109 protein-coding genes, 3 pseudogenes and 1 riboswitch (1 of these 113 only partly in view) are annotated in these 113,482 nt (G+C 52.9%); of the genes and pseudogenes, 50 read left to right on the plus strand and 62 right to left on the minus strand.

Annotated features, from left to right (window positions below):
• On the plus strand, positions 1–327 hold the 3' portion of the coding sequence (pagP, locus tag GVJ63_RS10510; protein WP_159226826.1) for a lipid IV(A) palmitoyltransferase PagP. 243 nt of this gene lie to the left of the window's left edge; 327 of the gene's 570 nt are visible here — the last part of the coding sequence; the start codon falls outside the window, past its left edge; the stop codon is at positions 325–327.
• Between the two features lie 18 nt (positions 328–345).
• On the opposite strand, the gene GVJ63_RS10515 is transcribed toward pagP, so the two are convergent.
• On the minus strand, positions 346–1,452 hold the full coding sequence (locus GVJ63_RS10515; protein ID WP_159226827.1) for a site-specific integrase: 1,107 nt from the start codon (positions 1,450–1,452) through the stop codon (positions 346–348).
• A 307-nt stretch (positions 1,453–1,759) separates the two neighbouring features.
• On the opposite strand from GVJ63_RS10515, the gene GVJ63_RS10520 reads away from it, so the two are divergent.
• Together GVJ63_RS10520 and GVJ63_RS10525 are read left to right on the plus strand one after the other, a co-directional pair.
• Positions 1,760–3,934: a TonB-dependent siderophore receptor gene (locus tag GVJ63_RS10520; RefSeq protein ID WP_159226929.1), complete on the plus strand. Its 2,175-nt coding sequence runs from the start codon at positions 1,760–1,762 to the stop codon at positions 3,932–3,934.
• A 294-nt stretch (positions 3,935–4,228) separates the two neighbouring features.
• Positions 4,229–4,450 carry a hypothetical protein gene (locus tag GVJ63_RS10525; RefSeq protein WP_010247042.1) on the plus strand — a complete coding sequence of 74 codons (222 nt, stop codon included), beginning with the start codon at positions 4,229–4,231 and terminating at the stop codon, positions 4,448–4,450.
• Between the two features lie 175 nt (positions 4,451–4,625).
• Here the strand turns inward: GVJ63_RS10525 and GVJ63_RS10530 are convergent, their stop codons facing one another.
• The 3 genes from GVJ63_RS10530 to GVJ63_RS10540 form a co-directional block, all read right to left on the minus strand.
• Entirely contained in the window at positions 4,626–4,808 is a 183-nt protein-coding gene (locus tag GVJ63_RS10530) for a hypothetical protein (RefSeq protein ID WP_033773405.1), read from the minus strand.
• Positions 4,805–5,443 carry a TetR/AcrR family transcriptional regulator gene (locus GVJ63_RS10535; protein ID WP_159226828.1) on the minus strand — a complete coding sequence of 213 codons (639 nt, stop codon included), beginning with the start codon at positions 5,441–5,443 and terminating at the stop codon, positions 4,805–4,807. Before GVJ63_RS10535 ends, GVJ63_RS10530 begins: the two co-directional genes overlap by 4 nt.
• A gap of 171 nt (positions 5,444–5,614) precedes the next feature.
• Positions 5,615–5,926, minus strand: coding sequence for an antibiotic biosynthesis monooxygenase (locus GVJ63_RS10540; protein ID WP_010247040.1), 312 nt, complete (start codon positions 5,924–5,926; stop codon positions 5,615–5,617).
• Positions 5,927–6,247: 321 nt separating this feature from the next.
• On the opposite strand from GVJ63_RS10540, the gene GVJ63_RS10545 reads away from it, so the two are divergent.
• Complete coding sequence (locus GVJ63_RS10545) at positions 6,248–6,760, plus strand: hypothetical protein (RefSeq protein ID WP_010247039.1); 513 nt, start codon at positions 6,248–6,250, stop codon at positions 6,758–6,760.
• Positions 6,761–6,912: 152 nt separating this feature from the next.
• On the opposite strand, the pseudogene GVJ63_RS10550 reads toward GVJ63_RS10545, so the two are convergent.
• A pseudogene (locus GVJ63_RS10550) lies at positions 6,913–7,364 on the minus strand (ABC transporter permease subunit); the annotation flags it as partial.
• Positions 7,365–7,565: 201 nt separating this feature from the next.
• Here GVJ63_RS10550 and GVJ63_RS10555 point away from each other — a divergent pair.
• Positions 7,566–7,967: a VOC family protein gene (locus GVJ63_RS10555; RefSeq protein ID WP_033760565.1), complete on the plus strand. Its 402-nt coding sequence runs from the start codon at positions 7,566–7,568 to the stop codon at positions 7,965–7,967.
• A 206-nt stretch (positions 7,968–8,173) separates the two neighbouring features.
• Here GVJ63_RS10555 and fetB read toward each other — a convergent pair whose 3' ends face one another.
• From fetB to GVJ63_RS10575, 4 genes are all read right to left on the minus strand, one after another.
• Positions 8,174–8,953, minus strand: a complete 780-nt coding sequence (gene fetB / locus GVJ63_RS10560; protein WP_033787077.1) for an iron export ABC transporter permease subunit FetB — start codon at positions 8,951–8,953, stop codon at positions 8,174–8,176.
• A complete protein-coding gene (gene fetA / locus GVJ63_RS10565) occupies positions 8,940–9,608 on the minus strand; it encodes an iron ABC transporter ATP-binding protein FetA (protein ID WP_159226829.1) in 669 nt (222 codons plus the stop codon). Before fetA ends, fetB begins: the two co-directional genes overlap by 14 nt.
• Before the next feature lie 297 nt (positions 9,609–9,905).
• Positions 9,906–10,394: a hypothetical protein gene (locus GVJ63_RS10570; RefSeq protein WP_010670403.1), complete on the minus strand. Its 489-nt coding sequence runs from the start codon at positions 10,392–10,394 to the stop codon at positions 9,906–9,908.
• A gap of 429 nt (positions 10,395–10,823) precedes the next feature.
• On the minus strand, positions 10,824–12,182 hold the full coding sequence (locus GVJ63_RS10575; RefSeq protein ID WP_159226830.1) for an esterase-like activity of phytase family protein: 1,359 nt from the start codon (positions 12,180–12,182) through the stop codon (positions 10,824–10,826).
• Between the two features lie 305 nt (positions 12,183–12,487).
• On the opposite strand from GVJ63_RS10575, the gene GVJ63_RS10580 reads away from it, so the two are divergent.
• Positions 12,488–13,087, plus strand: a complete 600-nt coding sequence (locus GVJ63_RS10580) for a hypothetical protein (RefSeq protein WP_159226831.1) — start codon at positions 12,488–12,490, stop codon at positions 13,085–13,087.
• A 517-nt stretch (positions 13,088–13,604) separates the two neighbouring features.
• On the opposite strand, the gene GVJ63_RS22515 is transcribed toward GVJ63_RS10580, so the two are convergent.
• Positions 13,605–14,783, minus strand: a complete 1,179-nt coding sequence (locus GVJ63_RS22515) for a PAS domain-containing protein (protein WP_159226832.1) — start codon at positions 14,781–14,783, stop codon at positions 13,605–13,607.
• A gap of 816 nt (positions 14,784–15,599) precedes the next feature.
• On the opposite strand from GVJ63_RS22515, the gene GVJ63_RS10590 reads away from it, so the two are divergent.
• Positions 15,600–16,772, plus strand: a complete 1,173-nt coding sequence (locus tag GVJ63_RS10590; RefSeq protein WP_010670407.1) for an EAL domain-containing protein — start codon at positions 15,600–15,602, stop codon at positions 16,770–16,772.
• A gap of 166 nt (positions 16,773–16,938) precedes the next feature.
• Here the strand turns inward: GVJ63_RS10590 and GVJ63_RS10595 are convergent, their stop codons facing one another.
• The gene (locus tag GVJ63_RS10595; RefSeq protein WP_029519200.1) at positions 16,939–17,802 is read right to left on the minus strand and encodes a LysR family transcriptional regulator; all 864 of its coding nucleotides are present in this window, start codon (positions 17,800–17,802) and stop codon (positions 16,939–16,941) included.
• A 101-nt stretch (positions 17,803–17,903) separates the two neighbouring features.
• On the opposite strand from GVJ63_RS10595, the gene GVJ63_RS10600 reads away from it, so the two are divergent.
• Entirely contained in the window at positions 17,904–18,755 is an 852-nt protein-coding gene (locus tag GVJ63_RS10600) for an alpha/beta fold hydrolase (RefSeq protein WP_235038344.1), read from the plus strand.
• A gap of 4 nt (positions 18,756–18,759) precedes the next feature.
• A complete protein-coding gene (locus GVJ63_RS10605; protein WP_010247027.1) occupies positions 18,760–19,362 on the plus strand; it encodes a glutathione S-transferase in 603 nt (200 codons plus the stop codon).
• 288 nt (positions 19,363–19,650) lie between these two features.
• Here GVJ63_RS10605 and GVJ63_RS10610 read toward each other — a convergent pair.
• Positions 19,651–19,839 (minus strand): annotated as a pseudogene (locus GVJ63_RS10610) (LysR substrate-binding domain-containing protein); the annotation flags it as partial.
• A 441-nt stretch (positions 19,840–20,280) separates the two neighbouring features.
• On the opposite strand from GVJ63_RS10610, the gene GVJ63_RS10615 reads away from it, so the two are divergent.
• Positions 20,281–20,628, plus strand: coding sequence for a hypothetical protein (locus GVJ63_RS10615; protein ID WP_010247026.1), 348 nt, complete (start codon positions 20,281–20,283; stop codon positions 20,626–20,628).
• Between the two features lie 163 nt (positions 20,629–20,791).
• Here the strand turns inward: GVJ63_RS10615 and GVJ63_RS10620 are convergent, their stop codons facing one another.
• The gene (locus GVJ63_RS10620; protein ID WP_159226833.1) at positions 20,792–22,135 is read right to left on the minus strand and encodes an MFS transporter; all 1,344 of its coding nucleotides are present in this window, start codon (positions 22,133–22,135) and stop codon (positions 20,792–20,794) included.
• 482 nt (positions 22,136–22,617) lie between these two features.
• Complete coding sequence (locus GVJ63_RS10625) at positions 22,618–23,781, minus strand: mandelate racemase/muconate lactonizing enzyme family protein (RefSeq protein WP_033760600.1); 1,164 nt, start codon at positions 23,779–23,781, stop codon at positions 22,618–22,620.
• Between the two features lie 192 nt (positions 23,782–23,973).
• Here GVJ63_RS10625 and GVJ63_RS10630 point away from each other — a divergent pair, with 192 nt between their 5' ends.
• A complete protein-coding gene (locus GVJ63_RS10630) occupies positions 23,974–24,900 on the plus strand; it encodes a LysR family transcriptional regulator (protein ID WP_157353165.1) in 927 nt (308 codons plus the stop codon).
• A gap of 161 nt (positions 24,901–25,061) precedes the next feature.
• On the opposite strand, the gene GVJ63_RS22545 is transcribed toward GVJ63_RS10630, so the two are convergent.
• Entirely contained in the window at positions 25,062–25,214 is a 153-nt protein-coding gene (locus GVJ63_RS22545) for a DUF1232 domain-containing protein (protein ID WP_306278135.1), read from the minus strand.
• Positions 25,215–25,437: 223 nt separating this feature from the next.
• On the minus strand, positions 25,438–26,058 hold the full coding sequence (locus tag GVJ63_RS10640; RefSeq protein ID WP_052271365.1) for a TetR/AcrR family transcriptional regulator: 621 nt from the start codon (positions 26,056–26,058) through the stop codon (positions 25,438–25,440).
• A gap of 173 nt (positions 26,059–26,231) precedes the next feature.
• On the opposite strand from GVJ63_RS10640, the gene GVJ63_RS10645 reads away from it, so the two are divergent.
• Positions 26,232–27,440: an MFS transporter gene (locus GVJ63_RS10645; protein WP_052271364.1), complete on the plus strand. Its 1,209-nt coding sequence runs from the start codon at positions 26,232–26,234 to the stop codon at positions 27,438–27,440.
• 106 nt (positions 27,441–27,546) lie between these two features.
• Here the strand turns inward: GVJ63_RS10645 and GVJ63_RS10650 are convergent, their stop codons facing one another.
• From GVJ63_RS10650 to GVJ63_RS10660, 3 genes are all read right to left on the minus strand, one after another.
• Positions 27,547–28,344, minus strand: a complete 798-nt coding sequence (locus tag GVJ63_RS10650) for a hypothetical protein (RefSeq protein ID WP_200843117.1) — start codon at positions 28,342–28,344, stop codon at positions 27,547–27,549.
• A 176-nt stretch (positions 28,345–28,520) separates the two neighbouring features.
• On the minus strand, positions 28,521–28,985 hold the full coding sequence (locus GVJ63_RS10655; protein ID WP_235038345.1) for a cytochrome P450: 465 nt from the start codon (positions 28,983–28,985) through the stop codon (positions 28,521–28,523).
• A 187-nt stretch (positions 28,986–29,172) separates the two neighbouring features.
• On the minus strand, positions 29,173–30,126 hold the full coding sequence (locus GVJ63_RS10660; protein WP_159226834.1) for an MBL fold metallo-hydrolase: 954 nt from the start codon (positions 30,124–30,126) through the stop codon (positions 29,173–29,175).
• A gap of 81 nt (positions 30,127–30,207) precedes the next feature.
• Between GVJ63_RS10660 and GVJ63_RS10665 the strand changes: the two genes are divergently transcribed.
• Complete coding sequence (locus GVJ63_RS10665; protein ID WP_052271375.1) at positions 30,208–31,134, plus strand: LysR family transcriptional regulator; 927 nt, start codon at positions 30,208–30,210, stop codon at positions 31,132–31,134.
• A 5-nt stretch (positions 31,135–31,139) separates the two neighbouring features.
• On the opposite strand, the gene GVJ63_RS10670 is transcribed toward GVJ63_RS10665, so the two are convergent.
• Positions 31,140–32,009 carry a LysR substrate-binding domain-containing protein gene (locus GVJ63_RS10670; protein ID WP_159226835.1) on the minus strand — a complete coding sequence of 290 codons (870 nt, stop codon included), beginning with the start codon at positions 32,007–32,009 and terminating at the stop codon, positions 31,140–31,142.
• A gap of 198 nt (positions 32,010–32,207) precedes the next feature.
• Here GVJ63_RS10670 and bla point away from each other — a divergent pair, with 198 nt between their 5' ends.
• Positions 32,208–33,047 (plus strand): class A beta-lactamase, encoded by an 840-nt coding sequence (bla, locus tag GVJ63_RS10675; protein WP_370516267.1) that lies wholly within the window; start codon positions 32,208–32,210, stop codon positions 33,045–33,047.
• Positions 33,048–33,146: 99 nt separating this feature from the next.
• Here the strand turns inward: bla and GVJ63_RS10680 are convergent, their stop codons facing one another.
• The 6 genes from GVJ63_RS10680 to GVJ63_RS10705 all read right to left on the minus strand — a co-directional run bounded on the left by GVJ63_RS10680 (position 33,147) and on the right by GVJ63_RS10705 (position 39,330).
• Positions 33,147–34,571, minus strand: coding sequence for a trehalose-6-phosphate synthase (locus GVJ63_RS10680; RefSeq protein WP_159226836.1), 1,425 nt, complete (start codon positions 34,569–34,571; stop codon positions 33,147–33,149).
• 454 nt (positions 34,572–35,025) lie between these two features.
• Positions 35,026–35,466 carry a GNAT family N-acetyltransferase gene (locus tag GVJ63_RS10685; protein ID WP_022624394.1) on the minus strand — a complete coding sequence of 147 codons (441 nt, stop codon included), beginning with the start codon at positions 35,464–35,466 and terminating at the stop codon, positions 35,026–35,028.
• A 115-nt stretch (positions 35,467–35,581) separates the two neighbouring features.
• A complete protein-coding gene (locus GVJ63_RS10690) occupies positions 35,582–36,259 on the minus strand; it encodes an anti-sigma factor domain-containing protein (protein ID WP_159226837.1) in 678 nt (225 codons plus the stop codon).
• Positions 36,256–36,804 (minus strand): sigma-70 family RNA polymerase sigma factor, encoded by a 549-nt coding sequence (locus GVJ63_RS10695; RefSeq protein WP_033768880.1) that lies wholly within the window; start codon positions 36,802–36,804, stop codon positions 36,256–36,258. The genes GVJ63_RS10690 and GVJ63_RS10695 overlap by 4 nt, the downstream gene beginning before the upstream one ends.
• Positions 36,805–36,865: 61 nt before the next feature.
• Complete coding sequence (locus GVJ63_RS10700) at positions 36,866–37,426, minus strand: fasciclin domain-containing protein (RefSeq protein ID WP_060679269.1); 561 nt, start codon at positions 37,424–37,426, stop codon at positions 36,866–36,868.
• Positions 37,427–37,755: 329 nt separating this feature from the next.
• On the minus strand, positions 37,756–39,330 hold the full coding sequence (locus GVJ63_RS10705; protein WP_033773466.1) for a methyl-accepting chemotaxis protein: 1,575 nt from the start codon (positions 39,328–39,330) through the stop codon (positions 37,756–37,758).
• 624 nt (positions 39,331–39,954) lie between these two features.
• Between GVJ63_RS10705 and GVJ63_RS10710 the strand changes: the two genes are divergently transcribed.
• The 7 genes from GVJ63_RS10710 (at position 39,955) to GVJ63_RS10740 (ending at position 48,299) form a co-directional block, all read left to right on the plus strand.
• On the plus strand, positions 39,955–41,376 hold the full coding sequence (locus GVJ63_RS10710) for an OmpA family protein (protein WP_194698820.1): 1,422 nt from the start codon (positions 39,955–39,957) through the stop codon (positions 41,374–41,376).
• A 12-nt stretch (positions 41,377–41,388) separates the two neighbouring features.
• Positions 41,389–42,975, plus strand: a complete 1,587-nt coding sequence (locus GVJ63_RS10715) for a hypothetical protein (RefSeq protein ID WP_159226839.1) — start codon at positions 41,389–41,391, stop codon at positions 42,973–42,975.
• Positions 42,976–42,978: 3 nt separating this feature from the next.
• Entirely contained in the window at positions 42,979–43,815 is an 837-nt protein-coding gene (locus GVJ63_RS10720) for a hypothetical protein (RefSeq protein WP_159226840.1), read from the plus strand.
• 383 nt (positions 43,816–44,198) lie between these two features.
• Entirely contained in the window at positions 44,199–45,539 is a 1,341-nt protein-coding gene (gene frlA / locus GVJ63_RS10725) for a fructoselysine/psicoselysine transporter FrlA (protein WP_022624401.1), read from the plus strand.
• Positions 45,540–45,560: 21 nt separating this feature from the next.
• The gene (frlB, locus tag GVJ63_RS10730) at positions 45,561–46,583 is read left to right on the plus strand and encodes a fructoselysine 6-phosphate deglycase (protein ID WP_069026807.1); all 1,023 of its coding nucleotides are present in this window, start codon (positions 45,561–45,563) and stop codon (positions 46,581–46,583) included.
• Positions 46,584–46,682: 99 nt separating this feature from the next.
• Entirely contained in the window at positions 46,683–47,468 is a 786-nt protein-coding gene (gene frlD / locus GVJ63_RS10735) for a fructoselysine 6-kinase (protein WP_159226932.1), read from the plus strand.
• A gap of 99 nt (positions 47,469–47,567) precedes the next feature.
• Entirely contained in the window at positions 47,568–48,299 is a 732-nt protein-coding gene (locus GVJ63_RS10740) for a GntR family transcriptional regulator (protein ID WP_022624404.1), read from the plus strand.
• Positions 48,300–48,462: 163 nt separating this feature from the next.
• Here the strand turns inward: GVJ63_RS10740 and GVJ63_RS22550 are convergent, their stop codons facing one another.
• From GVJ63_RS22550 to GVJ63_RS10755, 3 genes are all read right to left on the minus strand, one after another.
• The gene (locus tag GVJ63_RS22550) at positions 48,463–48,771 is read right to left on the minus strand and encodes an NAD(P)-dependent oxidoreductase (RefSeq protein ID WP_223565969.1); all 309 of its coding nucleotides are present in this window, start codon (positions 48,769–48,771) and stop codon (positions 48,463–48,465) included.
• A gap of 123 nt (positions 48,772–48,894) precedes the next feature.
• A complete protein-coding gene (locus GVJ63_RS10750) occupies positions 48,895–49,416 on the minus strand; it encodes a GNAT family N-acetyltransferase (protein WP_370516264.1) in 522 nt (173 codons plus the stop codon).
• A 109-nt stretch (positions 49,417–49,525) separates the two neighbouring features.
• On the minus strand, positions 49,526–50,200 hold the full coding sequence (locus tag GVJ63_RS10755; protein WP_159226842.1) for an SOS response-associated peptidase family protein: 675 nt from the start codon (positions 50,198–50,200) through the stop codon (positions 49,526–49,528).
• A gap of 133 nt (positions 50,201–50,333) precedes the next feature.
• Between GVJ63_RS10755 and GVJ63_RS10760 the strand changes: the two genes are divergently transcribed.
• Together GVJ63_RS10760 and GVJ63_RS10765 are read left to right on the plus strand one after the other, a co-directional pair.
• Positions 50,334–50,768: a hypothetical protein gene (locus GVJ63_RS10760; RefSeq protein WP_122459766.1), complete on the plus strand. Its 435-nt coding sequence runs from the start codon at positions 50,334–50,336 to the stop codon at positions 50,766–50,768.
• A 147-nt stretch (positions 50,769–50,915) separates the two neighbouring features.
• Positions 50,916–51,164: a hypothetical protein gene (locus tag GVJ63_RS10765; RefSeq protein ID WP_033787110.1), complete on the plus strand. Its 249-nt coding sequence runs from the start codon at positions 50,916–50,918 to the stop codon at positions 51,162–51,164.
• Positions 51,165–51,293: 129 nt separating this feature from the next.
• On the opposite strand, the gene GVJ63_RS10770 is transcribed toward GVJ63_RS10765, so the two are convergent.
• On the minus strand, positions 51,294–51,710 hold the full coding sequence (locus GVJ63_RS10770; RefSeq protein ID WP_235038346.1) for a cell envelope integrity TolA C-terminal domain-containing protein: 417 nt from the start codon (positions 51,708–51,710) through the stop codon (positions 51,294–51,296).
• Between the two features lie 339 nt (positions 51,711–52,049).
• Between GVJ63_RS10770 and GVJ63_RS10775 the strand changes: the two genes are divergently transcribed.
• Both GVJ63_RS10775 and map read left to right on the plus strand, forming a co-directional pair.
• A complete protein-coding gene (locus GVJ63_RS10775; RefSeq protein ID WP_010247005.1) occupies positions 52,050–52,295 on the plus strand; it encodes a ParD-like family protein in 246 nt (81 codons plus the stop codon).
• Entirely contained in the window at positions 52,292–53,077 is a 786-nt protein-coding gene (map, locus tag GVJ63_RS10780; RefSeq protein WP_045140062.1) for a type I methionyl aminopeptidase, read from the plus strand. The genes GVJ63_RS10775 and map overlap by 4 nt, the downstream gene beginning before the upstream one ends.
• A gap of 35 nt (positions 53,078–53,112) precedes the next feature.
• On the opposite strand, the gene GVJ63_RS10785 is transcribed toward map, so the two are convergent.
• A complete protein-coding gene (locus GVJ63_RS10785; RefSeq protein WP_033773481.1) occupies positions 53,113–54,207 on the minus strand; it encodes a sensor domain-containing diguanylate cyclase in 1,095 nt (364 codons plus the stop codon).
• Positions 54,208–54,409: 202 nt separating this feature from the next.
• Positions 54,410–54,718 (minus strand): hypothetical protein, encoded by a 309-nt coding sequence (locus GVJ63_RS10790; RefSeq protein WP_010247001.1) that lies wholly within the window; start codon positions 54,716–54,718, stop codon positions 54,410–54,412.
• Positions 54,719–54,948: 230 nt separating this feature from the next.
• Here GVJ63_RS10790 and GVJ63_RS10795 point away from each other — a divergent pair, with 230 nt between their 5' ends.
• From GVJ63_RS10795 to GVJ63_RS10805, 3 genes are all read left to right on the plus strand, one after another.
• Entirely contained in the window at positions 54,949–55,173 is a 225-nt protein-coding gene (locus GVJ63_RS10795) for a hypothetical protein (RefSeq protein ID WP_010246998.1), read from the plus strand.
• A 2-nt stretch (positions 55,174–55,175) separates the two neighbouring features.
• On the plus strand, positions 55,176–55,418 hold the full coding sequence (locus GVJ63_RS10800; RefSeq protein ID WP_022624412.1) for a hypothetical protein: 243 nt from the start codon (positions 55,176–55,178) through the stop codon (positions 55,416–55,418).
• Between the two features lie 93 nt (positions 55,419–55,511).
• Positions 55,512–56,198: a hypothetical protein gene (locus tag GVJ63_RS10805; RefSeq protein ID WP_159226843.1), complete on the plus strand. Its 687-nt coding sequence runs from the start codon at positions 55,512–55,514 to the stop codon at positions 56,196–56,198.
• Between the two features lie 220 nt (positions 56,199–56,418).
• Here GVJ63_RS10805 and GVJ63_RS10810 read toward each other — a convergent pair whose 3' ends face one another.
• A complete protein-coding gene (locus GVJ63_RS10810) occupies positions 56,419–57,468 on the minus strand; it encodes an NAD(P)-dependent alcohol dehydrogenase (protein ID WP_124890635.1) in 1,050 nt (349 codons plus the stop codon).
• A 111-nt stretch (positions 57,469–57,579) separates the two neighbouring features.
• On the opposite strand from GVJ63_RS10810, the gene GVJ63_RS10815 reads away from it, so the two are divergent.
• Complete coding sequence (locus GVJ63_RS10815) at positions 57,580–57,972, plus strand: helix-turn-helix domain-containing protein (RefSeq protein WP_010246990.1); 393 nt, start codon at positions 57,580–57,582, stop codon at positions 57,970–57,972.
• A 29-nt stretch (positions 57,973–58,001) separates the two neighbouring features.
• Here the strand turns inward: GVJ63_RS10815 and GVJ63_RS10820 are convergent, their stop codons facing one another.
• Positions 58,002–58,823 carry a Cof-type HAD-IIB family hydrolase gene (locus GVJ63_RS10820; RefSeq protein WP_159226933.1) on the minus strand — a complete coding sequence of 274 codons (822 nt, stop codon included), beginning with the start codon at positions 58,821–58,823 and terminating at the stop codon, positions 58,002–58,004.
• A 255-nt stretch (positions 58,824–59,078) separates the two neighbouring features.
• Here GVJ63_RS10820 and GVJ63_RS10825 point away from each other — a divergent pair, with 255 nt between their 5' ends.
• Together GVJ63_RS10825 and GVJ63_RS10830 are read left to right on the plus strand one after the other, a co-directional pair.
• Entirely contained in the window at positions 59,079–60,341 is a 1,263-nt protein-coding gene (locus tag GVJ63_RS10825) for a DUF1479 domain-containing protein (RefSeq protein WP_124890637.1), read from the plus strand.
• A 75-nt stretch (positions 60,342–60,416) separates the two neighbouring features.
• The gene (locus GVJ63_RS10830) at positions 60,417–61,166 is read left to right on the plus strand and encodes a DNA-binding transcriptional regulator YciT (RefSeq protein WP_159226844.1); all 750 of its coding nucleotides are present in this window, start codon (positions 60,417–60,419) and stop codon (positions 61,164–61,166) included.
• Here the strand turns inward: GVJ63_RS10830 and GVJ63_RS10835 are convergent.
• Positions 61,163–62,182: a LacI family DNA-binding transcriptional regulator gene (locus GVJ63_RS10835; RefSeq protein ID WP_010670441.1), complete on the minus strand. Its 1,020-nt coding sequence runs from the start codon at positions 62,180–62,182 to the stop codon at positions 61,163–61,165. The genes GVJ63_RS10830 and GVJ63_RS10835 overlap by 4 nt on opposite strands.
• Positions 62,183–62,438: 256 nt before the next feature.
• On the opposite strand from GVJ63_RS10835, the gene ascF reads away from it, so the two are divergent.
• The 6 genes from ascF (at position 62,439) to GVJ63_RS10865 (ending at position 68,805) form a co-directional block, all read left to right on the plus strand.
• Positions 62,439–63,905, plus strand: coding sequence for a PTS cellobiose/arbutin/salicin transporter subunit IIBC (ascF, locus tag GVJ63_RS10840; protein ID WP_033787124.1), 1,467 nt, complete (start codon positions 62,439–62,441; stop codon positions 63,903–63,905).
• A gap of 36 nt (positions 63,906–63,941) precedes the next feature.
• Positions 63,942–65,372 carry a 6-phospho-beta-glucosidase gene (locus tag GVJ63_RS10845; RefSeq protein WP_159226845.1) on the plus strand — a complete coding sequence of 477 codons (1,431 nt, stop codon included), beginning with the start codon at positions 63,942–63,944 and terminating at the stop codon, positions 65,370–65,372.
• Positions 65,373–65,478: 106 nt separating this feature from the next.
• Positions 65,479–65,581, plus strand: a riboswitch (TPP riboswitch).
• A 68-nt stretch (positions 65,582–65,649) separates the two neighbouring features.
• A complete protein-coding gene (locus GVJ63_RS10850) occupies positions 65,650–66,351 on the plus strand; it encodes a TenA family protein (RefSeq protein WP_132499158.1) in 702 nt (233 codons plus the stop codon).
• A complete protein-coding gene (locus tag GVJ63_RS10855) occupies positions 66,348–67,088 on the plus strand; it encodes an ABC transporter ATP-binding protein (protein WP_159226846.1) in 741 nt (246 codons plus the stop codon). The genes GVJ63_RS10850 and GVJ63_RS10855 overlap by 4 nt, the downstream gene beginning before the upstream one ends.
• A complete protein-coding gene (locus GVJ63_RS10860) occupies positions 67,085–67,846 on the plus strand; it encodes an ABC transporter permease (protein WP_060679294.1) in 762 nt (253 codons plus the stop codon). Before GVJ63_RS10855 ends, GVJ63_RS10860 begins: the two co-directional genes overlap by 4 nt.
• Before the next feature lie 23 nt (positions 67,847–67,869).
• Complete coding sequence (locus GVJ63_RS10865; protein WP_157353196.1) at positions 67,870–68,805, plus strand: ABC transporter substrate-binding protein; 936 nt, start codon at positions 67,870–67,872, stop codon at positions 68,803–68,805.
• A 42-nt stretch (positions 68,806–68,847) separates the two neighbouring features.
• On the opposite strand, the gene GVJ63_RS10870 is transcribed toward GVJ63_RS10865, so the two are convergent.
• On the minus strand, positions 68,848–70,614 hold the full coding sequence (locus tag GVJ63_RS10870) for an EAL domain-containing protein (protein ID WP_159226847.1): 1,767 nt from the start codon (positions 70,612–70,614) through the stop codon (positions 68,848–68,850).
• A gap of 152 nt (positions 70,615–70,766) precedes the next feature.
• On the minus strand, positions 70,767–71,993 hold the full coding sequence (locus GVJ63_RS10875; protein WP_052271337.1) for an FAD-dependent oxidoreductase: 1,227 nt from the start codon (positions 71,991–71,993) through the stop codon (positions 70,767–70,769).
• 165 nt (positions 71,994–72,158) lie between these two features.
• Here GVJ63_RS10875 and GVJ63_RS10880 point away from each other — a divergent pair, with 165 nt between their 5' ends.
• Positions 72,159–72,467 carry a YicS family protein gene (locus GVJ63_RS10880; protein WP_010246966.1) on the plus strand — a complete coding sequence of 103 codons (309 nt, stop codon included), beginning with the start codon at positions 72,159–72,161 and terminating at the stop codon, positions 72,465–72,467.
• A 154-nt stretch (positions 72,468–72,621) separates the two neighbouring features.
• On the plus strand, positions 72,622–73,950 hold the full coding sequence (gene clcA / locus GVJ63_RS10885; RefSeq protein WP_235038351.1) for a H(+)/Cl(-) exchange transporter ClcA: 1,329 nt from the start codon (positions 72,622–72,624) through the stop codon (positions 73,948–73,950).
• A gap of 19 nt (positions 73,951–73,969) precedes the next feature.
• Here the strand turns inward: clcA and GVJ63_RS10890 are convergent, their stop codons facing one another.
• Positions 73,970–74,494, minus strand: a complete 525-nt coding sequence (locus tag GVJ63_RS10890; RefSeq protein WP_010246964.1) for a phenolic acid decarboxylase — start codon at positions 74,492–74,494, stop codon at positions 73,970–73,972.
• Positions 74,495–74,893: 399 nt separating this feature from the next.
• Here GVJ63_RS10890 and GVJ63_RS10895 point away from each other — a divergent pair, with 399 nt between their 5' ends.
• Positions 74,894–75,406 carry a LysR substrate-binding domain-containing protein gene (locus GVJ63_RS10895; protein WP_235038347.1) on the plus strand — a complete coding sequence of 171 codons (513 nt, stop codon included), beginning with the start codon at positions 74,894–74,896 and terminating at the stop codon, positions 75,404–75,406.
• A 1,086-nt stretch (positions 75,407–76,492) separates the two neighbouring features.
• Here the strand turns inward: GVJ63_RS10895 and GVJ63_RS10900 are convergent.
• On the minus strand, positions 76,493–77,173 hold the full coding sequence (locus GVJ63_RS10900) for a type 1 glutamine amidotransferase domain-containing protein (RefSeq protein ID WP_033768834.1): 681 nt from the start codon (positions 77,171–77,173) through the stop codon (positions 76,493–76,495).
• A 161-nt stretch (positions 77,174–77,334) separates the two neighbouring features.
• Between GVJ63_RS10900 and GVJ63_RS10905 the strand changes: the two genes are divergently transcribed.
• Both GVJ63_RS10905 and GVJ63_RS10910 read left to right on the plus strand, forming a co-directional pair.
• The gene (locus GVJ63_RS10905; protein WP_061902396.1) at positions 77,335–78,252 is read left to right on the plus strand and encodes a LysR substrate-binding domain-containing protein; all 918 of its coding nucleotides are present in this window, start codon (positions 77,335–77,337) and stop codon (positions 78,250–78,252) included.
• Positions 78,253–78,361: 109 nt separating this feature from the next.
• Complete coding sequence (locus GVJ63_RS10910) at positions 78,362–78,577, plus strand: YdgH/BhsA/McbA-like domain containing protein (protein ID WP_010246960.1); 216 nt, start codon at positions 78,362–78,364, stop codon at positions 78,575–78,577.
• A 63-nt stretch (positions 78,578–78,640) separates the two neighbouring features.
• Here GVJ63_RS10910 and GVJ63_RS10915 read toward each other — a convergent pair whose 3' ends face one another.
• The 4 genes from GVJ63_RS10915 to GVJ63_RS10930 form a co-directional block, all read right to left on the minus strand.
• Positions 78,641–79,843, minus strand: coding sequence for an MFS transporter (locus GVJ63_RS10915; RefSeq protein WP_010246959.1), 1,203 nt, complete (start codon positions 79,841–79,843; stop codon positions 78,641–78,643).
• Positions 79,844–80,009: 166 nt separating this feature from the next.
• On the minus strand, positions 80,010–80,750 hold the full coding sequence (locus GVJ63_RS10920; protein ID WP_010246958.1) for a nitroreductase family protein: 741 nt from the start codon (positions 80,748–80,750) through the stop codon (positions 80,010–80,012).
• A gap of 83 nt (positions 80,751–80,833) precedes the next feature.
• Positions 80,834–82,210, minus strand: coding sequence for a glycoside hydrolase family 10 protein (locus GVJ63_RS10925; protein ID WP_154210172.1), 1,377 nt, complete (start codon positions 82,208–82,210; stop codon positions 80,834–80,836).
• A gap of 97 nt (positions 82,211–82,307) precedes the next feature.
• Positions 82,308–83,798, minus strand: coding sequence for a PLP-dependent aminotransferase family protein (locus GVJ63_RS10930; protein WP_182500568.1), 1,491 nt, complete (start codon positions 83,796–83,798; stop codon positions 82,308–82,310).
• A gap of 110 nt (positions 83,799–83,908) precedes the next feature.
• On the opposite strand from GVJ63_RS10930, the gene gabT reads away from it, so the two are divergent.
• A complete protein-coding gene (gabT, locus tag GVJ63_RS10935; protein ID WP_159226849.1) occupies positions 83,909–85,195 on the plus strand; it encodes a 4-aminobutyrate--2-oxoglutarate transaminase in 1,287 nt (428 codons plus the stop codon).
• A 76-nt stretch (positions 85,196–85,271) separates the two neighbouring features.
• Positions 85,272–86,687, plus strand: coding sequence for a GABA permease (gene gabP, locus GVJ63_RS10940; protein ID WP_033760702.1), 1,416 nt, complete (start codon positions 85,272–85,274; stop codon positions 86,685–86,687).
• A 316-nt stretch (positions 86,688–87,003) separates the two neighbouring features.
• On the opposite strand, the gene GVJ63_RS10945 is transcribed toward gabP, so the two are convergent.
• From GVJ63_RS10945 to GVJ63_RS10955, 3 genes are all read right to left on the minus strand, one after another.
• Positions 87,004–87,306 carry a hypothetical protein gene (locus GVJ63_RS10945; RefSeq protein WP_033779872.1) on the minus strand — a complete coding sequence of 101 codons (303 nt, stop codon included), beginning with the start codon at positions 87,304–87,306 and terminating at the stop codon, positions 87,004–87,006.
• Between the two features lie 486 nt (positions 87,307–87,792).
• A complete protein-coding gene (locus tag GVJ63_RS10950; RefSeq protein WP_033760708.1) occupies positions 87,793–88,212 on the minus strand; it encodes a VOC family protein in 420 nt (139 codons plus the stop codon).
• Between the two features lie 38 nt (positions 88,213–88,250).
• Positions 88,251–89,132, minus strand: coding sequence for a LysR family transcriptional regulator (locus tag GVJ63_RS10955; protein WP_159226850.1), 882 nt, complete (start codon positions 89,130–89,132; stop codon positions 88,251–88,253).
• 146 nt (positions 89,133–89,278) lie between these two features.
• Between GVJ63_RS10955 and GVJ63_RS10960 the strand changes: the two genes are divergently transcribed.
• Positions 89,279–90,130 carry a Vmh family MBL fold metallo-hydrolase gene (locus GVJ63_RS10960; protein ID WP_159226851.1) on the plus strand — a complete coding sequence of 284 codons (852 nt, stop codon included), beginning with the start codon at positions 89,279–89,281 and terminating at the stop codon, positions 90,128–90,130.
• A gap of 90 nt (positions 90,131–90,220) precedes the next feature.
• Here the strand turns inward: GVJ63_RS10960 and GVJ63_RS10965 are convergent, their stop codons facing one another.
• From GVJ63_RS10965 to GVJ63_RS10970, 3 genes and pseudogenes are all read right to left on the minus strand, one after another.
• Positions 90,221–90,892 (minus strand): hypothetical protein, encoded by a 672-nt coding sequence (locus tag GVJ63_RS10965; RefSeq protein WP_159226852.1) that lies wholly within the window; start codon positions 90,890–90,892, stop codon positions 90,221–90,223.
• Between the two features lie 214 nt (positions 90,893–91,106).
• Positions 91,107–91,202 (minus strand): annotated as a pseudogene (locus GVJ63_RS22360) (transcriptional regulator); the annotation flags it as partial.
• A complete protein-coding gene (locus tag GVJ63_RS10970; protein ID WP_159226853.1) occupies positions 91,180–92,091 on the minus strand; it encodes a LysR family transcriptional regulator in 912 nt (303 codons plus the stop codon). The gene GVJ63_RS10970 and the pseudogene GVJ63_RS22360, both read right to left, overlap by 23 nt.
• 97 nt (positions 92,092–92,188) lie before the next feature.
• Between GVJ63_RS10970 and GVJ63_RS10975 the strand changes: the two genes are divergently transcribed.
• The gene (locus GVJ63_RS10975; RefSeq protein ID WP_159226854.1) at positions 92,189–93,247 is read left to right on the plus strand and encodes an SDR family oxidoreductase; all 1,059 of its coding nucleotides are present in this window, start codon (positions 92,189–92,191) and stop codon (positions 93,245–93,247) included.
• 58 nt (positions 93,248–93,305) lie between these two features.
• Here GVJ63_RS10975 and rluF read toward each other — a convergent pair whose 3' ends face one another.
• Positions 93,306–94,184, minus strand: coding sequence for a 23S rRNA pseudouridine(2604) synthase RluF (gene rluF, locus GVJ63_RS10980; RefSeq protein WP_022624530.1), 879 nt, complete (start codon positions 94,182–94,184; stop codon positions 93,306–93,308).
• 103 nt (positions 94,185–94,287) lie between these two features.
• The gene (locus GVJ63_RS10985; protein ID WP_010670550.1) at positions 94,288–94,758 is read right to left on the minus strand and encodes a GNAT family N-acetyltransferase; all 471 of its coding nucleotides are present in this window, start codon (positions 94,756–94,758) and stop codon (positions 94,288–94,290) included.
• 312 nt (positions 94,759–95,070) lie between these two features.
• On the opposite strand from GVJ63_RS10985, the gene sfnG reads away from it, so the two are divergent.
• Complete coding sequence (gene sfnG / locus GVJ63_RS10990; RefSeq protein ID WP_159226855.1) at positions 95,071–96,156, plus strand: dimethylsulfone monooxygenase SfnG; 1,086 nt, start codon at positions 95,071–95,073, stop codon at positions 96,154–96,156.
• 145 nt (positions 96,157–96,301) lie between these two features.
• Here the strand turns inward: sfnG and GVJ63_RS10995 are convergent, their stop codons facing one another.
• Both GVJ63_RS10995 and GVJ63_RS11000 read right to left on the minus strand, forming a co-directional pair.
• Positions 96,302–98,275 carry an autotransporter outer membrane beta-barrel domain-containing protein gene (locus tag GVJ63_RS10995; RefSeq protein ID WP_159226856.1) on the minus strand — a complete coding sequence of 658 codons (1,974 nt, stop codon included), beginning with the start codon at positions 98,273–98,275 and terminating at the stop codon, positions 96,302–96,304.
• A gap of 204 nt (positions 98,276–98,479) precedes the next feature.
• Positions 98,480–99,370, minus strand: coding sequence for a MurR/RpiR family transcriptional regulator (locus GVJ63_RS11000; protein ID WP_010670553.1), 891 nt, complete (start codon positions 99,368–99,370; stop codon positions 98,480–98,482).
• Positions 99,371–99,828: 458 nt separating this feature from the next.
• On the opposite strand from GVJ63_RS11000, the gene GVJ63_RS11005 reads away from it, so the two are divergent.
• Positions 99,829–101,949, plus strand: a complete 2,121-nt coding sequence (locus tag GVJ63_RS11005) for a TonB-dependent siderophore receptor (RefSeq protein ID WP_159226857.1) — start codon at positions 99,829–99,831, stop codon at positions 101,947–101,949.
• Positions 101,936–103,078, plus strand: a complete 1,143-nt coding sequence (locus GVJ63_RS11010) for an ABC transporter substrate-binding protein (RefSeq protein WP_159226858.1) — start codon at positions 101,936–101,938, stop codon at positions 103,076–103,078. The genes GVJ63_RS11005 and GVJ63_RS11010 overlap by 14 nt, the downstream gene beginning before the upstream one ends.
• Here the strand turns inward: GVJ63_RS11010 and GVJ63_RS11015 are convergent.
• The 5 genes from GVJ63_RS11015 to GVJ63_RS11035 all read right to left on the minus strand — a co-directional run bounded on the left by GVJ63_RS11015 (position 103,067) and on the right by GVJ63_RS11035 (position 108,567).
• Entirely contained in the window at positions 103,067–104,050 is a 984-nt protein-coding gene (locus GVJ63_RS11015; RefSeq protein ID WP_159226859.1) for an XdhC family protein, read from the minus strand. The two genes, GVJ63_RS11010 and GVJ63_RS11015, sit on opposite strands and share 12 nt — an antisense overlap.
• Positions 104,047–104,613 carry an NTP transferase domain-containing protein gene (locus GVJ63_RS11020; RefSeq protein ID WP_033768802.1) on the minus strand — a complete coding sequence of 189 codons (567 nt, stop codon included), beginning with the start codon at positions 104,611–104,613 and terminating at the stop codon, positions 104,047–104,049. The genes GVJ63_RS11015 and GVJ63_RS11020 overlap by 4 nt, the downstream gene beginning before the upstream one ends.
• 95 nt (positions 104,614–104,708) lie before the next feature.
• Complete coding sequence (locus GVJ63_RS11025; RefSeq protein ID WP_124890650.1) at positions 104,709–107,093, minus strand: xanthine dehydrogenase family protein molybdopterin-binding subunit; 2,385 nt, start codon at positions 107,091–107,093, stop codon at positions 104,709–104,711.
• Positions 107,090–108,082, minus strand: coding sequence for a xanthine dehydrogenase family protein subunit M (locus tag GVJ63_RS11030; protein WP_124890651.1), 993 nt, complete (start codon positions 108,080–108,082; stop codon positions 107,090–107,092). Before GVJ63_RS11030 ends, GVJ63_RS11025 begins: the two co-directional genes overlap by 4 nt.
• Complete coding sequence (locus GVJ63_RS11035; protein ID WP_022624540.1) at positions 108,079–108,567, minus strand: (2Fe-2S)-binding protein; 489 nt, start codon at positions 108,565–108,567, stop codon at positions 108,079–108,081. The genes GVJ63_RS11030 and GVJ63_RS11035 overlap by 4 nt, the downstream gene beginning before the upstream one ends.
• A 439-nt stretch (positions 108,568–109,006) precedes the next feature.
• Here GVJ63_RS11035 and GVJ63_RS11040 point away from each other — a divergent pair, with 439 nt between their 5' ends.
• Positions 109,007–109,900 carry a LysR family transcriptional regulator gene (locus GVJ63_RS11040; protein ID WP_010246903.1) on the plus strand — a complete coding sequence of 298 codons (894 nt, stop codon included), beginning with the start codon at positions 109,007–109,009 and terminating at the stop codon, positions 109,898–109,900.
• Positions 109,901–109,920: 20 nt separating this feature from the next.
• On the opposite strand, the gene GVJ63_RS11045 is transcribed toward GVJ63_RS11040, so the two are convergent.
• From GVJ63_RS11045 to GVJ63_RS11060, 4 genes are read right to left on the minus strand one after another with little or no spacing between them, the layout of a single operon-like run.
• On the minus strand, positions 109,921–110,760 hold the full coding sequence (locus GVJ63_RS11045; protein ID WP_159226860.1) for a metal ABC transporter permease: 840 nt from the start codon (positions 110,758–110,760) through the stop codon (positions 109,921–109,923).
• Positions 110,760–111,620, minus strand: coding sequence for an iron/manganese ABC transporter permease subunit SitC (sitC, locus tag GVJ63_RS11050; protein ID WP_010246899.1), 861 nt, complete (start codon positions 111,618–111,620; stop codon positions 110,760–110,762). Before sitC ends, GVJ63_RS11045 begins: the two co-directional genes overlap by 1 nt.
• Positions 111,621–111,622: 2 nt before the next feature.
• Positions 111,623–112,438 carry a manganese/iron ABC transporter ATP-binding protein gene (locus GVJ63_RS11055; protein ID WP_010246897.1) on the minus strand — a complete coding sequence of 272 codons (816 nt, stop codon included), beginning with the start codon at positions 112,436–112,438 and terminating at the stop codon, positions 111,623–111,625.
• Positions 112,435–113,325, minus strand: coding sequence for a metal ABC transporter substrate-binding protein (locus tag GVJ63_RS11060; protein ID WP_370516265.1), 891 nt, complete (start codon positions 113,323–113,325; stop codon positions 112,435–112,437). The genes GVJ63_RS11055 and GVJ63_RS11060 overlap by 4 nt, the downstream gene beginning before the upstream one ends.
• Positions 113,326–113,482 lie beyond the last annotated feature (157 nt).

Genomic DNA, 113,482 nt, shown 5'->3' on the forward strand with positions numbered 1-113,482 from the left:
GGCGGAGGTATCTCCCGCTACGATGAAAAAGGGAACTGGAACGGCATCTACTTAATGGCGTTTAAGGACTCCTTTAATAAATGGGAACCCTTTGGTGGCTATGGCTGGGTGGCAACCTGGCGTCCGCTGGCCGACCAGAATTTTCACTGGGGTGCGGGTTACACGGCGGGCTTTACCGCACGGCACAACTGGGATTATATTCCGGTGCCAGCGATACTGCCGCTGGCCTCTGTCGGCTATGGCGATCTCGATTTCCAGATGACCTATATTCCCGGCACCCATAACAACGGTAACGTCTATTTTGCCTGGCTGCGCTACCACTTCTGACAGTTGCCGATATAAGCGTTAGCGTGACATCGCCATGAGCGAGAGATCGTCCAGCGTGAGGGTTTCGCCATCATAGCGATGACGCAGGAGATGGAAGCTTTCGCATTCAATAATCTGCTCTACCGCGTCCGAAAAGATATTCATGGCGCTGCGCATCTGGCTCAGATAGTCATGGGTGTCATAGACCCGATCGATGCCTTCAAGCGCATGGTTCATGATTTTTCGGGCGACGTCATTAGGCGTGTCGAGCGCTGAGAGTTTTGAACGCGCAGTCCTGCGCAGATCGCGCGGGGTAAACGCCTCCAGTCCCAGCCCACGGGGAGCGCGGATCATCCGGCGAAGTGCCTGATTCAGCGCGCCTTTTGACAGCGGCTGTTGCGGATCGCGTGGCGCGGGCACCAGCCAGGGTGAGGCCGGATCGGCGGCGCGCAGCAACGCTTCGATGCACTGACGCATCAGCCCTGAAATGGGCAGCACATGCTCCCGCTGCGACTTATTGCGCGTACCCTGCATCCACAATCCTAATTGCAGATCGAACTCCGCTTTCTGCGCCTGCACAATTTCATCCGGCCGCCGGGCGCTGACCAGGCATAAACGCAGCGCCCAGCGCGCCTGTTCCGAGAGTGCCCAGTTATCCAGCCCGTGCCAGAACACCCAGATTTCTGCATCGGTAAGTTGCCGACTGCGCGGCGGCGTAGCGCGACCCGCGACATCACGCTTTTTCATTGAAGCGATGGGTGAATGATCGAGATAGCCCTGCATCTCTGCCCAGGCGAGAAATTGTTTGGTCAGCGCGAACACCCGCCGCGCCTCCTCTTTTTTACCGTCGGCGATCAGAATGTTATAGAGCCGGTTAAGGCGTAAGCGGTTCAGCGTTTTGAGTGGCTGCGAACCGATGTTCGGCAGGACATGTTTCAGCAATGAGGAGATGGCGATCTCAGGACGCCGCCGACTGATCAGCAGCGAGAGTTTTACCCAGACCTTCATCACCTGCTCTACCGAGCCTTCATCGCCAAAATTATCCAGCTCGCTGAGTGAAGCCTTTTTAACCTGCTCCAGCCAGATCAGTACATGGCGGCCTACGTGGGCTGAACGCGCAGGGATCTGTGTCAGATCTGGGGTCACATTTATACCTGTTTGTCACTGCAGAGCGGGCCATTCTATCCATTGTTTATCTATGACTCCAGACCTAATAAGTCTGGAGTCATTAAGACGCGTTCTGATGAAATCTGAGGAAGTTTTCGGGTGATGACCAACAAGTAAAACTAACGTCACTTCTCCCTTCTGGTCACGGTTATGGCGAATAAATAGCCCATTGTTATGGAATGTAAAGGTGGCTTACCGCGATATACAATGATAACTATTATCATTATCATACGCATTTGATTACATGCCTTAATACTTCAGGGAGATTTTCTAAGTGAATGTAACCATGCGTGTCCATAAGCGCCCTGTTGCGCTACTGCTGGCCGGTTTATTGAGTACCTCTGCTAACGGCGCTAATCAGGAAGAGACAGAAAAGCTGGCTGATGATGAGACGATGCTGGTCACCGCTGAACAGGAGCTGAAACAGCAGCCTGGCGTTTCGGTGATCACCTCGCAGGACATTGAGAAAAACCCGCCGGTCAACGACCTTTCCGACATTATCCGTAAAATGCCAGGCGTTAACCTTACCGGCAACAGCGCCAACGGCGTACGCGGCAACAATCGTCAGATCGATATTCGCGGCATGGGGCCGGAAAATACGCTGATTCTGATCGATGGTGTGCCGACCACCTCGCGCAATTCGGTGCGTTATAGCTGGCGCGGCGAGCGCGATTCCCGCGGTGACTCAAACTGGGTACCACCAGAGATGGTTGAACGGATTGAAGTGATTCGTGGACCGGCGGCAGCGCGTTACGGTTCCGGCGCGGCCGGTGGCGTAGTTAATATCATTACCAAACGCCCGACCAATGACTGGAGCGGATCGCTGTCGCTCTACACTAACCAGCCGGAAGATGATAAAGAAGGCGCAACCCGCCGCGCTAACTTTAACCTGAGTGGTCCGCTGGCGGGCGATGCCCTGACCATGCGGCTCTATGGCAACATCAACAAAACCGACAGCGATGCTTTCGACATTAACCAGTCGCACAATGGCTCCGGCGCCGCCGGTCGTGAAGGCGTCCGCAACAAAGACATCAATAGCGTGCTGTCGTGGAAGATCACGCCATTACAGGTGCTGGATTTCAGCTACGGATACAGCCGTCAGGGCAACATTTATACCGGTGATACCCAGTACAGCAACGGTGCCGGTAATGCCTTGATCGAATCTCTCGATGGTTCAGAAACCAACCGTCTGTATCGTCAGACCTGGGGCCTTGCGCATAATGGCATCTGGGACTGGGGACAATCTAAGCTCACCTTTAACTATGAAAAAACCAATAACACCCGCCTGAATGAAGGCACGGCGGGTGCGGGCGAAGGCCGGATCAACAGCAACACGTTCTCAACCAGTCGCTTTGAAAGTTACCGGGCAGGAGGCGAAGTCAGCTTCCCGCTGGAACTGCTGCGTGAACAGACCGTTACGCTGGGAGCCGAGTGGAACCGTGATGAGCTGAACGATCCAAATTCAATGAACGGCACCAGTGCGCCTGGCGTATCCATCGACGGTGTCAGTGGTGATGCGGGCAGCCGCAACAGTAAAAACAGCGCAACGCTGAGCTCACTCTATTTTGAAGATAATATTGCTGCGACCGATAGCACTGAAGTGATCCCCGGTCTGCGTTTTGATTATCACGACACCTTTGGTGCGAACTGGAGTCCGTCGCTCAATATTTCTCAGGCTCTGGGAGAAAGTTTTACCCTGAAAGCGGGTATCGCCCGTGCGTTTAAAGCCCCTAACCTTTATCAGTCCAGCGAAGGCTATTTGCTGGCGACGCGGGGAAATGGCTGTCCAATCAACGTTACCCGTGGCAGTTGTTATCTGCTGGGTAATGAAAATCTCGATCCTGAAGTCAGCGTAAATAAAGAGCTGGGTATCGAGTTCAGCCAGGATGGCTATGTTGCGGGTATCACCTGGTTCCGCAATGACTATAAAAACAAAATCGTCTCAGGGACGGAAGTATTGGGTTACGCCTCAAATGGCAACAATATCCTGCAATGGAGTAACGGCGGCAAAGCGGTAGTGGAAGGTCTGGAAGGCAATTTCACTATCCCGCTGGTCAGTGACGAGCTGGAGTGGCGGACTAACGCAACTTATATGATCGAGTCGAAGGATAAAAAGACCGGCAATCCGCTGTCGATTATTCCTGAATACACCATCAATACAATGCTGGACTGGCAGGTGACGCAGGATTTCTCCACTAATCTGAACTGGACAATGTATGGTCGTCAGAAACCACGCCAGTATGCGGAATCCCGCACAGAAAACAATTCTATGTCGAATCGCGAAGTCGGCGCTTATTCAGTATTTGGGGTCAATTTTAATTATGACATCACCAAAAATCTGCGTGCCAATGCCGGGATTAATAACCTGCTGGATAAGCAGCTATATCGCGAAGCTGATGGTGCATCAACCTATAACGAACCGGGACGCGCATATTATGCCGGGCTGACAATGTCCTTCTGATCTGCAGCAGCGCTTCCCGATGGAAGCGCTGTTTTTTCGTCTTCGTCGAAAAACCTCCTGTTTACACTCCCCCCGATTTATCTTCTCAGTGCTAATCTCTGGCTGCCGCTTAACGAGCCGGAAAGTATCTGGCTCACGGGTATGGCATTAAATACTTACATTCCCTCTGGAAAGCGTAACGACAGGTAACTAATGTCGTGATTCCTGTATCCCGGCCAGCGAAACACCCCAGAGTGCGGCTATGCTCTGTCGGGTTCAACCTGCAACTATAACTAACTATCAGGATATTAAGTGATGAAAAAATTATCAGTTATCGTTATTGCTACCGGACTGTTTTTGTCGGTGAATTTACAGGCTAATGCCCAGGGCTGTCTTAAGGGAGCCGCAGTAGGCGGCGTCGCAGGTCATGTTGCTCATCATGGTGTGGCCGGTGCCGCAGCGGGCTGCGCAGTTGGTCATCATATGGCGAAGAAAAAACAGAAAGAGGCTGAGCAAAATCAACAGTCTCAGAAATAAGCTGAGGTTGTAGCACCGATGTAAATCAGCCGATTACCGGGCATTGATGATGTCCGGTGATCGCTGAGTGATGAGCATCCTGAGTCTGTTGACTCACAAAAGCACGGCGAATTAAGGGCAGCCGGTTATGCTAATTATATTTATTTGAACCAGATGTCTTTAAAGGTGCAATGATTTAGGTGAGTGACCAGAAATTTGAATAAGGCACGCCTATTTTTAATTCAGACAGTGGAAAACGTCTTTTGAAAAAACGTCCTTTATCGACCCAGCCGCACAATGCCATGCCATCTGAATATTCAATTACCACCATTATTCTTCTTCTTTTTTTTCGCCGAACAATGGTGCCCACTTCAATCATGCGGATGCCTTAACCGCACTATTGCCGGTTACGTCATGAGTATCTGTAAGTATCGTTCTGACAATGAAGTCATTACTTTTTCTCAGATCTCCAATCTCTGGCTGGATTTTTCCATATATCCGCATACCTTCCATCATCATGAAAATGCTTTGAGCCATGACTCGCGCATCTTCATCCTGGCGAAATACCCGCTGATCCTGGCCTCTTTTTAAGATATTCTCTAACTCGTTAATTAAACGGTTAAATTTAAAGGAAACTTTGCCTTTAACCTCTTCGTCTCCGGGTAAAAGCTCGCTGGCTGCCGCAATAGTAAAGCACCCTTTCTCTCCGGCAGGAGCAGATGATAACTGAGCCACAAATTCGAGCGTTTCTCGCAATGCAGCTTCTGGCGACAATTCTGCATTTCGTTTCACTGTCCTTGAAATGCCTTCATCCATGTATCGCTGCAAAGCAGCCAGGTAGATAGCGCGCTTATCGGGATAAAGTTTATAGATGCTGGCACTTGCCAGACCCGATGCTTTCATAAGATCAGCCATAGATGTTGCCTGATATCCCTTCTGCCAGAAGCATTCGAGTGCGGTGTTGAGGAACGCCTCTGGATCGAATTCTCTGGGTCTGCCTGCTGATGCTTTCATAAGGTTCTCCTGTGCTGACGATTGATTGTAGATCGATCAATCTACAATTAAAAGGCTTTATCTAAACCTTGCGTTATAAGTCATGCTTTTTGCCTGGTAAAATTTTATGCTGAGTCAGCGGACAGGTTCAGGTGAGTCATTGGCCGCCTTCTGGCGGCGGCAGGCAAATACTTATAATGGGATTACAGTCTGGACCTGATGCTGAAAAACGTAGGGATCTGATAGCAACTCATATTCTTCATCGTCCGGATAGGTAACAGCAATTTGATACTGTTCGCCTGCAAAGGCTTTGATGGCTTCTAAATCTTCCCAGTACGTCGCAAGGAAGAAATGTTCCCACTCACCCTGCGTTTCTCTGCGTACATAGGCTCCCAGATTCCCTGGCGTCGCTTCTGAATGTTCAACACCAGTCTTCTGCAAGTGAGTTGCAAAACCTTCGGCGTGCCTGACCGGTACGCATCCGTGCCATGTTCTGACAATCATGTTGCTATCCTCATGTTGTTGAAGAGTTTTAACCATAACATGACAATGCAGGAACAACGATTCGTTCTCTGGGGGTGTAAGATGGAATATTAATAAATTACTTACCGGCTAGTTGACCATAAACAGAGCGTCGGGCATACAAACAATCGCCCATTTTGACCATCATAAAGCTCATGCTTTTTGTCTTAAGAAAGACCGACGTGATAACCTTCGAACATACGATAATTTCGCCTGACGTTTGGTTTACCATGAGAACTAACCGGTTCAGGGAACTGCCGCTTATCAGCGCCAAATACTTAAGACTCAGGGAGAGAGCTGCCAATGAATACCTATTCAACCCGCCGTTTCGCGCTGTTAATTACCGGAGTGCTTGGCTGCTTATTTACTTTTTTTGTGTGGCGCAATGAAATTGACCGTAATACCTTTCTGACTCAACCTGTGCTCGACGCATTATGGTGTGCCGTCCTGCCGCTGGGACTGGCTCTTTTTTTTATTATTAAAAAATGGGGTAAAGGTGAGGCTGTCAACGGCATAATGAATAACATCAAACTTTTCGCAGGGTCCGTTCTGCTGATGGCCTTTTTTAGCTATATGCTGCTGACCACGGTTATCTGGCTTCTTCCGGGCACCCTCAGCAAGTATACCGCTTATAGCGAGTTTTCGGGCGGCGGGCGTCACGACTGTTCGGGTGTTGAGGTTAACGATCCGGACCTGCAAAGACGGATAAAGGTCTGTGAACCCGTGGGCAATTATTTTGCCGGCGGAACGGTTCGCGTGACTAAACGAAGCAATGCGGCAGGCATGAGCATTGTTAACGCTAAAATCAAAGAGTAAACGTCATTACGCAGCTCGGGGCCTGAGTACCTTCAGGCCCACACATAAACAGCATGATTTCTTTATACAACAGCCGTCATTCTTTTGTTAAAATTCAGAACTCGACATCTTCCAGGCTGAAGATTTCAGTCTGATCATTGTAGAAAAAATTATGCCAGAATCACAATCACCATCGTGAGCAACACCCAGCCTATGGCGTGAATATCTTTATGCAGGATAGCCTGAGCCAGATAGCCGCCTACGCCGGGCAGCGTATAGCGTTATTGCCCACGGTGATCGCTTCGGAGGCCACGAAAAAGAACCAGCCACCAGACATTGACATCATCATGTTCCAGATCAGCCCCGGAACGGCAAAAGGCACGTCCAGTTTCCAGAAACATTGCCATGCTGTCAGATGGAAACTGCGGGAAACCTCCACCAAATCCGCAGATACGGTGCGTAACGATTGATAGAAGCTAAAGGTCATGTTCCATGCCAGGCTGGTGAACAATGCGAAGATCGCCGCCAGCTCTACGCCCAGTACCTGTCCAGGAAACAGCGCAATAAAGAACGTCACGGTAAAAGAGATTTAGCCTAGCACCGGAACGGATTGCAGAATATCGAGTGTGTATGAGTAAATCCCTCAAACTTTTTTTTATACCCGCGCCATGAATTTATAAAAATTATAGGCTGATGTCAGCTGATGTATCTTTATTGCAACGGCTGAATACTGTGATGACTGAATCAATTCACTTAAACCAGGGATACTCGTTTGTGTTAAAACAATGTTTCAAGGCAACCAGGCCTGAAACATGACGGAGCAGAAATGAGAACGCAGAAGCGATGTATGGGATATGTGGCCATCGTGGTTGATGACTATGATCGGGCAATTGAGTATTACACCGAAAAGCTGGGTTTTACCCTTGTTGAGGATACACCGCAGCCAGGTAAACGCTGGGTTGTAGTTACACCTGACCCTGAAAGCGACTGCAATCTTCTTCTGGCTCGCGCTTCAGATGACAGACAGGAAGGTTTTATCGGCAATCAGTGCGGCGGAAGAGTATTCCTTTTTCTGCAGACGGATGACTTCTGGCGAGACTATAAAGCCATGAAATCGAAAGGCGTCACATTCTCCCAGGAGCCTCGTGAAGAGGAGTACGGAACCGTGGTGGTATTTGAAGATCTTTATGGCAACCGCTGGGACCTTTATCAGAACAGGCAGAATTAAACACCAAAGCCAGTTGTGTATCAGGCATTCAGATGAACAATCAAAGCACGAACCCTGCAGGGATATTTCAGATCAGCGGGGAGTTTTTTGCAGCATCCCCTGAGCACTCAGCTGTCAGTTAAGCGCTCGCAAGCAACAGAGCGCCGTGTGATAGCAGACTTACTTTCCTCACAAGCAATAACGTTCAGATCCGCCAATCAGTTTCACTAATCCAGCGATCTATCCGATATTTTTAGCTGCGCCCTGGCATTATAAAAACGACGATAGGATAAATAGACAGCAATGATCGTTGACAGACTGGCAGTCCCTATCAGCATAAACGTGACCATAATCTGATACTTAATCGCCTTGAGCGGATCTATTCCGGCGAAAATCAGTCCGGACATCATCCCTGGCAGGCTGACCAGTCCGACGGTTTTGGCAGCGTCCACCGTCGGCATCATAGCTGTACGAATGCTGTCGGCAATGATGCGGCCCGATGCCAGCTTCACCGATGCGCCAAGGCTCAGCATCTCCATAATTTTCTGCTGGTTGTCGCTGAAGCGCTGGTTCAGGTTGCTGTAACAGAGCCCTACTGCGACCATGGCATTACCGGCGATCATGCCCGTGATGGGGATGACCTGCATCGGAATAAACGCTATCGCCCCGCTCAGCACCAGAATCGTTAGCGTGATAACGGTGCCACTAAAAATAGCGATAAACGATATCGTAAAGGCGTTATCAATATTTCGTCCGCGTTTACGGGCGTTGATCGCGGCATTAACGCAGATAAACAGCACCATCAGTACCGTCAGCCAGCTGTTATTAACATCGAAGATCGACTTTAATACAAAGCCGACAATGACCAGCTGAATTATCGCCCGGGATACACTCCAGAGAATATCTTTGCTCATGCCGAGCTTTTCTTTCTGGCTGATAAGCAGCGCTATAGCCACCAGCGTCAGTGACAGTAACAGCGAGGTGTCACTGATATTATGCTGATTCACGCTTATTCTCCTTTTCTGGCGGCTCAAGCCGAAGCACCTGCTCAGCCTGCTGGATATCGTTAACGTCATGGCTAATCCGCACCACGGCTACCTTTTCTTCAGCTGCGATCCGGTTAATCAGTGAAAGTACTGATAGTCTGTTCTCTTCATCAAGGGCGCTGGTGACTTCATCCAGCAACAGCACCTCAGGCATAAACTGCAGATTGCGCAGTAGTCCGACACGCTGTTTTTCTCCGCCTGAAAGTTGTTCAACAGGTTTATTCAGCATATCCGGAGAGAGATTTACGCTTTCCAGCGCAGCAACAAGTTTGTCCCGCTGAGGTTTCTGACGGCGAATCTGCCATGGCAGCGCCAGGTTGTCATATACCGTCTGACCAAACAGTTGCGGCGTCTGAAAACAGTACGAGACCTGCTGGCGATAGGCCTCTGCTCTCAGCGTGGTGATATCACTGTTCCTGAAGAAAAGTTGCCCGGAGGTGGGGGTAATCAGCGAAGCAAGGATTTTGAGGAAGGTACTTTTTCCGCTTCCGGATGGGCCGGTCAGCAAGACGCAATCACCCTGATATAACTGTATGGAGACCGGTTTCAGTAGCTGACGATCCCCGACTGAAAAAGCGACGTCCTGCACATTCAGCAGGAGTGAAACTCTGTCCATATTTACGCCTCAGGACCTGACAAATTGAGTGTTGTCAGTATCAAAAAAAGCAGGAGTTACCCTTCACAGTCAGATTACCGGTACTGCATGTTGCAGCGCGATCGCACTGCTGTCGTGGGCGCGGCAAATGTACATCAGACTATGAAATATAAGGCATTTAATTGCGGCTATGCATCTTCTGAGTAAAAAATCAGTGTGTGGAGGTGTCCGCCAGCCAAAACTCAATATGATCCTGCGCGAGGAACGTGGCAGGCATCGGGTTTAAATCAGAGTGGCAGACACGCTGCCACCCGACAATTATTTGTTTTTCCAGCTGGTAGAGACCGGGTTGGTTACGGTGTTTTTTTCCTGAGTATAGGTGCCGTTCTGCTGCGCAATGGCTTCACCGGTATCCACAATGGCATTCTGAATAAAGACATTCTGCTCGTCACCCCTGATAAAAGTTAACTGATGAAAAGCCGTTTTATTGCCCCAGTCAGCAGAAGGCAAAGAGATAAAACGCACCGTGAAAGTTTCATCATCAAACTTGCCCTGCATAACGTAAACACCGTAGTGGTTTTCGCCCTGAGAAATGATTTTATAGGTACCGTTGTCGTAATAATAAATCTCAGCATCCGGAAACGGCTTTTTGTCATACATTTTTCGGTAGTGCAGCACCTGTTTGATGGTGGGCTGGCCGAAGCTGACGGTGAGGTTTTTACCATCTGCCGACGTCGTCAGACCTTCAGCGTGAACACTGCTCATCAGCATTAACAGACTTGTAGCGGCCATTGCGGTTGCTTTCACTCTCTTTCTCCTCAGCGGATTATGGGGACAACAAGCGTATAAGACCCCAGAACTTACACGGTGGTGAGTATCTGTTGAAGAGGCAGATAACACATTATTACACAATGTTATAATCACGCCCTGTAACCTGGCGACTTGAGCCGTAGTTGACCGGGTTGCCCGATATCGAAAGCGCTCGGATGCAGAAGGAAGCGGTTATCGCATTGAAAATAAAAAAAAACGCCAGGCTGACGTTTAAAGTTCGCCAGTGACGCTTAATGCCGCAACGCGGTGGAAAGCTGTTTAACTGCTTAAACGAATATCGGTCTGCTGCCGGCCGCTATAACAAAACGGCGCAGACCGATCTTTCGCTGGCAAATCCCGGCTGAATCCTGCTCTTTTACAGAAAATCAGGCACTAAGCGCAGACAGCCCAAGGCAAGGGGAACGTTTATTTCAGCGGTTCCGGCAGCGTTACGATCCACAACTCGCTGTCCGACTCCGGTTTCTTCAGCGGCTTCACGCCGATCGTCGTTGCAACCGGCTTACCCTCTACAGTAAGTTCCCCCTTTTCGTTCAGCCGATAATCCTTGCGCTTCTTACCTTCCACCGGATTTTGCATGACCGTTTTCACGCCGAAGTCATTGTCATTGGCGACCGCCAGCGTTTTACTGTCGATCAGCGCCAGTCCTTCGGCCTTCTCCTGCTGCCAGCCGAGTTGACGTAAATCGACCACCAGCGTTTTAGCTGCGAGCTTAATTCCTCGCTGCGCCAGCGCTTTCTCGTCGTCAGACTCCGGATAATCACCAGGCTTATCGAATGCGGCAAGATCGGTAGCCGCACTCAGATCCACCTTATAGATAAGGTTGCGCATCGCGTCATTTTTATCGCTGCCTTGTTCAATCAAGAGAATATGCTGATTATCGAGCGCCACGATATCGCCAATTTTGGCGTCGCTGTTTTTACTATAAGCCTCGCTGTCGATAGGGTATCCATACATCGCGGTTTTCCCGGTCGCCGGATCGAAGCTCACCAGCCGGGTAAAGCGCGCCTGCTTTTTACTTTTACCGTTGATATCCAGCGTACTCTGCACCGCGGCGATGATGCGCCCGTCCGGCATACGGGTAAGCCCTTCAAAACCACGATTAGGCTGACGCCACTTAATAATATTAGGCAGTCCGCCCGCAATGGATTTTTCCCCTGCCATGGCCTGCGGCCCGTGAATCGCCAGAATCTTTCCGCGTTGATCAACGTTAATCAGAAACGGTCCATATTCGTCGCACAACCAGTACCCGCCCTTCCCGTCCGGCGTAATGCCTTCCGTATCCAGACCACGGTTATCGCCCTTCAGCACTTTCAGTGTGTCGCTTAACGCGACTTCATTGGTTGAGCCGATGACACCATCCTGTAGCGGCAATCCGTTAATATTGCCCTTGTCGTCATGTAGTGGTCTGGCGTCCGTGGCTTCTGCTTTGCCGTTCTGCACCCGAATATTCATCAGCAGCGGAGCGAAGTCTGGCGTGACGAAAATTTTTGACTCATGTTTGCCCACATCGGGTGAGTCGGCATTCGGCCCACGATCGGTGACGGTCGCGAAGGTGAGCGCATCCCCCTGCTTACCGGTAAACAGCAAACCGGAGCCGATTCCCACCGGCAAACCATCCGGAAACGCACTGGCGAACGCGCCGCTGTAGCTGACGCGCGCACCTTCCGGAAAACTGACGATATAGTGCTCAGCATGAGGTTGCGCCGCAAGACCAGAAAACGAGAGCGCACAACTTATAATCAAAGAAATCGTTTTTATTTTCATAATATTAAAATCCATGAGGGAAAGCTGACAGCGTAAAGGCAATAAATGACAGGAAAATGATATTTGCGGTAAAAACGGACTGCTAACAGATTGATTTTTCCGCCGTTAGGGCGCCGGTTGATGAGGTGGTGAACGTAGAGTGAGCGTTGCCTTGTGCACAACGCTGTCTCCTCAGTGCCAGGAGCTGACATTGGCAGAAAAATGATTGTTATTCATCACCATATTGCTATCGTTATGCACTTCCGGATGTAAACCACAGATGAGAAAGCTTGCGGGCTACTCACTTTTCAAAAAAAGGATTTGATATGTTTATGCGCCGTGCTTCTCTGTTTTTAATGTCAATGATGGCTATATCCCAGGCACAGGCTGCTAACCTGCGGGCTGTCGATGTAATCACCTTTGATGTTGCCGGGGTAAAAACCGGTATGGATTATGATGAAGCCGTAAAAGCCATGACTGAGCACTTTCATGTGCCAGCATCATCGTTAGACGTTGATAAATACCCGGCTCTAAATGTGGTAACAGGAGATAAGCAGCCACAGTATATTGCTTACGAAAAAAACGGCGTCAAACTGGTTGCACATTTTGAAGGCCGTGTTCCTGCAGATCCGAAACATGCGCTGGCTGTGTCTCAGATTTCTTACGAGCTCCCATACTCCACTGAAAATAAAAATGCCATGGCCAAAGCCGCCGTTGAAAAATATGGTGTCCAGTCAAATGCACCTTATACACCAATGGTTTGGTGTAAAGCGCCCGGCAAGATGGCAACCATGGCATGCGGCCCGGATCCTGAGCAGCCGGTACTGAAATTATCAGGTACATCCCTGGAGATGAATGACCCATCGTGGACAAATGCCCGTATTAAAATGATGGACAGTAAACAAACCCGCACACCTGGTTTCTAAAGTGACTGATGCCGCCAGATGATCTTCTGGCGGCTAAGTGCCAGACGCTGATCATGGTTTTATGATAAAGGCTGAAGAGCAGCAGGTGATATTCAGGCGAGATGATTATCAAACGTGATGCGGGACAGATCTGCACAAAGCCAGCTCAGATAAGCTTTCAGTCCTTATTGAAAATTTTCATAAACACACACAGAGCCTCAGCCACCAGCAGGCTGACATTCTCTAATGACTTTAACCTGACTCAACGCCCATAACAAACCTCTATCAGACACATGATTTCTTAAAGCCCAGGCTGATAAAAGATGACAAGGCCATACTCTCTGCTCTGAGGTGGTGAGTAACTCCCAGAGCCAGTTTGCATACGGAAATGTGTACTCGCTCCGGGAGAATTTTCATAGGTTGATACTGCGAACTGAACTGATGTTCTGGTTAGAGTAAATCAGAGACAGGCCGTCGTATCTCTTCACCAGAACATCCCTGTATTTACCTGTGGTAAGTGTTCATCAATGTGTGATGTTTATTGTTCAGGCGATTTTTCTATGCCGCTAGCAGAATTACTTATTCGCATCTGAAGACGAGAAATGTGTCCGGTGATATCTGCCGTTCTTTCTGCTAATCCCCGGATAGCACTGGCGATAACAGAAAACCCACGGCCATGTACACCTGCTCTCGCGGCTTCGATACTGGCGTTCAATGAAATGAGTTTGATCTGCGCAGCAATAATCCCGTTTTCAGAGACGAGTTCGGCAATTTCTTTTGCGGTTTCGGCGGTCTGAATGTTTCGCCTGACTTCGCTTTCCTCATGTCGGCCACGGTCTTTACGGCCCTGAATATCAATAAGCGCGCCGACGGCACGCAAAGGGGTACCATCAGGTGCACGTTTAGTCTGCCCGCGGGCCTGAAACCACCGGTACTCACCACTTCGCAGTTTAAGACGATATTCAATATCAAAACCGGTTTTACCACTGAAGTCCATCAGGTGGTTGACGAAAGCATCGAGCGCATTCTGTTTGTCATCCGGGTGAAGGCGTGATGCCCAACTGTCCATCACATCAGGGAACTCTTCAATGGTTTCAAAACCCAGCAGCTTCCTGAACTGCGGTGACCACCAGAATACGTTGTCGGGATTCAGGGGATTTCCGCCAATAATATCCAGATCCCAGAGGCCGTCATTAAGCATTTCGCGCGACAGGTCAAAACGGGTGGAGACAATATCAAACTTGCGGGACTGTGACGTTTCTTCTTCTGTATTCTCTATAACGGCAACCAGGCGCGGCGGCGTAAATTCACGACTGTATGATGCACGAATGCAAAACCACTGAAAGGTATTTGCGCCAGTTTTTATCAGGCAGCGTAACAGCTTTTCATCACCGCTATGTTTGAGTGTATGACTTATCAAACCTTTGAACGCTTCCCGGAAATCCGCATGGATCATCTGGATCAGCGAAGAGAGCCCGACCTCCTTCTGCAGAGGCAATCCCATAAGCTGGCGTGCTTCAGGTGAAACAAATGCAGGCGCGTCACTTTTAAGATCGGTCGTCTCAACATACCAGTAGCCTTTCTGGCTGAGGTTCATAATACATTTCAGCAGCGTGGTATCACTGTGATCCACATCCAGCGTTTCATCGATAAATTTCTCAGCGATATCCATCGTTGTCGGCTCTTTGGCGGACTGTTTCCGGAATAAATTCAGCATTATTTCTCCTGGTGAGCATATACAGGCATAAAAATATGCCTGAAAGGGTTATCGGCAGAACCTTCTGGATATTCAGTTAAAGGTCGCTGGTTTGAATTAATACTGTAACAAGATGCTATAGATAGCTCGCCAGCTATAGCTACCGGAACAGAGATGATGGATGAGCATCACCACCAGCGTGCTAAATGTATTTTTTTGAAATCATGTGGCACAAAATTATCTTTGGTCTATGATATCTGAAAAATTTCAGGCCTTATAATCCCGACGCTCCGATCCCCCATGAAGATTCACAGTGAATTGTTATGCTGAGTTTTGACATACGGTTGTGAGTTTATATTTTCCGGCTATCGCAGGTATTAAATGAGTGGCTTAGCTTTGAGCTGCCACCTCTGCCTTCAGACAAAAGTCCGGACATGACTTATTGATATCCATAAGTATAATTCGTCAACGCATAAGAGAGCCTGGCTGCTGATCATATTAAATGCATTAACAGGGTTTAATATTTAACTTAAGCGATATTTTTATGGGATTGGTTTCACTTTGTTTCTGGTTTACCATACCAGATACCATCAGCCTCATGCAGACCCGTGAGTTAAATAAATATGGCATTTTATGTTCATGAAACTTGCCCGCTCACTGACATCATAGCTATGTATCTCGCACTTAATAACCATAGACAATTTAAGGCCTCCGCAAAATGACGTTTGCAAAAGATTAATTTTCCGCCGCAAACAAAACAGGGTTTTAAAAAGGTTTTCTATTCCGTTCCCGCTCAGGTCATCAATGCCTTACAGAAATACGTTTCAGGATATTTAAATGAATGAAAAATTGAAAGATGCTGATGCTCGTGCAACTTATCAGCAGCTAATTAAATCGGGCGAGTTTAAACCTTTTTTTCAGCCGATAGTCTCACTTGAGGATCAGCGCGTAGTAGGTTTTGAATTGCTGGCACGGCGTATTTTGCCCGAAGGGCTTATCGTATCTCCGGCTGAGTTCATTCCGGCTATGGAACATCATGGGTTACTCAATGAGCTGATGATAAGTCTGGCCGCTCAGGGATTCATGACAGCGAGCACCTGGCCAGAACACCAGTTTCTGTCTTTAAACGTTTCTCCTTCACAACTGAACGGTAAGCACCTTCCCGAAATTTTAAGAAAACTGGCTGAACGTTATCAGTTCAGCCTTTCGCGGCTCAGGATAGAAATCACCGAGACAGCATTGATCGATGATATAGAGACGGCTCATGCAGAACTCGAAGCATTGTCTGAAATGGGTTGTATGATTGCTATGGATGACTTTGGCACCGGCTGTTCAAGCCTTGCCTGGCTTATCCAGCTTCCCGCCAGCACGATTAAGATTGATGGCAGTTTTATTCGTTCAATGCTTCAGAAAAAGGATAGCCGGAAAATTATCTCCAGCGTAGTCGGTTTGGGCCGCAGCCTGGATATGGACGTCATTGCTGAGGGTGTTGAAACAGAGGAACAAGCTGAGATGTTGCGGGGTATCGGCTGCGCTTATGCACAAGGCTACTTATTCAGCAGGCCGATCCCGGCTGAAGAAACACATAATTTTCTCACCGCTGGCTCTGGCCGTAAATTTCATAGTCGTGTGGCACGAATGTCTCTTGAGCAGCGCGCGCATCAGATTTCATCGATGTTTGCTGCGCCTGACACCTCTATCTGCTTTCTCAGCCCTGAACTGATGATTGTTGACGCAAGTGATACCTTTGCAGCGCGGGTTGGCTGGCCAATGCAGGACATTACCCATCGCCATATTTTTGAAGTGATACCGTCTCAAGCTGAGAAGCTGCTTTGGTTGCAGGATTTCAGGACAAAAGGTCTTCCTTACCCTCCATTTGAGGTAAAGCTGCCCGGCGGTAGCACCGATTTGGTTATGATTACGCGGGTGGAGGATGAGGCAAAAGATTTACTGGGGTTTTGTGTGTTTGGCTTTAACATTGACCGTCAGAACAGCCTTGTTCAGCCTTAGTGCCAGTTTATGACATCAGATGATACTTCCCTGTCGCTAAAATAACCTTAACGGTGCAGGCTTCAGTTTCAGGTTGTTAGCTGAAGATGGGGATAAGTCCGCCTGGTCGGAAGCGGACATTATTAACAACGCCTCTTTTCATCAACTAATTGCAGCCACTTCACTTTCAATCTTTATGCATCAGCCGGGTCAGCATCTCGCAGAAGGCTTCGCTTGCTGGGTTAACGCGGTATTTGTTCAGGCGTAGCAGGCAATCAACCGAAGGCAGAGGCATCAATTTCTCAAGTTCAGACACGCTACAAATCGCTTTATCAAGGCTGTATTGATTGAGTATTCCCACACCTAGCCCGGTGGTTATCGCCGCAAGCATACCTGCTACTGAAGGACACTCCAGCATCACAGCAAATGGGATATTTGCCTGCCGAAGTTTCTCCTCAGCCAGGTTACGATAATAGCAATCCGGTCCCCAGGTAATAAGCTTCAGGCTCTTATCCGAGTCATGTCGCCAGGCAGGCGTTGCGTACCAGTATAAATTTTCACTCCACAATACCGTATCTTCCGTCGATGCCGTGCCCGTGAAATCCTGATGTAAAATGATCTCCAGACTTCCTTCAGAAAAATGCTGACGCAGGAGATGACTTTGCTCCACCACCAGTTGTATATCCACCTCTGGATGGTGGTGAGTGAAGGTTGAAATCACCCCGCATATTTCAGTCATTGAGATGTGTTCAGTGACCCCGATTCGCAGCTTGCCACGCAGTGCCGAAGGCGAAAAATAGGCTACGGCATGATCGTGTTCAGTAAGTATTTTTTCCGCATGTTGCAGCAGAACGCTGCCCTTTTCTGTCGGAACGGCTTTTCCGGCGATGCGCGTTAATAGCTGGCATTGAAGTTGATCTTCAAGCCGTCTGAGCTTCCAGCTTACAGCGGACTGGCTCAGGTTGAGGAGTAATGCGGCCTTACTCATATTGCCCGTTTGCAGCACGGTCCGGAACACTCTGAGTGAGTCAACGGAGAGTCGTTTATTCATTTTTGTATGACAAAAGTAGGATTACAGCGGGAAAGAATGTCACTGGTGTCATATTCAGTCAACGGATAGCCTGACTGAAACAAACACAACGGAGAAAGCAGATGCCCGCTAATAACCCATTACTGAATGACGACGTTCTGATAAATGGTTGTCGCATTGCGACCGGAGTCCATGGTTCAGGAAGACCTCTGGTGCTGGTTCATGGCACGCCCGCACACTCAGTAATCTGGCAGTCACTGGTGCCGGTATTTGTCGATGCGGGTTTTCATGTTCATCTGTATGACCTGGCTGGGTTTGGCGCGTCAGAGCGCCCTTTGACGGCTGATACCTCAGTTGCCGCACAAGTGGGTTATCTGATAAAGCTGCTTGAACACTGGCAGCTCGAAAAAACAGATCTTTTTGGTCACGATATCGGCGGGGCCATTTCACTCAGACTGGCGTTCGACAACCCATCCCTTCTGAAGACGCTTACGATTGCGGATATTCCGAGCTACGATTCCTGGCCTTCGCCCACATGGAAAGATATGCGGGATCACTATGCGGATTATGCGCTGATCCCCGCCACTGAGCATTACCGCGCGATGTGTCGCCAGTTAAAGATGGCTGTTTTTAATAAGGATCGTATGACAGAGCAGCGGCTGGATAGTTATCTTGCACCGCTTTGTGGTGTGGTAGGGCAGCCTTCATTTTATCAGCATCAGGTTGCGCACTATAATGAGTGTTACACCAGTGGCTTTGCAGAAAAATTGCCGCAACTCCGGCTGCCAGTACAGATTTTATGGGGCGCCGAAGATGAATGGCAACCCGTTGAGTATGCAAGGCGTTTGCAGCGCGACATCGTCTCTTCCACGTTGCATATCTTTGAACAGGCCGGACACTTTTTAATGGAAGATGCCCCCTTGCCAGTCGCCGCACAGGTAATTGATTTTGTTAATCAACATAATATGAGGTAGAGCCATGATCCTGATCGGAATGCTGGATTCACCCTATGTCAGACGGGTTGCTATTTACATGAAAGTATTGGGTATTCAATTCGAGCATCGCCCGCTTTCGGTATTCGGCGATTTTGATGCCTTAACGAAAATTAATCCGGCCGTTAAAGTGCCAACGCTTATCACAGATGATAATCAGGTGCTGATCGATTCCACACTAATCATTCATTACCTTGAGAAATATTGCGGTCATTCGCCTGCACCTACATCAGCGTCCGGCGTGGAAGAGTTCCGGGATCTGCATCTTACCGGCTTCGCCCTGGCCGCCTGCGAAAAAGCGGTGCAGATTGTGTACGAACAGCGTCTCAGGCCGGAAGAAAAACAGCATCAGCCCTGGGTGGATCGCGTAACTCAACAACTGCATGGTGCCTGGCAGACGCTGGAGAACGGGCTGCGGAAAAGTCATCCTGACATGCTGTCCGTGGCCGGTATCAGCATCGCAGTGGCCTGGAGTTTTACAGAATTGATGCTGCCGGATACCGTCAGCCGTGCGCTGTACCCGGAACTGGCCGGGTTTACATTGCTGGCCGAACAGCGACCGGAATTTCTGGCAACGCCTTTGATTTAATGAGGATGGGTTTTGTATATAAGAGCCCAATGATGCCTTACCTAATGTATAAAGAACTTATAGCTTTAGAATTAGTCGATAGCAAAAGGTGACTCAATGAGCACCAATTGAATATCTTCATACTATATAAATAACTCTTAATAATCTAATAAAGGCAAATAAACGTAACATCCGCTTTTTGCATATAACGGGCAATGCTCTGCTCTATGCCAGAAACGGGCGTTTATGATTTTGAATTAAGCATAAAAGTGCATACGATTTCAGAAAGTATTAACTTCCCGATACGGATTACAGAGACAGGCCTGACTCAGCAATAAAAACGATAAAGCAGCGTATTCTCGATGAGAGATATCGGCTGGCCGGCCAGAGTGCCGAGAAATACCCCTGCCTGGTACAGTAACCGGGCAATACCTCTTTCAGTTGCCCCGAATCCAAAGATTCACGTACGACAAAATCGGGCACATAGCTGATACCCATACTGACTGGTCTGCTACACGGATAACAACAATATATGAGTCAGCACCTGATGTCATACTGACGGCCTCCGGTTAAACGTGACGGCAGGATTGAGAGATGAGCGATTGAAGAGCGCGAAAAATCTTAAACTTAATCTGATGTTCATCCTGTTAAGTGGCTGAAACACACAGCTAACGCGTTGCGCATATAGATAAATGCATTCCCCACTGGAACGAATAACCTGCCACCTGCTGGCCTTTCCTTAAGTCAAATCCGCACCCCACCGCCATGATCGGGTTACACGTCAGTTATTGATAGTGCCAGCGAAAACTGGAGTAAAAATAACGCGCGTTATCGTAACCTTAGAACTCTACATTTTTCATTCAAAAACAGTAACTTCTCCTCTGATTACAGTTCGCCTATGCTGGCTGCTCATTAAATTTCACTTCAGAAGGATCTGTTATGTTTGTTGTGCCCGCATCCTACAGTGCAGAGGCTGTTCAGTGCCTGTATGAAGTTATCGGCATACTCAACCTGAACGGCGTACGCTGCCACGTTATCTTTGACAGTCAGGCATCCCGCGCCGCAGTGATCCAGGCGGACGCAACAGAGGAACATGGCGAAATGCGCCATCCTGTGCTGGCCGTACTGGAAATGGAACGCGTAACGAGTATCAACACCATACTGCGCATCAAATCGTTCTGGACCGATTCCGAGGGCGCTCAATCAGGTGTGGAACCAGGCACGCTGGCAAAAGCGTTGTATAAAGCGCTGACAATAAAGAAACATATCACGCTGGTGGGATTGTAGGCATTCTGAAGCCCGTGAAGTACGGGCTGTAACAGTCAGGTATTGAGAGAGATACACGCCGGGGATGAGCATGATAATTCTACAGGTGAACAAGAGTACTTAATGCTGCTCCGCGCATCCTGCCCGATTGGGCGTCCGATGACAGTGTGAAGATTCCGTTTTATTATTGACGTGTTGATACTGCTCTGTGTGAAGACACAGAGAATGCCTTGCTGAAGTCCCGGATGCGTTCCTCACGTCCCACGGCAAGGGCAAACAGCACGCCACCCACAATTGAGAACAGCCCCAGAACACCCCATGCCAGCGTCATATCACTACCGCCACCCAAATGCTTGAGGTATCCGGCAACAAGGGGGCCGCCAAACTGTCCAATGAAGTTGCTGCATGCGCCGACAAAAGCCACCGCAGGGACTGCTTTCTTTGTCGGGAGAATTTCAGTCAGCCTGACGTAAACCAGCGGCACCAGCATCTTCATTGTCAGGCCGACAAACATGAACAACCCTATCTGAGCCCAGTAATATGCCAGCGGCACAAAAGCGGCAGCCAGTAATGCCACACCACAGAGGACGGTAGGAATAGCGGCATGCAGTCGTCGCTCCTGGTTGTACTTATCTGAACGCAGGGTGATATACCAGATGCCCAGCATCGTCATCAGGAAAGGCATCCCACTGATGAGACCGACCATAAATTCACTGAGCGTGCCATATCCTTTGAGAGCTGTCGGCAGCCAGAGCGTAAAACCGTAAGCGAGCATGCTATGCAGGGAGTAGCCGATCAGCATCAGCCAGAGGGCCGGTATTTTGAGAATGGTCCACCAGGGATCGGATTTCTCATTCCTGTAGTTTGACTGCTCAGCGGCCAGGTCTTTCTGGATATAATCCCGATCTTCGGCATTCAGCCAGCTAGCGGCCTGAATACTTTTAGGAACCAGATAAAACCAGATGATGCAGAACAGCCAGGCCGGAGCACCTTCAATTACCATCATCATGCGCCAGTTATGATGTGCAAGGATCCAGCCAGATATCGGACCGGCCAGAAACGCGCCCGCACCCAGGCTAAGATTCCAGATTCCGAATGCACGCCCCCGTTCAGGCTTCATAAACCACTGGGCAAGGAACATGGCCGTGGCGGCCTGAATTGGACCTTCAGCGATGCCCAGTAAGAAACGGATCGCTACCAGTTCACCGAAATTACGCGTCAGGCCAGTAAGCATTGCGCAGGCCCCGAACAGAAACAGGCTGATGCCGATTATTTTCCGTGATCCAAAACGGAGAGCCAGCCATCCTGCAGTAAATTGTGTGGCGACGTAACCCCATGCAAATGCGCCGCCAAGCCAGCCGGCTTTAACAGGACTCAGGCCCATTTCAGCTGTTATATGGGGCAGCGCCATGCCTATATTCACCCGATCAAAAAATGAAATGGTATACATGATGAATACGGCAGGTAATATAATTGTCCAGCGTTTATTTCCGATAAGCGCATAACCCTTGAGAGTTTTCTCACTCATGATAACTTCCTCATTTAAGACTGTGGCAGGGGAGGAAATGCTGATTTCAAATCCATCTGAATATCAGTCAAAATGTTTTATTCATTACCCGAAGGATGTTACGGAGAAATGAGCAACCTGAAAATAAAAGGCGCAGATAAACAGGCAAAACTCCAGAATTCATGATTGGCTTTAAATGACTGATATCTATAAAAACTTCCAGTGCATATTTAACCCGGCAAGACTATCTGAATGTCGATAACTCAACGGTTAGCTGATATACCCACAAGAAGATGTTGTGCATAAATCAAAGCCAGCCCTTCAACCAGGAATTATTAACAACGCTACTGTTTGTCACTTCAATAACGCCCTTTCCTCTCAGATTCAGAAAAATTTATTCTTCCTGAGGCGTCAGGTTAATTAAGAGATTGATATTTTCCCGCAGCCCCTCGGCTTAACGAGGGGCGCAGTGACATTAAACATACCGTAATGTAAGCGAAAACTTATTCAGCCAGCGCCCGCATCTCTTTAATAAGGTCTGATTTGCCTTCGAATCCGATACCCGGCAGTTCCGGCATAATAATATGGCCATCTTCAACTTTCACCGAGTCAGGGAAACCGCCGTAAGGCTGGAAAAGATCGGGATAGCTTTCGTTACCACCCAGACCGAGGCCGGCGGCGATATTCAGGGACATCTGATGGCCGCCATGAGGTATGCAGCGTGACGGTGACCAGCCAAACTGCTCCAGCACATCCAGTGTGCGCAGATACTCAACCAGCCCATAGGAGAGCGCGCAGTCAAATTGCAGATAGTCGCGATCCGGACGCATACCGCCATAACGCAGCAGGTTTCGCGCGTCCTGATGTGAAAAGAGGTTTTCGCCCGTTGCCATTGCGCCTGGATAGAACTCCGACAGGGCTGCCTGCAGAGAATAATCGAGCGGATCGCCAACCTCTTCGTACCAAAAGAGCGGATATTCACGCAGCATTTTTGCGTAGGCAATACCGGTTTCCAGATCAAAGCGACCATTAGCATCAACGGCGAGGCGCGCTTCGCTGCCGATTTCTTCGAGTACGGCCTCAATACGGCGGCGGTCTTCGTCCAGAGAGGCACCACCGATTTTCATTTTCACAACGTTATAGCCGCGGTTCAGGTAGCCGCGCATTTCCTGTCGCAGTGCGCCAAGGTCTTTACCCGGATAGTAGTAACCCCCAGCCGCATAGACGAAGACGCGCGGATTAGCCTCAACGCCCTTCATTTCGGCCAGCAGGCGGAACAGCGGCTTGTTTGCAATTTTTGCCGTTGCATCCCAGATGGCCATGTCCAGGGTTCCCACTGCAACTGAACGCTCGCCATGACCGCCAGGCTTTTCGTTGCTCATCATCACAGCCCAGACTTTATGCGGATCCAGGTTGTTACCTTTGCCATTCAGCAGGCTTTCGGGATCGGCTTCCAGGATGCGGTCACGGAAGCGTTCCCGGATGAGGCCACCCTGGCCATAACGGCCGTTAGAGTTAAAGCCGTATCCCACTACACGGCGCCCGTCGACTTCAACATCGGTCACAACGGCGACCAGGCTTGTCGTCATCTTGCTGAAATCGATGTACGCGTTACGAATAGGGGAAGCAATGGGTTTGGTAATTTCTACAACATCAAGGATGCGCATGATCTCTCCGGTAGTTCTCAGTCAAAGACTGTTTTACTAAAATACCTACGCAATAAGTTATGTCATGCCATCTGTTTATCGGCATTCATCGGCACAATGAAGTAGCGTAGTGTTAAAGGACCTGATTGTTCTGTCTGCTATTATCCTAAGCAGTACGTGGGTTCCGTTCTAATGCCAAAGAGGCAGCCTGTAATGCAAAATCGGCATCACCTGGAGTTAACCTGGCTTGAAGACTGTATTGCGCTGGCGCAATCACTCAATTTTTCCCGTGCGGCAGCTTCACGATATGTGACACAGCCTGCATTCAGCCGCAGAATCGTCTCGCTAGAAGAGTGGCTTGGCACGCCAATTTTTGAAAGAAATCGTCGGGGCGTCAGCCTGACCCGCGCCGGAGAGGTTTTCGTCAGGCAGGTGCCGGAACTTATTCGTGCGCTTTATACCCTGAGAAGTGAATCTATCGAGGCCGCAGGAGAAGCCCGGCCGGATGTTATTTTTTCCGCCACGCACGCGCTGTCATTTTCTTTTTTTCCGGCACTGATGCGTAACAACGAAAAAATTGCCCGCTTCGGATCTTTTCGACTGTTATCAGACTCATTAAGTGCCTGCGAACGCATGATTGAGAAAGGTGACGCGCAATTTCTGCTTTCTTATTACCATCCTCATATGCACATTCATCTCGATCAGTCGAAATATCTCAGCGTCCGGCTTGGACAGGAAATTTTACAGCCGTATTCACGATGCGATCCGACAACGCGTGAGCCTCTATTCCATGCGTCAGGCGGTAAGAAGTTTCCTTTCCTCTCCTATTCTGCTGAATCCGGCCTGGGCCGCATCCTGTCTAATACCTCACAGGTTAACCGGGCCAGACGCGGAATGGATATTGCCTTCACGGCCGATCTTGCTGCCACCTTACTCGCCATGGTCAAAGCCGGAGACGGCATCGCATGGCTGCCGGAAACACTGGCAGCGCCGGATGTTGATGCTGGCTCGATTGCCGTAGCAGCTAATAACGAGAGCGCACTCTGGATACCCATAGAGATCCGGCTGTTCAGACCCGCAGCGAGGATGTCCCGGGCGGTAGAAGCGTTGTGGGAAATTTTCTTAGATGGCCAAATCTGAGCGGAAAACCATTTTGCGCTAATCGCGACGACATCTGAAATGAATAAAGCGAGAACACATCAGAACCACAAGCTGACGCTCTAAGTTCCCTGACAAGCAGAGTTGCACAAACTACCCATGTCAATATAAACACCGCTTGCCTTAATGCGACCGACCGGAGATTAACTAGCTTGCGCTGCGGTTTCCCGGTTTTCACGCATGACATCGACTGGGTAAGACGCCCCAGGCACTATAAGCAGGTAATCGGGATAACCGATGATGGGAATGAAATCGGGTATTAAATCAAGTGGGTTAAACAGTATAGGCTGCGACAGTCAACGCCAGCACTTTAGCGAGCATCGGCGTGCGGAGATCGCGGGCGGCAAGCCATACCGCGTGCAGTCCCGTTTGATGTTTCACACCCATTGTCTGGTGTCAGCAATAAGTTTGATAGTCACTAGCAGGCATTAACTTATTGAGACGTGCTTACTTTACGCTTCCGCATAGTTGCTCTCTGACAGGCACAAGCTTCGTGCTGAAACTAAGCGCCGTTCTCTGTCACTCAACAACGTTCAGTGCATTAGCATCCCAGGCTTTCATCGCGGTTGATACCGCCGAATCGAGTTCATTGCCGGTTGCGCCATCACGGGCTTCAGTCGACAGGCCGATCTCAAAACTGTGAAGGGTCGTGGCCAGCGCCCGCACGTCGGTATCGGAAGCCAGGAGTCCCGCCTCTTTCGCTCTTGTGACACATCGCAAAAATCCCGCCCTGGTCCGATCGCGCTGCGCTGCCAGAATCTCACGGATGTGCTCGTTCGCTGGCGAACAGGTATTAACGGATAGCGCAATCAGGCAACCACTGGGATGCCCCTGTTCTGTCTGCATTTTTGCAGAACGACGCAACGCCAGTTCAATAGCGTCACGGGGTTCAAGCGTGTCATCCCATAGGCAATCGTTAACCTGACCAAAAGTCGTCATATAACAATCGACAACCTCCTCAAACAGCGCTTCTTTTGAACCAAACGCGGCGTAAAAACTTGGGGCGGTGATGCCGTTGCCGAGGTTTGACTTGAGCATGGCAAGCGAAGTGGACTCGTAACCATGCTGCCAGAAAAGGGTCATCGCCTGACGAATTGCCTCTTCCCGGTCAAATGTCCGTGGGCGTCCCATCTGAGCCATATCCGCTCCTTTTTCGCTTATCGTATATAAATACTAATCGATACATATATACTTGACAAGCCTCAGTGTGCCCTATACTTTCTGATATATACCGATCGGTATATATATTGTAAAACCCGTTATCCGGAGGGTTTCGCAATTTTTAGTCGTTACAAACTAAAAAAGGGGCCAACGTGCACGCCAATACAGTATTCAGTGAGACCACAACACAACGGGGTCTGCCACTGGCTTCCCTGCTGGCATTTGCCATGACAGGCTTTATTGCCATCCTGACCGAGACCCTTCCGGCGGGTTTACTTCCGGAAATTGGAATGGGTCTTGACGTATCTCAGGTGATGGCGGGTCAGCTGGTCAGCATTTATGCGCTGGGTTCGCTACTCGCGGCAATACCTCTGACGGTTCTGACCAGTGGCTGGCGTCGTAAAAAGGTACTATTACTCGCCGTAGGTACCTTCCTGATTTTCAACACTATTACCACCCTTTCGTTCAGTTACTGGCTGACGATGGCAGCCCGATTCATGTCGGGTGTGGCTGCAGGACTTGCATGGGGAATTCTGGCGGGCTATGCCCGCCGCCTCGTTCCTGCTGAAATGCAGGGCCGCGCTCTCGCTATTGCTATGGTTGGAATACCGGTTGCCCTGTCCCTTGGAACCCCGGCTGGCGCATGGCTTGGCAGCACGATGGGATGGAGAGTCCCCTTTGGTATCATGGCAGCATTGGCAGTCATTCTGTTCATCTGGACATGGGTGGCGGTTCCTGACCTGCCGGGACAGCAGGCCGACCGCCGACTACCGGTATGGCAAGTTTTCCAGATGCCCGGAGTCAGACCTGTTCTGGCGGTTATCTTTCTATGGATGACGGCACACAATATTCTTTATACATTCATCGGACCGTTCCTGCAGTTGTCGGGGCTGACCGGAAATGTCGGGCTTATCCTGCTGATTTTTGGCATTGCGGCACTTATTGGCATCTGGATAACCGGGATGCTGGTGGATCGCCATCTGCGCAATCTGGTTCTGCTCAGTCTGGCGGCACTGGCGGCGGTTTCTGTGGCACTCGCCGCAGGCATGCGGGAACAGATTGTGGTCTTTCTGGCCGTCATCGTATGGGGATGGTCGTTTGGCGGCGCGTCAACTCAGATGCAGACGGCTGCCGCTGATGCGGCAGGCAATCATGTCGATGTCGTTCAGGCAATGGTGACAACTGCCTGGAATCTGGCTATCGCAAGCGGCGGCGTCATTGGTGGTCTGCTTCTCAATAATGCCGGTGCGGTATCTTTCCCATGGGCGCTACTGATCTTTATGGCTGTTGCGTTGATTATCGCCTGGTGCGCGAAAAAGCATGCTTTCAGGCCCGGTGCAAGAGAACCTTTAGTAAAATAGTAACTTCCAGGGACGTCCGGAACGGACGCCCCGTTTTGGCACCAACCGCCTGCTTTGGATATCTAAAAGAGACCTCAGTTATTTAAGTCGTCCATTTGGGCACTCTTTAAACAGAACTATCGGATTCGTTGCTTCCCGAAATATTCTTTTGTTTTTTGTCTGGAAGACAAGCCATTGAGATAATGCCAGTGAGTACGATGAGTGAACTCATGCCTGCAAAAGCAACCATCAGACTCGCAGCGGCGGCCAGTCCGGAAAGGAGACCAGAAAGTGCTTCAGCAGTATTAGCCAGGGTAGAAAACGTGCCGAATGTCTTGCCTGTGTTCTCTGCAAAAGACCAGGACTGTATGAGTGTCACCAGAAAAATATCAACGAATGCACCACTCATACCAAGGACGAATGCTACCGGCAGCAGAGCCTCGAGCGAATAGAGGGCAATAAATGACATTAAAACCAGTAAAATTCCGTAAAAGAACCAATTGCGCATAACATTCAATGGTGAAATATTTATGGCAAACCGTCCGTAAATGAGACCCCCGGTAATTGTGCCTGCAGCCATTAGAGAAAATATCCAGCTGGTAAATATCTCCCCATTCCCCTGACTGACAGCTACAGCGGGGATAATAAAACGAAGTAATGATCCGGTAAAGAGAATGCAAACAGATGAACCAAAAATAGCAATAAATAAGCTAGGAGTTTCCTGAAATAAACTTTTAATGCAGGATAGATTCTCCTGATATACTTTTTTCAATCTGAACGCCGACGTTTTATTCTGTGAATTTTCTGAAAACGTACAAAGTATAACAATTGAAATTGCATACGTTAATGTATTGAACATCAGCACCCAGGGCTTGTCTGCCAATGAGAGTATAACTGAACATTTGATGCGCCAATTGTCTGCCATCCAGCCACCAGCGGGGCCGAAAAATAGAAAAGGAATAAAACGAAAAAAAATAGACGCAGCCGGCAAGAAGATAATTATTATGCGTGTTCTCGAGCACAATAAACACAAAAACGACCTCATATACATAATCGCCCAACTTCGAGATGAAAAGAGAAGCGAGTAACGTGCGGAAATCTTTAATTTTCAGCCAGTTCATTGAAGTCTATTCCAATATTAAAATCTGAAGCACCTGGCGCAGACACACCCTCTGCAAATTCGATTATGCTAACGTCCCTGAGCATGTAATGTGAGTTTATATGGCCAATAAACGACGAAGCAAAGCTGAGTGCTATGCCCATACCAATACACATATGCATGCCCGTGCCGAATGATAGTGGCTTTTCTTTTCGCCCCGCAATAAAACGGAATGGGTTATCGAAAACTTTTTCATCGAAGTTAGCCAGCGCCGTGTAAAACATGACCCTGTCACCTTCTTTAAGGTTCTGGCCTCGGAAAATCAGGTCCTGCGCTATTACTCTACCTACAGAAAGAACGGGACTGTATAAGCGAGAAGCTTCTACAACGGTATCCCGAACATTGACTGTATTCACCTTCAGGTTGAAGTGAGAAATGGCCCAGAGCGCAGCGACAATGAGTGGCATAACGCTGTCGACTTTATCAGCCCCATAACCTCATTGACTACTAATCTGTACGGCAACGCTCTGGCCCCTCTTACAGAGAAGCCTCTAAACTAAAAGACATTATTCAATTTGTTAATATTGAAGCGCCGCCTGTTAACTTACATCAAAATTTTTCTCCCTGATATTATTACATTTTTTAGTTAACAACCTACTGCCCGAGCTGCGTAGTGTAATTAGCGGGCACCCAGCGATAAGCGTTACCTTCATGCTGAACATGGCCCAGGCCAGGGAAGGCGATATGCGCCGCAGCCACCCAGTAGCCCTGATCTGCAGCCTGTTTCAGTACCCTTTCACGTGTAGTGATAGCCTGTTTCTGATCGACATCAAAATGGATGGCCACTTCAGGATCGGGCAATTGCACCGCTTTGGCATGGATGATATCTCCCCACAGCACCAGGGTCTGACCTTCACTCTCTACGCGATAAAGTACGCTACCCGGCGTGTGCCCAGCTGTCGACTCTGCACGGATTCCCCCCGGTAATATGGCTGGTGCCATAAACGTTTTAAGCAGGCCAGCATTGATGACTGGGCGAAGAGTCCGTTCAGATTCTGCAAAGGTATGGGCCTGACTGGTCTCTACCCTGCTGACGTTAGCCGGATTAAGCCAGAAATCGACATCCCGTTTATCCACGAACACTTCGGCCTTTGGAAAAGCAGGCTTGCCCGCGCGTGAAACACCGCCTGAATGATCGGCATGAATATGGGTTAAGAGTACGGCATCGATCGACTCTGCCGGATAGCCAGCGGCGGCCAGATTAGTCAGCAGATGTCCGCCATTGTGTCCAAAAAGCTCACCGGCCCCGGTGTCGATTAAAATGCGCTTTTTACCATCATCGATAACGAAGGCATTGATTGATGTTTCGGCCTGCGGCGTCATCGAATCTCTGGCCATTGCATGGTTTAGTTTTTCAGGCGAAATGTTAGTCAGTAATTTATTCAGGGGAACGGTTACCGTGCCGTCGGAAACCGCGGTAATGCGTAATTTCCCCAATGTCATCCGGTAATAACCCGGAGCTTGCTGATCCCGTACAGAGGTCTGTTCGGCAGCATAGACCGGACTGAACGCGATAAGAGACGCCACCAGCATCAGTAAAATTTTCATAAATATCTCTCCAGAAAGTTTCATCACAACGTGGTGAGCAGTATCATTACGCAACCTGTATCACTCAAATTGATTAAACTGATGCTCACTATCAGAGAAAATGATTTTCATCGAATCGACCTGAATTTACTGACGGTGTTGTTGGTTCTGAAGCGGGAAGGCAGCGTGTCGCGTGCGGCAGAAAAGCTGCATCTGGGTCAGCCAGCAGTCAGTAATGCACTGGCCCGATTGCGGCTAATGTTCAGCGATCCACTGTTTGTGCGCACGGCGAAAGGCATGGAGCCTACCCCGCGTGCTGAAGCGCTGATCGCTGAGCTGGGCCCGTTAATGGCACAGATGCAGAACGTATTGTTTCAGCCAGCATCCTTCACGCCTTCTGAGGCGACACATGTTTTTCGGCTGGGGATGAGCGACTGGGTTGAACGCTGGCTGATGCCGGGACTATATGCGCGCATCACACGCACCGCTCCCGGCGTGACTCTTCAGGTTACGGCCAGCGATCCCTTCCGGGATGCGGAGCTGGTCGCGCGCGGAGAGATCGATCTTGCCATTTCGGTTGGCGAGAGCACACCCGCCACGCTCCAGCGCGAGAAAATTGTGTCACACAACTTTTGTACGTTGTGGCACCCGGAACAGCTTTCGTTGCGTGCACCGTTGACGCTGGAGGATTATGTGGCGCATGACCATCTGCTGGTTTCCTATCGCGGGGCGAACTGGAGCGCCATCGATGACCAGCTTGCGGCATCAGGAAAGGCCCGTTCGATTCGCTACGTGACGCCGCATTTTTCCTCTCTGCCTCCGCTGCTGGCGCGCGCACCCGCGTTAGCCACCGTTCCCGCCGGGCTGTCGGATGAGTGGGTGACGCATTACGGCTTATGCTGTAGCCCGGTACCCATTGAAACACCGGAAATAGCCCTGTCACTGCTCTGGCATAAACGGCTTGATAACGATTTGTCACTGCGCTGGCTCAGGGAAGAACTGCGTAGCGTGATGACAGAACGAACCTGAATAAATTACGGCCTAATTATTTGCTCAATAATCCATTCGCGAAATATTTCCATCGACTGGGTCATCTTTCTGGCTCTCTGCCAAGTTAACCAGTACCCATCATGACCAGAATAAATATTAAATGGTCTGGCGAGCAAACCTTGCTTTATTTCCGTTTGAAACATGACATCAGGTGCCAGTGCCAGGCCGCCAGTGATTATCACAGCATCAATAATAAGGCGTGAAGAATCGAATACAGGTCCATTAATTCTGAATGGGGAAATACCCGCCGCAGCAAACCAGTTATCCCACTCTTCAAGACGGTAAGAACGTAATAACGTCTCGCCGGATATATCGCCAGGTTTTGTCAGTCTCTTCGCCGTTTCAGGCCGGCATAACAGGGTCAGCGGCGCATCCAGCAATAGCTGGTTATGCGATGACGCCCATTTACCCGAACCATATCTTATAGCAAAATCCACTCCCTCTCCGGCAATGCTTACGACATTGTTGTTCGTCTGAATACTCAGTTCGATAGCGGGATGTCTCTGCTGAAAATCTTCAATTTTTGGTAAAAGCCAGCCCAGCGCAAAGGTGCCCACACAGGATATCGTCAGTGCCTCCCTGACTTTACCTCCTTCAAACTGACGATAAGCCTTCTCAATACGATTAAATTCTTCTGAAATTTTTGAGAATAGCAACCGCGCCTCATCGGTCAACTCCAGGCCCCGGGAAAGCCTTTTGAACAAAATCACCCCTAATTTCTCTTCCAGCAGCCTGACCTGCTGACTGACCGCAGCCTGAGAGACAAAGAGTTCCATGCCTGCCCTGGTAAAGTTGAGGTGGCGGGCAGATGCTTCAAATGCACGCAGCGCATTGAGTGGGATATCACTTTTCAAATCAGCCCCCAGAAAAACTTATGACTGGCATCAATTTATACCGTTTTTTCTTACAAGGAAATTGATTTATTTTGGGGCAAATAATTTAAGGGATGCATTTTTTCTGCGTGACTTAAAAGACCCCATGATTTTACTAATGCCAGAATAAGGTAATGCAAGATGATAAACTTTAAAGGAAGCCTGACCGGCATGTTACTGATGGCCGCAACAGGTTGTTCAGTGTCAGCCCATGCTGCTTTTGACCAGCTAACGCTAAAGAGCCAGTTTGAGACACTGGAAAATAAATCTGGTGGCAGACTCGGCGTTACGGTCGTTGACACATCCGATGGTTCTGAATATTCATGGCGGGGCAATGAAAGATTCCCGCTGTGCAGCACAAGTAAAGTAATGGCAGTAGCAGCGATATTAAAGAAAAATGAAAGTGACCATAGTTTGCTTGATAAGAAAATTCATATAAATAAAAGCGACATGGTTAATTATAATCCCTTCACCCAGAAACATATCGGCTCATCAATGACTGTTGCTGAACTGAGTGCTGCGGCGTTGCAATACAGCGATAATGCCGCGATGAATAAATTACTTGCGTATCTGGGTGGCCCGCAACAGGCTACGCATTTTGCCCGAACAATCGGCGATAAGGCTTTTCGCCTGGACAGAAAGGAACCAGAACTCAATACAGCAATCCCGGATGATGTGCGTGACACTACGACTCCTTCAGCGATGGCTGACACGCTTAATAAGCTTGTTCTCGGCACCGCCCTCAAAGGAGAGCAGCGAGCCAAACTGTCAGAATGGATGAAGGGCAATACAACAGGTGCAAACAGTATTAAAGCAGGCCTGCCGGCTGACTGGATAGTGGCTGATAAAACCGGCAGTGGTGACTATGGCACAACTAATGATATTGCCGTCATCTGGCCGAAGGATCAGGCACCCATCATCCTGACGACCTACTTCACCCAGAAGGACAAAGACGCGGTCGCGCGCAAAGACGTACTGGCCAGTGCGGCAAAACTAGTTGTGGACGCAATCAGTAAATAATTAGCTTCAGCTTCAGATAATCGGCTCAGAGTGGGCCGATTATCTGGCTTTCGCCCCGCTAACCCGCGCACCAGCGAAATACCACTTCAACTCAAAAACTCAGTACCTCGCCCGGCTACTGCTCAGGTGCGGAAAAAAGGCAGGCGACGGCAAGGCTTCCGGGGCAGTTGGCTCAGCGTTCAGCATGCGCAAAAATGACTCAGCCCAGTGATGGCTGTTCTGCATATGCAGTCCCTTCATCAGACGGGCATGCAGAGACCGCCGTTCGTGTAACGGCATCTGCAATGCGCGATGTACCGCACTGGCCATTGCATCAGGATCATAAGGATTGACGATGATGGCACCCTCCATCTGCCCGGCTGCACCGGCAAACTGCGAGAGGATAAGCACCCCGGGATTTTTCGGGTCCTGTAAGGCGATATACATTTTGGCCATCAGGCTCATGCCTGCCATCAACGGCGTCACCAGCGCAACGCGTGAGGCACGATAGATACCAGCCTGCTCTTCCCGGCTGTAACCATGAGTCAGATAGTTCACCGGATACCAGTTCATTGTGCCATGCACGCCATTAAGTTCCCCGCACAACGCCTCCAGAGCGTGACCGAGTTCTGACGCATCATGTGCGTGTCCGGCTGCCGGAGGCGCCAGCTGCAACAGCGTGATATTTTTCTGGTAGCAATCATGTTTTCGCAGCAGCACCTCCAGGGTGCTGATTCGGTAAGGCAGCCCTGAGCTCTCATCAAGATGGCCGCCGCTTAGCACGGTATTTTCGGGCAGGCTTTCGCGGCACTGCATTTCCATGTAAGCACAGCTGTTGCTATCACGCAGAGACTGGACATCGTCAAGGTCAATTCCGACAGGAAACACACCCACCCTGATAATCCGGCCATGAACACGAAAGCTTTGCGCCTCCAGCCGTTCTATACGGAATTCGCTCTCCAGCCAGACCAGGAAGTTATTCATATCCTGCACGGTCTGAAAGCCAATCAGATCACAACATAACAGAGAGTCAGTGAACCAGCGCCATTCGGGTATGGTTTCAAACATTCTGCCAGCCGGGAAAGGTTGATGCAGAAAAATACCCACTAAGTTGGTCAGCCCTTCTTCACGGATATAGGTGGCACTGCCAAGCAGATGATAATCCTGAATCCAGATAACATCGTCGGGTGTGGCATTTTCGCAGATGGCGCGCGCATAGGCTTTATTGATGTTTTTATATTCCTGATAGCCGGTGGCGGAAAAACGGGCCATGTCCGGACGCTGATGAAAAACAGGCCACAGCCCTTTGTGAATATAATTATGGTACCCCTCATTAAGCTCGCCAGGCGTATAGGGGAAGGTCACGGTTTCATACTGGCCCATCTGCTGCACGGCGTAGGGTCTTGGCGCATCCTGAGGCATCACCTTGCTTTCACCATCCCAGCTAATCCAGACGCCTCCCTGACGGGAAAGGATGCCGTCATAAATTGCAGTAAGCGTCGAACGTTGACATTGATTATGCGAAACAAGAATAAGGCCTGACATGCTGTATTCCTTAAGAACCCGCTGCGGAGAGGCACCAGTGCCTGGCAGCGAGCCGCTATTAATAGGAGGTCGGAGAATAAACTGGAGAAAACCACTCATGAATGTGCACCCTGTCCACTTAATGCCTGCAGACGCTTTTTGCAAAATCGGGTTGTGACCGCCATCGTGTAACGTTGTCACGTAAATGCCCGGTGCCGTTAATTAAACCGAACGGCCTGTAAAAAAGGCGTAAAAAGAGTCTGATGAAATGTAAAAACGCTGCAAATCACGCGCCCGATATAGCATTAGCGGGCAGCGATGGCGCAAAAAGTCAGTGAGTTGAAGACAGTGAATATACGCGGGTATAAATAAGGCGGGTTGGCCCGGTTCCGCTCACCCTCAAAGCTGGTTTGATAAATGCGTGGCCGGGCCGTTTTATTTCGGAAACAGAGAACTTAAAAATCTCTTTGTTAATTCAGAGCTGAGCGATCATTGTCTGGAATGATACGCCGTTAAAAAATTTGACCTCCCCGACTTTTTTAAATCCCCTTTTCTCATAAAAAGGGACGGCAAGGAGTGATGACCGTACGCTGATTTCTGAACGCAGTTCGGGAATCGCCCGCTGCCAGAGTGCCCTCGCTACCCCTTTTCGCTGAAATTTCGGATGTACAAAAAGGTATTTAACTAAATTGCCTTCGAAAAGGGTGAGTACGCCTGTCACCTCACCTCTTTCCACGGCAATCAGCCAGAGATAGTCATCTGAAACAATCAACGGCTGAAGCACATCGGGCTTTGTGCTGTCGATAAACCATTGCGGACAGGGCTCTGTCTCTGAAAAATTACATTGCACAGACACAAGCTGTATCAGCTCACTGATGCCTGCCGCATCAGACTCCAACGCCGTTCTGATTTCCATTCTTTTGTCATTCCCCCTGATTAGGTTAAGGCAAGGGCATGGAGGCCTGCCATTCGAAAAGCCATCCACTCCCCTTTTCCGCTGAATCCCGGCCCGAGAACCCGCGTCCTGAAGATTAAAGCAACGTGACTTTGCCCTGGAAAATCACCGGACCGGACGGCCCGCTGAGCCTGGAACCTCCCACCGGCTCCAGACTTACCGCCAGTACCGTCTGATTATCTAAATCGCCAGGCGGTAAGCGGAAAACATTACTGTCGCGATGATTGATCAATCCCAGAGATTGTGGTGGAGCACTGCCCCTGATCAGCCAGAGCTGCAGGTTTTTATTCTCTGGCAGCGTGATGTTCAGCGCCGAAACCTGAAGGAGTGAAGCTGACTTATCCAGATTCACCACAAACTGTGCATCGGGCTGTGCGCCGCTGAGTACCGCAATCGGCTGCAGGGATTGTGGGGCATCAGGCTTGCTTAAATGGGTGAAAATGAGGATACCAGCCATTGCCGCCGCCAGGCCCCAGCCGAGCCAGAAGCCAGGATGCCTGTGGATTGATATCGTGCCAGAGACGCCTGCATTCTGGCCAAGATCCTGCTCAATCTGCTGCCAGACCGCAGAAGACGGGATAACGGCGTGTGTGAGCAGGTCAATGCCGCTGAACGCTTTCTGCCAGTGCAGCACCTCTGCAGCAAAGTGTGAATCGTCATTGAGGCGTTTATCCAGCCGATGACGTGTCACATCGTCGGTAAGGCCAAGCACATATTCCGCCGCAGTGAGATCATGTTGTTCCTGCCCAGTCATAAGCCTATGCACTCCCGAAGATGGGTTAACGCGCGACGGATCCAGCTTTTCACCGTTCCTTCAGGCTGACTCATTGAGAGCGCAATCTCACTCTGTGAGAGGCCACGATAATAGGCGAGCGAAATGCTTTGTCGCTGCTCAGAGGGTAAGTGCGCCATGCAGTGCTGAAGGCGACGCGCCTCCGCATGACTCGCATCGGCAGGAAGTGGCGTCTGGAAACCCGCTTCCGCTTCGCTGATCTCATCCACGGAACAGCTTCTGTTTTCATGTTTACGGAGGAAATCAATCGCCCGATTTCTGGCGATGTGACTGAGCCAGATATGCGGCTCACTGCGCTTATCGTCGTAATAGTTAGCCGACTGCCAGATTTGAATAAACGTATCGTGCAGGATCTCTTCTGCCCAGTCCCGGCGTCTCACCATCCGCAGGATGATCCCATAGAGTCGGGGCGACAGAACGCGGTAAAGCTGCTCAAGAGCAGCTTTATCACCGACGGCTATCTGATTCATTAAACCGGCCTGAATATGGGGCACATTTTTTGTCATCGGCTTCCCTGTGAAAGATGTAGCCACGCGATAAGTGGCTACACACAGTATAGGTAACGCTTTACGGCATCAGCACGGTATCAATAACGTCAATCACACCGTTACTCTGATTCACATCATACGTGGTGATACTGGCAATATTGCCCTGAGCATCTTTAAGCTGAATATTGTGCGGGCCATTTGCCATCACCCACAGTGATTCGCCATTCACCGTTTTCAGCTCGGCTTTGCCTCCTCCCGCTTTGATTTTTTTCTCCAGCGCTTTCATGTCCAGTTTTCCTGCAACCACGTGATAGGTCAGGACACTGGTGAGTTTTTGTTTATTCTCTGGCTTAAGCAGGGAGTCGACGGTGCCCTTAGGCAATTTATCAAAGGCGGCATTGGTGGGCGCGAAAACGGTAAACGGCCCCTTCCCTTCAAGTGTCTGGACCAGACCGGCGGCTTTAACAGCCGCGACCAGCGTGGTGTGGTCTTTCGAGTTAACAGCATTCTCAACAATATTTTTCGATGGGTACATAGCAGCACCGCCGACCATCACCGTGTCGCTGTCCATGCTCGCCGCGTAAGTGGCGCCACTGAAGACTAATGCAGAAAAAATCAGAGTTGGCAGGAATGGTTTCATTTTCACTTCCCTCATTGAGTTAACGGACAGGGCGAGAGCGCCCTTATCTGTTAATACGAATGAGCAGCGAAAACGGATGCAAAAAAAATTTAAATTTTTTTAATCTGAGGGGGTTCAGGCTGAGGCGATATGCAATAAGCCCACCAGAGGTGGGCTTATCATAACGAGTCCATACTGCGTCAACGTCTGCTTTTCACGCACAGCAGACAGCCATCATTACTGGCAAGAAATAGCTCCCGGTCATACATTTCAGTAATGTAAAAACCTATGACCCGGACAGCTCAGATGCTCTCCACCCACGTCTTTCGCCGTGAGCTACACGCATGAACTTAAATGCGAAAAGCATTCACTGCTTCACGTAAAGCGTGTGCCTGAGCTGAAAGCGACTGTGATGCGGAAGAGGATTCCTCAACCAGCGCGGCGTTATTCTGCGTGACGCCATCCATCTCGTTCACTGCGATGCTGACCTGTGAAATGCCCTGCATCTGTTCAGCTGAGGCGAGTGAGATGTTATCCATCGCGACGGCAAGTTTTCCAACCATCGCATTGATATCAAGAATGCTCTTGCCGGTGCCGGTTGCCACGACAACACCACTTTCGACCTGCGCCACAGCCTCTTCAATCAGATGTTTAATATCTCTGGCTGCCGTTGCACTGCGCTGTGCCAGCGTCCTGACTTCACCCGCAACGACGGCGAAACCTCGACCCTGTTCGCCCGCTCGTGCTGCTTCGACTGCCGCGTTAAGCGCCAGAATGTTGGTCTGAAATGCAATTCCTTCGATAACGGAGGTAATATCCCGGACTTTCACCGCGCTTTTTGAAATATCATTCATCGTCTCTGACATGCGCTGCATATCGTGTTCACCCGAACGCGCCAGCGCAGCGGTTTCACGGGCTGAATCCGCGGTCTGCTGTGCGCCCGCTGCATTACTTTTTACCGTGACCGTAAGCTGCTCAATACTGGCGGCGGTTTCCTGCAAAGCGGCGGCCTGCTGCTCTGTACGGGAAGAGAGTTCAGTATTGCCCTGGGAAATTTCATCAGCTGCCATGGCGACCGAAGCGGAAGAATCTTTAATCTGCGAGACCAGGTCACGCAGATTGCTCTGCATGCTATCCAGAGAAGCCATCATGCTGACGGTATCCCCCTGACGAAGGGTGACCTTTGTCGTCAGATCGCCCGCCGCAATCGCAGCGGCCAGGCCCTGCGCATGCGAAGGTTCGCCACCCAGCTGAGTCTTGATCCAGCGGGTGATCAGCCCACTCATCACAAATCCCATCACAACAAACAGGGTGGTCAGGCCAGCCAGCGTCATATAAACACCGGAGAGCGCCTGCGTGGACGTTTCCGCCGTTTTACTCGTTACCCGCGCCTGATAATCAACCATCCCATCTACCGCACTGCGGTAGTGCGAAAGCGCAGGGATCAGTTCACCACGGAGTTTTTCCGGGAACGGAGTGGCGTTCTGCATAAACAGGTTTTGCTCTGCCTGATGAAGCGGACCCGCTGCCACTTCGATTTTATTTAATTGCGTGGAAGCCTCTTCTACTTCAGCAAGATTGATCCCCGGAATGCTTTTGGCACCGTTGATCAGTTCGCGAAAATGCGCGGTGGTATTATCACTGTTGGTCTGCAACGCAGAGAACTGGGTTTTTATAGTGGCCTCTGCCTGAGGCTGAGTGTCTGAAGCCACGGACAGTAAAAGGACAGTTTGCTGAGTTAAATTATCTTTTAGCGTCTGCAGGGCCTGGAGATCGCCCAGCCGCGCGCGCGTCAATTCCTGCTGATCGCTGGCCGTATTGAGTTTAAACCCGGCAAATCCTGTCACAAAAACGCCCGTTAAGATGACTGTGAGGAATGCCGCAGTGAGCATGACGCTTAATTTTATTTTTTTGTTCCGATACATAGGAGACCCCGATGTTTGAATTAATAGGTTATCACCGACGTTCCGCTTCTATGGCTCGCTGGTACTGGATCTGTTATCGGCAGCGGGGAAAGAAATTACAGTAATGAAAGGGGTAAGAAGCGATGATTCCGTAGAACCATTTCTTACAAGCATCAGACTCTTTAACCCGGTCTGAGCGCTGTTGATTACTCACATAGTTATTCTCAACTTCGGTTCTTCCCGTGACGGGTTCGCTTCTGATTTTTCCGGGGCAGAGACAGGTAATATATTCGTCATCCGCTCATCTTCTCTCCAGGGTCCTCTGCAATCCTCACATCCTCTCCGGCTTCTTATCTACACTCATCAGTTATCCTTAGCCATTAATGTGGATACGATAAATGCGTAAAAAAACTGCTCACATCTTTTATTCCTGTTTTTCAATAGCAGATCACCACCAGATAAAGAAAAACTAAAGTTAATCTTCGACCTGCCGATAAAACCCTGAGCTTTTTAATTCTCATTTCAATTCTAAAAATTCATTAGCCGTACAGATTATTTTATCAAGGAACAGATGTGAATTTACCCTTTCTCAGGAAAGCTGCTTGCATAGCAGTGGCTGTTTCACTTACGTCAAGTTGCTCAACAATGCACGATTTTGCCCGTGACTATGGCACCGCGGCTGGCTGTATTGGTGGTGCGGCCTTAGGCGGTGGCATTACTTATCTTGTCACTCACGACGCTAAAAAAGCATTAGTTGGAGGATTAGCTGGCGGCATGGCGGGCTGCGTGGTCGGCAATGTATGGCAAAACCGTGAACAAGCGCTGGCGAAAGTCGCGCAGGAAGAGCAGATACGGATTTCAACGCAGGCGCTTAACGCACAGGAAAAAAGTCAGGCGGCGCAGGTGGGCATTGTCGCTCAGGTTGAAGACAGTACGATGTTCAGCACGGGCAGCGCGGAATTGACCGATAGCGGCTTCCGCCAGGTGCAAAAGATTGCAGCGGCGATGAACAGCGGCCAGCAGAATGATGCGGGTGTACTGCTGGTTGTCGGTCACACCGATGCCACAGGCAGCGCGGAATACAATCAACAGCTGTCAGAAGCACGAGCGCATAATGTAGGGCTGGTCCTGAAGCAGAGCGGCATTAAAGCCAGCCAGCTCTACTTTCAGGGTGTCGGTTCTGCCCGTCCGCTTGCAGACAATGACTCCGTTGGTGGCCGTGCCCAGAATCGTCGCGTAGAGATCGTTGCTTTAGCAAACGAAGCGTTACTGCGTCAGCGTCTGGCGCAGGAAAATAATAATCCGCTCTATTTACGCCACAGTTCCGCTGCTGACAGCAGTCTGGCTAAAGCATCATCATCACGAACTGACGCGAGTAAAAAAGCATCTTCTGGTCGCCTGAAAAGTCGCCCAGCGCCGTCAATAACGGAATCTGCCAGCGCGCATCCCCGAAAACCCACTAAACCGCTGTCATCAGTGGAGAGTAATGCATCAAACTTTATCGATTTTGGTGGCAAACCCGCGTCACTCAATACACTGGGCCTCGCCAGCAATCTTAAACCTGTGTCACAAGGCTTTAGCCTGATTAATCAGGCGCAGGCCAGCAGTGTCACAGGCAGTTGTATGAGTGATCTGCCACGCGTTAGTGGGATGGCGAAAAACCTGGCCAGCGGAAAACCGATTGAAAGTCATGACACAAGTGATTATCTGCCTGGTATGAATGGCCGGGCGTGGGCGGGCCTTGTTAATGGCAATCTGGTCACGCTGACGCCGGTTTATGTTCTGAAGAATGGCGCTGAAATCACCCGCAACCCACAGGTGATCATTACCCCCAACTATGCGCAAGGCAATCGCACGTCCGTTAAAGCAATGGCGGGGATTGCCAATAGCTGGGAGGGCGAAGAGAGCATTCTTTACCGGATATACATTGAGAACGCGGCCGATGAGCCTCTCTCCTGCGTGGATCTGCTGTTGCCTAAAAGTGGATCTAAAGCGCAACAAGGCCAACTGTTTTACACCCATCACCGTCAGCCATGGCTGGCCGAATATGCTCCTCAGCGTGGATAACGGATAATATCAATGGAAATTTTCAATAGTTTGATGCAGGCCATCGCGACCTATCGCTACATCTTCTGGCCACTGTTTGGTTTGCTGGCGCTGACGCTTGCAGTCATAAAATGGTGGGATGAAGTGCGTTATTTCTTCCTCAACTTTTTCTGTTCATTACCGCTGATAGGACATGTCGCGCGTCTTTCTCACAGCCATGAAGCCCGCCGTAAAAGCACAGGGGGATTAATATGGCATCCGGCCGAAGAAGCACTGTGTGGGAAATATTATCAACATCACAGTACCTCAAACCGGGATGCCGATTTTTATAAGCGCTGTGTAAATTATCTGAACAAGGTGGATGAACGCGGGCGCAAGCCGACCAGTGTGGTGCTATGGCTTTGCAGCATTGCCTTAGTAATTCTGGAAGCATTCATTTTCGCGTTAGTCCTCTCCCCGTTTATTGCCAACAATATTTCGGCGAACCAGGCTGAACTCTCTGCAATCGTGGTCTCAGTACTAATTGGTGTAATCCTGGTTCCTGCAACGCATTTAATGGGGACCCAGCTGCATAAAAATACGCTGCTAAGTAAAATTCGTTACTGGCATAAAGAGGCCAGACTCGAAGGTAATGCACAGGCGTTGGTGAAAAATACGGAGGTTTCGCTGGAGAATAGCCGCATTGATGATGATGCCCCCAGCTATCTGCAGATGTTGAATCGCGTGCAGCACGGGATTGGGGCTAAACCCCAGTATGTGCAGACGGTGGTGACACTATTACTGATTATGACCTTCGCGGTGGGAGCCTATTTTATTCGTGCTGCGACCATCAATGCCGCTGAGACGGAAGCGGTAAATGGAACACCATTCAGCCAGAGCGCATCTGTTAATGCGTCGTCGCCCTTCGATCTGCCGCAACAGGCGGTAGAAGATAATCAGCAGGCGGATAAGAAGGCAGCCAGCGAAGTCCGTGAAAATCGTGTATTCGCTTCGAAACTGACCTTTATTATTCTGTCGGTGATTTTTATTGGCGTGCAGATTATTGGTATTCTGATTGGTTATTCCCGGTCGCTGGTGGGAATTGAATCGCGACTGGCAGCAAAGTATATCGGTAATTTCAGCAGCTCAGACGAGTTTGCGGCCTGGTACGCTATGCAGCGTGAGCGCGTTGAACGAGATGCACAAGATAAACTCGCCAGCCTGCAGAACCGCATGGCGATGCAGCGTGCCAGCAGCGCCAGTAACGCTCAGAATGATGTACGCACATTTGATGATTACGTGCGGGGTAAGCAGCGTGATAAGGCGTTAGCGGATGATGAACATCAACAGTTTTCCGCCAGCAGGGCCACTGCGACCGACAATGCTCAGCCTCAGCCAGAAACTGTTATGGTTCATGATTTCGTCGCGACAGCGCCAGCAATGGCCGCACTGAAATCTGCGAACGCGCCGACGCTGGCCTCACACCATTCTGACGATAAAGCGCGGGTCGCGGCCCTGGGCGATCTGACGCTGCTGGATGACGAGGAGTTACGCCTGGTCGCGGACGATCTTGAACTGCCGCTCTCTGCTCTGCTGAGCAGGCGCAAGGTGCAGTCGCTTCTCAATAAAGCACGGGGCTGAGCAGTGAAAATCAAGAAATGGTGTTTGTTGCTATTAGTCGGGGCGACCGCTCTTGCTCAGGGTGCCAGCCGTAATGATATTCCCGCCTGTTATGACTTCGCGAAGTTAAGTCACTATCGTCCGGCAGATAGCGGACGCGAACTGGTGATTATTATTGATCAAACGGTAAAAGTACCGCGGGAAATCAAAAATGCCAGCTGGCAACAGATCCTCCGTTTTACCCAGCCGGGCGATCGGGTGGTGCTCTATCAGTTCTCTGCGCTGCTTCAGAATAATTTTATGCAGCGGCTATTCGATGGGCAGCTCGATCCCTTGCTGACAGATAAAAAGATCCGCGACAGCCTGGGTATGGAGAGCCTGAAGAGCCTTGATCAGTGTCTCGGTCAGCAAAAAGTCTATTTTGGCAAAACCATTGGTGGCCTGATGGCAAAGAGTTTTGCTGAGCAAGGGGACAACATCGCGAAGAGTGAAATTCTGGACAGCCTGAAACGCATCAGTGACGATCTGGCACAGGATAAAGCAGCATCGCGTACGATTTTTCTCATCTCCGACATGCTGGAAAACAGCGCCTTCGACAGTTTCTATCGCAATAATACGATGCGGCTGATCTCCCCTGATAAGGTTTTGCAACTGGTAAAGCAGCAAAACCTGTTGACTGATTTCAGGGGAGCAAAAGTCTTTGTCGCTGGCGCGGGACTCATCGATACGGAGGCAAAGAATAACTATCGATCGGGCAAAATGCTTCAGCAACTGGAAGCGTTCTGGCGGGGTTATTTTTCCGCCTCGAATGCTGAAGTTATAAGCTTCGGTGCACCAGCGCTTAACGTTAATTTGAATTAAAACAACAGGGGCGGCCTCCTGCCCCTACTCATTTTTCTTGCTGCTCTGTCTGCCATGTTATGGCGCACATGTCAGCTGCGCCTGAACGCTTACACCTGCTTCGCTCTCTCATCCTTCTAACCCGCCTGAAAATTATATTCATATAAATCAATCACCTGTTCAACAACCAACGCTCGCCGTTTCTTCTTGTGATGAATTTGTGATCTCCCTCGCCATCCATATTCATTATGTGTTGTTATATTGGTTATGAGTCATCTCGTTATTACATCATTTGGCGGATTTTCCATCCCCCGGGCCGTTGAGGGGGATGCGGCTTTCTGCTGGCGTTATTTCGACGAGCTGCTCTTAACCCTACAACCCTGAAAATTAAAAAAGGTAACGATATGGAAAGCCAGGATCTGCAACGCAAGCTCGGCTTCTGGGCCGTGCTGGCAATTTCCATCGGCACCACCGTCGGTTCCGGTATCTTCGTTTCGGTTGGTGAAGTAGCAAAAGCGGCAGGTACGCCGTGGCTTACTGTGCTGGCATTTGTCATTGGCGGGCTTATCGTCATTCCGCAGATGTGTGTCTATGCAGAACTCTCCACAGCCTATCCTGAAAACGGTGCCGATTATATTTACCTGAAAAACGCCGGCAGCCGTCCGCTGGCCTTTCTTTCCGGCTGGGCCAGCTTTTGGGCGAATGATGCCCCTTCACTCTCAATCATGGCGCTCGCCATTGTCAGTAATCTGGGCTTTCTGATACCCCTCGATCCGCTGAGCGGCAAGCTGGTAGCGACCGGGCTGATACTGGCTTTTATGCTGCTGCATCTGCGTTCGGTAGAAGGCGGGGCCACCTTTCAGACACTGATCACCATCGCCAAAATCATTCCTTTTGTCATCGTGATCGGAATCGGCATCTTCTGGCTAAAAGGTGACAACTTTGTCGTAGTGGAGAGTGCGGCGACTACCAGTGCTGCAGCAGGCTTTATGGCGCTGCTGGCGGGGATTTCAGCCACAAGCTGGTCCTATACCGGCATGGCGTCGATCTGTTATATGACAGGCGAAATCAAAAATCCGGGCAAAACGATGCCGCGCGCATTGATTGGCTCCTGTCTGCTGGTTCTGGTGCTCTACTCGCTGTTAGCACTGGTGATTTCAGGTCTGATGCCGTTCGACAGGCTGGCTGCATCCGAAACGCCCCTCTCCGATGCCCTCACCTATATTCCGGCGCTCGGCAGCGTAGCGGGTATTTTTGTTGCCGTGACGGCCATTATTGTCATCCTCGGATCGCTCTCCAGCTGTGTGATGTACCAACCCCGGCTGGAATATGCGATGGCCAAAGACAAGCTCTTTTTCAAAAGCTTTGCTCACGTTCATCCCCGATACAACACGCCGGATGTCTCAATCATTTTGCAGTGTGCGCTCGGCATTTTCTTTATCTTCGTCTCCGATCTGACCAGCCTGCTCGGCTACTTCACGCTGGTGATGTGTTTTAAGAACACCCTCACCTTCAGTTCCATCATCTGGTGTCGCAAACGCGAAGATTACAAACCGCTGTGGCGCACGCCCGCCTTCGGTCTGATGACCTTCGCCGCTATCGCCTCCAGCCTGATTCTTGTGGCGTCCACGTTCGTATGGGCGCCTGTTCCTGGACTTATTTGTGCCCTGATTGTCATCGCTACCGGTCTGCCCGCTTACGCCTTCTGGGAAAAGCGCAATCGCCGTCTGGCTCACGTTTCTTAACCCTGTCTGGAGAGTTGTTTCATGTTGAATATTGATAAACGCAGTGTGGATTTTCTGGTCACTGAAAACATGGTGCCGGAAGTTGAAAAAATTCTGGAACGGGATGTACCGCGCGTTAACGCCATCGTTGATGAGATGGTGCAACGCGGTATCGATCGCATCTACTTCGTCGCCTGCGGGTCACCGCTCAATGCGGCCCAGACGGCAAAACACCTTGCCGATCGCTTCTCGAGCCTGCAGGTTTATGCGCTTTCCGGCTGGGAATTTTGTGACAACACACCGCATCGTCTTGATGCACGTTGCGCGGTCATTGGCGTTTCTGATTACGGTAAAACGGAGGAGGTGATTAAAGCGCTGGAGCTGGGTGCGGCCTGCGGCGCGCTGACGGCTGCCTTCACCAAACATCACGACAGCCCGATTACCCAGGCCGCTGACCATGTACTGGCCTATGAAGCGGACTGCATCTGGGAGATTCACCTGCTGCTCTGCTACAGCGTAGTGATCGGGATGATTACCCGTCTCTCACCGCATACCGAGATCGGCAAAATCAAAAACGATCTGCGCAAGTTGCCGCAAGCGCTGGGGCATCTGGTGCGCACATGGGAAGATAAAGGCCGTCAGCTGGGCGAACAGGCGAGTCAGTGGCCAATGATCTATACCGTATCGGCCGGTCCGCTGCGTCCGCTGGGCTACAAAGAGGGCATTGTTACCTTAATGGAATTTACCTGGACACACGGTTCCGTGATTGAGAGTGGCGAGTTTCGTCACGGGCCACTGGAGGTCGTCGAGCCTGGCGTGCCTTTCCTGTTTTTGCTTGGCAGCGATGAAAGTCGCCATACCACCGAACGGGCTATCCGCTTCGTGCGTGAGCGTACCGACAACGTGATTGTTATTGATTACGCGGAAATTTCTCAGGGACTGCATCCGTGGCTGGCACCTTTCCTGATGTTCGTCCCAATGGAGTGGCTCTGCTATTACCTCTCTATTTATAAAGATCACAACCCAGACGATCGCCGTTACTACGGCGGATTAGTTGAGTATTAATCCTTTTGCCTGGTCTGAAGAAGACCAGGCGTTTCTACCAGGAGACGCGAAATGAAAAAGGACGATGCAGCAGCAGGTGAAGCAACGCAACCTGACGGAATGATGCGGCTGGCGACGGTGGGCGATAACTGCGTAGATATCTATCCTCATCTCAGCAAAGCCTTTTCCGGCGGCAATGCCGTGAATGTCGCAGTCTACAGCAGGCGTTATGCCATGCAGTCTGCTTGCGTGAGTTGGGTGGGTGATGATGCGTATGGTGCAATACTGAAGCGTGACCTGCTGCAACAAGGGGTGGATATTTCTCATCTGCACACGAAAGCTGGCATGACCGCGCAAACCCAGGTTGAGCTGCGCAACAACGATCGCATTTTGGGCGATTACACCGAAGGTGTTATGGCGGATTTTACGTTGAGTCATGAAGACATAGCATGGCTCAACGGCTTTGATATGATCCATTCCGCGGTCTGGGGACACGCTGAGGCGGCGCTGCCGGTGCTAAAAGCGTCGGGAAAGATCGTCTCGTTCGACTTTGCCGACAAATGGGAAAACCCACTGTGGCAGAGCTTACCGCCGCATCTTGATTACCTGTTTGCGTCGGCGCATGTCGAATCGGCCTGGCTGCGTGACCGGCTGCAAACCGTGGTGGAGTGCGGCGCGGGCGTCGCGATTGCCACGCTGGGCGAAAATGGCAGCCTGGCCTGGGATGGAAAACAGTTCTGGCGTATGCCGCCTGAACCAGTGGATGTGGTAGATACGATGGGGGCGGGCGACTCTTACATTGCAGGCTTTCTCTGCGCAGTTGCTGCCGGTGAGACAATCGCACAGGCCATGAAGCAGGGATCGCACTGTGCCGCCCGGACATTGAGTTATCATGGCGCCTGGTAAAACCTGGGTTGGCGTGACACTCCGCGCGCCAGCCCCTATGACTCCGCTATAAAGCCTCCTATAATCACTTTCACTATTTTCAACTGTCAGGGTCGACTCATGCCAGCGACGGCGCGATATTCACATCAACTGCTCTATGCCACAGTACGTCAGCGCCTGCTGGATGATATTGCACAGGGCATTTACCTGCCGGGCCAACAGATCCCGACCGAAAGCGACTTATGCACGTTATATAACGTCAGCCGCATTACGATTCGCAAGGCGATAACGGAACTGGTTAAAGATGGCGTGTTGATCCGCTGGCAGGGAAAAGGAACTTTTGTGCAGAGCAACAAGGTTGAAAATGCGCTGCTAACGGTGAGTGGTTTTACTGATTTTGGTGTTTCGCAGGGAAAGCCGACGCGTGAAGAAGTGATTGAACAGGAGCGAGTCAGTAGTGATCCCTTCTGCGAAAGGCTTAATATTGCTGGCAACGGCGAAATGTTTCGCCTGCTGCGGGTGATGTATCTTGATAACGAGCCGCTGTTCATCGACTGTTCGTGGATCCCTCTCTCACGTTATCCCGGCTTTGATCAGGTTTATCACGCAGGTGCTTCAACTTATAAACTTTTCCAGCAAAAATATGACAGTCGCGTTGTCAGCGACAAAAAAACCATCGATATTTTTACCGCCACAAAAGCGGAAGCGCTCAGGTTGCAGTGCGAGCTGGGCGAACCGCTGTTTCGCATCAGTAAGATCGCTTACGATCAGAACGATAAACCGGTGCACTATTCAGAGCTCTTCTGCCGGGCAAACCGCGTCACTCTGACAATTGATAATCATCGTCACTGAAAATCACTGGCAGAGAAATAACGGCGCCGTGGCACGCTTTTCACTCATCAGCAGCGGCTACCTGACACCCATTTCCGGTCTTTTTATGCTGCCGTGGCAAGGCGATTTTTTCCTTTGATGTACCATTAACACATTGCGCGTTTTAAAGAATTGCTCGCGACTCTCAGGAACCTTCCATCCGCCAGCTCGCGCTTATTCCCTGGCAAGTGAACTTCCCCATGCCTGATCCTGCATCCAAAATGGCTGCACATGAAGCAAGACGTTTAACAATTTTCCCATAGCCCAGAAAGCCGATGTCCTGATTATGAACAGCAGAGCCTGGTTCTCTTTGCCATCGTCCCTGAGCCATTGCATTCTCCGACGAGACTAAGTTTCTTCGGGATGCCATGATCAACAGCCAGGTTAACTCAGCAGACGCAACCCGGGAGCCAATCCCTTCCACAATAGCGACGCCTGCACGTGTAAGCAGCATCACTCTGTAACAACGATGCTCAACGCTACAGCGCGCTCAAAGCGAACTTTATAGCGCATCATCTACAGCTCGCACTGATTGACCTGAAACGATAGGTACTGAGCAGGACAGGATATATCCTCCTCACCCCCGTTTTTGATTCCATTCATCCTGACTCAGGGTAAACAGCATGCTTGCGGGCGCATTTTCCACATCATAAATATCCCGGGTATGCCGGAGGCCGGCGTTAATCAGAACCTTTTGTGAAGCCAGATGATTCGCTCTTACGAGTGCAGAAATCTCAACCAGTTTTACTTCTTCGAATCCATAACTAACCGCATAGTTCGCAAATTCCGTCGCCAGTCCTTTCCCCCAGGATTCCGGAGAGAAACGATATCCCAGATTATTGATCGTGATATCGGCAAAGCTTCTGATGCTCAATCCCCCAAAACCGATGATTCTTTCTGGATTATCCTGAAGCGAGATAGCCCAACTGCCGAAGCCATTCAATTCCCAGTGACGGATAGAGCGCGATAGCACTTCCCGTGAATGATGGATATCCGGATGTGGGCCAGCGGGATTAAACTTATTCGTCGCAGGGTCGCCGTAGATCCTGTAAAGATCATCGGCATCTGATGGGGTGACTGGCCGAAGAAACAACCGCATAGTGTCTTGCTGCAAAATAAACGCTCTCAGATTAAGAAACGAGTGATCCTGTTTTTATAACGGGAAACGGTGCGGGAAACTATGTAAATCTCTCACCTCATCGGTCTGTTCAGTCAGGCTTGATCTCTTTAATAAGCGCTTCACCCTGATTGTGGATGTTGCCGACTTTGGCTGTAACAGGATGCCAGCTAAAGTCCTTTTCCGGCAATGCGGCTTCATGTGCAATTTCCTGAGCACGTTCTGACGTGGTTTCGGCACTGAGCCATTCGCGTACAGCATCCGCACTTAAAACCAGGGGGCGTCGGTCATGGATATCAACCATGCCTTCATTGCTCGCTGCCGTTACGATAACAAAACCCTCATGCCCATGATCCTTACCATAAGGAGCTTTGCCGATAGCGGCGAAGAACAGCGGTTCTTTCTCTTTGTGGCAGATAAAGTAAGGCTGTTTTTTGTCGCCCTCTCGCTTCCATTCATACCAGCCATTGGCAGGAACAATGGCGCGACCATGCTCCCACAGCGGTTTGAACATGCGTCCCGTCGCAGCGGTTTCACCACGCGCATTGATAAGCGGTTGTTTGTCCCACCACTCCGGACCGTAACCCCAGTAAACCGGATCAAAGTGCAGTTCATTATCCCGCTCATTGAGCAAGAGCACTTTGGTGCCTGGAGCTACGTTAAAGCGGCCTATCGGCTCCGGATCATAAATAATTTCATCGGGCTTCATCCCCAGGGATGCAAAGTAATCGTCTCTGCTGCTGTACTGCGCAAACCGTCCACACATGGGGACCTCCTCTCATAAGGATAGCGCAGCGTTGAACGAGTTACATAAATCTAAAAAAATTGTTCTTCTGGCTGAAGATATCGTGATTTTTGACGAGAACATAATTAATGAATATGAATAAACTGGAGCAGTAATGAAGGGAATTATTTTAAGTCTGGCTATGGCATCACTGATGGCTGCCTCGTTTACAGCTGATGCGCGCGGCCATCGTGGTGGGGGTGGGCATAGAAGCTACAGCCATAGTTTTAGTTCAGCTTACTCATCACAAACAACGACACCCAGAATCAAGAAGAGATATTCCAGCAGCAAGCGAACGGCCAGATATGCTACTGCGGGCGTGGCGGGTTATGGCGCATACCAGGCCCATAACTACACGTCATCCTACGTGCGTGAGAAGGGCCGTCAGGCCGCAAGAAAACCCTCAACGAACAGCTATGACAACCAGTATCCAAATCAGCCCCAGGCTCAGCCAGTTAGCCAGAATATGGCACCGACATGTTCACCCTTATCTATGGTAAGCCAGCCGGGCTATACAAACCTGCCTGTATGCCTGGGCAGTGTTAATTGATTTCAAGCCTTGTAGCGATGAAACGACGATGAATTGATATTTTTCAGGAAGGCACATTTTACAGAATGCCACTTACCGCACCCCGGAGAGGTCATATTTTAGTGACTTCGTAGGGACACGAACCTTTAATAATATGAGATATAACTCATGACCATAGTTTTTATACCTGCCCTCATCCCATTACTGATGAGAATTGAGAATGAGAAAGGAAGCCCGCTTACTGAGCAGGAAGTCAGCAGCATCCGTGATAACGCTACAACTATCGAAGTGCCGCGCGACGTTGCTCTCGCCATGGCTGAATGTCGCGGTTACTTCGATATCAACCCTGAAAATTGCTGGGCTGAATGGAGTTTGTACCGGAGTAAGAGTTTGCTGTCTGCTGCTGACAACGGATAACTGCATCGCGGTACACAGTTTTAGCAGCCGGTATCTGACGGCATAGCTTCAGAGCAGCACGGTGCCTTATGGGATTGTGAGTTTAGACATTTAAGTGCAACGCTTAACACTTTCCTTAGCTATGTAATCTTATTGCGGAGCAAAATGTATCGGGATTTCATCCTTCATAAAGGCGGGTCTCATTGGAAAAGTGTGGGCATCTGCAGCTTGTTTGATTGCTTCAATTGCAGCAGCGCACAGAGCTGGATCTCCGCCCTGAACGTTGATGCTTACCGGAGGCTCGCCTTCCGGCTGCCTGATCCTTACATCACATGTTTTACCGCGATAATTATCTGCATCGAAAAACCGATATTGTATTGCTGTAACAGCCTGGCAGAGCCAAAGCTGAGTTTCACGCTCTTGAGTTTGCTGTGATGTCTGAGATTCACACTGACTTTTAATCTCTGACGCGTCGGGAGTCTTAATTCCCTTTTGTCGGATGTGATTTGTGCTCATATGGCATCCTGAAACTGCCAATGCGGCAGTCAAAGCAATTATTCTTTTCATGATTACATCCCTGATATTTTCCCGGATTTTATAGCATCAATGCTAGAGACTTAATATCCATAGCCACCAAAAAAACCCAGTATTTCATCTGCTCAGTCATCAGCTACGTTTTCAGGAAAAAGACAGTGTTTCGGCGCTTTTTCGGCGGGGCTGCCCTACTGTTACTGGCATTACGCACCTTCCTGTTACCTATAAATTTTTCTGTTCCGATCGAAATGCGTGGCCGTTGGTCATCATTCTGTACCCTGCTTCAGACGCGCAACAATCTCCCCCCCTCTTTTCAAATCACGCCGATAACGTTAAGCTATACGAAACATATACGTTTCATATAAGGCTTGCATGGGTATCGTAAAAATCTCCGACCTGATGCATGAGAATCTGCGCATCGCCAGTCAGGCGATGAGCCGCTCAATTAATGCACAGGCAGAACACTGGCTAAAACTCGGTATGCTGGCTGAACTCTATCCGCAGCAGACCCAACATCAACTGGCGCAGATGCTAATCCGGCTTGAACTGGAAGGCAGCGCTGATATACGCAATATGCTCCCTAAAGAGAGCCTCACCACACAAGGAGACGTGTCATGAACAGCGTTAAAATTCATACCGCAGCGGAAATCGAAATGGCACGGGCAGCCGGACAGGCTGCGGCTCAGGTGCTGGCGATGATTACACCTCACGTCCGTCCCGGCATCACCACGGAAGAGCTGGATGATATCTGTCACGATTTTATTGTGAATGAGCTTAAAGTGACGCCAGCAAACATCGGTTACCACGGTTATACCCGCACCACCTGCACGTCGGTCAATCATGTGGTCTGCCACGGCATCCCGGCCAGCAAAAAACTCAAGGATGGCGATATCGTTAATATCGATGTAGCGATCATTAAAGATGGCTGGTATGGCGATACCAGCCGGATGTACTTTGTCGGCACACCGTCAGTCCGTGCAAAACGGCTGGTCGATATCACCTATCAGTCGATGGTCGCCGGTATCAAAACCGTCCGTCCTGGCGCGACGCTGGGCGATGTGGGCGCGGCTATCCAGCGTGTCGCTGAATCGGCTGGCTTCTCGGTGGTGCGTGAATATTGCGGTCACGGTGTCGGCGAAATTTACCATACCGATCCACAGGTGCTGCACTACGGCACGCCGGGTGAAGGGATGCCACTGAAAGCAGGCATGATTTTCACTATCGAACCGATGATTAATGCTGGTAAAGCCGGAACCAGCGTACTGTCAGATGGCTGGACGGTGGTCACCAAAGATCGCTCGCTCTCGGCACAATGGGAACATACTGTCGCTGTCACCGATGAGGGTTTTGATTTGCTCACGCCCTGGCCTGAAGGCACCGGCGACTACCCGGCGATTTAATCTCTCAGCCTGAGACAGGGTCTCAGGCTGCATTGTTAACTGCCCCTGACTTCACTCAGCGTTTCCAGCGTGCCGGAATGCCACAACTGCACATCGTTACGTCCGGCGCGCTTGACCTGATACAGCGCCTCATCGGCGCATCTCAGCCATTCATGAATTGTCGCCGCATCGCATGCCGGTGCAATCCCGATACTCACCGAGCACTGAAAGGTAGATGAAGCCGGCAGCCGCAGCAGGGCAATCCCCTGTCTGATCTGCTCTGCCAGCAACATGATGCTGGTTTCATCCGCATCCCGCACAATCACACACAGCTCATCGCCGCCAAAGCGGGCAGGTATATCTTTCAGGCCGACGCTGTCACGCAGCAGTGCCGAAATTTCTGCCAGCAGGAAGTCGCCGGCTTCATGCCCGAAGGTGTCGTTAACCTGTTTGAAGTGATCGACATCCAGCAGCATCAGCCAGGCTTTACCCTCACCTCGCTGTGTACGTAAAAACTCGCTTTCAAGCCGCCGCTCAAAGAGACGTCGGTTAGGTATTTTCAGACCAGGATCCATCAGCGCAATGCGTTCCAGCTCCTGATTCTTCTTTCGCAGACTCAGGGTCAGATTGTGTGAAACCACGCTGAGCGCCAGCAGATAGCCGCTGGCGAGCGGCAGAGTCAGCCAGACGGTGCGGGTAGAGAAGGTCAGCTGCAAAGGCGCCTTTTCGGCTAACCAGGCCAGTAAAAAGGTCAACAGAAAGGCCTGCAGAGCAGACTTCAGCTGAACCCAACCGCCCGCCGAGTAACGATCAGAGATCAGTACCGCCATGATAATAATCGAGGGAAGCGGACTCAGCGCCATGGTTGCCACCCAGAAGCCGCCGAATGCGGCATCCAGCGTCAGATTCTTACGTTCAAAACCCGTGGGATCGCGCGATCGCAATGCCAGTCTGAAAGCGGCATAGGGCCAAACAAACGCATTAGTAAATAGCAGTGCGCAGAGTTCCAGGCTTTTTCCCAGCTCCATCAATACTGACAGAATGGGCAGGAAACAGAGAAAGGTGCCGAGCTGGCGCATCATGAACATGCGGCGCACAAATCGCGTTGATCGGCGCTTCAGCTGAATATCGTCAGGAGTGTAGTAATTCATATGCAGACTGAAGCAGCAACAGGTTATGGCAGTTTATCGGCAATTAATGAATTAAGGTAAACTATTTACAGAATATTCTTATTGCGGGCCGCGAAAGGCATCTCGTCAGCCTGTGACTTGTGTGCCGGGGACGATGGCAGTCAGGGGACATTAGCAGTAATGTGAGAAGATACCGCGCGCCATGAATACGCGCGGAAGCTTTTTATCGGCGGCCTTTAACCACTGAGGCAGACCAGTTGAAATCGCTGACTTCACTGGCGGTCATTGAAGAAGGTTTTTTCTTACGCAGCGGTTTTTTCTTCTCCTTCTCAGCCTGCGCCCTCTCCTTCTCCAGTTTGCTGGTCATGATGATCTGACGAGCTTCACTATTGAATTCTTTCTCTTTTTTGCTATCAGGCTCTTTACCGGTTCGTTGACGGTACTTCTCGGCCAGGCCCTTATAGGTTTGCTCGACGGCCAGTCGTTCATCAGCGTTGAACTGATCAATGGAAATCATCTTTTTATCGTTCATAGCGGCGTGTCCTGTGGCGAGTTATTCCGGCAAGTGTACCGCATTTGCGGTCCGTTAACGCAGGGAATGGCATTAATCCGGTGAGCTGCTGATTCCGTCAGCACATGCAGCCCGGTAATTTCTCTGAAACCTGCGCTTAGCCCTGTAAAAAATAGGGTTATCTCTTAATATAAAACTAATGTTCATCAGGTTTACTGGCAGTGACCACGTACTGCCGAGGAGCTGAAGGAATGATAAAAGAGACCGATCGCCTGTCACAGGCACTATTACGGCGGCATGGGATTGGCGTTAAACAGAAACGTATACACTTCCGTGGCAGGGATTTGCTGTTTCAGCTGCACAACGCCCGCTATGAGGTGTTCAACGGCGATCGCTGTATTGCAACCGTCGATACCAACAATATCAATGAAGCCATTAAGCAGTTTAAAGCGCTGGACCATCCAGGGGAGAAATAGCCATGCCAGACTATCGTCTGTTTCAGAAAGAGCAAACAGTCAGAGCCGTGAACACTGAGCGGCAGGATCAGCAGGACGCGTTAATGGCTGATGGCTATAAGATGGTGTGGGACGTGGTGCATGCCGATAACGCCGATGCCGCGCTGCTGCGCTATCAGCAATTGCGTCACGAAGAGGATAATGCTGAGCAGAGTTTCGCAACCGATTCAGTTTCAGGTAGCCTGATGAACCTGATATCCCGCTGAGTCAGTGCGGGGCTGAAGGTATAAAGCCAAAGTTACTGTTAATTCATGCTGTGCTGATTAGAATAAAGAAAATTTCCCGAATACAGGTTTCTGATGAAAATCACCATTCACAAAGAAGATGAGCTGTTTATGCACAACTTCTTTGCTGCGCCATGCCACACCGTTGAAACAGACTCACCACAGGCACAACAGATTCAGCAATCGCTTCAGCTGGCCATCCAGCAAAAAGGTGCAGAGGCCGATGGCGACTGGAAACGTAGCCTGACTTTTCTGATTCTGTTTCTCTTTTTATATGCTGCGCTGGGTGCCTCGCTGACGCTTGATCTCAGCACCACTGGCACGCCTCATAAGAGTATTGAATATGCGCTGGAAGCGATTCCGGTGCTGATCGCTTTCTCCGGCTTCTTCATCTCTATTCTCTATCTGTTTCTGACCCGCGCCAGCGCGCGTAAACAGCGTAACTGGGAAAGGACTATCCTGGTGCTGGAGAAATACTCCATCGGAAATCTGTTTAAAGCGACGCATACCCAGGGCGGTGGTACCAGCAACTACTCCGTGCCCAACCTTTCTATTTCGCTCGCGCTGTTTATCTGCCTGACCTGGTTGGTGATTTATAACTATCTGACGTTTACCACCAGCGGGGTGTTTGGCAGTGTCATCTCCCTGTTTATCAGCACCATGGTTTATGTGATTCTGGATATTCAGCTGCTTAAGCCTTTTACCCATGCTGTGGAGAAAGCAGAAGCGGAAAAGAGTGACGCGGATAAAGAGCTGGATTAACTGCGCCTGGTAAGCGGCAAAAGAGATACCCGGTCAATGAGCCGGGTATTTTTTTGTTTAATCAGAACGATCTTGCTGCAAGACCCCTGCTGCACGGAGTTCAATGAGAACGGTCGATACTAAAGTATATAAGTATGTTGTAACTATATGCAGGGCTTTATCTTTCGGGTTCAGCCCGTGTAAAAGTCTGACGGCCCGCTTTTACAGCGGGCCGTATTCATCACCAGTGGGTTTTCTGCATATCGATGACAAAACGATATTTCACATCGCTGGTCAGCATACGTTCAAAGGCAGTTTCGACCTCTTCACCGGTGATCATCTCAACATCAGCCGTGATGTTGTGCTGACCACAGAAGTCAAGCATCTGCTGCGTTTCCTGAATGCTGCCAATCGATGTGCCACTGATGCTCAGGCGGCGAAACACCATCGGTGTCACATTCGGTGATGGATGGGGTTGATCGGGAATGCCCACCAGCACCAGCTGACCATTGGTTTTCAGCGCACCGAGATAAGGATCAAGGTCGTGTGGTGCAGCGACACAGTCCAGAATGATATCCAGTGACGCCTGGCAGTCAGCCATTTGTGCGGCGTCTCGTGAGATCACCACGTTCTTAGCGCCGAGCCGGCGTGCATCTTCCCCTTTCGCCGGAGAAGTCGTAAACAGGGTGACTTCTGCGCCCAGTGCGCTGGCCAGTTTAACCGCCATATGACCCAGTCCCCCGAGCCCGACCACACCCACACGATCGCCTGCTTTGACTTTAAAATGCTGCAACGGTGACCAGACGGTCACGCCAGCGCACAGCAGCGGTGCCACCGCATTCAGCGCCAGATTGTCGGGCACCGTGACCACAAAATGCTGGTCGGCGATGACATGCTGCGCATAGCCACCAAATGTCGTATTGCCGGTGTATTTATCCGTACCGTTGTAGGTCGGCGTGAAACCCGCCTCACAATATTGCTCTTCCTGCTGCTGACAGAAATGGCATTCACCGCACGAGTCGACCATCACGCCAACGCCAACCGTATCCCCGGCGGCAAATTTAGTGACGTTGCCGCCCACTGCCACTACGCGTCCGACAATTTCGTGACCGGGAACCAGCGGATAGCGGCTGACTCCCCATTCATTACGGGCCATATGCAGATCGGAGTGACAGACACCGCAGTAAAGAATTTCGATTTTCACATCGTCAGCCTGCAGCTCGCGTAACTCTACCTGGCCTGCCCGCAGCGGCTGTTCTGCCTGGGACGCTATCAGCGCGTTAATTTTCATCTGTTGCCTCTTCTCACCTGGTGGTCGTAAAGAAAGCGGCCCACTATAGACACACGGAACCCCATTTGGTAGTAGTTACCTTTTGGTTACCATACTATCTGGGAAGTCACTATGCCGGTCTGGGTTGAAGGAAAACTTTGCTTTTATGCGGATTCACCGCCACGCCGCCTGCTGGAACTTTTTTCGGTGAAGTGGAGCACGATGGTGCTGCATGCGCTCTATCACTGGCCGGAAAATCGGGCACGCACGGGTGAACTGGAGCGCAGCCTGCAGGGTATTTCGAAGAAGATGCTGATTCAGACGCTGCGTGAGCTGGAGCAGCGCGGACTGGTGTCGCGTCAGGTGTGGCAGGTGGTGCCACCAAAAGTGGAATACAGCCTCACGCCGCTGGGGCATACCTTCGCACAGCCAATAGAGCAGATGTATCAGTGGGGACTGGAGAATCAGGCTGCGCTGGATGAAATGGAACATCACGCGCGCAGCCATCAGGAGAGTGGCGGATAGAAGGCCGCCAGTTCTCACGCAGTGCAGGCTTAATCGAACGGGAATTCGCGCGCCAGCACGCGGGAAATGACATTCAGCGCGCCTTCATCATTGTTGCTCTGAGTCTGATAGCGCGCCACGGCAGCGACCGAATCAGCGGCATTGGCCATTGAGAAACTGAAGCAGGCCTGACGCAGCATCTCAATATCATTGGCGCTGTCACCAATCGCCAGCACTTCGCAATCGCTGATGCCCCACTTTTCCTGCAGCAGCGCAATGCCGTGTGCCTTATGGCAGCCGGGAATAATGAGATCAATAAAGCCAAAACCGCTGGATACCGGATGCATGATGTTTTCCAGCTCGCCCAGACGGGAATGCAGTCTTTGCAGCAGTGCATCAACCCCTTCGTGCTCCAGCTTCAGCGAGAATTTGAAAATGGTGTCGTCGATGGCATAGAGGTCATCGCGTTTTTCCAGCCGGTGATAGTGGTTTGCAAGCATTGCCATCACCTCATCAGAGGTGGATGAATGCATATAGGCGCCGTTGCGTCCACAGACCACGACCGCAATGTCAGGTTCATGCGCCAGGATATCGAGGATCTTATGCACTTTCTCCTGAGCTAACTCTCCGCAGAAGATCTCTTCATTACAGTCAGAAACCCATGCGCCATTTTCCCCCACGAAAGCGATCTCATCTTTGATGTCGGGAAAATAGCGCTGCAGCTGGTAATACTGATTACCACTGGCCACCACAAAACGGATGCCCTTCTGCTTCAGCAGCGCATACTGACGTGAAAACCGCTGAACGTTGTACTGCTTATTGTCGTCCAGAAAGGTGCCGTCCATATCCACCGCAATCATCTTAACCGCCATCTCGCCTGCCCCTATACGTTCGCCGTTCTGTCCTTTCGGCTGATTGATTTGATTCATAAAGCTTACTCGCTGTGTGGATTAATGAGAATGCAAATAGTGACTTTGCTAACGGCTTTCAGAGCGTTCCGGTTCCGGAGTTGTGTTATCACGCACGTTTTTTTTCGTTAAAAGGATGTTAACCTCAGTCGAATATTACGAATGAAGGTTATTTTAATTACATTCGTAACTCAACCCCCAGATATTCAGGAGCACGAGATGCGTGAAGATTCCCGATCAACCCCTTTACCTGACGACGTCAAAACCGCTATTCGCGAGATGAAACAGCAGTTACGCCAACAGATTGGTGATGTCGATGCCCTTTTCCGTCAGGTTTGCGACAACATCACTGCTGCGATTGCTGAAGCAAAAGCAGATGAAAAGCGCACGGGCAGTGCCTGGCCGGTAGTGCCCATGCAGGACATTGCAGCGGGAAAGGTTTCGGATGAAACCCGGGCGATGATTAAACGTCGCGGCTGTGTGGTAATTAAGCAGCACTTCGCGCGTGAGCAGGCGCTGGCATGGGATAAGTCGATGCTCGACTATCTGGATCACAACCGGTTTGACGAACACTATCGCGGCCCCGGCGATGACTTTTTTGGATCGCTGGCCGCCTCCCGCCCCGAAATCTATCCGATTTACTGGTCACAGGCGCAAATGCAGGCGCGGCAGAGCGCGGCAATGGCTGACGCGCAATCTTTTCTGAACCGGTTATGGAAGTCTGAATCACAGGGAAAGCAGTGGTTTGACCCGGATGTCAGCGTTATCTATCCCGATCGCATCCGTCGCCGCTTGCCGGGCACCACCTCGAAGGGATTAGGCGCCCATACCGATTCCGGCGCGCTGGAACGCTGGTTACTCCCCGCGTATCAGCAGGTTTTCAGTAAGCTGTTTCACGGTGATTTTGCCGCTTACGACCCCTGGGATGCAGCTCACCGCACCGAAGTGGATGAGTATGATCTGCCGGGTACCACCAAATGTTCCGTGTTCCGGACCTTTCAGGGCTGGACCGCACTCTCCGATATGATCCCCGGTCAGGGCCTGCTGCACGTGGTGCCGGTGCCGCAGGCGATGGCCTATGTTCTGCTGCGCCCGCTGCTTTCAGACGTACCTGAAGATGAACTGTGCGGCGTCGCGCCGGGCCGGGTGTTGCCCGTTAATGAACAGTGGCATCCGCACCTGATTGCAGGACTCTGTTCGATACCGGCCTTAGAGGCGGGCGATTCGGTATGGTGGCACTGTGATGTGATCCACGCCGTTGCACCGGTTGAAGATCAGCAGGGCTGGGGCAATGTGATGTATATCCCCGCTGCGCCAATGTGTGACAAAAACCGCGCCTATGCCCGGCGGGTTGCACAGGCACTGGAGCAGGGACGTTCGCCGGGAGATTTTCCGCCGGAAGATTATGAAACAGAGTGGGGCCAGCGTTTTACGCTGCAGGATCTCAATCTTAACGGACGCCGGTCGCTGGATTTGTCCTGATCCCAATCCCGCGTTGTACACCAGCGCGGGATATCCCTGTTACACTGGAGCTTCTTTTTTCTGCGAAACGCAATTATGAACCCGCGACATCATCAGATTATTCAACTGGTTAATAGCCGGGGCAGCGTAACGGTCAGCGAACTGGCGCAGCTTACCGGGGTTTCTGAAGTGACGGTGCGGCAGGATCTCACGCTGCTGGAACGCGACCGGTTGCTGCGGCGGGTTCACGGTTCCGCGCTGGCGCTGGACAGCGATAACGTCGGCACCCGCATGAATACCCGCTATCCCATCAAGCAGGCGCTGGCACGACATGCGGCCAGCCTGGTTCAGGCGGGTGAATCGGTCTTCATCGAAGGCGGCAGCACCAATGCGCTGCTGGCGCGTGCGCTGGCTGACCGCGCCGATCTTACGCTGATTACCGTCAGTCACTATATTGCCCAGCTTCTTCGGGAAGCCACCTGTGAGGTGATTGTGCTCGGTGGCCTGCTGCAGAAAAGCAGTGAGTCAGTAGTCGGCCCGCTGACGCGGTATTCCATCCAGCAGGTTCATTTTCACCGGGCATTTGTTGGCGTGGATGGCTGGCATCCGGAGACCGGTTTTACCGGCCGCAACATGCTGCGCTGTGATGTGGTGGATGCCGTGCTGGCGAAAGGCGCTGAGAGCTATGCCCTGACCGACGCCTCCAAGTTTGGTCAGATTCACCCCTATCCGCTTTCATCCGGTTTTCAGGTCGGGCACGTGATTACCGATGAGACGCTGGATGCGGCGACGGTAGCGCAGCTCAGGGAACAGGCGATAGAGGTGATACAGATCGCCGCAGGTTAAGCAGAACGGTCGGGGCCTTTAGTAACGGAGTCCCGCAGCATCAGGCTGGCCGTGAAAGGTGCCTGTGTATGCCAGTCTCCGCCATCCAGCATGGTCAGCAGGCGGTTAATCGTCTCATCGATCATCTCGGTGACCGGCAGTTTCATGCTGGATAACGACGGCGTGATGAAGGGCGCCAGCGGAATATCATCGAAGCCAATCACCGAAACCTGCCCGGGTACCGCGATGTTGCATTCAGTCAGACGCTTGATTGCGCCAATCGCCATCTCATCATTACTCGCCACCAGCGCGCTGAATGTCACCCTGCGTTCCAGCAGCATGTCCACGGCCGCCATACCGCTCTGCGCCGTCCATTTACCGGTCACGATTCGCCGGGAATCGGCTTCAATGCCCTGCGCGGCCAGCGCAGCGTGATAGCCGGAAAGCCGCTCCACGCCGGTCGGCGAATCGAGCGAACCGGTGATAAATGCGATCTCGCGATGCCCCTGATTCAGCAGATGGCTCACCGCCGCAGCGCTGCTGGCATGCTGATCGCTGTAAATGCAGTAGCTATGGTTGACGCGCAGCCGCCGGTTGATCACCAGTATCGGCTGTTTGTGCCGGGAGATAATCGCATCCAGCGCGTCAATGCTCAGGAAGCGCGGATAGATAATGATGCCGTCACAGCGCAGATCGAGCAGAAACTGAATCGCCGCCTCTTCCTGCTCAGCGGTGTGTTTGCCGTCCGCCAGAATCAGCTGGCGGCCCTGCTGCTCCAGTATGCGCGCGGAGTGTGCCATTAGTTCAGTGAAGTAGCTGCCGCTGTAGAGCGTATTGGTGATCACCAGTCCAATGGTCTGAGACGTTTTTGTCGCCAGGTTGCGCGCCAGCAGATTGGGCCGGTATCCGGTTTCGGCAATCGCCTTCAGTACTTTTTCGCGCTTTTCCTGCCCGACATAGCCATTGCCCGAGAGCACACGTGACACTGTCGCTTTAGAGACGCCCGCCCTGTTTGCCACTTCCTGAATCGTTGCCATGGTGATGCTCCTTTGCTGCGTCGTCCTGCAGTCTACCTAAGCCTCTCATTCTTGGAAATATTTACCCCGCCTTAGTATGAGGTTACCTGGCAGCATCAGGTGATGGAGTTCACAAAAAAGAGATCTGGATGATTTTGGTGCTTGTCGGCGCCATGAAAGCACTTCATGATTTTGTGAAACCGGTTTCCTATTTGCCTGCCCGCAGGCGCAAAAACATAAAAACTTTGACCGATTTACCCTACAGAGAAGAGCGATCATGCCCAGAAATTATGCCGAGGTGTCACGCGCCATCGTTGATGCGCTAGGCGGCCTCACCAATATCGAAGCCGTAACCCACTGCATGACCCGCCTGCGGTTTGTGTTGAAAGATGAAGCTCAGGTCGACTATCCCCGGCTCAAGGCGATCAATGGCGTTATGGGCGTGGTGCACAACGACACTCAGTGCCAGGTGATCATTGGTAACAACGTTTCACAGGCTTATCAGGCGGTGCTGGAGCTGGGATCGCCCGCAGCGACATCGACTGCACCCGTAAAACGTAAAATCACGCTGCGAGGCATCGGCGCCGGTATTCTAGATGCGCTGGTGGGCACCATGTCGCCGCTGATTCCGGCCATTATTGGCGGGTCAATGGTTAAGCTGCTGGCGATGATCCTGGATATGGCGGGCGTGTTTGAGAAAGGCTCATCAACGCTGGTCATCCTCAACGTGATTGGCGATGGCGCATTCTTCTTCCTGCCGATCATGGTGGCCGCCTCTGCGGCGCTGAAATTCAAAACGAACATGTCGCTGGCGATCGCCATTGCCGGTGTACTGGTTCATCCCAACTTTGTTGAACTGATGGCGAAAGCGGCACAGGGTCAGGCGGTGGAATTTGCTTACATCCCGGTGACCGCGGTGAAATATACCTATACGGTGATCCCGGCGCTGGTGATGACCTGGATCCTGTCGCACATTGAGCGCGGCGTAGATCGTATTACCCCTGCCGTCACTAAAAACTTCCTGAAACCGATGCTGATTGTGCTGATTGCGGCACCCATCGCGATTGTGCTGATCGGTCCGATTGGCATCTGGATCGGCAGCGGCATCTCCGCGCTGGTCTACACCGTGCATGGCTATCTTGGCTGGCTTTCCGTCGCGATTATGGGCGCAATCTGGCCGCTGCTGGTGATGACCGGGATGCATCGGGTGTTCACCCCCACCATCATCCAGACCATTGCCGAAACCGGCAAAGAGGGCATGGTGATGCCGTCAGAGATTGGTGCCAACCTCTCGCTGGGGGGATCGTCGCTGGCGGTGGCGTTCCGGACCAAAAACCGTGAACTGCGCCAGACCGCGCTGGCAGCGGCGGCATCAGCGATTATTGCCGGCATTTCAGAACCGGCGCTGTATGGCGTTGCGGTCCGTTTAAAACGACCGCTGATCGCCTGTCTGATCAGTGGTTTTATCTGTGGCGCGGTCGCGGGCATTGGCGGGCTGGCCAGCCACTCCATGGCCTCTCCCGGCCTGTTTACCAGCGTACAGTTCTTCGATCCCACCAATCCCATGAGTATTGTCTGGGTCGGTGCGGTCATGGTGCTGTCTGTGGTGCTGTCATTTGTGCTGACGCTGCTGTTAGGTTTTGAAGATATTCCTGAAACCGAGCCCGAAACCAACACCGCACCCGAAAGCGCAACGCAACCTGCGCCCGTTACCGAACGCGCTAACGCGATTAATAGCCACTAAAGGAAAGGGTCACGCTGACCCGGAAAAGAGGATTGCATGTCTGATTCAAGGTTTCCGCAAGGATTTTTATGGGGCGGCGCACTGGCCGCCAACCAGAGTGAAGGCGGCTTTCGTGAAGGCGGAAAGGGCTTAACCACCGTTGACATGATTCCACATGGCCCACACCGTATGCCGGTCAAACTCGGTCTGGAAAAGCGTTTTAGCCTGCGTGACGATGAATACTATCCCAGCCATGAAGCCATCGATTTCTATCACCGCTATCCGGAAGACATTGCGCTGATGGCGGAGATGGGGTTCAGCGTGTTCCGCACGTCGATTGCCTGGAGCCGTCTCTATCCCAATGGCGATGAACTGACGCCCAATCCGCAAGGCATCGCCTTTTACCGCGCGGTCTTTGAGGAGTGCCGGAAATATAATATCGAACCGCTGGTCACGCTCTGTCACTTTGATGTGCCGATGCATCTGGTGACTGAATATGGCTCGTGGCGCAATCGCAAAATGGTCGACTTTTTTGCCCGCTATGCCCGCAGCTGCTTTGAGGCGTTTGATGGCCTGGTGAAATACTGGCTGACCTTCAATGAGATTAATATCCTGCTGCACAGCCCGTTTTCCGGCGCCGGTCTGGTGTTCGAACCCGGTGAGAACAAGGATCAGGTAAAGTATCAGGCGGCCCATCATGAACTGGTCGCCAGCGCGCTGGTAACGCGCATCGCGCATGAAGTAAATCCGATGAACCAGGTCGGCTGCATGCTGGCAGGCGGCAACTTCTATCCCTGGTCGAGCAAGCCGGAAGATGTCTGGGCTGCGCTGGAAAAGGATCGCGAAAACCTGTTCTTTATTGACGTGCAGGCGCGTGGGGCCTATCCGGCCTACGCCGCCCGCGTATTCCGTGAAAAAGGTGTGACGCTTGAGATCGCTGACGGCGATGACGACATTCTGAAAAACAGCGTCGATTTTGTCTCGTTCAGCTACTACGCCTCACGTTGCGCCTCGGCCGAGATGAACGAGCAGAACAGCAGCGCCGCCAATGTGGTGAAATCCCTGACCAATCCGCATGTACCGCGCAGTGAGTGGGGCTGGGGTATCGATCCGCTCGGCTTACGCATCACGATGAATATGATGTATGACCGCTATCAGAAGCCGCTGTTTCTGGTGGAGAATGGCCTGGGCGCGCGCGATGAGATCGAATCAAATGGCGAGATCAACGATGATTACCGCATCAGCTATCTGCGCGAACATATCCACGCCATGGGCGACGCGATCGAGGATGGCGTGCCAGTGATGGGTTACACCAGCTGGGGCTGTATCGATCTGGTTGCCGCCTCAACGGGTGAAATGAGCAAGCGCTACGGATTTGTCTATGTTGACCGCGACGACCTGGGTAACGGCACGCTGGCGCGCACGCGGAAGAAATCCTTCTGGTGGTACAAAAAAGTCATTGCCAGTAATGGTGCGGATCTTGAGTGACAACGTCACTTAAAATCTATCGTCATGCTGTTACTGGCGCGACAGCAACGCCGGAATAGAACGCTTATTTCTGCCGTTGTACTCCGGCAGTAATTATCGTATAACCAATGTCTCCGAGGGGTGTCCTGTAATGGGCTGAGATGGCGTAAGCCGAACCCTTTGAACCTGATCTGGGTCATGCCAGCGAAGGGACGGGTCGGCAGATTTTCTGCGTCATCTCCTGCAACATTCCCTGTTCCAGACCGTATGCCCGGATCTCCCTGTTACTGGAGATCCTATGTCACATCCGCTTTTCGACACCGGCTTTTATGGTCGTCTGCGCCAGCAGGCGGGCAGTCAATGGCACGCCTATATCGGGCACGATTTTGTGCGGCAACTCGGTCAGGGCACCCTGCCACCCGCCGCCTTCCGCCACTATCTCACCCAGGATTATCTGTTTCTGTTGCACTTCGCCCGTGCCTGGGGCCTGCTGATCAGCAAACTTTCCGAGCCAGCAGCCTTACGCAGCGCAACGGCATCGCTTAACGCCATCGTCAGCGAACTGCCACTTCACCAGGCTTACTGCCAGCAATGGGGCATCAGCGAGGCGGCTATGGCGAGTGAACCCGAAGCCGTGGAAACGCTCAACTACACCCGCTACGTGCTGGACGTGGGTCACACCGGGGATGCGCTGGAGCTGCTGACCGCGCTGATGCCGTGCGTTGCCGGTTACGCTGAAATTGGCCTGACACTACTTCATGATCCCGCAACCCGCTTTGAGGGGAATCCTTACGCGGCATGGATAGAAAATTACGGCGACGATGCCTATCTGGCTGGCGTTCGCTCCTCACTTTCACTGTTTGAAACCCTGGCCCGGCAGCGCGCCGGTGAACAGCGGTTTAACCCGCTGGCGGCGATCTTCACCACCGCGACCCGGCTGGAAGCCGCTTTCTGGCAGATGGGTCTCAACCATGCTGCCGCCCAGCGGATCAGCTCATGAACCTGCCGTGCAGTCCGGTGCCGCCAGGCATTTCAATTCGCCAGCTCAGCCTGAATTATGGCCAGCAGCCACTCTTCAGCCAGCTTGATCTGGAGATCGCGGGCGGTGCTTTTACCGCTTTACTGGGTGCCAGCGGCGTCGGAAAAAGCAGCCTGATGCGGCTTATTGCCGGTCTGACGCCACCCACCGCCGGGCAGGTCAGCGGCAGCGACGGCCTGCCACTGACCGGACGCATCGCCTGGATGGGGCAACAGGATCTGCTCTATCCGTGGCTGACGGTTGAACAAAATGTCTGCCTCGCCAGTCGCCTGAAAGGTGAAAGGGCCGATCGCGACTGGGCGCAGCATCTGCTGATGCGGGTAGGTCTTAGCCATTCTGCGAACGCGCGACCCGCGACACTTTCCGGCGGGATGCGTCAGCGCGCCGCGCTGGCCCGCACCCTCTACACCCGTCAGCCCGTTGTGCTGATGGATGAGCCCTTCTCCGCACTGGATGCCCTCACCCGCGCTCAGATTCAGACGCTGGCTGCAGAAGTGCTGGTCGGACACACCGTGCTGCTGATTACCCATGACGCCGCCGAAGCCTGTCGGCTCAGTCACCACATGCTGGTGATCGGTTCTGCGGGAATTGAAACCTGCCCGCCCCTGGCGGGCCAGCCACCGCGGGCTGCAGACGACATACAGGTATTGCAGATTCAGGCCGCATTGCTGAAGCAGCTGAGCAGGATAGCGGGATGAGATTACACAAAGGTTTTGCCGGTCTTCACCGTGGAGTGATGCTGTTTGCCGGACTGATTGCGCTGTGGTGGCTCGCCACACTGACTTCGGTTCCGGCCTTTCTGCTGCCCTCACCCGCTGCGGTCGCCATCGAACTGTGGCAAAACGCAGGTTATCTCGGCCATCACACTTTGATTACCCTGACCGAGATCGTCAGCGGCATGGCTCTCGGCGTGCTGCTGGGGAGTGTGCTGGCGCTGGGCATGACCTTTTCGCCATGGCTGCAGCGCTGGATGATGCCGCTGGTGATCACCAGCCAGGCGATTCCGGTTTTTGCCCTGGCGCCGCTGCTGGTGCTCTGGTTTGGTTTCGGCATGGGCGCCAAAGTCGCGATGGCCGTCCTGGTAATCTTCTTCCCGGTGACCTCCGCCTTTTTTGATGGCCTGCGTCGCGTCACGCCCGGCTATCTCGATCTGGCTCGTACGCTGGGCGCATCACCTGCAGCGCAACTGCGCCATGTCCGGCTGTTAGCCGCGCTGCCAGCCCTGGGCTCAGGATTGCGGATGGCGGCAGCCGTCGCGCCAATAGGCGCAATCATCGGTGAATGGGTCGGCTCGGCCGAAGGGCTGGGCTACGTGATGCTGAATGCCAACGCCCGGATGCAGAGCGACCTCTGTTTCGCCGCCTTGTTTATTCTGGTGCTGATGACGCTGGCCCTGTGGCTGACCCTCGACATCCTGCTACGCCGCCTGATTACCTGGGCACCCGAGACACATTAATGACCATACCAATGAGAAAAACCATGACAAAAATGCCTTTGTTTACCCTGCTGTTCAGCGCCACTTTAGCCACACAGGCTCAGGCGATGGAGAAACTGACACTGGTGCTCGACTGGTATATCAATCCCGATCACGCACCCATTATGGTGGCCCAGCAGACCGGCGCGTTTGCGGCAGAAGGGCTGGAGGTTAACATTGTGCCGCCTTCCGATCCGGCGCTGCCGCCGCGTCTGGTGGCAGCCAGGCAGGCGGACTTAGCGATTACCTATCAGCCGCAGCTGCATTTCTTCGCCGATCAGGGATTGCCCTTGATGCGGGTGGGTACGTTGATTAACAGTCCGCTGAATACGCTGATGACGTTAGACGAAACGGTAAAAAAACCAGCCGATTTAAAAGGGAAACGTATCGGCTATTCGGTCAGCGGCATTGAACAGGCGACGCTGGCGACCATGCTGAACCATGATGGCGTTAAGGCCGATCAGGTTAAGCTGGTTAACGTCAATTTCCAGCTCACCAGTGCCCTGATGACCGGGCAGGTGGATGCCGTTATCGGCGGCTATCGCAATATCGAAGCGCTTGAGATGAAACAGCACGGTAAAAACCCGGTAGTCTTCAACGTCGAGGATTATGGTGTTCCGGCCTATGACGAACTGATCATCGTCGCCAACCGTGATGAGGCACACTCGGAGAAAATCAAAAAGTTTTTGCGGGCACTGAAGAAGGGTAATGCGCAGTTGCAGGCGCACCCGGAGGAGAGCTGGCAGGCTTTTGCCCGCGCGCATCCGGAGCTGAACACGCCGCTGAATCATCAGGCATGGCGTGCTACCCTGCCGCTGTTCGCTGCCGATCCGGCAAAACTGGATCGCGCACGCTATCAGGCTTACGAGCAATTTCTGTTTGATAACAAGCTGATTAAAAGCATCACGCCGGTTGAGCGCTACGCTACCGGCAGTGAGTAATATGAGAGCCCGCAACGATCGCTGCGGGCCATTTTCCTGGCATCACTTCTGATAAAGCCAGTGTTCAATATCGCTGGCTGGCAGCGGTTTTGAAAAGAAGTAGCCCTGGATTTGATCGCAACCGTAAGTTTTCAGCAACGTCAGGGTGGCTTCCGTCTCAACGCCCTCGGCCAGCACGGTGTAGTTCAGCTCTTTCAGCATCTGAATAATGCATCTGACGATGATTTTTGATGCATCATCTTCACTCATACGCGAGATCAGGGATCGGTCGATCTTGATCACATCCAGCGGGATATCCTGCAGATAGCTGATGTTGCTGTAGCCGGTGCCGAAATCATCCAGCGAGATCACAAAGCCGTGTGATTTCAGCGCTTCCAGCCCGCTGATCGCCACATTGGTTTTGGTGATCAGTTCATTCTCCAGACACTCAATGCCCAGAATAGAATTGGGTAACTGAGCCGCCGCTAATTTTGCCACCAGCCGATCGGCAAAATCGGGCTTTGCGAAGTCGCGTTCGCTGACGTTGATCGAAACCGGAATCAGATCGTATTCGCGATCCCAGCGCGCAAGCTGCTCAATGGTGTGATCGATAACCCAGTTGGTCAGATCGGAAATCAGGTTAGTTTTACCCGCTAACGGAATGAATTCTGAAGGGAAAAGCTCGCCCCGCTCAGGATGATTCCAGCGGATAAGCGCCTCCAGCCCGACCGTTTTACCGCTTTTGAGACACACTTTAGGCTGCCAGGCCAGGTAAAGCTCTTCGTCTTTATTCAGCGCCTGAGCCAGATCGTTCATGATCATAAAGTCATCGGTGCGCCGCGAGTCGTAACTCTCTTCAAAACACATTGCACTGATGTTCTCATCAACCGCCTCATGCAGCGCGCTCACGGCCTGTCGCACCGTTTCATTGGCATCCATCTGGCCCGGTACAAACTCTGTTTCACCGGTAAAGACATCCAGGTCGAGCGTGATATTTTCCGCCAGATCGGCCTTCATGCCCTTAAACAGGTCGATCATGTTATGTGCGGTATAACGACCCGAATAGGGCTGAACAATGGCAAAACGGCCTGGGGCGAAAGTATAGAGCGTCTCATTTTCGGGAAGATTGAGCCGGTGAGCGACATCCTGCGCCATCTGCTTTAGCAGTTTCTCCATCGGCGCAATGCCCACCGCACGGGAAAGCTCATAGGCGCGAATGATGTCGAGGCAGTCGATAAGAATCAGGCGGAAGCGGCTCTGTGGTGCGACAAGGGTCAGTTGCTGAATATCACGAATCAGGCGTGGACGATTCGGCAGGTGCGTAATGACGTCGGCAAAACCCGCGTTGTTCCAGGCATCCAGAAATGAGGTGACCAGCGTAGCCAGTGAGCGCAGCGTAGCGAGTTTCTCATCCGTAAAGGGATGTGGCTGGGTATCGGTGACGCAGAGCGTGCCCAGCACCGCACCGTCGAGGTTCTGCAGCGAGACACCGGCGTAGAAACGAATATGCGGATCGCCTTTCACAAACGGGTGCGTGACAAAGCGCTCATCCAGTAAGGTGTCATACACCACCAGATGTCCCTCACCATCAATGACGTGGCGGCAAAGAGATTCATCACGGGTCGATTGCTTAAGATCGAAGTTGCGGGACGCTTTAATATATTGGTTATGATCGTCAATAATTGAAATGAAGCTGCCAGAAATACCCAGCACCTGGCTGGCGAGATTAACGAATCTTTCCAGCACCTTATCCCGGGCTTCATCCGGGGACAAAAGTGCCTTGATCGCACTCAGACGTTTTACGTCGCTGCCATTTTGCTCGTTATGCACTGAAACCTCTCCTATGCAGGCGCAAAAATCGAAAATAATTTAGCTCAGAAATGCTCAATTAGCGCCCAATTATCAGATAAATAGCGGCTCAATCTGACAGTACTTTCACAGTGAAACAGTGTCGCATGATATCTGATCGCTGTCGAAATCATTTAACGCTCTTCTTTCATGCGCGCAACCTGCGGCGACTCCGTCCTGAAGCCCAGACCGATCAGGCGTCCCAGTACAAAACGCAGAAACGGCAGGCGCTGGATAATCGCGGGAACCTTGCTGCTTCCCGTAGGTTTTCTTTTTGCTTTGCTGCGGCTCATTTTGATCTGCAAAAACTGTGTGGCGACGGTAGGGAACTGACGGCGCTTCTGCACTTTTTCCAGATCGCGCAGCTGCAGTTCTCCCCGCTTCAGGGGATCGGTCAAAAGATTCGCCGTCGCTACCGCATCCTGAATCGCCAGATTTACGCCAACCCCGCCAATCGGCGACATGGCATGCGCCGCATCACCAATGCAGAGCACACCTGGTTTCGCCCACTTGTCCAGGCGGTCGATACGTATCGTCAACAGTTTGAACGCCTCCCAGCTCTCGATTTCCGCCATGCGCGCAGGCCCGAACGGCGACAGTGCGGCAACTTCCGCTTTAAACGCGTCGAGTCCGGCGGCCTGTTTCGCTTCAAACTCCCCTTTCGGAATGGTCAGTCCGCACTGCCAGTAGTCGCCGCGATCGATAACAATAAAGTTCTGGCGTGGCCCTTTATGGCCCATGCCCAAATCGGGATCCTGCGGCTGTTTACTTAAGCGGAACCAGATGACATCGCGTGCTGCGCCGAACTCCTGTCCGGTCAGTCCCGCCGCTTCGCGTACGCGTGAATGGCGGCCATCTGCACCGACCACCAGTTTACAGCGGATGTGCAGTTGCTGATTCCCGCGGGAAGCTATCACACCACTGACCTTGCCATTTTCAACATTCAGCGACTCAAAAGAGGTCGACTGCAGCAGGCTGAAGCCCGAATACCGGGCGCTCTGTTCAGCCATATAGTTCAGGAAATCCCACTGCGGCATAAAGGCGATAAAACGGCACTGAACCGGCAGCCGTGAGAAATCGGCCATCGTAATACTCTGTCCGCCGATTTCCGCCTCCAGCTTTTCAGCACGCTGATGCGGCAGCGTCAGGAAAGATTCCAGCAGACCGAGCTGGTGCATAATTTCCAGCGTCGAGGGATGGATGGTGTCACCGCGAAAATCGTGGAGAAAATCGGCGTGCTTTTCGATCACCACCACGCGCAGGCCTGCGCGGGCGAACAGATAACCCAGCATTAATCCGGCCGGGCCACCGCCGACGATACAACAGTCAGCGGTGAGAATTTCAGTGGAATGTGGCTGCATGTCAGCTCCCTGTCACGCCAGTATTGCTATGATTATTGCGTCGACCGTGGCGACGTTGCCGCAGTCGGTCGGGGATATTGTGCTCAGGCTAATCACTCAATGCGATTAATATCAACTGAAAACTGCCGAAGACCCGATCCTGTCCTCAGCAGTCAGGAGACCATCATGAACGTGATCCGCAACACGCTGTTTATTCTGCCGCTGTTAAGCCCGCTGATTGTGGCAGCCGCACCCTACGACACGCTGAAGTTTGCGCTGCGTCAGCAGCAGATAACTGACGATCTGCGCCAGAAGTGCCAGTTATCGCCAGCCATCTCCGATGAAAAACTGCGTCAGACGTTTCTTAACGATAAGCAGAACCAGAAGCAGAATCAGGTCACGCTGGCCGCGGCGGCTCAGGCGCTGAAAAACCAGGATGATCCAGCCTACCGCGAACGCATGGCGCAAGTGGTTTGTCCACCACAGACGAATTAACCCTTTACCCCGATGAAATTGATCCTGACGTTTGTTTTCACCTTATCACTCAGTAAACTGGGGCGCTGGTCTGGTTGAACAAGAATGTCTCTCAATGAATGAAGAATCACCGCAGCCGGTTTATGTTCCCCGCTCCATCGCGGCGCGCAGCCGGATGTTTCGCGCCCTGCTCTATCGAGATAAAACGCCGCTGGCGATGCTGTTCTGTGCCGCGCTGGTCGGTACGCTGGTTGGCCTGGCGGGCGTAGCGTTTGCCCGGGCCGTTGAAACAATACAGCAGTGGCGTGCTGACACGCTTATACCAGCGCAGTTTCAGGGCTGGATGCTCTACGCCGCCGCCTTTGCCATCTCGGCTCTGCTGGCGATGGTGGGCTATTTTCTCGTCAGGCGCTTTGCTCCCGAAGCGGGTGGCTCCGGTATCCCTGAAATTGAAGGGGCGCTGGAAGAGCTGAGGCCTGTCCGCTGGTGGCGGGTGATTCCGGTGAAGTTCTTTGGCGGCATGGGCACGCTGGGTGCCGGTATGGTGCTGGGCCGGGAAGGCCCGACAGTGCAGCTGGGCGGGAACATTGGCCGCATGGTCATTGATATTCTGGGGATGCGCAGCAATGAGGCACGCCATACGTTGCTGGCAACCGGCGCGGCGGCCGGTCTGGCGGCAGCGTTTAATGCGCCGCTGGCGGGCATCCTGTTTATCATCGAGGAGATGCGTCCGCAATTCCGCTATAACCTGATTTCAATTAAAGCCGTGTTTACCGGTGTGATTATGGCCAGCATTGTGTTCCGCTGTTTCAACGGCGAACAGGCGGTGATCTCCGTCGGCAAGCTTGCTGATGCGCCGGTGCAGACGCTGTGGCTCTATCTGGTGCTCGGGATGATTATCGGTATGGTCGGCGTCCTGTTTAATCGCCTGATATTTATCACGCAGGACCTTTTTGCGCGCTTTTATGCCGGTAAAACGGCACGCGTGGTGCTGGCCGGTGCATTGCTGGGCGGCGGCTGCGGTATTCTGGCTCTGCTGTTTGCTCCTGGCGCAGGCGGCGGTTCAGAACTGATTCCACAGGCGGTCCATGGCGTCTTTCCGTTCGCCCTGCTGCTGGTCATCTTCCTGGTCAGGCTGGTGACCACCCTGCTCTGTTTTGGCTCAGGTGCGCCAGGCGGTATTTTTGCGCCGATGCTGGCGCTGGGTACGCTGCTCGGCACAGCCTTTGGGGTGGCCATGTCGGACCTCTTCCCGTTTTATCATCTGGAAGCGGGCACCTTTGCTATCGCGGGGATGGGAGCACTGTTTGCGGCGTCGGTAAGGGCACCGCTGACCGGTATCGTACTGGTGCTGGAGATGACCGATAACTATCAGCTGATATTGCCGATGATTATTACCTGTCTGGGCGCTACGCTGCTGGCGCAGTTTCTGGGGGGGAAACCACTCTACTCCTCAATACTGGCCCGCACGCTGGCGCGTCAGGCAGAAGCTACCCGCCCGTAGGGGCGGGTGACCGGCTTAATTACTTACCATCAAAATAGTCAGCAGGCATCTGTCCAGGTGCCTGATTAATCACTTCATCGTTATCTGGACCTTCATTCTTCATATAGGTCACTTTCGCAAACTCTGGAATGATCACATACGGATAGGCCGGCCCTTCATCGCGGAAGCGGTGCATATCTTCAATGAAGTCATTCTGATAACAGATAGTTTTTTCCGGATGCTGACCTTCACCGGCAATCCACTGCGGGAAGAAAATTGTGCCGTGAACCAGGGTGCGATTCAGATCAAACAGCAGGCTGACGCAGGTGCCGGTGGGTTCATGCCAGTCTACTTTGTAAATGCCAGGGGCGAACTGAATCGCATGCATTTTCTGGTTGGTCACCCAGCGGCCACCTACCAATCCCTGATGAATGCGGTAGTCGCAGGTGGTTTCGTTGCGAGCATACCACTCATATTTCCAGCCATTATCATAGGTATAGACAAAATGCGTACCGACGAACTGTGAAAGATCGCTGGAGATATTCTCTGGAGATTCTGCAGACATTTTAACCTCTGTTTGAATAGCGCACTTAACAGGCGCAGATGAATTTCAAAAGAAAGGTATAGCGCAATAACTCGGTGAATATTGACTATGACGCAGATTGATTTTTTTGCCATCTGAAAACGGAAAAGGTTTGCGATGGGTAAATTAAAAACCCATTAAAAAACCCTTCCCGGCTCCCTGAAGGCTATAGACTCCAGAAAAGAGATATTTTCATATAAATTACTAATTAAATCTTATAGATGAATAGTTTTTATGTGAGAAATCTATCAGTCATCTATCACCATGCTGAGTAAGTCTTTCTTCAGTATATTTTGGATATAGAGCTTATTTTTCAATAACTTTAAAAGTATAACATATGCATTTTCCTTTTTTTGGGTTGATTATGTTTTCATCATTACCTTGCCAGATAAGACACTGTCAGGACAATTTGAACATGGGGACGTTGATGTGGCGTTGCTGACGCCAGAGACCACGCCGCCGACATTGCATACGCAGCAACTGTTCAATGAAGAATATGTTTGTCTGCTGAGTGAAAATCATCCTCTGGCGGGCAGTGCGACGCTGTCGCTGGATGAGTTCTGTGCGCAGGATCATGCGCTGGTTTCGTGGCCCGGTGGAAATTTTCAAGGGATTACCGATCAGGCTTTGGCTGCGATTGGCCGGGCCCGTCGGGTAACGCTCTCAGTTTGCAGTTTTCTGGTGCTCCCGGAAATTTTGCGCGTCACTGATTTGGTAAGCGTGGTACCGAAACGACTGGCGGTCGACACTACGGGTCTGGTCATGTTGCCAGCCCCCCTGGTCATCCCCGGCTTCAGCAAAATCATGGCCTGGCATAACCGAACCCATCATCACAAAGGGCATGAGTGGCTGCGTGAACGACTGGCGTCCGTGGCTAAAACGGTGGTGTATTAACAGGGATAGCGGACTGCGGCTCACTGTTTTGCGATTTTGTTTAAGCAACAGACAGGATAACGGGGCGTTATATCGCATTCTGTCCGACGTCGAAAAGGCAAAATCGCGCTTTACTATGTCGATAGCGGGGTAAAAGTGATGCTGGGGAGATCAGGAAAGAGAGTGTTGAACTGAGGAAACAATAGCAGGAGAATAAATCGCGCGTGAATCACTTTAAATATTATCGATAAAAGCTGCTTTGATAATGTTAATTACTCATATTTACGTTCTGAAAAGAACTGACAGACAACGTAAAATGATAAAAGCCCTGACTGAAATAGCCAGGGCTTTTAAGGTACTACAGATTTTACGTTTACCATTAACTAACTTAATTGATAGGTACTACTTCGGTACTGCTATTTATGAACAGATCCTGCGGATAATAATGATCACGATACTGAAATGTCACTGTTATTAGCGGTTTCAACCACCTGATAGTCTTTCAGGAGACAAAGACAGGTCAGGCCCGTATAAATCTGCACACCCCCATCGCGATATATACTCTTTGATGCGTTGCCTTACTTTCATTACGACGTTTAAACCGCAATCGTATCCTGTCGTAACGTAACGTTCAGAACTACGAGGCCTTACATCATCGCGACGCGATACTACATACTTCTTAAAGACTTACTTCGACTCCGTTTAACAGGGTTATCTTAACTAACGAACAGTTTTAAAGAACAATGTTTAACAGAACCACCGACAAGTTCAACTCACAAATTTGTCGGGCCTTTTTACTTTACTCATAATGCTTTTGTTTCCGGTTTATCAGGGCAACTGCACGCCGCTGATGAGTCCTACTTTACGGATATAAAAAACGATGTCAACACTGGTTTTAAAAACATGTTTATATTTGCAGTGAATTTTTCAGGCAATCATTTAGCTCTGAAACGCCCGTAAATTTATTATCAATGTTAAGAAAAATTGAGCCCTAATCTATTCAACCTGAATAATTAAGAAGGTCACTATCTATCCTGACACTTAACGGTAGCAATAAAAAAAAGGCGCCCGCAGGCGCCCTCAAAACTCAGCATGCTGTAAAGATCTTTATTTCGCCAGGCTTGCCAGTAAAACCTTCGCGGTCTCGGCTGATGAACCTGGGTTCTGACCGGTAATCAGCAAGCCATCCTGAACCGTATAGGACTGCCAGTCATCGCCTCGTGAGTAGAGACCCCCGTTCTGTTTCAGCACATCTTCAACCAGGAACGGCACCACCTCAGTCAGGCCAACGCCCTCTTCTTCACTGTTCGTGAAGCCAGTAACTTTCTTTCCTTTGACCAGAGGCGTGCCATCAGCATTTTTCACATCACGCAGGACACCTGGAGCATGACAGACCAGCGCAACCGGTTTGCCCGCCTGCAGGGTTTGCTCAATCAGCGAAATGGAGTGTTTGTCGTTTGCCAGATCCCATAAAGGACCATGGCCGCCTGGATAGAAAACGGCATCAAACGCTTCCTGATCAACAGTATCAAGCTTGACGGTCGAGGCCAGTACTGCCTGAGCAGCAGAATCGGCATGGAAGCGGCGGGTCTCATCAGTCTGAGAATCGGGTTCATCACTTTTTGGATCGAGTGGAGGCTGTCCGCCCTTCGGTGAAGCCAGGGTAATCTCTACGCCCGCATCAAGAAATGCATAGTAAGGTGCCGCAAGCTCTTCCAGCCAGAAACCGGTCTTCTTGCCAGTGGTGCCCAACTCATCATGCGAGGTCAAAACCATTAAAATTTTCATTTCCGCTCCATATAACAGTTAGTCGGTTTCAGGTGTAAGGATAGTCAGAACCAGCGTCTGAGCCGCTATCTTCTGCGTTGACCCGTTAATCATGGCGGGGTTACGAATATTTATGAAATTTATTTCTTCAATTTCAGTTATTCACATAGCATTATAGCTTAATGAAATACGATCTGAATTTACTGCCAGTTTTGCTGGTCATGATGGAAGAGCGCAACGTTACCCGCGCAGCGGAACGGCTTGGCATAACCCAGCCCGCGCTTTCTAATGCATTAAACCGGCTGCGTGAAACGCTCAACGATCCGCTATTTATCCGCGAGCGTTACGGGATGCGACCGACGCCGAAAGCGGAACAGCTGGCCCAGGTGGTCGGTGCTGCGCTGTCATCGATCGACAAAGTTATTCTTGGCCAGCAGGACTTTGATCCACTTAATGCCACCCGGCTCTTCACGCTTGCGCCTAACAGCTATGTCGAATTCATCATGATGCCTGCCATCGTGGCTCGTCTGAGGAGCTGTGCGCCCGGCATCCGACTCCGCCTCACTCCTTTTGGCAATGACGTCACTGAAACCGGTGTGATTTCAGGTAATACCGATATGGTGCTGGGTCGTATCGTGGAGCCGCCCGACAATCTCGTCGTTCAGCACCTGATGAATGAAGGTCTGGCCTGCGTGATACGCGCCGATCATCCGCTGGTGGGCGAAAACCTCAGCGCGGAGCAATATGAGCAGCTAAAGCACGTCAACGTTCTGCCGCCTGGCCGTATGCGCGCCGGTTTATATCAGGCGCTTGAACAGCGAGGCCTGCGTCGTCAGGTTGCAGTCTCCGTCACACACTTTCTGGCCGTGCCGGAAATGATTGCGGTCACGGACTACTGCGCGACCCTGCCGCGTTTGATCTGTCAGCATCTTTCACGCGATCAGCGGCTCAGAATCGTTCCCGCGCCGGTTGACCTGGGCACCTTTCCGGTTGAAATGGGCTGGCATGCACGCTATCGCGACGATCCTGCCCATCGCTGGTTCAGGGCGTTGATAACGGAGACGGCACAGTCGCTGTCTGATCCTCAGATAAACAATTAGCACGATCACCATTGCCGCACTAATAGTTAATATTGATATCATAACCTGAGTTACTATTATTCCCATCGGAGGCAAACATCCTCCCAATTCATAACTCAGGAATATGACCATGAAAAACGTAAAAGCACTTTCAATCGCCGCACTCGCAACTCTTTCTCTGATCTCTTTTGGCAGCTTTGCCGAGAGCGTTTCTGTCACCTCATCCACACTGGATGGCGCAGAATCAAAAATTGCTGCTCAGGCTCAGGAACAGGGTGCGCAGTATAAAATTACGGAAGCGAACACCAACAACCGTGTTCACATGACCGCAGAACTGTATAAATAACGGATGGTCGCAAACGGATTTGCCAGAAGAGGCTGCCCAATGGGCAGCCTTTTTTGTGTCCGATCAGGCCAGACGGGCGGCTGGGGCGCTACCGGTGCGCCACCATAGAATCAGCGCTGCCAGCGCAATTGCGCCGAGTACCGCAAACGCGGTGCTGTAAGAATAACGTGCGGCGATCATGCCCGTCATGGCGGGACTCAGCGCGGCACCTGCGCCCTGCATCAGCATAATAACGCTTTGCCCGGCGTTAACATGACCCGTACCCCGCAGCAGGGAGACAATATAGCCTGGCACCGCCACACCGAGAATCCCGGCCGCAATACCATCCAGAACCTGAACCGGAATGACAAAAATCGGCCCGGCAAAGCCGGCGGCGAGAACCGCGCGCAGCGGTAATATCATCAGTGCGATCATGATAAACAGGCGATAGCCGTGCGTATCAACGCGTTTAGATACCCACAGCGCGACCGGGATCATCACCAGTTGGGAAATCACCACCGTTGCCGCCGCGTAAAGGCCCGGACTGATCGCCGCCTGGCCGCCTGCCGAGGCGACGCGCATGCTCAGCATCGGCAGCAGCGCGGCATTGGCAAGATGAAACAGCAGCAGCGTCAAACCGGCGATCATCAGCGCCGGGTTTCGCAACAACATTGATAAGTGCAGCGCTGGCTGACGCTCTTCATGCGGTTCATAACCGCGCGCCACATCGTTATCGATCTCATTTCCGCGAATTGCCAGCGTAGCGAAAGCAGCGAAAACCGCCATTACCGTCATAAGAATGAAAACGGCACCCATGCCCCAGTACCAGGCTGAAAAACCGGCCAGCAATGCAGCAATCGTATTCCCGCCATGATTAAACGCCTCGTTGCGTCCCATCTGCTGGTTAAAGCCGCGCTGACCCGTGAGCCCTAAGGTGATCCCCGCCACCGTCGGGCCGATAAACGCCGCAGCCAGGCCTGCTACAACCTGAGAGACCATCGCCGTCCAGGTCTGATTGCTGTACCACAGCAGCAGTGTGGCAACGGTAATCACCAGACAGCCCAGCAGCACAATGATTTTTTTATGACGGGTCGCATCGGCGGCGATCCCTGCCGGTAGCGTGGCAAGTAATCCGGCGATACCGCCACAGGTCATTACCAGACCGATTTCGTCGGGTTGCCAGTGTCGCTCCGTAAGAAAGATGCCCAGAAATGGCCCCAGGCCGTCGCGGACATCGGCCAGAAAAAAGCTCATTAAACAGAGCGCGTAGAGTGAACGCTGAGACATGTTATTTCCCTGGAAGGTAAGTGTTAGAGGCAGTTGCGCTTCGGTTAAAAGGGAAATTATGTGTTACGCCGTGGAAAGTCGCCTTTCGTTATAGTAACAAAATGAAAAAGGCCACCCGTAAACGCTACGGATGGCCTTGTGCTATTCACTCAATAACGAGAGCGAACTATTTATCTGTGCCAAAACCCTGCTTCAGCAGTGCTGGCAGTACATTCGGGAAGTAGATGTTTTTATAGTAACCGCTGACGCTTTCGCTCCAGCTCTCACCGTCATTACGACCAATCGTCTTCCAGTGCTGAACCATCTCATCGTTGTAGGTTGCAATCTGCTGCTCCAGACCCTGCGTCTGGTAAATCTCATCATGGCGGAACGTCGCCAGAGGCAGACGTGGTTTCTGATGAGCCGGTTCGTCTACGTGACCGATTACCACACCCGCCACCGGGAAGGTCAGCGGCGGCAGCTCCAGCAGTGAAATCATCGCCTGTGGGTCGCGACGGATACCGCCAATTGGCACAATTCCCAGACCTTCGGCACGCGCAGCCGCCATTACCGACCCCAGCGCGATACCGATATCGGTAGAACCCGACACGATACTCTCAATGCTCTGATGGGCGATCTGCTGCTGATCGACAGCGGCCATTCCCACTGCTGATTTATGCATATCCAGCACAAAGGTGATAAACACCGGTGCTTTGGCAATCCACGGCTGACCGCCTGCAATGGCGGCGATCTGTGCGCGACGGCCGGCATCACGCGTGATCACCACAGAAACCTGCTGCGAGTTTACTGATGTAGGTGCGCGATAAGCGGTACTGATAATCCGATCCAGCACAGCTTCATCGACAGGTTGCTCAGTGAAACTGCGTTCACTTTTGTGACTTGTAAAAATATCAATCAGTTCGCTCATGGTTCCTCCCATATAAAGCGCAAGAATAGCAGTAAGTCACAAGGAAAAACTTAACCGCACTGGTCATGCTGTCGCGGCGTTTCTCAGCCTCCCCAGCGGCCTTTAAGATAGCTTACTGCTTGCTGAGTCTGCGGCTGATTCAGATAGTTCTCTCTGAACAGAATCGTGCCATCAATATTGGGGTTCGATTCATTAAGGTCGAGCTGCTTTTTCAGCTCCGGTACGCCGCCCTGCTGTGTCCAGTCAGGCTCAACTTTTGACGGCTCGCCCACTTTATAGAGAGCAAGGCCGATGTAGAGCCGGGTTTTAGTCGGTTTCACGACCTCTGCCCACCAGTTTGCCAGCACATCGTATCGGGCCGCCTGACGGGAAAAAGGCCAGTAGAGCTGAGGTGCAATGTAATCCAGCAAGCCCTGCTGCACCCAGCGGCGGGTATCGGCAAAAGCTTCATCATACGCCGCCGCTCCGCGGGTATCGGAACCGGCAGGATCATGCGACAGATTACGCCAGACGCCCGCCGGGCTGACACCAAACTCCACGTCCGGCTTCAGTTGTTTGATGGTACGTGACACCTGCTCAATCAGCTGCTGAGTATTGTGACGCCGCCAGTCCGCTTTGCTGGCAAACCCCTGACCGTAGCGGCTGAAGGTCTGATTATCGTTGAGCAGTGAACCGGCAGATTCCGCATAGAAGTAGTCATCGAACTGCACACCGTCGATGGGATAACGCGCCACCACCTCAGCCACAATACTGGTGATCCAGTCACGCGCCTCAGGGATACCCGGATCGAGTACATAGCGATCGCCTGCAGTGCGGATCCAGTCGCGATGCAGCACAAAAACGCTGGCCGGGTGCAGTGACAGCGTGCGGTTCAGTTCACTGACGGTAGATGATTTAGTGTTTACCGACACCCGGTAAGGGTTGAACCAGGCATGGACTTTGATACCGCGCTTATGCGCCTCATCCAGCATAAACTGCAGCGGATCATAGCCCGGATCTTCACCAATTTTTCCTGTCAGCATATCTGACCAGGGGAGGATTTTTGAGGGCCAGAGCGCCGTGGCATCAGGCTTCACCTGAAAAAACACCGTGTTGATGCCCAGGCTTTTCAGCTTATCCAGCTTGTCGATCAGCGATTGCTGCTGCTGGCGGATACGCTGCGCCGGATTGGTGCCATTCACCGAGGCAACCGGCGGCCAGTCAAGACGTGAAACCGTGGCTAACCAGACGCCCCGCATCGGTTCCTGCGCATGAGGTTGTGCTGGCTTGCCGGGCGTCGGTAACGGCTGTTTCGTCACGGGCGGAAAAGGTGTGACCAGCGATTTCGGCGGCTCGGATGCGCAACTGACCAGCAACAACGCGGCAGCCAGCGCGGCGCCTCGCTTAATAGCCGCACGGGCCGGTGCAGTAAAGGGTTTAAAGGCGATGATAGACTCCAGTATTGTCTGGTCGGGGCGCAAAGAGGAGTATTCTCGGTGACTCTGATTAAATGTCAATGCGTTAGCACAGAGGCGGCAGTAAAACCGCCCTCCTTCAAAAAAAGCACCCCTGAACCCGCTAGCGCTGCGGAGTGAATACCATTCCGGCGGACGCAAGACAGGCTTTGAGTGTGCCAAACGCATCCTGACACTGCCGCTCATTGACGCAGGCGTAACCCAGCAGCAATCCGCGCGCCTCCTGAGGGTGCATATAATATTGCGAAAGTGGCCGTACTTTGACGCCGCGCTTTAGCGCCTCCGCGGCTATCGCCACGTCATCCGCGCCTGCTGGCAACGGGATCACCAGATGCAGCCCCGCTTCATGATTGAATGCCGGTAAAAAGGCTGGCCCCAGATAGCGCTCGATCAGCCTGCAGAGAAACTGCCGCCGCTGGCGGTAAAGCAGGCGCATCCGGCGGATATGCTCCATGTAATGGCCCAGCCGGATAAACTCCGCCAGCGCACGCTGAATCAGCAGATGTCCGCCGCGATAGAGTTCTGCCGCGGCGATGCGCAACGGCTGTGCCAGCGGTTTCGGCACCACCATGTAGCCAATGCGCAGCGCGGGATAGAGCGTTTTGCTGAACGTTCCCATGTAAATGACCGGCGCATCCGCTTCCAGCCCCTGCAGTGAGGGATGAGGCTGGCCGGAAAAACGAAATTCGCTGTCGTAGTCATCTTCCACAATCCAGCTCTGATGGCGACGTGCAAGGGTGAGCAATGCCTGACGACGGGCCAGACTCAGATGCACACCCAGCGGATATTGATGAGAGGGCGTCACAAACACCATCTTTGGTGCCGGGCCGCTGTCCGGCACCAGTCCCTGCTCATCCACGGGCATCGCCCGAATCTTCAGGCCATTCATGCGCAGCAGATTGCGTGTTCCCCAGTAGCCGGGCTCCTCCATCCAGACCCGATCGCCAGGATCGCACAACACCCGCGTCACCAGATCAACCGCCTGATGAACCCCTTCGGTGATCAGGATCTGGTCAGCATCGGCCCGCACTGAGCGTGCCACCCGCAGATAATCCACCAGCGCATGGCGCAGATCGGGACAGCCACCGCCGCTGCTGTAGACCAGGCGGTGAACGTCAGGTTCGCGATTCAGACGCGCCTGAATCTGACTGAACAGCTTGTGGGGGAATTCGGTCACATCGGGCGCGCCGGGGACAAACGCGCCCCACTGGTAAGGCGATGCTGTCGCGTGCCCCAGCAGACTGGCGCCACGCTTCGACAGCGTAGCTGGTCGTTGCGCCTTCACCGCCTGAAGGTCAGCTATCGCATCACTCTGCAGAGAGTTTTCCGGCAGCGTTTCTGCAATCCAGGTGCCGCTGCCGGTCCGCGCGGTGACATAGCCCTGAGCCATCAGGCTCTCATAAACATGCATAACCGTGTTTCGCGACACGCCCAGTTCGCGCGCCAGATCGCGGGTTGGCGGTAAACGGCTTCCGCGCGGAAACACCTCTTCAGCGATCGCGGCCTGCATGCAGTTCAGCAGCCGCTGATGTAATGAGCCAGTTCTTAAAAACTGTAACCGCGCTAATAGATGATCTGCGTATAAGAGTCGCAATTGGCTCCACCTTTCCTCTGACAATTGGCTCTGGCAACTCACCACGCCTCAGGCATAAATAAACGTGCTTGTCGGGAATTGTAAACACGCATATTAACGAGGTGGAATAAATGAGCGAAAAAAATAACCTGTTGCAGCAGCGCAAAGCACAGGCTCTCCCCAAAGGTATCGGTACGCTGTGCGACTGGTACGTTGCCCGGGCAGAGAACGCCACCTTATGGGATCAGGAGGGTAATAGCTGGATCGACTTCGCGGGCGGCATCGCGGTACTGAACACCGGCCACCGCCATCCACGCATTGAACAGGCGATTGCCGATCAATTAACAAAGTTTACCCATACGGCCTTCCAGATCACCCCTTACGAAAGCTACATCGCACTGGCCGAGCGTATTAATCAGCGGGTTCCCATCGCCGGTGCGGCGAAAACGGCCTTCTTCACCACCGGGGCTGAAGCTGTAGAAAATGCCGTAAAAGTGGCGCGTGCCTATACCCGCCGCCACGGCATCATTACCTTTGGTAACGCATTCCATGGCCGCACCTTTATGACCATGGCGATGACCGGAAAAGTGGCGCCTTACAAACGGGATTTCGGCCCGATGCCGCCGTCAGTCTTCCATGCACGCTATCCCAGCGCGGTTCAGGGGATCAGCATCGAGGCGGCACTGACCAGCCTTGAAGAAATTTTTACGCAGGACATTGCGCCCCATGACGTCGCCGCGATCGTGCTGGAGCCGGTGCAGGGCGAAGGTGGATTCCATGCGGCACCTGCAGAGTTTATGGTGCAGTTGCGGGAGCTGGCTGACCGTCACGGCATTCTGCTGATTGCGGATGAAGTCCAGAGTGGATTTGCCCGTACCGGCAAGCTGTTTGCCATGGAACACTACCCGGTGAAGGCCGATATCATCACCATGGCGAAAAGCCTGGCAGGCGGGATGCCGCTCTCCGCGGTCGCCGGTCGTGCAGAGGTGATGGATGCACCTGCACCAGGTGGTCTGGGCGGAACCTATGCCGGAAACCCGCTGGCTATCGCCTCGGCCCATGCGGTGCTGGATGTAATTGAAGAGGAGCAGCTCTGCCAGCGCGCCGTTGATCTCGGTGCCCGGCTTGAAGCAGAACTCCAGGAATATCAACGCAAACATCCGGATATTGCTGAAGTGCGTGCGCTGGGTTCGATGGTGGCGATGGAGTTCTATCAGGCCAGCACCGCGCAGGCGGTTCAGAAGATGGCGATGGAACAGGGCTTGCTGCTGCTGACCTGCGGAGCCAAAGGCAACGTCATCCGCTTCCTCTACCCGCTCACCATTCCGGATGCGCAGTTCAGCCAGGCGCTGACCATTCTCTCCACGGTGATCGATCACTGTGTCGCACCCGCCGGACATCCCGTCGTCCCGGCCTGATTTCGCTGATGCGTTAACGCAAGTTCATCCCCGTTCGTCCGGCCATCCAGGCTGGACGTCGACAGGAGACGTTTACATGACGATGACACAGAGTGCGAATGCAGATTCGCTGGCTCAAAACCTGAAACCGCGCCACGTGCGTATGCTCTCAATTGCGGGCGTGATTGGCGCCGGGCTGTTTGTTGGCTCCGGCCATGCTATTTCTGAAGCGGGCCCCGCGGTGTTGATCTCTTATGCCGCTGCCGGTGCGCTGGTGGTCCTGATTATGCGGATGCTGGCCGAGATGGCCGTCGCCTCACCCGATTCAGGCTCGTTCTCAACCTACGCCGATAAAGCGCTGGGACGCTGGGCCGGATTTACCATCGGCTGGCTCTACTGGTGGTTCTGGGTGCTGGTGATCCCACTGGAAGCCAACGCGGCGGGAACCATTCTTCATGCCTGGTTCCCCGATGTCGCCATCTGGCAGTTCACGTTTGCTATCACCCTGTTGCTGACCATTACTAATCTGCTCAGCGTGAAAAATTATGGTGAGTTTGAGTTCTGGTTTGCATTGATCAAGGTCGTTGCCATCATCCTGTTCCTGGGCGTGGCAGGTGCGGCAGTGTTTGGTCTGCTGCCTGACAGCAATACCAGCGGCCTGTCGCATCTCTATGACACTCACGGATTTATGCCAAATGGTATCGGCGCGGTCGTGGCTGCCATCCTGACCACCATGTTCTCTTTTATGGGCACAGAAATTGTCACGATTGCCGCCGCAGAGTCGAAGAATCCCGGCAAGCAGATTACTCAGGCGACTAACTCCGTCATCTGGCGTATTGCACTGTTCTATCTGCTGTCGATTTTCTTTGTGGTGGCGCTGGTGCCGTGGAATGCACCAGGGCTGGTTGAACAGGGTTCATGGCAGACGGTGTTACAGGCGATGAACATCCCGCACGCCCGACTGATTGTCGATCTGGTGGTGCTGATGGCGGTGTGCAGTTGTCTTAACTCTGCGCTTTATACCTCATCGCGCATGCTCTACTCTCTGTCACGCCGCAAAGATGCACCGGCGGCTGCCTCACGTACCAATCGCAGCGGCACGCCGTGGATTGCTGTGCTGCTCTCTACCGCGGCTGCATTTCTGGCGGTGATCGCCAATTATCTGGCGCCCAGCGTGGTGTTTGAATTTTTACTGGCCACATCGGGAGCGATTGCACTGCTGGTCTATCTGGTGATCGCTGCGTCCCACCTGGTGCTGCGTAAAAAGCGCGAGAAAGCGGGTGAAGTCCTGAGTTACCGGATGTGGTTATTTCCTGGCCTGACGTGGGTCACTATCCTGTTTATCGTCACGGTGCTGGTAATCATGTTGTTTGATGCGAAACATCAGGCTGAATTACTGGCAACCGGCGGTTTGACGCTGCTGATTATTACCACCAGCCTTGTGCTGCGTCGTAAAAAGGAGAAGCGTCAGAACACGAAATATTTTACTCAGCGCTCTTCTGACTCTTACTGATCTTCACGCAAGCTTTTTGTAAATTAAACCCACCTTTGACAGCAAAGGTGGGTTTTGTCTGCATATCAACAGATGCAACGTGTGTTAACCCTCAATTATGCAGGGGTTTAATAAGATGCGCACATTATCTGATGATCAATCCGGTAAACTGAATTCCCCGATGCTGACTTAAAAATTTCAAAAAAGATACTTCACTGGCTCTTAGTGACTTAATGATAAACCCTGTATTGGCTATGGGTTTATATCTTTAGGTTCTATGTCACCGTTGCTGCTAAGGCATTGCACTGTCGTTCAGAATAAAACCTCAAGAGAAGCGTTAAAGATAGGTAACGTAAAGTATCCCTTTGCTTTTTTCAGGATTAAACCAGTGCATTTTTACTTCCAGGGGTAATTTGGTCAGCAATTCGGGATTCATCAGGTCAGCAGTAGTGACCACAGCCTTACCACTGGCGGGATCATAACAGTCAAACACGACAGGATTTTGTCCGACATTCATATTACATGAACCATTAGTAATGGCTCCGCTGAAGGTGAGCATGCCTGAATTTGGATCCGCAATAACCGGTCCGGCCAGGGCAATCAGCAACGTGCTAATGCAGACAGATAAAAAAGATTTCATTGTGCGTCCTCCTGAGTATGTATCACCTGTTATCGGCTCACATCCTCAAAGATTAAGTGCTGAGTGAACGAATAAATGTAAATGTACGAACGCTTAGCCCAATGAAATCCCTTTAAAACCATTATCAAGAATAATCCTAATCCAGCCAGCTAACGAGAGTGTAGATCATCGCTGGATAAATTTTCTTTCTTACATTCATTTTTTATTATGACTTTGTAGCAGCAAATCACGGCTGCCTGTGACTTAATGACGCTTTGCAATAGTTAACACGCTAAGCATAGCGCCTTCCGTGAGCGGAAAAGGTCATGATTAATGTGACGGTGGTAAACAGCAGGTAGCTCTTCGCACTTTAGAGGACTTCACTACGCTGCTATTAAAGGCTTCCGTTGATCATGATTGAACAGTCAATATAAAAATATCCGAAGAGAATGTTTATTTTACTCAAGCCATTCTCCTGCTGATTAATATTGCCAAAACACGTTCAGCTTATTCCAGATACTGGCTGAAACGCAGCAGATAACCATCGGGGTCCTGCACCAGAAACTCCCGCTGACAGGCAGTGGTCTCGCCGATGTCATAGTGGTTGTCCCGAAGCGGCCGATAGAGAGGAACAGCATGCTGCTGCAAACGCGTCAGCACCGTCTGAACATCATCGACTTCAATCTGGAAATTAATACCCCGCCCCAGCGGCCAGCGCAGATCGGCTATGTTCCAGCCCTGCGGATGGAACTGCTCAATCATCAATTGCACCTCTCCATAGCAGAGGTAAGCAAAATCAGGCTGCTGGCGCTGAATTCTCACACTGAAACCCAGCACCACGGTGTAAAAATGCAGCGAAGCGGTAAAGTCAGTGACGGTCAGTTCTGGCACCATAGGGTTCCAGTAAAGGGTTTGATTATCACTCATAGTAAGGTTCCATGTTGATCGGTTACTCGCCCCTCTGATCACCGGTTCTGGATTGTGATTTGCAGCTCATCCAGCATCAGCCGCAGTGCGGCAGACTGGTGCTCACGCGACAGGTAAAGCCCCCATATGCCGATACGTTGCGGCTCATAATCGGGCAGTAATTTTACCAGCTTCCCTGTATCCAGTGCGTGGCGAGCCTCCTGCTCAGGCACCATCGCTATCCCGCAATGCGCTATCGCCGCGTCACACAACAGTGAAGAGATACCCGCACTGAAATTTCCTCTGACGGCAACCGCGATTTTCTCCCCGCCAGCCGCCGTAAAATGCCAGCTCTGTCCGGCAAAGCGACTGTAGTAGAGGCAGTTATGCTGAGCCAGATCGTCCGGGGTTTCCGGGTTACCCTGCGCCTTAAGATACTCAGGTGAGGCGCAGAGTACCGAGTGGCATTCGCCGAGACGGCGCGCGATCGCCCCCGGCTCTGGCGAGTCGGTGATGCGAATAGCGAGATCGATACGCTCACCAATCAGGCTTACTGGCTGATTGTTAATTTCCAGCTCGATGCGCAGTGCCGGATAACGCGCCAGAAAATCGGGGATCACCGGGCCGACAAGATGAAGAGCCGTAAAGTGGGCGCAGGCGATGCGAAGCGTTCCGGCCGGGACGCCCTGGGTAGTTTCCTGCTGGATCGCCTCTGAGATCAGGGCCAGCTGACGGGTTTTTTGCAGGATCGCCTCTCCGGCAGGCGTAAGGGTCAGCTGGCGCGAAGAGCGATGCAGCAGACGCGTTCCCGCCCACTTTTCCATCTCCTCCAGATAACGGCTGACCATCGGGCGAGAGATCCCCAGCGATCGTGAGGCGGCACTCAGGCTGCCCAGTTCACATATCCGGTTGAAAACGGCTGCCGCCGTGACTCTGTCCATCCACTCCACCTGTTCGGATTATGAAACTCAGCATCTCTGATTGCGGCAATTCTAACAGATAGCCAGATGCGTAGAATAGCGCCACTGATACTGAACATCGCCCGTTACGCCTGCCTGAATCGGGCATTTATCTCTGAGGATCCTCAATGAAAACTACGCTGTTACCTGTGATGCTCGTGCTGGCCTCGGCCTCCGCCAGCGCGGCCACCCTGCAACTGCAAACCTATAATCCGCAGGAAAAGGGCATCTTTGCCGTCTCCTCAACGCTGGTTAGTGGGCCAACCGAAGCGATTCTGTTTGATGCCCAGTTCAGCACCCAGGACGGTGAAAAACTGGCAGAGATGATTAAAAAGAGCGGAAAAACGTTAAAGAAAATTGTGATCACTTCTGGCGATCCCGATTTCTACTTTGGTCTGGAGCCAATTGTTAAAGCCTGGCCGGACGTGAAGGTGGTTGCCGCGCCGGCGGTGGTGAAGCATATCCAGCAGACGCATGACGCCAAGCTGAAATACTGGGGTCCACAGATGAAGCAGGGCGCGCCGGATAAGGTGGTCGTGCCTGAAGTGACCCATCAGACCCGCTTTAGCGTCGACGGCGAGGTGCTGGAGCTGCGTCATCCGGAGCAATACGCCGCTTATATCTGGATCCCGTCTGCGAGCACCATTCTGGGCGGTACCGCCCTCTCCTCGGGCATTCATGTCTGGACGGCTGACACTCAGACCGTTCAGAGCCGCGCTGAGTGGCGTCATATCCTGACCGAAATGCAGACGCTGAACGCGAAGAACGTGATTCCGGGTCACTATCTCGGTGCCCGTCCGGCCGGTTCACAGGCGGTGGATTTCACCCTGAATTATCTGAAGAGTTTTGAGGCGGCGCTGGCGCAACATAAAACCTCAGCGCAGGTGATTACCGCCATGAAAGCCGCCTGGCCGAAACTGGCAGAACCGGCTTCACTTGAACTCAGCGCCAAAGTCAATACCGGCGAGATGAAGTGGTAAATCCCGCTGAGAGGTCAGCTGACTACCGGGTTTGCAACGTTTAAGCAGACCCGGCTGAACCCATTGACCTGATCTGAAGATGCCCGAGCGCTATCTTTTAGCCAGATAGCGCCTGTCATCGCGCGCCTGCAACCGCGCCTCCGCCGGTGTGGGGAAGATATAGTGAAACAGATCGCGGTAAAAACTCAGGTGCTTCAGCAATCCTTCCTGTATGGTTCTACTGATGTCTTTGATCAGAAATTCCTGGGTGGTGCTGAAGTTAGTCACGCTAAAAAAGGTTTTGTCATAGACGTTGACCACACCTTCCCATTTCATCACCTGCTCTTCCGGGGAAGCCCCTTCAGAGGCGACAAATATCCCTTTATGGGATTTCACACCCTGCTTACTGACATAAGTAGTTAACGCATCATAGCCGCGCTTGTTACGCCAGCGACAGAATTCGTAGGGCACATCGTAATGGGGCAGCACAAAGTCCGGACTACGAAAATGTTCATCACCAATTAACCCATCCAGCGTAACCGTGAAATGCAGAAAGTCCTGCAGGAAGTCGAACTGGCGGGTTTTAGTCAGTGTGACATTAATGGTGTAGTGACCTGCATGCACATACCAGTAGTTGGTAAAGCCGGTGACCAGAATACAGAACGCCTGCCAGTCACTGAGTCTTCGATCCCCCGCCAGCCCCCTGAAACGGCTGATCATCATCCGTGATTTGGGATGCTGATACGCTTTCAGCAGCGGATCGTTCATACCTTTCAGTAACATCAGGCACACTCCTTGATAGATTGCGCTTATCCTGCCACGCCCTGATCAGGGTGAAAAGTGTCGTTGGTCTGAATGTGACCCCCATTAAAATCTGGCGGGTGGCGTGGAACGGACTATCGGATTGGGGAGAGGGGTTAGCGTTTTAAATTCGTCAGCGAGGGGAAACCGGAGGCATCGATAATGAAACAGGATGCCAGCCATACGGGCTGGCCTGTCAGAGCTTCGCGAGCGTCTTCAGCGTTTCTGAGTTCTGCTGCACCATGCGGATCAGTAAAACTGCCTGGGCGTTAGGTCTGGCCCTGCCCTGTTCCCTGCAACCCCACCAGCACCTCACTTAAGTGCGTGACCAGCTTCCGCGCTTTATCCGGGATAAAGCGGGCATCGGGGAAAACAGCATAAAGATAGCGATCGGGAAGCCGCCAGTCCGGTAAAACCCGCACCAGTCGGCCGGATGCCAGCGCGTCTGCGCCGATAAGTGTTTGTAACCCACCGATCCCCAGCCCCGCTTCAAGGGCCTGCATCAATGCATCACTGTTGTTAGAGCGAAAAGCACTTTCCACCGGCACAGACACCCTCGTGGTCGCGGACACCAGCTGCAGCGGCGCATCGGGCGATACGCCGCTAAAACGTATGTGAGGATGGTGCTGCAGGTCACTGGGAGTTTGCGGCGTGCCTTTTCGCGCTATCCACTCAGGGGAAGCCACCAGCACGGTTTCAACCGTGGTGAGTGAACGGGCAGCCAGTGTAGCGGGCGGCGATTCGCTGAGGCGGATTGCCACATCAACGCCTTCACCAATGAGATCCGACAGGCGATCCTCCAGCGCAATATTCAGACGCAGCGCGGGATGCGCCTGCTGGAATGCAATCAGATGCGGCATAAGCCGCTGCCCGATGCCGCTCGGCAGTTGCATATAGAGTTTGCCGTGCAGAGGCTGCGATTCAGGCCGTAGTTGCTGCTCCAGCTCTTCCATCGCGCTGAGCAGCTGCCTGACCTGCTGCAGATAATGCTGACCCTGCTCCGTCAGCGCCATTTTTCGTGTGGTGCGGTGCAGCAACACGACCCCCAGCGCCTCTTCAAGCGCGGCGATCTGCTGGCTTACTGCCGACTGCTTCATGCCGTTTTGCCGGGCCGCAGCCGAAAAAGATCCCGCTTCTGCCACACGGATGAAGGTCTGAATCGCATTCAGTTTGTTCTGCATTTATTGATTTTCCTGATAAGTGACATCCGGTTCAGGGGATTTAATCAGAAATAAACGCAGGTGAGAATGCAGCTTCTCTCTTAACAGGGCAATGATCATGAAAACGACGCAGGATAAGAAGGTTGCGCTGGTGGCGGGTGCCAGCGGGATTGTCGGTCAGCAACTGAGTCAGGCACTGGTAGCAGACCACTGGCAGGTCAAAGCACTGACGCATCGGTCAGACTATGCAGTCAGCGGCACAGAGGTGATTGCGGTTGATCTGCGCGATAGCCAGCAGTGCCAGCAACGGCTGGCATCACTCACCGACGTCACGCATATCTTTTACAGCGCCTGGCTGAACGCTTCTGACTGGGGAACCATGGTCGGGCCGAATCTTGCCATGCTGCAGAATCTGGTTCAGACCATGGAGGATGTCGCCCCACTTGAGCATGTCAGTCTGATGCAGGGATACAAGGTGTATGGCGCCCATCTCGGACGCTTTAAAACGCCGGCGCGGGAAAGCGATCCTGGCGTACCGGGTGCTGAGTTTAACGCCGCGCAGCTGAACTGGCTGAGCGCACAACAGCAAGGTAAAGCCTGGCACTGGAGTGCGCTGCGGCCCGGTGTGGTCGGCAGTGACAGGCCGGGCAACAGCATGAACCTGGCGCTGAGTCTGGCGCTGTACGCTTCAATCTGTCGCGCGGCGCGGCTGCCCTTACGCTTTCCCGGTTCGCCGGAAACCTGGCACAGTATGGTCGATTTTACCGATGCCACTCTGCTGGCCGACGCGACGATCTGGGCCGCACGCACTTCTGACGCACGCAATCAGGCGTTTAATATCAACAACGGCGATCTCTGGCGCTGGAGTGAACTGTGGCCGGTCATTGCAGCGTGGTTTGAACTGGAGATCGCGCCGCCGGTTTCGCTGTCGTTCCGGCAACTATTTCAGGATTATCGTACGCTGTGGCGGGAAATCGCCGCTGCCGACGCGCTGATCCAGCCCGATATTCTGGCGCTCAGTGATGGTGTCTTCGCTGATTTTGTTTTTGGCTGGGATTACGACATGTTTGGCGACGGCAGCAAGCTGCGGCGGGCGGGATTCCACGGTTATCGCGCAACGGATAAGATGTTCTGCGATCTGTTTGCCCGCTTCCGGGCGGCCCGGATCATTCCGTGATGATCCGCTGATTACCGATGCAGAGAGCAGGAAAGTCGCTCTCTGCATCGGGCCATTATTAGCGCCCTTTCTTCTTACGTCCCGGCTGGACAAAGCGCTTGCGTGAGGCACCGTTAGCATCCGCTTTTTCAGCGGGTTTCGACGCACTCTTCTGCGGTTTTTTAGCGGCGGCCGGTTTCGCCGGAGCTTTAGCTTTCTTCGCTGGTTTATCTTCTGAAGAGGAGTTCTCCAGCAGTTTAAACAGCTCAACGAGTTCGTCGTCAGTGAGATCGCGCCACTCCCCCAGCGGCAATCCCTTGAGATTGACGTTCATGATGCGGGTGCGCTCAAGCTTGGTCACTTCAAAGCCAAAATGCTTACACATACGGCGGATCTGGCGATTCAGCCCCTGGACCAGCGTGATGCGGAAGACAAACGGCGCTTCTTTCTTCACTTTGCACTTTTTGGTCACCGTGCCCAGCATCGGCACGCCTGCGCTCATTCCGGCAATAAATTCATCGGTGATCGGCTTGTCGACCGTAACGACATACTCTTTTTCGTGGTTGTTACCGGCCCGCAGGATCTTGTTGACCAGATCACCGTGGTTGGTCAGGAAAATCAGGCCCTGAGAATCTTTGTCGAGTCGGCCAATCGGGAAGACGCGCTTGCTGTGATTGACGAAATCGCTGATGTTATCGCGCTCGCCCTCTTCCATGGTGGTGATAATCCCCACCGGCTTATTCAGGGCAATCAGCACCAGATCGTCTTCATCGCGCGGCTCGATAAGCTGACCATTGACCTTCACCACATCGCCTGCAAATACCTGCGCGCCTACAGTGGCGCGTTTGCCGTTAATGAAAACGTTGCCCTGCTCGATGTAACGATCGGCGTCACGACGGGAGCAGATGCCGCTCTCGCTGATGTATTTATTAAGACGAGTTGATGAGTCAGTCAGCATGATTCCTCCAAAAGACGCGGACTATACCTTACCGGCGGAGGCTTGCGAAGTCTTTGCACCGGAAACTTTTTCTCTGCTTTGCCAGCCTGACGGCAGCGGGCATTCACAGATCAATCGCCATCTCAGTACAGCGCAAATCGCTGCCCGCCAGCTTTGACGGATAGAAACTTTCGCCCAGCGGCCGGAAGCCATGCTGCTGGTAAAAACCCACGGCGTTCGGCGTCGACGCGAGCGTCAACCGGCGGTAGCCACGCTGCAGCGCCTCCGCTTTGATGGTGTTGATGATTAGGCCCGCCATTCCCTGTCCGGTGAACCCAGGCAGGGTAAAAATGGCTTCCACGCTGGCGGCGGCAAGGTCCAGCGATCCCATAGCAACCGGTACGTCGTCCGGACCATCAATCACGAAGAAGGGATTCATGCGGATCATTGCGGGAAAGCTGGCGGGCATGCGGTCTGGCGTCCAGGCGGCGAGCACGTCGGGTGGATAAGCATGCTGGCAGCCATGACGGATGGCCAGATTTCTGATGTTCCATAAATGGTGCGCCTCTTCGGGCGATGCCTGTCTGACAATCATAGTGCCCTCCGGCTCTGCAACAGAACCGCTACGTTATCACATCGCTTTGCGGCTATCTGCGAATACCGCCGGGTTCAGATGCCCCTGGCCTCGCCGCAGTTACGCGCGGTCATGAAGCGCTGCTGCATCAGCAACCGTGCTGTTTCTGTGTTGCTGCATTTGCAACAGCTCGCTTATGCAAAACTGGATTTTAATCCTTTAACTTCAATTATTTAATCTCTGGCATGGTTACTGCTTGGTCTTTTCTTTTATATCTGAAAGTTTGGAAGATTTAACTGTTCCATTAATCCAGCTATATGCCAGGAGAAAACCATGTCACTGAACCAACCTTTACAGTTCGCCTACTGGGTGCCGAATGTCTCGGGCGGACTGGTGATCAGTCAGATAGAGCAGCGTACCCGCTGGGATGCCGAATACAACCGCAAACTGGCGCAGATCGCTGAACAGGCGGGTTTTGATTACGCGCTGACGCAGATTCGCTTTACTGCAGGATATGGCGCAGATAATCAGCATGAATCGGTCACATTCTCGCAGGATTTACTTAGTCACACCTCGAAATTAAAAGTGATTGCCGCTCTGCTTCCCGGCCCGTGGAATCCGGTATTGGCGGCAAAGCAGATTGCCACTATCAGCCATCTTTATGGTCCACGCATCGCCGTTAATATTGTCAGCGGCTGGTTCCGGGGCGAGTTCAAGGCAATTGGTGAACCCTGGCTCGATCATGAAGAGCGCTATCTGCGTTCAGAAGAGTTTATTCGCTGCCTGCGCGGCATCTGGCGTAAAGAGAGTTTTAGCTTTGCCGGCGATTTTTATCGCTTCCGCGATTACGTGATGAAACCCAAGCCGTTGTCACCGCTCCCGGAAATTTTCCAAGGTGGCAGTTCACGCGCGGCGCGCGACATGGCCGCCCGGGTGTCAGACTGGTATTTTACCAACGGTAATACCCCGGACGGTGTCCGTCTGCAGGTCGCGGATATCCGTGAAAAAGCCGGACGTAATCAGCATCAGGTCAGAATCGGGCTGAACGGTTTTGTGATTGCCCGCGAGAGCGAACAGCAGGCGCAGGCGGTGCTTCATGAGATCATCAGCAAAGCCAACCCGGATGCGGTAAAAGGCTTTCAGCATGAGGTCAAAAATGCTGGCAGTGCCTCACCCGAAGGAGAGGGGAACTGGGCGAAATCGTCGTTTGAGGATCTGGTGCAGTACAACGACGGCTTTAAAACCAATCTGATTGGCACACCGCAGCAGATTGCTGAACGCATTATCGAACTGAAGCAGGCCGGTGTGGATCTGCTGCTGCTGGCATTTCTGCACTTTCATGAAGAGGTCGAATTCTTTGGCCGCGAAGTGATACCGCGGGTCCGCGAACTGGAGGCGCAGGCTTTGATCGAAGCGTGAAAAAGGTACGCCACAGAAGAGAGTTATACCCGACTGCATCCGGGGTGTGATGAACGCTCAGATCTGCTGCAACGTCGCCCGCCGCTATCATTATGAGAGCGACGGACAACGTCTGCAGGGCTTTTCACTCCGCAAAGCAGATCCGTTAAAAGCGGGCGTTAAGCCCGACGTTCCATGTCACCTGATGCATGTCGCTGTTGCCTGTTACCGCCGAGACGCCCGCAAAGGCATTCACCGAGGTGCCAAGCGGCACGCTCGCACCCACCGCCATATCGATCCAGTTATCATCACTGGAATCGCTGCTGCGGGTAAAGGCGGTGCGGGTCGATTTCAGTCCGGCGGTCACCGCCGAATCGCTGTCACCAAACTGGTGATTGTAGCTGACCTGCGCCCAGGGATTGATCAGCAAATCTTTGCTGTCGATACGCCAGCCCACTGCGCCGATTTGAGAGTGCAGCGTCTGGTCGCCAAAGCGCATTGAGGTGCTGCTGTTGCCCTCCTCTTTATAGCCATCGACCTGGGTGTAGTCGAGCGCATAGCTGGCCACCGGGCCAGTAGAAACATAGCTACCCAGCGGCAAATCCCAGCCGGTCTGCAGCCGCATTCCCAGCACCTTACCATTGCTGTTGCCCTTTTCCGTGCGGGTCGCCGGTCCCAGCCTGATCTGACGCTCAATATCATCAAAGTCGAGGTCGGCATAATGGGCGTCCGCATTAATCCATCCCCGATCGAGATAATTCAACTGACTCCAGAGTGCCACCAGATTGCCGCGTAAACGGTAATCAAAGCGCGACGAGGGATCCTGACGTTGCGAGGTCGTAGAGAGCATGGCACCGGCCTGCCAGTGATCGGTCAGCTGATAGCCCACACCCACGGTGCCGCTGGCGCTGGTCGCATCGCCATCCTGCAGGCTGTCGCCGCGGAAATCACGCTGCTGCCCGGCATAACCGCCGAAAACAGTAAACTCGCCAGCACTGGCGGGCTGCTGACGCTGCTGCTGCAGATGTCCATCCAGCGTATTGCGCGCATCGCCCACCAGCATCGACGGCGCCTGACTCAGTGCAGCTACCTGCAGCGGCGCATTCAGCACCGACTGAATGTAATCGGCGATCAGCGCATGGACCGCCGGGCTGGGATGCAGTCTGTCTGCAAACAGATACTGCTGTGACTGCGAAAATCCTGTCGTCGAGGAGGTGCAGTCCATCGCCGAGACACCTGGCGGACAGGCCATTCCGGCCGTATTCGTGAGTCCATACAGGCCCGGATTATCGATCACCTCATTAAACAGGCCATTGATATCCACTCGTGCGATGTTCCCGCGTGCGGTCACCAGCCCCTGCTCTTCAGCCTGGTTGTAACGGTCGGTGAGGGCAGCCGCCTCCTGACTCAGTAACTGCCAGGCGGCAATCAGCTGCTGTGCAATGGCATCCCGGATCAGCGGAATTGAAGAGATTTGTCCGGCCGCCTCGCCAAGCGCGGTTTCAATCGCCTGCTCTCTTGCGGCACGGTCAGGCGTAGTGGTGGTGCTCAGCGACTGAAACAGCGCCGCCGTGGCAGGTTGTGCCGCTGGACCAGGCACCTGCAGAATAGCCTGCAGCAGGGCGGGCGTTGCCCCTACATTAGGTACCGTCGGAACAATCACCGTTCCGGCTCCGGCATCCAGCAACCGGCTGACCTGTGAGGCCGCTGCACTGGCGCTGTTATCCACTATCTGCCGGGCAGCGAGGGGGGCAAGAGCCGCCGCCGCTAAATCATTGCCGCCAATCCAGTGAATATAGAGACCGTCCGAATCAGCTCGTCCGCCTCGCGCCGCAAGGTAGTTATCAAGCTGATCCTGAGTGTTAAACAGGGGATTAATTGCAGGTACCGCAACTGCGCCACCTTCGGCATAGTTGCTTCCGCCCTGCGATGAAGGGCGCAGGTTATCACCCAGCGACTGCGCTACGATCTCGTCATAGAGCGGATGGGTCGCGCCATCATAGGTAAAGCGCCCGACGTTCCCGCCATCACTCAGGCTATCGCCAAAGACGGTAAGGTCGCTCCAGGCCATCGCAGGGAGCGGCGACAGCAGGCTCAGGGTGGCACAGCAGAAAAGGTATTGCGCGTGAAGGTGTTTCATCAGCAGCTCCGCACAAATCAAATGAAAGTCAGTATGAGTAAGAACCGCACCGGCTGGCGCAGCAAGCTGTAAGCGTAGACGGCTGAGGAAAGGGGTAGCAGAAAATACGGGATCGCGCTCGCAAAGCGGAGAAATTTGACTTAAAGATCAGCCGTGCCGGTTCAGGTGAAATACCGGGAACCCACCACGGCGTCGTTACACTGGCTACTTTTTGCTGGCGGGCTTCAGGCCGCGATTAAGATCCTGTAAACGTTTCATCGTCTTAACGGTGCGCTGTGGCAGCGTTGAGGCAACGGACAGGATCAGCATCTCCAGACAGACCATAATCGTGCCGTGCAGGGGAATGCGTCCCTTCTCGCCGCCGCGCGGCACATTGATTACGACATCCGCCTCGCGGGCGAAAAAGGAGTCGGTGGCGTTGGTCAGCAGAATGATCGGTATATCCAGCCGCTTCGCTTCACGCACCACGGTTGTCCCTTCCCGATGCGCCGACTGCTGCGCCATCATGATCAGCACGTCGCCACGCTGTAGCGCCAGCATCTGCTCTGCCAGCGCAATTCCGGCACGGTTAAGGGAAAAGGCGGGCAGACCGATACGATTCAGCAGCCGCACGCTGTAGTCCGCCAGAATACCTGAGGCGTTGATGCCAAAAATAGCGACCTGCCGCGCTTCGCCCAGCAGCGCCACGCTATCCGCTACCGCCACCCGATTCTGCGGCTGCGACAGCACCTCACAGGCGTGCCGGTGGCCCTCCAGCACAAAGTCGATGGCGCTGTTCACATCACTGGTCACCTCGCTGACGGTGGTGATCATCTTATCTTCAGAGGTCAGCGAAGGACCAAACCAGGCCTTTAGTGTCTGTTTGAGGTCACGCAGTCCGCTAAAGCCCAGCGCCTGAATCGCGCGGATTACAGTGGCATCAGAGGTGTGATTCGCCACAGCGATCTCCATCGCGGTGCTCTCCAGCACCGTTTCCCGCTGTTGATCGATATAGCGCGCCACCGCCAGCAGGCGGGGTGAAAGCTGCTTTTCACGAGCGCGAAGACGTTCTGCCACCACATCCACTCTGTTTTTAACGGGCCTGCTCTGTTTCATGCTGCACCTGCAATTGGGGTTAACGTGTTAAAAGGCTCATCGCTGGTCTGGCTAAATGGAGAGTTTAAGGGCCGGGAGATGTAGTAAAACGTCATGCTGTTTTATATTTCACCTGAAGAAGATGTGGATTTAACCAAACCCCTCACCTTCATATAAAAATATATTCATTATTTTCAATAGGCTAAAAATTCCAGCCAATCTTTTTGCAGCGATAAACGACACGGCAATAATGTAGCCAATTCTATTCAAATTATGTTTACTACTACAATAGCGGATGTTTGAATGATTCTCAATTACAGATGAGAAAGGTTGTCGTCCGGCCGGCATAATGACCTTGAAGGCCTGATACTGATCTCCTCTGTTTAAACGCTGCATATTGCAGAACACCTCCAGGGTAGACCTGCAAGACAGACAGATTGTCAGTCGTCAGGTCCTTTGCTTCAGATACGAAAAGAAAAATGAAAAACAAAGACTCACGATATCCGGCCCGGCACCCCGCTCTGGTCGTGGCGATCTGCAGCAGCATCATGCTGCCACAGGTTAATGCAGCAACCGACAGCGCCCCGGATATGACCGTGACCGCGGATGCCAGTTCAGAGGGAAATTACAGCGCCACTCAGAGTAGCGTCGCCAGTAAAATGCCGACCGCGCGGATCGATGAGGCGCAGTCGGTCAGCGTGGTCACGCAGCAGCAACTGGACGATTACCAGGCAAGCTCACTGGCGGATGCGATGCGCTTCGTCAGCGGTGTGACCGAAGCGAACACGCTGGCTGGCACCGAAGATGGCTTTGTACGACGCGGATTTGGCAGCAACGCCGATGGCTCCATCTACCGGGATGGCATTCGCAGCAGTCAGGGATTGAATTTCGATGCCACGACCGAGCGGGTTGAGGTGCTGAAAGGCTCCTCCTCGCTGCTGTATGGCATTCAGAATCCGGGCGGCATTATCAATGTGGTCAGCAAAAAGCCGCAATACAGCTGGCACTCCAGCGTCAGCGGACGTTACGCCAGTGAAGGTGGCGGTGCGGGCACGCTGGATGTCACCGGCCCGCTGGGCAACGGCTTCGCCTTCCGGCTGATCGCCGAAAAGCAGAATCAGGATTACTGGCGCAACTTTGGCAGTGAAGAGCACACACTGCTGGCACCCTCTCTGCAATGGTATGGCGAGCAGGCAAGTTTTCTGATCAGCTATGCCGATTACCGCTATGACATTCCCTACGATCGCGGCACGGCCTTTATCGACGGCAAGCCGATCGACATCGGTTATAAAGATCGGCTGGATGACAAAGCCAATCACGCCTGGGGCCATAACAAAACCCTGAATGCTCATTATGACTGGCAGTTTAATGATGAGTGGCGCACCCGGTTAACCCTGGGCTGGAACCAGCGGCGCTATGACAACAATGAAGTGCGCGTGACGGCGGTGAACGCCAGCAGCGGCGTGGTCACACGTCGCGCCGATGCCAATCGCGGGTTTAACCACAAAACCAAATATCTGAGCTGGGATCTGCTGGGTAATCCCGAAATTCTGGGTATGCAGCACGCGCTGGTGGTGGGCACCGACTATGAGATGAACCAGACTTATCGTGCCCATCAGTATCAGGGCAAGGTCAACCGCCAGTTCAACTATTTCACGCCTGAATATGACTTGCTGTCACCGGTCACGGACGCCAGCACGGAAAATAGCGCAGCCGCCAATAACCTGAACCGCATTCATAGCCGGTCACTCTACGCCAAAGACAGCATTTCTCTATCACCCGACTGGATTGTGGTGCTGGGCGGTCGTTATCAGCATTATGAACAGCGCGCCTCACGCGGCTTTAATCCGCAGGTGGAAACCCTGAATGATGAGGGTAATAAGTTTCTGCCGCAGGCGGGGGTGATCTACAAACTCACACCTGATCTCTCTTTCTACACCAGCGTCAGTAAGTCGTTCACCCCGTCAACCGACGTGGATGATGAGGGCAATGTCGGCAAACCGGAACAGGGCACCAGTTGGGAGGTTGGCAGTAAATGGCAACTCTCGCCGAAACTGTTCGCCACCGTCGCGCTCTATCGGATAGACGAAAAAGCGATGTCGCTGAATATTAATGGCAGCACGCGGGCCATTGATAAAGCCCGATCGACCGGCGCTGAGTTTGAGCTGAACGGCGAAATTGCACCCGGCTGGGATTTGAGCGCGAACTACAGCTATGATCAGGCAGAGATCGTTAATGACCGGGTTAATCCGGATAACAATGGCAATCGTCTGCAGAATGCGCCGCGCCATGCCGGTGCGCTCTATCTCAGTCATGAGATGCAAATCAGCAGCCTGCCCGGCTCGTTCCGGCTCGGCGGCGGTGCACGCTATGTCGGCAGCCGTGCAGGCGATCCCGATAACAGTTTCACCCTGCCCGACTATGTGGTGGCAGACAGTTTCGTGGCATGGAACAACCGCCTGTTCGGTGAAAAAACGCAGCTGCGTCTGAACATCAATAACCTGTTTAACCAGCACTATTACAGTTCAAGCGGCGGCAACCTGCGCGTCCGTGAAGGTGAAACCCGCAATCTGATGGTACAGGCCCGTGTTGAATTTTAAATCGCTGCGCTGTGCGTTATTAATACTTAGCGTGATACTGGTCAGCGCTGGCGCACACGCCCGCACGCTGACCGACATCACCGGCCGTAAGGTAGAGATACCCGACCATCCGCAGCGTATTGTGCTGGGTGAAAGCCGGATGCTCTACAGCGTCGCGCTGCTGACGCCCGGCAATCCGCTGCAGCATATCGCTGGCTGGCCACAGGATCTGAAAAAGTTTGATCCCCAGACCTGGCAGATTTTTGCCAGTAAGTTTCCGCAGATGGAGGAAATTCCGGTACTGGGTCTGGATGGCGTCAATGACATGAATCCCGAACAGGTGATCGCACTGAAACCGGACCTGGTGATCCTGCCGCAGCTGGCGCGCGGCAGTGAAAGCGGAGCAGTGCTGGAGAAGATGCTCAGCGCGGCGCATATCCCGGTGGTGAAGATCGATCTGCGGGTTGAGCTGCTGAAAAATACCGAGCGCAGCATGACCCTGCTGGGCGAGGTGCTGAATCAGCCCCAGCGGGCTGCTGACTTCAATCGCTTTTACCGCAGCCACATGCAGCGCATTGAGAGCCGACTGGCGGACTATCACGGAGCTAAACCTAAAGTTCTTTTGCAGCTGCATCTCGGGCGGCGCAGTGAATGCTGCGTGACGTCGGTGAATGGCAACCTGGGTGAGCTGCTGCGCTTTGCCGGGGGCGACAACATTGCCAGTCAGCAGATCAAAGGCGTGTTCGGACGGCTGAGTGAGGAGAGTGTGATTGCGGCACAGCCCGACTTTTACTTCGCCACCGGCACCGGCAGCGCCGATGAAGCGGGAGCCTTAAAACTCGGCCCCGCCGTCACAACAGCGCAGACCCGGCAGAGCCTGCTGGCGCTGACCGGTCAGCAGAATGCGCTGAAGCAGCTGACGGCATTGCGGGACGGTCATGCCGGGGCAATCTGGCACAACTTTTACCTCAGTCCGTGGCACGTGGTAGCGACAGAATTCTTCGCCACCACGCTCTATCCGCAACTGTTCCGCGATGTCGATCCTGAACAGACATTGCGGCAGCTGTTCCATGATTTCCTGCCGATCCCCTATTCGGGCAGCTACCTCTACCGGCTCGCACCGGAGGCGACGTCGGACTCAGGCGGCTGACAGCCCGCGATTTTTCACCCGGACGATATCGGCCATCACCGACAGCGCAATCTCCGCCGGGGTTTTGCTGCCGATAGGCAGGCCGATGGGCGCATGGATGCGGTCCAGTTCGGCACGATCCATGCCGGCGATCTGTTGTAGTCGCGCCCGTCGTTTCTCGCTATTTTTCGCTGAGCCCATGATGCCGATATAGAACGCGGGTGTCGCGATCGCCTCCATCATCGTCAGGTCATCAATGCGGGGATCGTGGGTCAGTGCCACAATCGCCACCGCTGCATGCGCGCCGTTCAGCTCCAGCCAGCGCGCCGGATGCTGTGACACCAGCGTCACGTTGTCCGTAGCGCTGAAGTGGCTCTCCAGCTCCGTCAGCATCTCCGGTCGGTGCTCACAGACCCGCACGTGAAATCCCAGCATCTGCCCGAGCCGGATGCACTCATATGCCACAGTCGAGTAGCCCGCGATCAGCAGTTCCGGTATCGCACCAACCGGCAGTAACATCTGCTGTTCACTGGCATCCAGCGCAGGCAACACCCTGTCAGGGGCGAGCACTTCCCACTGCGCACGTTCGCCGGGTCGTATCATTTTCACCATCGGCTGCTGTCCGCTCAGCGCGCGCTGCATGGCCGTCAGCAGCGCCAGCGTGGCATCATCGGGCGGCAGAAACTCAATGACGATCTCCAGGCTGCCGCCGCACGGCAGGCTGACGTCAGGACGCATTCCGCCTTCACCGTACCGCACCCGCTGACTGCTGGCGCGATAGGCTCCTGCCGCCAGTTGCGCCAGAAAGTCCTCTTCAATGCAGCCGCCCGACAGCGATCCGCAGTAAGCACCCGTTTCGTTGACCGTCATCAGGGTGCCAGGCGCGCGCGGCGAAGATCCATAGGTGCGCAGCACCGTGCAGAGCCAGACCTGCTGACCCGCCTGGCAGCTGCTCAGTGCCGCATTAATCACACGTTGATCCAGCGTAATCATGAAAATTCCTTTATTAACTGCAGATCAGCAGGGAGATCGATATCACACAAACAGCCGCGATCCTGAAGCGGCAGCCGGACGGCGAGTGACTTCACCGCCGCCTGCGGCCCGGCATCGCCCTGTAGCGTGCTCAGCATCGGATAGCAGGGGTGCTGAAAGCCAACCGGATGGCCCGGCCTGCCGTCAATCCACGGCCTGACGATCGGCGCGTCCGCCAGCGCGGCGCTGACGGCGCGGTAACTTTCAGGCGTGACAAACGGCATATCGCCCAGCGCAATCAGCCAGCCGTCATAGTCACGGCTGGCTTTGACACCTGCGGCGATTGATTCGCCCAGCCCGCCGCTGTCACACAGCACCAGGGTAGCCTGCGAGCAGAGCGCCTTAAGCGCAGCGGCGTCCGGGCGCGTGACCACAAACAGGTCAAGACCACTGGCAGCGGCCTGCTCCAGCGTGCGTTGCAGCACCGGTTTGCCATTCAGATCGGCCAGCAGCTTATGCTCACCCGCCTGCTGGCGAAAACGGCGACTCAGCCCGGCGGCCAGCACAATCAACGCTATCTTCACTCTTTCTCTCCGCTAAGCGTGAAAAACGGGCGCAGGTTTCAGCCCGCGCCCGCATATCCTCACATCGACCTGCTGGCAGCAGGTCAGGAACAGGCTCAGATAATCTTATCGAGAGTAATAGGTAAGTCGCGCACCCGCTTACCGGTGGCATGGAACACCGCATTACTGATCGCTGCCGCCACGCCCACGATACCCAGCTCACCCACGGCTTTACCGCCCATGGTGGTCGCCTCAAAATCGGGCTCGCCAACGTTGATGGTGGTAATGCTCGGGATGTCACCGTTAACCGGCACCAGATAGTCCGCCAGGTTGTTGTTGATCACCCGACCATTTCGTGGATCGACGATGCCCTCTTCCATCAGCGCCTGACCGACGCCCATGATCATGCCGCCAATCCACTGGCTGCGCGCCAGTTTAGGGTTGTAGAGACGACCGCTGTCGAGCGCCGCCACCATCCGTTTGACCCGGATAGTGCCGAAATCTTCATCGACCCGCACTTCCACAAACTGCGCGCTCCAGCTGTGGGCCGAGAATTTTTCAGGGCGGCTCATGTCATTAAGGTTGCGCACCATCTTGTCGCGCTCGCTCTGTGACAGATCGTCCGGGAAAGTGCCGCCTTTCACCGTCAGACTCTCCGCCGGTGCCAGGCTTGCCAGCCGGGCAAATGAGACCGCCAGACCGCTGCGCAGATTATGCTGAACCCCGTCGCCTTTCAGCGTGAGCTGAGATGCCGGAGTGCCATTCAGTGGCGACTGTGGCAGCTCGCTGGCGAGTTTCAGCAGCTGGTCGCGCATTCGTCTGGCGGTATCGTTCACCGCCGCGGTCACGTTGCCCGCAAGCTGCGATCCACCTGCGACACCGGCACGCGGCAGCTCAGTATCACCCAGCTGAACCTCAATGGTGGTGGAGGCGACGCCAAGAATGTCGGCAGCGGTCTGCGCCAGGATGGTATAGGTCCCGGTGCCGATATCCGCACCGGCGCACTGCACCACAAATTTACCCTGTGGGGTCAGGATGATTTTTGCCTCAGCAGGCAGTTTGTTGACCGGATAGGTGCCAGAGGCCATGCCCCAGCCAATCAATTCACGCCCTTCGCGCATCGACCGCGGCGTCATAATGCGCTTATCCCAGCCAAAGGCTTCAGCCCCTTTCTGATAGGCTTCTTTCAGGCGACGCGAACTCCACGGCAGATCGAGCTGATAATCTTTGTCTGCCCAGTTGCGCAGACGCAACTCCAGCGGATCGATATTCAGGGCATAGGCCATCTCGTCCATCGCCACTTCCAAGCCAAAGGCGCTGGGGTTTTCACCTGGCGCCCGCATCCAGCCTGGCGTCACGGTATTGATCGGCCTGACCTGATGCTGGGCGGAGACGTTGCCCACCGCATACATGCGGGCGGTGACTTTGCTGCAGTTCTCAGCAAATACATCGATTAATGAGGTTTCACTGAAGCTGCGCTGGATAATCGCCTGGATTTTGCCGTCACGCGAGGCACCCAGTTCCAGCTGCTGCGAGGTGGCGGGACGTCCGCCCAGACCGGTAAAGGTCTGCGGTCGGGTCAGCGACACTTTGATAGGACGCTTCAGCGCTCGTGATGCCACACTGGCCAGTGCGACGTGGGTGTAAGGCACCGGCTTGGACCCAAATCCCCCGCCGACATAGGGCGAAATAATCCGCACATCTTCAACGTCAATGCCCATCCACTCGGCGATTTCCACCTGCGCGCCTGCCACCCACTGACTCGGCTCCCAGACGGTCATGCGTCCATCCTGCCACTCAGCGACACAGGCGTGCGGTTCCATCGGCATGTTGTATTCGCGCGGCGTGGTATAGCGCTGGCTCAGACGCACCTCGGCCTGCTGCATCGCCGCCTGTGCATCGCCCATATCGATATCCTGTTTCGATACCGGTTTCGGTTCGACACCCTCATCGGTGGCAAAAATCAGTGCAGGCGAGGTTTCATAGTCGATCTCCACCAGCGAGGCGGCATAAGTTGCCTGCTCAAACGTCTCTGCCACCACCAGACCGATGTTCTGGCCGTTGTGAATAATCACATCGTCCTGAATCGGGGTATAGGTTGACTGTGCCGCGCCGCCGTCTGCAATCGCGGTAGGTTTGTTGATCTTCAGGCTATTCAGATGGGTATAAACCGCCACCACTCCCGAGGCCTGCTGCGCCTTTTCCGTAGACATCCGGCTGATACGGCCGCTGGCAACAGTAGACTGGATCACCACGCCATAGAGCGGATTTCCCGGCTGATGTTCTACCGCATACCGCGCCTCACCGGTGACTTTTACTTTGCCGTCACCCCGCGAGCGCCCGGCGCCCAGTCCCTCAATCGGATCGGTGGTTTCTGGTTCCGCCGTGGCAGTATCACTGGCACTGGCGCTTTGCATACTCAGCCCCAGGCTGCCCGCCGCTGAGATCGCCGCCGTCGCCTTCAGTAACTCCCGACGTGCTTTGTCATTTACGTCACTCATGCGGTTTCTCCTGCTGCCATCAGCGCACGTGCAATCACACGCGGCGCCAGTTTTACTTTATAGGCGTTGTGGGTCAGCGCCTGCGTCTCCTGAGTAATCCGTTCTGCCGCCTGGAAGACCGTCTCTTCATTAAACGGCTGTCCCTCCAGCGCCTGCTCCACCGTTCTGACCCGCCAGGGTTTGGTGGCGACGCCGCCCAGCGCAATATGCACCTGACGCATCACGCCGTTCTCCAGCGTGAAGCCTGCGGCCGCGCTGGCTGCAGCAAACTCATAAGAGCTGCGGTCACGGACTTTAAGGTAGTGTGAGTGTCGCAGTGACTCGGTTTGCGGCACTTCAATGGCCACAATAATTTCGTCATCGCGCAGATCGTGCTCACGATCAGGTGTATCACCCGGCAGCAGGAAGAAATCATCAATCACGATGCGACGGGTTTCGCCCTGCTGATTCTGCAGAACCACGATGGCGTCAAACGCCACCAGCGCCACCGCCAGATCGCCGGGATAGACCGCGATGCAGCTGTCGCTGGCGCCCAGGATGGCATGATTGCTGTTAACGCCATCCAGTGCGGCGCAGCCGGAACCCGGATTGCGTTTGTTACAGGCGGAAAAGGTCGCCGGATCGCGGTAATAGGCGCAACGGGTACGCTGGCGTAAATTACCGCCCAGCGTGGCCATGTTACGAATCTGCGGTGACGCGGCCTGCCACAGACTGCCGTAGATGGCTGGCGCGTTCTGCTGGCAGGCGGGATGATCCGCCAGGCCGCTCATGGTGACCAGCGCACCGGCCGTGATCTTATCGTCGTCAAACTGCAGGTTTTTAAGCCCGGTCAATCCAGTGATGCCGATGAGCTGCGGCGGCGTGAAGACCCCACACTTCATCAGGTCGAGTTGTGTGGTGCCGCCTGCCAGAAACTGGCTGCCAGACTGCTGTTTCAGGGCTGCGGCTTCCTCAGGCGACTGCGCGACTTTCCAGCTGAATTCATTCATGCGGACTCCTTCGCCATCTCTGCTGCGGCCTGTTTAATCGCATCCACAATGTGCGGATATGCTCCACAACGGCAAAGGTTGCCGCTCATATACTCACGGATCTCATCCTCTGAACCCGCATGGCCCTCTTTGATGCAGGCGACGGCGGACATAATCTGACCCGGTGTACAGTAGCCGCACTGGAAGGCGTCATTCTCCATAAAGCAGCGCTGCACCGGGTGCAGCTCACCTTCGGTGGAAGCCAGCCCTTCAATGCTGGTCACTTCGGCGCCATCCGCCTGAGCCGCCAGCGTCAGGCAACTCAGCACCCGCTGGCCATTAATCAGTACCGTGCAGGCACCGCACTGCCCCTGATCGCACCCTTTTTTGGTGCCGGTCAGGTTAAGATGCTCACGCAGCGCATCAAGCAGGGTGACACGGGGATCGACCTGCATCTGCTGCGACTGACCATTAACCTGCATTGTTAGCGATATTTTTTCCGACATTGTCTGCTTCCCATTGTTGGGGGCCAAAAGATGTAATTTTTTATAGGTTTATTTCTGACGGGGTTCGAATCGGGGGAAAATCGTGATAACCCTAATCTTTACGCGCGTATCTCTGCTTTAAGGTTTAGCAGCTTTTTGGCAATTTTGCGGGGAAGCAGGGAAAAGTAAGTGTTATCTGAATGGCGGAGCGAGATTGAATCGGGATAAATATGTGTTCATACAACTCTCATCTAAATGATTTTATTAATTTTATTGAAAAAAGCTTTTATAGCCGTCGTTCATAGGGTTTATCTGTCCGCCTCATTAATCCTGCCGCGAAATGTGTAACCCTGAAAGGCAATTTCGGGTCTGATAGCAGGTCGGGTAGCGAAGCCGTAGTTAACGTCGATAAATCGGCCTGTCCCGACCGGGATAACCGATCAAACAGGTCAGAGGGCCTATGCTGAAAGAAAATTTTAACGATCTAATCTATCTGGTGGTGGTAGCAGAAGAGCGCAGCTTCACCCGGGCAGCGGCGAAGCTGGGTGTGTCGCAGTCGGCACTGAGCCACGCGATTCGCGCTCTGGAAGAGCGTCTTAGCGTCCGGTTGCTGACGCGCACTACTCGCAGCGTTGCCCCGACAGAAGCCGGTGAACGGCTGATCACTACCCTCGCCCCGCTGTTCAGCGAGATTGAGTCTGAACTGGTCAATGTCACTGACAGTCAGGGTAAAATCTCCGGCAACATTCGTATCACCGCAGGCGAACATGCGCTCACCTCTACACTCTGGCCGCTGCTCAGGCCCTTTCTTCAGCAATACCCCGATGTCCATGTTGAAGTGTCGGTGGATAACAGTCTGACCGATATTGTCAGCGGCCGTTTCGATGCGGGCGTGCGACTGGGTGAGCAGGTCGAAAAGGATATGGTGGCGGTGCGCATCGGGCCGGACTGGAATATGTGCGTGGTGGCAGCCAGCAGCTATTTTGATCAGCACGGCAGACCTGAGACTCCCTATGATTTACAGCATCATAACTGCATCAACCTGCGGCTGCCGACGCTGGGTGGCCTCTATAACTGGGAGTTTATGCGTGATGGCAAGGAGATCAGGGTCAAAACGCAGGGTCAGTTAATTTTTAATCATCTCGCGTCGCGCATTGATGCCGCACTGAGCGGGATGGGGATCTGCTATGTGCCGCAGGATAGCGTTGCGGAACACCTTAAAAGTGGCCGTCTGGTTCAGGTGCTGGCTGACTGGTGTGAGCCTTTTCCGGGTTATTATCTTTACTATCCCAGCCGCAGACAGCACACCAGCGCCTTTACACGTTTGATTGATGCGGTGCGCTATCGCGGTTGAGAGACAGCCGCGATAGCCAGTCAGCTGGCATTAATCCGCTGGCGTTCAAGCTGTCGCGTTTTGCGGCCTGAAATCACCATCGCCACGATAAACACCAGTGCAAACAGCACCACGATCGTGGGTGCTGGAGCGCTGTCGATAAAGAACGAGAGATAGACCCCACTCAGCGACACCAGCACCGACACCACGACCGCCACCAGCAGCGCATGTGAAAAGCGGCGGGTGAGCAGAACTGCGATAGCACCGGGCGCGATCAGCAGGGAAATCGACAGGATAATCCCTACTGCTTTCAGCGTCGCCACAATGGTCAGCGATACCATGCAGAGTAGACCGTAATGCAGCCAGCGTGCGGGTAAGCCAGAGACCTGTGCCTGCTGCGGATCAAAACTGAACAGCATAAAATCACGCCATTTCACCGCAATGACCCCGACGATCACCGCTGCGATAAGCGAGGTCTGAATTATGTCAGCGCCCGTAATACCCAGCATGTCACCAAACAGAATGTGATCAAGATGCACCTCCGGTTTCACGGCGATATAGAGGATCAATCCCACCGCGAACATGCCGGAGAAGACGATTCCCAGCACCGTATCCTGCTTGATGCGACTGTTGTCCTGCAGAAATCCACTGGCAACAGCACAGAACAGACCGGCGACAAACGCGCCCACCGCCAGCGGCAGCCCGGCCATCCAGGCGAGGACGATGCCGGGGAATACCGCATGGCTCATGGCATCGCCCATCAGCGCCCAGCCTTTCAGCACCAGAAAGACCGACAGCAGCGCACAGGGGATCGCCACCACCAGCGCAATCAGCAACGCGCTGTTCATAAAAGCGAACTGGAAAGGTTCAAAGATCCACATCAGCCAGGCTCCTTTTCGGGACGATGGCGGCCACGACGCCGGTTAGCCAGCAAGCCATGTTTGGGCGCAAAAACAAACGCCAGCAGGAACAGCAACGTCTGCGCCACCACGATGATGCCGCCCGTTGCGCCATCCAGGTAGTAACTCGCCCAGGCGCCGAGAAAACTGGTGATACTGCCAATCGCGACTGCAATCATCAGCAGACGCGGGAAGCGATCGGTGAGCATCCAGGCCGTCGCGCCTGGCGTCACTACCAGACAGATCACCAGAAATGCACCGACGGTTTGCAGCGCCGCCACGGTTGAGACTGCCAGCAGGGTAAAGAAGAGGACTTTCAGTCGTTCAGGACGCAGTCCGATAGCGCGCGCGTGATTCTCATCAAAGAAGGTGACCATCAGATCCTTCCACTTAAACAGCAGAATGATGATCGACAGCCCGCCAATCAGCGCCAGCTGAAGTATATCTGCGGGCGCAATCGCCAGAATATTGCCGAGCACAATGGTCTGAATGTTTACCGCGGTCGGATTGAGCGACACCATAAACAGACCCAGACCAAAGAAGGAGGAGAAGATCAGGCCGATGATTGCATCTTCTTTTAAGCGGGTGCGCTGATTGAGTAACAGCATACTGCCCGCCGCCAGCCCACCTGAGAGAAACGCGCCCAGCGCAAAGGGCAGTCCCAGCATGTAAGCACCCGCTACGCCCGGCACGATGGAGTGCGACAGCGCATCGCCAATCAGCGACCAGCCTTTGAGCATCAGATAGCAGGAGAGAAACGCACACAGGCCGCCGACCATGGCGGAGACCCACATCGCGTTGAGCATGTAGTGATAACCAAAAGGCTCCAGTAACAGTTCCATGGTCAGTTTCCGTCTTCAGGTGCCGTACGTGGCGCAATAAAAGGCCGCTCATCGTCGGTGATAATCTGATCGTCCAGCCCTTTCACCATCACATGACGCAGCACCCCACTGAATGCACGCTCAAGGTTGGCGGCGGTAAAGGTGGTGCGCGTCGGGCCGCTGGCCAGAATGGTGCCTTTGACTATCACGGTGTAATCGCAGAACTCCGTGACCGATCCCAGATTATGCGTTGAGACCAGCATGGTCTTGCCTTCATCGCGCAGCTCACCCAGCAGGCTGATGATTCTGGCCTCAGTCTGAACGTCCACGCCGGTAAACGGCTCATCCAGCAGGATAACGCTGCCCTGCTGGGCAATGGCGCGCGCCAGAAATACCCTTTTCTTCTGTCCGCCGGAGAGTTCACCGATTTGACGATGGCGGTAATCCAGCATATCGACCCGCGCCAGCGCATCACTGACAATCTGCTGGTCGTGCGGTTTCGGTCGACGCAGCAGGCCCATATGACCGTAGCGACCCATCATTACCACATCTTCCACCAGCACCGGAAAAGACCAGTCCACCTCTTCCGACTGCGGCACATATGCGACCAGACTCTGACGCAGTGCTTCACGAGTTGGCATGCCGAGCACTGAGATGCTGCCGCTGGCGAGCCGGACAAAGCCCATCAGCGCTTTGAACAGGGTTGACTTACCTGAGCCATTGACGCCCACCAGCGCCGCAATCGATCCGCCCGGCACGCTGAAGCTGGCATCATGCAACGCGGTGTGACCGTTGCGATAGGTCACGGTGACATCCGAAACAACGATGGTGTCTGTCATTGCGCTTTCTCTCCCGCTTTAATGCCCTGCGCCAGCGTCTCCGTGGTGACTCTGAGCAGATCCAGATAGGTCGGCACCGGTCCCTGAGCGTTGCTTAATGAGTCGACGTAAAGCACCCCACCGTAATGCGCACCCGTTTCCCGCGCGACCTGGCGGGCTGGCTTATCCGACACGGTGCTTTCACTGAACACCGCTGGAATAGCATTTTTCTTCACCTGGTCGATCACTTTTCTCACCTGTTGCGGCGTGCCTTGCTGATCAGCATTTACAGGCCACAGGTAGAGTTCTTTCATGCCCAGGTCGCGAGCCAGATAGGAGAATGCGCCTTCGCTGGTCACCATCCAGCGTTTATCCTCCGGGATGTCGGCAATCTGCTGGCGAAGCGGATCCAGCGCTGCGGTGATTTTTTGTTTATAGGCGGCGGCGTTCTGACGATAGGTTTCCGCATGCGCCGGGTCATATTTCACCAGCGCATCACGGATATTATCGACATAGATCAGCGCATTGTCCGGAGACATCCAGGCGTGCGGATTCGGTTTACCGTTATAAGGCCCCTCGCCTATACCGATCGGTTTTACCCCGGCAGAGACAATCACTTCCGGCACCCCATCCAGATGCTGATAAAAACGCTCAAACCAGCGTTCGAGATTAAGCCCGTTCGCCATGATTAACTGCGCACCCTGCGCACGTTTGATATCGCCGGGCGTCGGCTGATATTCGTGTATTTCAGCACCCGGTTTGGTAATGGAAGTGACTTCGGCCGCATCGCCCGCCACGTTTTTTACCATGTCAGCGATGACCGTAAACGTCGTCACTACCTTAAATTTTTCTGCTGCATAGCTGCTGGTCGCCATCAGGGTTGTCAGTAGCGCACTCAGTAGCATCATGGTTATTTTTCTTTTCGGGACCATAGGGCGATCTCCAGAGGTGATTAAAAACAGAACATAATTAGCATAGGCTATTTTTTATAGCACAGGCTATACCTTTGTAACAGCGAAGGGTTGTGAAGTTTCTTCAGCGTCCGGGCCCGAATGTGAAGTTTTG

It is taken from the genome of Pantoea sp. 18059 (genome assembly GCF_902706165.1).
Classification (GTDB): Bacteria; Pseudomonadota; Gammaproteobacteria; order Enterobacterales; family Enterobacteriaceae; genus Pantoea; species Pantoea agglomerans.

Bases quoted from the DNA above. Each gene is read 5' to 3' on its own strand.
- GVJ63_RS10520 (WP_159226929.1), top strand. From the start codon at position 1,760: ATGCGTGTCCATAAGCGCCCTGTTGCGCTACTGCTGGCCGGTTTATTG.
- GVJ63_RS10525 (WP_010247042.1), top strand. From the start codon at position 4,229: ATGAAAAAATTATCAGTTATCGTTATTGCTACCGGACTGTTTTTGTCG.
- GVJ63_RS10530 (WP_033773405.1), bottom strand. From the start codon at position 4,808: ATGATTGAAGTGGGCACCATTGTTCGGCGAAAAAAAAGAAGAAGAATA.
- GVJ63_RS10535 (WP_159226828.1), bottom strand. From the start codon at position 5,443: ATGAAAGCATCAGCAGGCAGACCCAGAGAATTCGATCCAGAGGCGTTC.
- GVJ63_RS10540 (WP_010247040.1), bottom strand. From the start codon at position 5,926: ATGATTGTCAGAACATGGCACGGATGCGTACCGGTCAGGCACGCCGAA.
- GVJ63_RS10545 (WP_010247039.1), top strand. From the start codon at position 6,248: ATGAATACCTATTCAACCCGCCGTTTCGCGCTGTTAATTACCGGAGTG.
- GVJ63_RS10555 (WP_033760565.1), top strand. From the start codon at position 7,566: ATGAGAACGCAGAAGCGATGTATGGGATATGTGGCCATCGTGGTTGAT.
- fetA (WP_159226829.1), bottom strand. From the start codon at position 9,608: ATGGACAGAGTTTCACTCCTGCTGAATGTGCAGGACGTCGCTTTTTCA.
- GVJ63_RS10575 (WP_159226830.1), bottom strand. From the start codon at position 12,182: ATGAAAATAAAAACGATTTCTTTGATTATAAGTTGTGCGCTCTCGTTT.
- GVJ63_RS10580 (WP_159226831.1), top strand. From the start codon at position 12,488: ATGTTTATGCGCCGTGCTTCTCTGTTTTTAATGTCAATGATGGCTATA.
- GVJ63_RS22515 (WP_159226832.1), bottom strand. From the start codon at position 14,783: ATGCTGAATTTATTCCGGAAACAGTCCGCCAAAGAGCCGACAACGATG.
- GVJ63_RS10590 (WP_010670407.1), top strand. From the start codon at position 15,600: ATGAATGAAAAATTGAAAGATGCTGATGCTCGTGCAACTTATCAGCAG.
- GVJ63_RS10595 (WP_029519200.1), bottom strand. From the start codon at position 17,802: ATGAATAAACGACTCTCCGTTGACTCACTCAGAGTGTTCCGGACCGTG.
- GVJ63_RS10600 (WP_235038344.1), top strand. From the start codon at position 17,904: ATGCCCGCTAATAACCCATTACTGAATGACGACGTTCTGATAAATGGT.
- GVJ63_RS10605 (WP_010247027.1), top strand. From the start codon at position 18,760: ATGATCCTGATCGGAATGCTGGATTCACCCTATGTCAGACGGGTTGCT.
- GVJ63_RS10615 (WP_010247026.1), top strand. From the start codon at position 20,281: ATGTTTGTTGTGCCCGCATCCTACAGTGCAGAGGCTGTTCAGTGCCTG.
- GVJ63_RS10620 (WP_159226833.1), bottom strand. From the start codon at position 22,135: ATGAGTGAGAAAACTCTCAAGGGTTATGCGCTTATCGGAAATAAACGC.
- GVJ63_RS10625 (WP_033760600.1), bottom strand. From the start codon at position 23,781: ATGCGCATCCTTGATGTTGTAGAAATTACCAAACCCATTGCTTCCCCT.
- GVJ63_RS10630 (WP_157353165.1), top strand. From the start codon at position 23,974: ATGCAAAATCGGCATCACCTGGAGTTAACCTGGCTTGAAGACTGTATT.
- GVJ63_RS10640 (WP_052271365.1), bottom strand. From the start codon at position 26,058: ATGGCTCAGATGGGACGCCCACGGACATTTGACCGGGAAGAGGCAATT.
- GVJ63_RS10650 (WP_200843117.1), bottom strand. From the start codon at position 28,344: ATGGCAGACAATTGGCGCATCAAATGTTCAGTTATACTCTCATTGGCA.
- GVJ63_RS10655 (WP_235038345.1), bottom strand. From the start codon at position 28,985: ATGCCACTCATTGTCGCTGCGCTCTGGGCCATTTCTCACTTCAACCTG.
- GVJ63_RS10660 (WP_159226834.1), bottom strand. From the start codon at position 30,126: ATGAAAATTTTACTGATGCTGGTGGCGTCTCTTATCGCGTTCAGTCCG.
- GVJ63_RS10665 (WP_052271375.1), top strand. From the start codon at position 30,208: ATGCTCACTATCAGAGAAAATGATTTTCATCGAATCGACCTGAATTTA.
- bla (WP_370516267.1), top strand. From the start codon at position 32,208: ATGGCCGCAACAGGTTGTTCAGTGTCAGCCCATGCTGCTTTTGACCAG.
- GVJ63_RS10680 (WP_159226836.1), bottom strand. From the start codon at position 34,571: ATGTCAGGCCTTATTCTTGTTTCGCATAATCAATGTCAACGTTCGACG.
- GVJ63_RS10685 (WP_022624394.1), bottom strand. From the start codon at position 35,466: ATGGAAATCAGAACGGCGTTGGAGTCTGATGCGGCAGGCATCAGTGAG.
- GVJ63_RS10690 (WP_159226837.1), bottom strand. From the start codon at position 36,259: ATGACTGGGCAGGAACAACATGATCTCACTGCGGCGGAATATGTGCTT.
- GVJ63_RS10695 (WP_033768880.1), bottom strand. From the start codon at position 36,804: ATGACAAAAAATGTGCCCCATATTCAGGCCGGTTTAATGAATCAGATA.
- GVJ63_RS10700 (WP_060679269.1), bottom strand. From the start codon at position 37,426: ATGAAACCATTCCTGCCAACTCTGATTTTTTCTGCATTAGTCTTCAGT.
- GVJ63_RS10705 (WP_033773466.1), bottom strand. From the start codon at position 39,330: ATGTATCGGAACAAAAAAATAAAATTAAGCGTCATGCTCACTGCGGCA.
- GVJ63_RS10710 (WP_194698820.1), top strand. From the start codon at position 39,955: ATGCACGATTTTGCCCGTGACTATGGCACCGCGGCTGGCTGTATTGGT.
- GVJ63_RS10715 (WP_159226839.1), top strand. From the start codon at position 41,389: ATGGAAATTTTCAATAGTTTGATGCAGGCCATCGCGACCTATCGCTAC.
- frlA (WP_022624401.1), top strand. From the start codon at position 44,199: ATGGAAAGCCAGGATCTGCAACGCAAGCTCGGCTTCTGGGCCGTGCTG.
- frlB (WP_069026807.1), top strand. From the start codon at position 45,561: ATGTTGAATATTGATAAACGCAGTGTGGATTTTCTGGTCACTGAAAAC.
- frlD (WP_159226932.1), top strand. From the start codon at position 46,683: ATGATGCGGCTGGCGACGGTGGGCGATAACTGCGTAGATATCTATCCT.
- GVJ63_RS10740 (WP_022624404.1), top strand. From the start codon at position 47,568: ATGCCAGCGACGGCGCGATATTCACATCAACTGCTCTATGCCACAGTA.
- GVJ63_RS22550 (WP_223565969.1), bottom strand. From the start codon at position 48,771: ATGCTGCTTACACGTGCAGGCGTCGCTATTGTGGAAGGGATTGGCTCC.
- GVJ63_RS10750 (WP_370516264.1), bottom strand. From the start codon at position 49,416: ATGCGGTTGTTTCTTCGGCCAGTCACCCCATCAGATGCCGATGATCTT.
- GVJ63_RS10755 (WP_159226842.1), bottom strand. From the start codon at position 50,200: ATGTGTGGACGGTTTGCGCAGTACAGCAGCAGAGACGATTACTTTGCA.
- GVJ63_RS10760 (WP_122459766.1), top strand. From the start codon at position 50,334: ATGAAGGGAATTATTTTAAGTCTGGCTATGGCATCACTGATGGCTGCC.
- GVJ63_RS10765 (WP_033787110.1), top strand. From the start codon at position 50,916: ATGACCATAGTTTTTATACCTGCCCTCATCCCATTACTGATGAGAATT.
- GVJ63_RS10770 (WP_235038346.1), bottom strand. From the start codon at position 51,710: ATGAAAAGAATAATTGCTTTGACTGCCGCATTGGCAGTTTCAGGATGC.
- GVJ63_RS10775 (WP_010247005.1), top strand. From the start codon at position 52,050: ATGGGTATCGTAAAAATCTCCGACCTGATGCATGAGAATCTGCGCATC.
- map (WP_045140062.1), top strand. From the start codon at position 52,292: ATGAACAGCGTTAAAATTCATACCGCAGCGGAAATCGAAATGGCACGG.
- GVJ63_RS10785 (WP_033773481.1), bottom strand. From the start codon at position 54,207: ATGAATTACTACACTCCTGACGATATTCAGCTGAAGCGCCGATCAACG.
- GVJ63_RS10790 (WP_010247001.1), bottom strand. From the start codon at position 54,718: ATGAACGATAAAAAGATGATTTCCATTGATCAGTTCAACGCTGATGAA.
- GVJ63_RS10795 (WP_010246998.1), top strand. From the start codon at position 54,949: ATGATAAAAGAGACCGATCGCCTGTCACAGGCACTATTACGGCGGCAT.
- GVJ63_RS10800 (WP_022624412.1), top strand. From the start codon at position 55,176: ATGCCAGACTATCGTCTGTTTCAGAAAGAGCAAACAGTCAGAGCCGTG.
- GVJ63_RS10805 (WP_159226843.1), top strand. From the start codon at position 55,512: ATGAAAATCACCATTCACAAAGAAGATGAGCTGTTTATGCACAACTTC.
- GVJ63_RS10810 (WP_124890635.1), bottom strand. From the start codon at position 57,468: ATGAAAATTAACGCGCTGATAGCGTCCCAGGCAGAACAGCCGCTGCGG.
- GVJ63_RS10815 (WP_010246990.1), top strand. From the start codon at position 57,580: ATGCCGGTCTGGGTTGAAGGAAAACTTTGCTTTTATGCGGATTCACCG.
- GVJ63_RS10820 (WP_159226933.1), bottom strand. From the start codon at position 58,823: ATGGCGGTTAAGATGATTGCGGTGGATATGGACGGCACCTTTCTGGAC.
- GVJ63_RS10825 (WP_124890637.1), top strand. From the start codon at position 59,079: ATGCGTGAAGATTCCCGATCAACCCCTTTACCTGACGACGTCAAAACC.
- GVJ63_RS10830 (WP_159226844.1), top strand. From the start codon at position 60,417: ATGAACCCGCGACATCATCAGATTATTCAACTGGTTAATAGCCGGGGC.
- GVJ63_RS10835 (WP_010670441.1), bottom strand. From the start codon at position 62,182: ATGGCAACGATTCAGGAAGTGGCAAACAGGGCGGGCGTCTCTAAAGCG.
- ascF (WP_033787124.1), top strand. From the start codon at position 62,439: ATGCCCAGAAATTATGCCGAGGTGTCACGCGCCATCGTTGATGCGCTA.
- GVJ63_RS10845 (WP_159226845.1), top strand. From the start codon at position 63,942: ATGTCTGATTCAAGGTTTCCGCAAGGATTTTTATGGGGCGGCGCACTG.
- GVJ63_RS10850 (WP_132499158.1), top strand. From the start codon at position 65,650: ATGTCACATCCGCTTTTCGACACCGGCTTTTATGGTCGTCTGCGCCAG.
- GVJ63_RS10855 (WP_159226846.1), top strand. From the start codon at position 66,348: ATGAACCTGCCGTGCAGTCCGGTGCCGCCAGGCATTTCAATTCGCCAG.
- GVJ63_RS10860 (WP_060679294.1), top strand. From the start codon at position 67,085: ATGAGATTACACAAAGGTTTTGCCGGTCTTCACCGTGGAGTGATGCTG.
- GVJ63_RS10865 (WP_157353196.1), top strand. From the start codon at position 67,870: ATGACAAAAATGCCTTTGTTTACCCTGCTGTTCAGCGCCACTTTAGCC.
- GVJ63_RS10875 (WP_052271337.1), bottom strand. From the start codon at position 71,993: ATGCAGCCACATTCCACTGAAATTCTCACCGCTGACTGTTGTATCGTC.
- GVJ63_RS10880 (WP_010246966.1), top strand. From the start codon at position 72,159: ATGAACGTGATCCGCAACACGCTGTTTATTCTGCCGCTGTTAAGCCCG.
- clcA (WP_235038351.1), top strand. From the start codon at position 72,622: ATGTTTCGCGCCCTGCTCTATCGAGATAAAACGCCGCTGGCGATGCTG.
- GVJ63_RS10890 (WP_010246964.1), bottom strand. From the start codon at position 74,494: ATGTCTGCAGAATCTCCAGAGAATATCTCCAGCGATCTTTCACAGTTC.
- GVJ63_RS10900 (WP_033768834.1), bottom strand. From the start codon at position 77,173: ATGAAAATTTTAATGGTTTTGACCTCGCATGATGAGTTGGGCACCACT.
- GVJ63_RS10905 (WP_061902396.1), top strand. From the start codon at position 77,335: ATGAAATACGATCTGAATTTACTGCCAGTTTTGCTGGTCATGATGGAA.
- GVJ63_RS10910 (WP_010246960.1), top strand. From the start codon at position 78,362: ATGAAAAACGTAAAAGCACTTTCAATCGCCGCACTCGCAACTCTTTCT.
- GVJ63_RS10915 (WP_010246959.1), bottom strand. From the start codon at position 79,843: ATGTCTCAGCGTTCACTCTACGCGCTCTGTTTAATGAGCTTTTTTCTG.
- GVJ63_RS10920 (WP_010246958.1), bottom strand. From the start codon at position 80,750: ATGAGCGAACTGATTGATATTTTTACAAGTCACAAAAGTGAACGCAGT.
- gabT (WP_159226849.1), top strand. From the start codon at position 83,909: ATGAGCGAAAAAAATAACCTGTTGCAGCAGCGCAAAGCACAGGCTCTC.
- gabP (WP_033760702.1), top strand. From the start codon at position 85,272: ATGACGATGACACAGAGTGCGAATGCAGATTCGCTGGCTCAAAACCTG.
- GVJ63_RS10945 (WP_033779872.1), bottom strand. From the start codon at position 87,306: ATGAAATCTTTTTTATCTGTCTGCATTAGCACGTTGCTGATTGCCCTG.
- GVJ63_RS10950 (WP_033760708.1), bottom strand. From the start codon at position 88,212: ATGAGTGATAATCAAACCCTTTACTGGAACCCTATGGTGCCAGAACTG.
- GVJ63_RS10955 (WP_159226850.1), bottom strand. From the start codon at position 89,132: ATGGACAGAGTCACGGCGGCAGCCGTTTTCAACCGGATATGTGAACTG.
- GVJ63_RS10960 (WP_159226851.1), top strand. From the start codon at position 89,279: ATGAAAACTACGCTGTTACCTGTGATGCTCGTGCTGGCCTCGGCCTCC.
- GVJ63_RS10965 (WP_159226852.1), bottom strand. From the start codon at position 90,892: ATGTTACTGAAAGGTATGAACGATCCGCTGCTGAAAGCGTATCAGCAT.
- GVJ63_RS10970 (WP_159226853.1), bottom strand. From the start codon at position 92,091: ATGCAGAACAAACTGAATGCGATTCAGACCTTCATCCGTGTGGCAGAA.
- GVJ63_RS10975 (WP_159226854.1), top strand. From the start codon at position 92,189: ATGAAAACGACGCAGGATAAGAAGGTTGCGCTGGTGGCGGGTGCCAGC.
- rluF (WP_022624530.1), bottom strand. From the start codon at position 94,184: ATGCTGACTGACTCATCAACTCGTCTTAATAAATACATCAGCGAGAGC.
- GVJ63_RS10985 (WP_010670550.1), bottom strand. From the start codon at position 94,758: ATGATTGTCAGACAGGCATCGCCCGAAGAGGCGCACCATTTATGGAAC.
- sfnG (WP_159226855.1), top strand. From the start codon at position 95,071: ATGTCACTGAACCAACCTTTACAGTTCGCCTACTGGGTGCCGAATGTC.
- GVJ63_RS10995 (WP_159226856.1), bottom strand. From the start codon at position 98,275: ATGAAACACCTTCACGCGCAATACCTTTTCTGCTGTGCCACCCTGAGC.
- GVJ63_RS11000 (WP_010670553.1), bottom strand. From the start codon at position 99,370: ATGAAACAGAGCAGGCCCGTTAAAAACAGAGTGGATGTGGTGGCAGAA.
- GVJ63_RS11005 (WP_159226857.1), top strand. From the start codon at position 99,829: ATGAAAAACAAAGACTCACGATATCCGGCCCGGCACCCCGCTCTGGTC.
- GVJ63_RS11015 (WP_159226859.1), bottom strand. From the start codon at position 104,050: ATGATTACGCTGGATCAACGTGTGATTAATGCGGCACTGAGCAGCTGC.
- GVJ63_RS11025 (WP_124890650.1), bottom strand. From the start codon at position 107,093: ATGAGTGACGTAAATGACAAAGCACGTCGGGAGTTACTGAAGGCGACG.
- GVJ63_RS11030 (WP_124890651.1), bottom strand. From the start codon at position 108,082: ATGAATGAATTCAGCTGGAAAGTCGCGCAGTCGCCTGAGGAAGCCGCA.
- GVJ63_RS11035 (WP_022624540.1), bottom strand. From the start codon at position 108,567: ATGTCGGAAAAAATATCGCTAACAATGCAGGTTAATGGTCAGTCGCAG.
- GVJ63_RS11040 (WP_010246903.1), top strand. From the start codon at position 109,007: ATGCTGAAAGAAAATTTTAACGATCTAATCTATCTGGTGGTGGTAGCA.
- GVJ63_RS11045 (WP_159226860.1), bottom strand. From the start codon at position 110,760: ATGTGGATCTTTGAACCTTTCCAGTTCGCTTTTATGAACAGCGCGTTG.
- sitC (WP_010246899.1), bottom strand. From the start codon at position 111,620: ATGGAACTGTTACTGGAGCCTTTTGGTTATCACTACATGCTCAACGCG.
- GVJ63_RS11055 (WP_010246897.1), bottom strand. From the start codon at position 112,438: ATGACAGACACCATCGTTGTTTCGGATGTCACCGTGACCTATCGCAAC.
- GVJ63_RS11060 (WP_370516265.1), bottom strand. From the start codon at position 113,325: ATGATGCTACTGAGTGCGCTACTGACAACCCTGATGGCGACCAGCAGC.